We start from the raw sequence: 112,410 nt of genomic DNA, 5'->3' as shown, positions 1-112,410 counted from the left end.
CCAATCCGAGGGAGTCAAGATGACCTGGAAGACAGCGCTTGCCATTTCCACCGTGGCGGCCCTGCTCTCCACTCCTGCTGTCATGGCGACACCTGCGGCGGCCACGAGCGTCACGCAGGAAGGGGCCGAGGCAACGGTTCTGGCCTGCTATTACTTCGTCAAGCGCGGAGATACGGCGAGAGGGATCGCCGGCAAACTCGGGATCTCCTACTCTACGCTCGCCGCCCTGAACCCGGGCGTCGACCTCAACAATCTTCACGTAGGACAGCGTCTGAGAGTGCCGGAAGCGAACTGCGACTGGTAGCCCTTCCCTGTAGCGCCGGATTACGTCGCGTCAGTGGGCCCGCGCGGTGGCCGCTCGACCAGTCGGAGGCTAACTGTTCGGGAATGAGACTCGCTTGGCATGGGCTTGAGGAAAGAGAAATGGCGTTACTTCCCTCAAGCCCGTAGCCGTCGGGCGGGGTTATCCTGCGGGGTTCGTCTTGAGGATCTTGCCCTTGCGGTCGGCGACCAGGTAGCCGCCGTCGTACTCGTCGCTCAGGTAGACGAGCAGGACCTGCCGGGTGGCGCCGGTGAACGGGAAGTCGGTGTCGACGATGAGGTAGCGGGAGGTGGGTTTGGGGACGTTCAGGGCCTTCGGCGCCTTGCGGAACAGGGCGGGCAGGACGCTCCAGTCGAACGATTCCAGGTCCACGGCGGGGGACTTCGTGGTGTGGCCGAAGCCCTCCTGCTTGGTGACGACGCCGTCGCGGTAGAAGTAGCGGTCGTAGGCGCCCTTGCGGGCCTTCGCGGGGGCCTCGGCGGAGGCGTAGGTGGGGTAGACGGTGAGGCCGTAGACCTTGGTGCCGCCGATGACGGGCTTCATGGCCTTGATCAGGTCACGCATGCCCGTCTCGGTGTGCAGGTTGACGGCGCGGGGAGTGGGGGTGGTGGTCTCCGCCTCCGGCGTAGGGTCCTCGGTGGGGGTGCGGGCGGGGGCGGCGAGGGTGGCGGCGTCTTCGGGCCGCTGCTGGGGGCTGCCGGTCGAGGAGGGGAGCTGCGTCCAGACGACGGCGGCGACGGCCACGACGGCGGCGGCCGAGATCGCGCCGACGATCCTGCCGGTCTTCCGCTTCCCCGCGGTCCGTCCCTGGGTCGGCATCCCGTAGGGCGCGGGGGCCGGCGGGCCGCCGTAGGGCCGGCCGGGGGGATGCGTCACCGCTCCCCGGGGAGGCGGGTACGGCGAGCCCCCGAAGGGCCCGGGCGGATGCGTCGGCGAGCTGCCCGCGGGCTGGTGGCCGTAGAGCCCGCCCGGGGGGCGGGTCGGCGCCTCGACCGGCGGGGCGCCGCCGAACGGCCCGCCCCCGTGGGCCGAGGGGGCGTCGGTGGCGACGGTCAGGAGGTGGTCGAGGGTCTCGGGGCCGGGGCGGGCCGACGGGTCGCGGTTGAGCAGCGCCATCAGGGCGGGCCCGAGCGCCCCGGCCCGTTCCGGCGGCGGCACCTCCTGGTTGAGCACCGCCGCGAGCGTCGCCAGCGTGGTGGCGCGGCGCAACGGATGCCGCCCCTCGACCGCCACGTACAGCATCATGCCGAGCGACCACAGGTCGGAGGCCGGGTCGCCCTCGTGCCCGTTGATGCGCTCGGGCGCCATGTATTCGGGTGAGCCGATGAACGACCCGGTGGCCGTCAGGCTGGGCGCCTCGCGTACGGCGGCGATGCCGAAGTCCGTCAGGACGGAGCGCCCGTCGGAGCGGAGCAGGACGTTGGCGGGCTTGACGTCGCGGTGCTGGATGCCGACGGCGTGGGCGGCGCGCAGCGCCGACAGCACCTCGCGGCCGAGCCGCGCGACCTCCGCGGGGGGCATCGGGCCGTGGGCGAGCCGGTCCTGGAGCGAGCCGCCGGTGACGAGCTCCATGACGAGCCACGGGTACGTGTCCGTGCCCTCGTCGACGATGTGGTGGATGGTGGCGACGTGCGGGTGGTTGAGCCGAGCCAGGGCGCGGGCCTCGCGCAGCACGCGGGCGCGCAGCTCGCGGGCCAGGGCCGGGTCGTGCTCGTCCATGGCCGGGTCGGGCGGCCGCACTTCCTTGAGCGCGACGTCGCGGTGCAGGGCGGTGTCCCAGGCCCGCCACACCAGACCCATGCCGCCGCCGCCGAGCCGTTCGCGCAGCTCGAAGCGGCCGTCGATGACCCGTTCACGCATGGGCAGCAGAGTACGCGTTCCGCTCGGACGACGGCAGTCCGGGTAAAGACGGCCAGATCCAACCATGGAGTAGTTGAAAGCTCACTATGGGTACTGACCACTGCGGATGATCAGATCACCACCCGCAGGGGGCACCCATGTACAAGCACGTCATCACCGCACTCGCAGCGACGGCCACCGGCGTCACGCTGATGGCCGCGCCGGCCGCGGCCGACGACTACGACGACCGGCTCAGGGAGTGGTGCGCGAACGCCACGTACCTGCCGCACTCGCCGCTGCGCGACGTGATCGGCGACGACGAGCTGGTCCAGTACCTGACCGACGACGAGTACGGCCGTGACGGCGTACGGATCAGCTACGACAGGCAGCCGACCGCCGAGGAGTGGGCCGAGATCAACGGCTACGTCCACGCGCTGATGGGCCAGGTCTTCGACTCGAACTCGAACGCGGACGCCACCGCCAGGCGCAACGGCCCGGTCGGCACGGTCAACGTGAACGGGCACGTCCGGGGCCTGATCACGGCGCCGTGGTGCGAGGAGTACAACCGCCGGTACGGCGCCTACCACCCGCACTGGGCCGACTCCTACCGTTCGAACTGGCCGCACTCCTACCGGCCGCAGTGGCAGCAGCCCTACGGCCCGTGGATCGGCCCGTGGACGGGCCCGTGGAACCGTCCGACCTCGTCGGCGACGACGACCGCGCCGCGCTCGTCCTCGGCACCGGCGGCACCGTCGACGCCGTCGGCACCGTCAGCTTCGTCCTCGCTGCTGGACAACATCGGCGTCACCGGGCTGCTCAACAGCCTCGGGCTCTCCCGCTGAGCCCCGAGCCGCTTCAGGCGGATCCGGCTCTCCCGGCCGGCCGGCTCCAGCTCGATCACGCGTGCGTCCTGTGGCAGGTGACGCAGGTCGTGGGTGATGAGGATGGTGGTCCGTCCGGCCATGAGCCGCCGCAGCGGCTCCATGATGCGCGTGGCCGTGGCCTGGTCGAGGCCGGTCATCGGCTCGTCGAGGACGAGCACGGGGGCGTCGCGCAGGATCGCCCTGGCGATGGCCACGCGCTGCCGCTGCCCCCCGGACAGCAGCCTGCCCCGCTGCCCGACCGGGGAGTCGTACCCCCGGGGCAGGGTCCTGACGAAGTCGTGCACCCCGGCGAGCTCGGCGGCGCGGATGACCTCGTCGTGGGTGGCGTCCGGCCGGCCGTAGGCGATGTTGTCGCGTACGGTCCCCGAGAACAGCAGCGTCTCCTGGTGCAGGATCGTGATGTTGTCGCGCAGAGACGCCCTGGTGAGCTCGCGGATGTCGTGGCCGTCGAGCAGCACGCGGCCGGTGTCGGGGTCGTAGAACCGCAGCAGCAGCTTGGCCAGCGTCGACTTGCCCGCGCCGCTGGGTCCGGTGAGCACGACAAGCTCGCCTGGTTCGGCGGTGAACGACAGGTTCTGGAGGGTGGGCCGTCTGCGGCCGGGATAGCGGAAGCCGACGTGCTCGAAGCCGACGCGGCCGGCGGCGCGGCCGGGGAGCGGCCGGGCGCCGGGGGCGTCCTCGACGGTGGGCCTGGTCCTGAGCACCTCCATGACGCGGTCGGAGCCGGCCGCCGCCTCCGACACGGTGAGCGCGATCTCGCCGAGGCTCTGCACGGCCGGGTAGAGCATGGCCAGGTACGCGGCGAAGGCCAGCAGGCCGCCCAGCGTGAGCCGTCCGGCGGCGATCTCCCACGCGCCGACGCCCAGGATGACGATGAGGCAGACGGTCTCCAGCACCTGGACGGCGGGACCGTACAGGCCGGCGAGCCACGCCTGCGACAGGTTGGCGCGCAGCCAGCCTCGGCCGGTCGCGTGCAGCCGGGCCGACTCGGCGGACTGGCGGTTGTAGGACTGGACGAGCGCCTGGTTGGCCAGCCCCTCCTCGATGACGCTGTTCATCTCGCCGTTACTGGAGCGCTCGCGCGCCGAGGCCACCCTGAAGCGGGAGGCGAACATCTTCGACACCACGAGGAAGGCGGGGACCAGCGCCATCGTGATCAGGGCCAGGTCCCAGCGGACGTAGAAGGCGGCGCCGGCGAAGAAGACAACGCTGGCGGCCGTGGTGAACAGCTTGACCAGGCCCGATCCCATCAGCTCTTCGATGGCCTCGATGTCGTCCGTGAGCCTGGCCATGAGGTCGCCGAGGCGGCGGTTCTCCCCGTAGTCGGGCGAGAGCGTCTGGATGTGGGTGAACACCCGGTCGCGCAGGCTCAGCAGGAAACGTTCGGCGCCGACGGCGGTGGCGTACGTGCCGGTGAGCGAGGCGACGCCGGCGACGGCGGCGAGGCCGAGCCAGGTGAGCGCAGGCCCCCAGAACGCGCCGAGGTCGCGGGTGGTGAGCACTTCATCGGTGATCCGGCCGAACAGGCCGATCGCCGCGACTTCGCAGAGCGCGGCGACCGCGGCGAAAACGACGCCCGCGGCGAGCAACCAGCGCAGGCCGCGGGTATTGGGCCAGAATTCACGGAAGGTGCGGCGGAGGGAGACCGCCGGCGCGAGCGCCGGACGGTCTCCCCGCCTAGGAAAAGAGAATGAGAGACGGCGGTCGGCCCGCCGACTCTCACGGCGTTCTCTTACCACCACCACCGCCTACGACGGCAGCCACCGTAGTAACGGCGGCGCCGACAGCAGCGGCGACGGTAGCAGTGGGACCGGTAACCACTCTGAATGAGAGTCATTTCTCCTCCCCCTGTTTCTAGTGCCCTAAAGGGACACTAGTCCTGATATACCCGTAAATCACCCCAATCACTTCGGCCAAAGAAGACTTGACCGGTCCCACCCGTTCCTTTTTGTTGCGGTAAATGGGCGGAAATGGGCTAGGTGATCAAATGCGCGGAAGGAAAATGCGGTGAATCCAGCCTTTGCGGGGAAACGGTCCGGCCTGCCGGCGCGACCTTGTGGAGCGCCTGAGCGTCACCGTGGAACCCGGCCCGCGGACCCGTCAAGAACGTCAAGCACACGGAAGGGGCCGGGGAGGTGTTTCGCCTTGGTACGGCGGGCCCTCCCCGGCCCCAGGTGCATCGCGCGCCTCAGTGCTTGAAGCAGTGCCCCAGCGCTTGAGGCGGTGCTGTGCCTCAGTGCTTGAAGGCGTCCTTGACGTTGCGGGCGGCGTCCTTCGCCTTCTCGCCCGCCTGCTTGACCTTGCCCTTGCTGCGGTCGGCGCGGCCCTCGGCCTCGAGGCGTTCGTCGTCGGTCGCCCGGCCCACGCCCTCCTTGGCCCTGCCCTTCAGCTCTTCGGCCTTGTTCGAAATCTTGTCGTCGGCGCCCATGTCGGCCCCCTGTCTGTCGCTTGATCCGGGCCTGCCTCCTATCCGAGCCCGGTGCCGGAAAACCTCCCCACGGCATGGCGGACACGTACGGTCCCCGGGCTCAGGGGCATCATCCAGAGCATGGGACCGATCGAGATCCAGCGCGTCTACGACCACGAGCCGGCCGAGGGCGCGGTGTTCCTGGTGGACCGGATGTGGCCGCGCGGGGTGCGCAAGGACGACCTCCGGCTCGACGGCTGGGCGCGGGACGCGGCGCCCTCGACCGAGCTGCGCAAGTGGTTCGGGCACCGGCCCGAGCGGTTCGCCGAGTTCGCCGAGCGCTACCGCGAGGAGCTGGCCGGGCGCGACGACGCCGTCCGGCCGCTGCTCGACGCCGCCGCGAAGGGCCGGGTGACGCTGCTCTACGGCGCCAAGGACACCGAGCACAACCAGGCGGTCGTCCTGCGGGACTACCTCAGGGAGCGGGCGGGCTGAGCCGCGCCGGGAAGCCGCCGGTCGCGATCGGGCCCCAGCGCTCGATGCGCACGCGGATCAGTGACTTGTCCTGGCGGCGCATGGCCTCGCGGTACTCGTCCCAGTCGGGATGCTCGCCGGAGATGCACCTGAAGTACTCGACCAGGCCCTCCAGCGCCTCCGGCATGTCGAGCACCTCGGCCCGGCCGTCGACCTGCACGTACGGGCCGTCCCAGTCGTCCGACAGCACGCAGATCGACACGCGGTCGTCGCGGCGCGCGTTGACGGCCTTGGCGCGGTCCGGATAGGTGGAGATCACGATCCGGCCGTCACCGTCGACCCCGCAGGTGACGGGCGAGAGCTGCGGGCGGCCGTCGGCGCGGGTGGTCGACAGCAGGCCGTGGTGCCGGGGACGGAGGAAGTCGAGCAGCTCGGGCAGCTCCACCCGGCTGGCCGTCGCGATCCTTGGAGCCATTTCACCTACCTTTCCACAGCTTCGTACGACCTTCCAGTACTCGTACGAATGCGTTGCGTGATGTCCGTTGATCGGGTAAGCCAGTGACATGTCCTTGGAAGGGTGGTTACTGGGCGGGCGCTACCGGTTGCTCTCGAAGCTGGGAGAGGGCGGCATGGGCGCCGTGTGGCGGGCCCGCGACGAGCTCCTCGACCGTGAGGTCGCGATCAAGGAGGTGACCGCCGCCGGGCAGCGGGCGGCCGACACGATGCGGGAGGCGCGCATCGCCGCCAAGCTGACGCACCCGAACATCGCCGCCGTCCACGACGTGGTGCTGGCCGGCGAGCGGCCGTGGATCGTCATGCAGTACGTGCCGTCGAGCAGCCTGGCCCGGATGATCGCCGACCGGGGCCCGCTGGCCGTGCCGACCGTGACGCGCATCGGGCTGGAGGTGCTGGCCGCGCTCCGCTACGCCCACGCCTCGGGGGTGCTGCACCGGGACGTGAAGCCGGGCAACATCCTGCTCACCTCCGAGGGGCACGCCATCCTGACGGACTTCGGGCTGGCGACGACGCTGGACGGCGAGCCGTCGGGCCGGCCCGGCGTGGTCGTGGGCACGCCCGCCTACATCGCGCCCGAGCGGGCCGGCGGCGGGCCGTCCACGGCGCTGAGCGACCTGTGGTCGCTGGGGGCGACGCTGTACGCGGCGGTGGAGGGCCGGGCGCCGTACCGGCACAGCAGCGAGCTGGCCACGCTGAGCGCGGTCGTGAGCACCCGCCCGGACCCGTTCGAGCGGGCCGGTGAGCTGGCGCCGCTGATCGGCGGGCTGCTGGAGAAGGATCCCGAACGCCGCACCGGCGCCGCCGAGGCGCACGCGCAGCTGACCGCCCTGCTGGGCAAGTCCGAGCCCGCGCCGCCCGACCGGCCGACGGGCGGGGCCGCCGCACAGCGGACCGGCCGCGGGCGGCGCTGGTGCGCCGGTGGGCGGCGGCGGGAGACGGCGGGGCTGCTGGCGCTGGCCGGGATCGTCGTGGCCGCCACGTCGTGGAGCGCCACCCCCGTGGCGGGCCCGCCCGTGCCCGCCCCGCACCCCACCACCACCGCGACCGCCACAGCCACGGCCACGGCGACCGCGACGGTCACCGCCACGGCCGAGCCGGCGCCGGAGACAACGCGCCCGCAGACGACCCGGTCGGAAGCGACCCCGTCGGAAGCGACCACTTCGGAACCGACCCCGTCGGAAGCGACCCCATCGGAACCGGCCACCCCGTCGGAAGCGACGCCCCAGAGCAGGACCACGCAGCCGGACACGACGACCCAGGCCGGCGAGACGTCCCATGCGCGCCCCCGCCGGGCCGCGAACTCGTCCGACCGGCAACGGCCCGACCAGCCCCCCGGTCAGGCCAGGAAGAAGGCCGACCACGGCAAGGGCCCCAAGCGCTAGTTACGTACATTTGCCGATGCGTTCCCATACCCGCCGTGCTTACTGTCTGCCGGTTCGAACGCCGTCCGTGAAGGTGGGTACATGCGTACGTTGACCGCGTTCCTCTCCACCGTCGTGCTGGCCACGGCGCTCACCGCGCCCACGGGCCAGGCCGTCGCCGCGGCGAAGCCCGCGGCGGGCCAGGCCGACGTCGTCTACCAGCGGGCCGACTTCGCCGGCGGCACCGCGGAGGGCACCACCGCCGGCGACGGGCTGTCGTTCGCGAGCGTCGCGGGCACCGCCTCCTACACCGACGCCCTCGGCACCCGGACCTGGGAGTACGCCCGCTGGACCGGGCCCGAACGGCAGACGGGCTTCGGCGCGACCGAGCTGATCGCCTCCTGGACGGCCGACATCCCGGCCGGGAGCTGGATGCAGGTCGAGGCACGCGCCCGGCACGCCGCCGGGCTGACGAAGTGGTACGTGCTGGGCCGCTGGGCCTACGGCGAGGGCGACATCCGCCGCACGTCGGTGCCCGGCCAGGGCGACGCCGACGCGAACGTGGCCGTCGACACACTGGTGGCCGCCGACGGCCGGCTGATCGACGCCTACCAGCTCCGCGTCACCCTCTACCGGACGCCGGGCTCGGCGGTGACGCCACGGGTGCGCACGCTGGGCGCGATGGCCTCGCACGTCCCGGAGCGCAAGAGGGTCCCGGTGAGCCCCGGCGGCGGCGCGTGGGGCACGGAGCTGGACGTGCCGCGCCGCTCGCAGAGCATCCACTCGGGCCACTACCCGGAGTGGGACGGCGGCGGCCAGGCGTGGTGCAGCCCGTCCTCGACCACGATGGTGCTGGGCTACTGGGGCCGGTGGCCGAGCGCGCAGGACACCGCCTGGGTGGACCCGTCGGACCCGAACCCGGAGGTCGACCACGCGGCGCGCTACACCTACGACCACGCCTACCAGGGCGCGGGCAACTGGCCGTTCAACGTCGCCTACGCGGGCCGCTACGGCGTGGACGGGTTCGTGACGCGGCTGCGGACGCTGACGGAGCTGGAGAAGCTGGTCGGCGCGGGCATCCCGGTGATCACCTCGCAGTCGTTCAAGAAGGGCGAGCTGCCCGGCGCCGGGTACGGGACGGACGGGCACATCATGGTGGTCGTCGGCTTCACCGAGAACGGCGACGTGATCGCCAACGACCCGGCCTCGCCCAGCAACGACGCGGTGCGCCGGGTCTACCCGCGGGCCGACTTCGAGAACGTGTGGCTGCGCAGCTCCAGCAGCGGCGGCGTGGTGTACGTCATCCACCCGCCGGGCCGCGCGCTGCCCGCCACGACGCCGGGGCTGCCGGCCAACTGGTGATCACAGCCGTGAGACGCCGCACGCCCGGCCGGGCGAGTCGGCGACGCGGTCCTCGTACACGCCGACCTTGAACGTGATGAGGTCCAGGCAGCGGGTGAGCTCCTCGATCTGGCCGCTCACCCGCTCCTGGTGGGCGCGCATCAGCTCCAGGCGCTCGTCCTCGGTGCCGGGGCCCTGGCGGACCAGCTCGGTGTAGCGGCGGATGTCGGGCAGCGGCATGCCGGAGGCGCGCAGGAGCACGCACATGCCGAGCCAGTCGACGTGGTCCTCGGTGTAGACGCGGCGGCCTCCGGCGTCACGCTCGACGGGGTGGGCCAGGATGCCCTCTTGCTCGTAGAAGCGCAGGGCGTGCACGCTCAGGCCGGTGCGCTCGGCGACCTGCGAGATGGTCAGCATGGTGTCCAGTTTGACCTAGAGCCGACTCTAACTCCTAGCGTGCGGACCACGTACCGGACTCTTGGAGGGACCATGCGTTACCGCGCTCTCGGCGGCACCGGCATCGAGGTGAGCACGCACTGCCTGGGGACGATGATGTTCGGCTTCGTGGCCAACCGGGACCACGACGAGTGCGCCAGGATCATCCACACGGCGCTCGACGCGGGCGTCAACTTCGTCGACACGGCCGACATGTACTCGGCGGGCGAGTCGGAGGAGATCGTCGGCAAGGCGCTGGCCGGGCGGCGCGACGAGGTGGTCCTGGCCACGAAGGTGCACTTCCCGATGGGCGAGGGGCGCAACCGGGGCGGCAACTCGCGGCGGTGGATCGTCATGGCGGTCGAGGACAGCCTGCGGCGGCTGCGCACCGACTGGATAGACCTGTACCAGGTGCACCGGCCGGACCACACGACCGACGTCGAGGAGACGCTGGGCGTGCTCGGCGACCTGGTGCGGGAGGGGAAGATCCGGGCGTTCGGCTGCTCGACGTTCCCGGCGGAGCAGATCGCCGAGTCGCACCACGTGGCCGAGCGGCGCGGGCTGCCGCGCTTCCGCACCGAGCAGCCGCCGTACTCGCTGCTGGCGCGCGGCGTGGAGGCGTCGGTGCTGCCGACGTGCCAGAGGTACGGAATGGGCGTGCTGACGTGGAGCCCGCTGGCGTCGGGGTTCCTGACGGGCCGGATCCGCAAGGGCGGGCCGATCGACCTGTCCAGCGGCCGGGCCCGCATCACCCCGGCCCGGTTCGACCCGGCGATCCCGGAGAACCAGGTCAAGCTGGACGCCGTCGAGCGGCTGATCGAGCTGGCCGACGACCTCGGCTGCACGCTGCCGGAGCTGGCCACGGCGTTCCCGCTGGCGCATCCCGCCGTCACATCCGTGATCATCGGGCCGCGCACGCCGGCCCAGCTCGAAGCGAGCCTGAAGGGCGCCTCGCTCGTCCTCGACGACGCGGCGCTGGACCGCATCGACGAGATCGTCCCGCCCGGCGTGAACCTGTACCAGCCGGACGGGGCGTGGCGCCCTCCGTCGCTCACGGACCCGGCTCTGCGCCGCCGCCCGCTCGGCGACCGGCCGGCCGCCTAGCGCGGCTCGATGACGCCCTCCCGCACCAGCCTGTCGAGCGTGGCGGCCATCGCCTTGGCGTCGTTGAGGTGCGGGAACGGCTCGTCGGGGACGTCACGGCGGAGGAAGCGGCACAGCGGCTCCCAGCCCTCGCGCACGTCGAACACCAGCAGCCGGTCCGCCGGCAGGCTCGCCCGGGCCTTGTCCACGTGCCGCTCGAAGGCGGCCAACGCGACCTTCTCCTCCGGCATGCCGTCGGTGAAGGTCCAGTCGTCAAGGCCGAACACGTCCCGCCCGATCTCGGTGAGGAGCGGAGTGATCAGGTCCATCCTGCCGAACACCGCCGCGGCGGCCTCGGGCAGGTCGGGCGGCAGCTCGCGGCCGGGGCCCTCGGCCATGAGCGTGCCCATGCTCACGTACCAGGCGTGCGGGTCGCGTACGGTCAGGACGACCTTGGCGTCGGGGAACGCCTCGGCCTGGGAACGGTAGAAGTGGGAGGCCGGCCAGTCCTGGGAGGAGCGGTAGCCGTCGAACACCCGGGCCCAGTCGGGCTCGCCGCCGCCGGCCAGCGGCGCCCAGCGCTCGGCGATGCCCGGCTTGGTCATGACGTCGAACATGTGGAAGCAGGGCCCGAACCCCAGCCGCTCCAGCGCGGCCTTCATCGAGCTCGTCCCGGTGCGCGGGAACCCCGCGCCGATCACCTCTAACATGTTGGGCCTCTCGCTCTCGGGAATGCCTACTCCCATTAGAGACGCAAGAGGCCCGCAATGTGACAGGAAGTCAGCGAGTCGGGTCAAACGCCCGCAGCGCCTCGGGCTGCTTGCCCGTGGTGATCTGCTCGGCGAGCATGCGGCCGGTGGCCGGGCCGTGGGTCAGGCCCCACATGCCGTGGCCGCCCGCGACGTAGATGCCGGGCACCCGGGTGGCGCCGATCAGCGGCATGCCGTCGGGGGTGACGGGACGCGGGCCCACCCACGTGTCGGTGCGCTCCTCCCAGTGCACGCCGGTCAGCAGCGGCTTGGCGGAGGCGATGATCGCGTCCACGCGGCGCTGGAAGAGCGGGGCGTCCGGGTCGCGGAACTCCATCGTGCCCGCGACGCGCAGCTTGCCCTGGTACGGGGTGCAGGCGACGCGCACGGCGGGCAGGTAGATCGGGCCGCGCACCGGCTCGTCCGTCGGCACGGTGAAGGAGTAGCCGCGCCCGGCGCGTACCTGGGTCCGCACGCCCCACTCCTTGGCGAGCCGGTTCAGCCAGGCGCCGGTGGCGAGCACGACGGCGTCGGCCTTGACGCTGTCGCCGTTGGCGGCGCGCACGACCTGCTTGCCGCCCTCCTGGTCCACGCCGGTCACGGTGAAGCCGTCCCGGATGACGCCGCCGCGCGCGGTGACGGCGTCGGCCAGCGCGTGGGTGAACGCGCCCGGGTCGACGTAACGCTGCCCGTCGAGCCGGATGCCCGCCTCGGCCTGCACGGAGAGCTGCGGAGCCTGCTTGCGCAGCTCGGCGCCCTCGAAGGCGGCGTAGCGGATCTCCAGCCCGGAGTCGTTGATGCGGCGCAGCTCGTGCAGCAGCGAGACGGCCTGCTTCGGGGTGCGGAAGGCGGCCATGATCGGCGCCTCGACGGTGGGGGCCTCGACGCCGCTGGCGGTGAGGACGTCGAACGCCTCCAGGCACTCCTCGTTGAACGGGAGGTTGGCCCGGACGGCTCGGCCCCAGTCCTTCCAGTTGCAGTGCAGCGCGAACCGGGTCAGGAACGCCCACAGCCCCACGTCGGGCGTCGTCGGCACGTGCAGCGGCGCGTCCCGGTCGAGCAGGGAGCGCAGGCCGTAGCGGAGCACGCCGGGCTCGTTGAGCGGGATGGCCAGGCCGGGCGACAGCCAGCCCGCGTTGCCCCAGGAGGAACCGGCCGCGACCCCGTCACGGTCGACCACGGTCACCTCGACGCCGCGCTCCTGCAGGAACCAGGCGGTGGACAGGCCCACCACACCGGCGCCGATCACCACTGCCGTTCGCGGCCCGCCGTCGATACGCATTGCCACCCTCTCCGCTCTGTCGCGTTACACCTGCAGGATCGCCCGTAGGACGCGAGAACGGTTCATCTGCGTGCGACAACCGGGGGGCCGTCGTTTGTCCGGCCAGGACAACGCGGCCCGGCTAGGGCGACGCGGCGGCCAACGCGATGATCATCGCCAGTCGCTTCTCCGGCTGGTCGAGGCCCAGATCGGTGATCGCGGTCATCTTCCTGAACCGGTAGCGCACGGTGTTCGGGTGCACGCCGAGCCGGGTGGCGGCCACGGCCAGATCGCCCTGCGCCTCCAGCCAGGCGCGCAGCGTCTCGATGTAGCGGGTGCCATGCTCGGCGTCGTGCCTGGTCAGCTCGGCGACCGGACCGCGCGCCGGGGTGCGGCCCGCCGACGCCGCCGCGCGCAGCCGCTGGAGCAGGATCGCGTCCCACGACTCGTCGTAGACCACGGCCAGGTCGCCGTCGGGCCGGGCGGCGCGCAGGGCCAGGCTCTCGTCCGCCTCCTGCCTGCTGGCGGGCAGCTGCGCGGGCACGGCCGGGCCGCCGACCCCGGCCATCAGCGTGACCCGGCGCGGCAGCACGTGCGCGATCGCGGCCACCCAGTCGCGGGCGGGCGTCGGCTCGCCGCCGCTGGGCAGCACCGTGTAGAGCGTGTTGCCGAACAGCGCGCTGCGCCCCGGCCGCGACCAGCCGAACCCGGTCGTGGCCCGCTCGAACGCCATCAGGATCGCGGCGTGCGCCTCGTCGCCGACGTGCGCCTGCAACGCGATCACCCGGAACTGGCCGCCGGGCAGCCCCAGCCGGCTGATCAGCGCCGGGGCGTCGGCGGTGCCCTCCAGCAACTGGATGACCAGGTCGGACTCCACCTGCCGCTCCAGGTCGGCGCTCACCCGCGAGCGCAGCAGGTGCAGCGCGACGGCCCGGGCGCCGTCGGCCAGCACGGTCAGCGGCGCGCCCTCCAGCGGACGCTCGCACTCCACCCAGATCGACCCCAGCAGCTCGCGCCCGGCCCGCACGGCCACCACCATCCGGCCGCGCAGCCCGTGCTCCGGCGACGGCGCCACGAACACCGGCTCGTCGGAGGTCGCCAGGTGGCGGAAGACCCCTTTGCGCGCCAGCAGCCGCCGCATCGAGTCGGGCACCCGGCGGCCCAGGATCGTCTCCAGCCGGACCGGGTCGGAGCTCTGCTGGGAGCCCGAGTAGGCCAGCACCCGCGACATCTGGTCCTCGATCGTCACCGGGTTGCCCAGCTCGCCGGCCAGCGTGTCGGCGAAGGCGAACAGGTCGGTCGGGCCGCGGCCCGCCTCGGTCTCGCGTCCCTCCAGGACCAGGCCGTACACCACGCCGAGGAGCTGGCTCCAGGACACCTCGGGGTCGACGGCGAGCACGGCCATCCCGGCGTCGCGGGCGCCGGTCAGCGCCTCGTCGTCGCCCGGGACGCCCTCGCGGACCAGCACCACGACGGCTCTGGCGGCACGGGCCAGCCGGATCGCCTCGGCGGTCGACTCCACGCCCACCGCCAGGTACACGTCACCGCCGGCCGGCCGGTCGTCGGCCGGATCGTGGACGACGACGCTGCGCAGCTCGACGCCCCGGGAGGCGGGCGCCAGCCGCAGCCGCGCGCCGTAACCTCCCAGCACGTTCACCAACCGGTCCAGCTTCAGCATCCGCGCAGCGTACACGCAGGATGCCCGCGGCGGAGGTCAGCCGCAGTTGGCGAGCCTGCCGCGCTTTCCGACGGCGGTGGCGTAGTTCCGCGTGCCGTTGGTCGTCTTGCCCTCGAAGTCGACGCACTGGCCCTTGCCGTAGCCGATGGCGGCGGCGTAGTACTTGTACGTCCTGGCCGTCAGCGTGCCCGGGTCACGGTACGCGCCGCCGCCCTGCACCTTGAGGATCGCCTGGGTGTAGGTGGACTTGCCGGCGTACCTGGTCTTGATCATGGCGACGCAGTTCTGCTGGCTGGCGCGGTTCCACATCAGATAGACGTGACCCCACGTCGAGCCGCGGTGCTTCACCGCACGCTTGTTGTCGCTCACATGCGTCCAGCCGCCCCGTCCGGACTGCTCGGCGCACGCGGCCTCGGGGGTGTAGGCGGCGGCCATCGCCGGCGCCGGGTGCAGGAGGACCGTGCCGGCGCCGAGCATGGCTGCCAGGGCGAGGGCCTTCTTACGCACGTGGTACGTCCTTTCATCGGGAACGAAGCGAGATCATGTTTGCATATGGATGATCCTCTTTGTGGGGTTTTGGGGTAGGGGAAAGTCCACCTGAACGCTCCTCATGCCCTCACTGACCGGAGATGTCCGTTCTCCATAGGCTGCACGACATGTCCAACGCCTGGTCCGCGCTCCGCGGCTCCCCCTTCAGGTTCCTGACGTCGCGCTGGCCGTGGCGTGGCCTGGTCTACACCCTCGTCCACGCCCTGCTGTGGGCGCCGGGGGTCGTGGCCGTGAGCCTGCCGCTGCTGTTCCCGTTCTGGGCCGCGTACATGGCCAGGATCGAACGCCGGATGGTGCGGCTGGCCGGGTTCGAGGCCATCCCCCGGCCGCCGGGCCCGGGCGGGCTCGCCAGGCTCCAGCAGCCGATGTTCTGGCGGGAGGTGGCCTTCGCGGTGGTGCAGCTCGCGACCGGGCTGCTGTCCGTCGTGTTCCTCGCCGTGGCGGCCGCCCTGTCGGTGCTCTGGGTGGTCGTGGCGCTCGTCGTGTTCACCGCGATCGAATGGCAGACGCGGCCCGAGCCGCTGGAGCTCACGCTCGCGCTCGCCGCCAGCCTCCTCGCCACCGTGGCGCTGCCGTACGTCTCGACCCTGCTCGCCTGCGGGCAGAGCTTCCTGGCCACAATGCTGCTCTCCCCCCGGATGGACGAGCTTCAGTCGCAGGTGACGTCGCTGGCCAGGGCCAACATCGCCGAGCTGGAGCGGTTCGAGGGCGAGCGGCAGCGCATCGAGCGCGACCTGCACGACGGCACCCAGCAGCACCTGGCCACCGCCGCGATGCGCCTCGGCATGCTCGAACTGGAGCTGCGCGAGTCCATCCCCGCCGGGCCCAGGCAGGACGCCGCGCTGGAGTCGCTGGAGGCCGTCAGGCGCGAGAACGAGCTGGCCCTCGACACCCTGCGCGACGTCGTGCACGGGCTGCGCCCCCGCACGCTGATCGACGACGGGCTCGGGGCCGCGCTGCGCGAGCTGGGGCACCGCATGCCGGTGCCCGCCACGGTCGAGGCCGACGGTGTCGGACGGCTCCCGCTGCCGGTCGAGTCGTCGCTCTACTACATCGCCAGCGAGGCCGTCGCCAACGCCGTCAAGCACGCCATGCCCGACCGGATCCACGTCACGCTGGCCGCTCCCGGCGACCGCATCGTGCTGACCGTCACCGACGACGGCCTCGGCGGCGCCAGCTCGGCGCGCGGGACCGGGATCGTCGGCATGTACGAGCGGGCCGCGATGCTCTCCGGCGACCTCGTCGTGGACAGCCCGCCCGGCGGCCCCACGAGGATCGTCGCCGACATCCCCCGCCCTCGATGAGCGACAATGGGATCATGCGTGTGGTGATCGCCGAGGACGCGGCCCTGATGAGGGAAGGGCTGGTCGCCCTGCTCCAGCGCTTCGGCCACGAGGTCGTCAGCGCCGTCGAGGACGCCGACGAGCTGCTGCGGGCCGTCGCCGAGCAGCGCCCCGACGTGGTGATCACCGACGTGCGGATGCCGCCGCGCAACCTCGACGACGGGCTGCGCGCCGCCCTGGAGATCCGCGCCGCCCATCCGGGCATCGGCGTCCTGGTGCTGTCGCAGTATCTCGGCGACGCCTACGCGGCCAAGCTCATCGCCGAGCCCCGGGGCGGCGTCGGCTATCTGCTGAAGGACCGCGTGGGGCGCGTGACCGACTTCATGCACTCGCTCGACGTCGTCGCGGGCGGCGGGATCGTCATCGACCCCAAGGTCATCGGCCACCTGATGGCCGCCAACCGCCCGCGCGCCATCGACACGCTGAGCGAGCGCGAGCGCGAGGTGCTGGGCCGCATGGCCGCCGGAGAGAGCAACGGCCACATCGCCGCCGGGCTGCACGTCACCGAGGGCGCGGTGGTCAAGCACATCGGCAACATCTTCGCCAAGCTCGGCCTCCAGGCGGAGGACGGCAACCGGCGGGTCCTGGCGGTGCTCACCTACCTCCAGGCGGCCGGCGAGCCGCGCATCTAGGCTGGTCCCCATGCGCACTGTGGTGATCGGCGCCAGCGGGCACATCGGCACCTACCTGATCCCCCGGCTCGTCGAGGCGGGACACGACGTGGTGGCCGTCAGCCGCGGCCGGCGGGGCCCCTACACCCCGCACGGCGCCTGGCGGAAGGTCACCACGGTGGTCGCCGACCGGGAGGCGGAGGAGGCGGCCGGGACGTTCGGCGCGCGGATCGCCGGCCTGGGCGGCGACGCCGTCATCGACCTGATCTGCTTCGAGGAGTCCAGCGCCCGGCAGCTCGCCGAGGCCCTGGCCGGGCGGGTGCGGCACTTCCTGCACTGCGGCACGATCTGGGTGCACGGGCCCAGCGAGCAGGTGCCGACGACGGAGGACCGGCCCCGGCGGCCGTTCGGCGACTACGGGATCAAGAAGGCGGCCGTCGAGTCCTACCTGCTGCACGAGAGCGGGCTGCCGGTCACCGTGCTGCACCCCGGGCACATCACCGGGCCCGGCTGGGTGCCGGTCACCCCGGCGGGCAACGTCGATCCCGCCGCGTTCCAGACGCTGGCCGACGGCGACGTGCTGACGCTGCCCAACCTGGGGCTGGAGACCGTCCAGCACGTGCACGCCGACGACGTGGCCCGGCAGTTCACGGCCGCGCTGGCCGCCCGCTCGGCCGCCGTCGGGGAGAGCTTCCACTGCGTGGCCTCCTCCGCGCTCACGCTGCGCGGCTACGCCGAGGCGGTGGCCGGCTGGTTCGGGCGGGAGGCGCGACTGGCGTTCCTGCCGTGGGAGCGGTGGCGGGAGACCGTGCCGGAGTCGGACGCCGAGATCACCTACGACCACATCGCGCACAGCCCGCACTGCTCGATGGCCAAGGCCGAGCGCCTGCTCGGCTTCCGCCCCCGCTACACGCCGCTGGAGGCGGTCGCCGAGGCCGTCGACCGGCTGATCCGCGACGGGATCGTCCACGCGCCCGCCTAACGCAGCCGGGCCACCGTGACCAGGGCCATCACCAGGTGGACCACGGCCACCAGGAGCACGGCCGCGACCGCGACCGGCAGCGGCGGCAGGACCCAGGCCGCCGCCGCGCACGCGACGCCGACCAGCGTCGTCGCCAGCCCGCCCGGCCGTTGCGCGCGCTTCCACTCGCGGGCCGGCGCCTCCGGCAGGTCCGGAGTGACCCTCGGCAGCGCCCGGCCCAGCGCGACCAGCAGCAGGCCGAGGGAGGCGGCCATGATCTGCTCGACCGGGACCGCGTACCCGGCGGTCCAGACGAGCAGTCCCGTGTGAAGGACCAGCAGGAACGGCGGCAGCGTGCCGAGCACCACGCTCAGCGCGGCCCGCGACGGCGTGAGCGTGAACAGCGTGTTCAGGACCGCCGGGGCCCGCCGCCCCACCACGACGCCCGCGCCCAGGGCTGCCACGACGAGCACCAGCGCGGCCGGGAGCGCCCCGGCGGCCAGGAGTCGCGGCACCCGGACCCCGGCCCGGTCGGGCGTGGCCTCCCTGGTCGTGATCAGCTCCGGCAGCGCGTCCCACAGCGCCCAGCTCACGGCCAGCATGGCGGCCAAGGAGAGCGTGGCGATGACGGCTCCTGTCCTGGGGAAGTTCATGGCACCGACCGTAGGTTCGCGGCCTACGGGCGGAACATCCGCTTTTTGTCATGTGCCGGATGTCATCTGCCCGCCCCGCGCGGCCCGCCGTATGCTGCGAGCATGCGGGGCTGGACGGAGTTCGACGGCGACCGGGCCCCGGTGGCGCTGGAGATCACCTTCTGGGGCGCCGCGCTGCTCAGCGCGCTCATCTACCTGGCGACCCTGCACCCCGACATCCGGCCCGGCCTGGCGGCACAGCCGCTGATCTCGGCACTGTTCTGGATCGGCGGCGCCGCCCTGCTCGCCGCGTGCGTGCTGTGGTTCTTCCTGCCGTGGCGGGCCTCGGCGCCCGCCCGGCGCAAGGCCGTCACCGTGCTGTTCCTGGGCGCGAGCCTGCTCATGATGTCCGCGGGCAGCATCACCACGCTGCTCATCTCGTGCCTGGCCGTGGGCAACGCGCTCGTCGTGTTCGGCATGCGCGGCGCGGCGCTCTACCCGGTCCTGACCGGGCTGCTGCACTTCGGGGCCGGCCTGGTCAACCCGGCGCAGACGCTGTTCATGGCCGTGGTCAACGGGCTGCTCGCGATGTTCCTCTGCCTGGTGATCGTCCTGGTCATGATGGCGTTGCTGGAGGCGCACCGGCAGGCCGTACGGACCCGGCGCCTGCTGGTGGAGCTGGAGGAGGCGCACGCCGCGCTGCGCCGCCACGCCGAGCAGGCGCGTGACCTGGCCGTCGCCGACGAGCGCGCCAGGATGGCCCGCGACATGCACGACAGCGTCGGCCACCACCTCACGGTCATCAACATGAGCTTGGCCAACGCCCTGCGGTTCCGCACCGCCCGGCCCGCCTCGGCGTGGGACGAGGTGCGCCAGGCGCAGGAGCTGACCCTCGACGCGCTGAACGACACCCGCCGATGGGTCCGCGCGCTCAAGCCGCTGCGCATGGAGGGCCGCACCGGCGCGGCGGCGATGGAGCTGCTGGCCGCCTCGTTCCGGTCGGCCGACCTGGAGGTGGCGTTCACCGTGGACGGCGAGTGGCCCGCCGTGGCCGAGGGGCACGAGCTGGTCTGCTACCGGATTCTGCAGGAGGGGCTGACGAACGTGCTGCGGCACGCGCGGGCCCGCCGCGTCGAGGTCGCACTCGGCTGCGCGCCCCGGGAGGTCACGGTGACGATCGCGGACGACGGCGACGGCGCCGACCCTGCGCGCGTGGCAGAGGGCTTCGGCCTGCGCGGGCTGGAGGAGCGGCTGGCCGGGATCGGCGGCGTCCTGCAGATCGACAACCGGCCCGGCGACGGGTTCGCGCTGACCGCGACGGTGCCCGCGTGATCCGCGTCCTGCTGGTCGACGACCAGATCCTCATGCGCGAAGGGTTGCGCAAGCTGCTGGAGATCGAGCCCGGCATCGCCGTCGCCGGAACGGCCCGCAACGGCCTCGACGCCCTCGAACTGCTCGCCGGGACGGCCGCGGACGAGCGTCCGCACGTCGCGCTCGTCGACGCCCGGATGCCCGTGATGGACGGGGTCGAGCTGGTGGGGCGGCTGCGCACGGATTTCCCCGGCATCGCGGCGATCATGCTTACCACGTTCGACGACGACGCGTACATCTTCGGCGGGCTGCGCGCCGGCGCCCGCGGCTACCTGCTCAAGGACACGCCGCCTGACGAGCTCGTCGGCGCCGTGCGACGGGTCGCCGCCGGGGAGACCGTGCTCGGCGGGCCCGCGGCCGCGCGGCTGGTCGCCGCGCTGCGGCAGGACGAGCCGCCCGCCGCGGCGCCACTCACCGGGCCGCTCACCGGGCCACTCACCGGGCCGCTCACCGGGCGCGAGCTGGAGGTGGCCCGGCTGGTCGGCCTCGGCGCGACCAACCGGGAGATCGCCCGGCGGCTGGACATCTCCGAAGGCACGGCCAGGAACCACATCTCCAGCTGCCTGCGCAAACTCTCCCTGCGCGACCGCACTCAGCTCGCCGTGTGGGTGACCCGGGGCTACTGACCGGCCTGTTCCAAAGGTTTGGCCGCCGCCAGGGCGCGCAGGAGCTGCTGCCTGCGCTCGGCGAAGGCGGCGCCGATCCGTTTCAACCGCTTGTCGCCTGCCGTCCTGGCCAGCAGCGGCAGCATCGTCGTCTCCTCCTCCCGCATGTGCGGGACGATCGACTCGGCCAGCAGCTCCAGCGTCTCCACGAACCCGGCCGAGCCCGCCTCGGCGCGCCGCAGCGCGTCGAGCAGGACCTCGGCCTCCTTGTGTGCTTCCAGCCCGTGATGGGCGTCGATGCCGGGATAGACCCGATCCTCCTCGGCGCGAGCGTGCGCAGTGAGAAGGACGTGCAGCTCGGCCACGGTGTCCCGGCGCTCGCCCCGCTCCGCCTTGAGCCGGTCGAGCAGTGCTTCCACCCGCCGGTGATCAGCGGTGATGAGGGTGATGACGTCGGCAGCCATGGCAACGGGACTACCCCGGCCCCGGCCGCCCAACCTCAGCGGCCCAGGCGCAGGCTCTCCACCGGGTGCGGGCCCTCGGTCTCCAGCCGGTACTCCTCGCCCGACTTGCTGCGGTTCTCCTCGATGACCCGCTCCGACGGCGGCTTCTCACCGCCCATGATCGCGTCCTGCATCTTCTCGAACCGCTCGTGAGCCTCCTGCACGTAGCCGGTGCCCAGCGTCGTGTAGTCGATCTGCGTGGCGATCAGCTCGCGCAGGTACGCCTTGTTCGGCTCGAACGTGACCGGCGTCGGCAGCGCCGGGGCCACCACCTGCTCGGGGTCGCGGCCGTCGTGCTTCTTGAACAGCTCGGCGGCCAGCCGCAGGTGCTCCAGCTCCATGTTCAGGTGCAGCTCCCAGATGGCCTTCACCTTGGGGTCGGACTCGGTCTCCATGAACGAGTGGTAGAGGTAGCACTCGTTGTACTCGTGGTTGAGCAGCATCTCCCACCAGCTCTCGCCCGGGTCGACCAGCGACTCGTAGTGGGTGACGTGCTCCTCCTCGATGAGCCCGATCTCCTGGTAGAGCTGGCGGGCGATCGGCTCCATGTAGGTGGGGCCGACGTTCATGTAGAAGTTCATGGTCTGCTGCTCGGCGGCCATGATGGTCAGCGCGTGCAGCTTGGAGATCGGCTCGGCGCTGCTCTTGTCGTACGGCTCGCGTACGTTGTCGACCGGGTCGCGGTGGTGCAGGTACGTCGGGCGGCCCGGCATCACCTCGGTGAGGTCGTCGACGATCTTCTCCGCCTTGCGGTGCTCGATCATCTCGTACAGGTTGGCGTACCGGTAGAGGTGGTCGAAGTCCTCCAGGACGCCGAACTGGTAGGCCTGCTTCAGATACGGGTCGGGCTCCATGCGGGCCACCCAGGCCGTCAGGTCGACGGCCACCTGCTCGTAGGCGAGCGTGGTCTCCAGCACCGACGAGACGCCCGGCAGCAGCCAGTTGACCGCCTTCTGCTGCTGCGCCTCGATGTAGCGGACCCGGGCGAGCTGCTGCTTGAGCTCCAGGTCGGGGCAGTGCCGGGCGAGCTGGTGGCTGAACAGGATCGCCTCCACCTCGATCCCGTTCATCGCGATGATCCGGCACCGGGTGTACGGGTCGGCGTGGTCGGGGTCGATGGGCATGACGTTCAGCTCGCGCCAGTTGCGTAGCTGCTTGTCGAGCGGGATGCCCCGCTCTTGGAGTGGGTCGAAGGTCATGGGCGCGACCTACCCGAGGGCACTTCGGACAATCTCCTCGCCAAGCCTGGGGACGGCCTGCGGTTGGCAAGGTGAGGCGTGACCAGCGCGTCCGAGGGTAGGCAGCCGCCGTATTCGAGAGGAGATCCACCCATGGCGACCGATACCGAGACCGACGTCATCGAACTGCTGCTGGCCCAGCACGGGATGATCAGAAACCTGTTCGACGAGGTCGAGCAGGCTCCCGCCGGGCAGCGTGGCGAGGCGTTCACGCGCCTGGTGCGGCTGCTGGCCGTGCACGAGACGGCCGAGGAGGAGATCGTCCACCCGTACGCCCGCCGCAAGATCGACGGCGGTGACGGCATCGTCGACGATCGCCTGGCCGAGGAGAACCAGGCCAAGAAGCTCCTCCAGCAGATGGACAAGGCCGGGCCGGACGCGCCCGACTTCATGGAGAACCTGCTGGTGCTGCGCGCCGCCGTCGAGGCGCACGCGCGCAGCGAGGAGCGCTACGAGTTCGCCGAGTTCCGCGCCCGCACCAGCGAGGCCGAGCGGCGCGCGCTGGGCGCCGGGCTCCGGGCCGCCGAGGCGATGGCGCCGACGCACCCGCACCCCGGCACCGAGTCGGCGACCAAGAACCTGCTCATGGGCACGCCGGTCGCGATGATGGACCGGGCGCGCGACGTCATCCGCCAGGCGATGGGCAAGCGCCCCTGACCGCGGTCACGGCTTGCGCGCCACCGCGCCGACGAAGGTGTGGTACGTGATGCCGAGCTCGGCCTGTTCGTCCCGCCTGTCGGGCCGCCATTCCGGCAGCGGGACCAGGCCGGGCTCCAGCAGTTCGAGGCCGTCGAAGTAGGCGAGGATCTCCTCCCTGGTGCGCCACCGGCCGGTGCCGAGCGTCTCGTTGAAGATCTTCTCGGCCGAGCGCGCCTGCTCCGCCACCTCGGGGTGGGCCCGGCCCGGATTGTGGAAGTGGGAGATCGCGAGATGGCTGCCCGGCGCCAGGGCCGCCATCAGCCGGGCGACGATGCCGCCCGGGTCCTCGTCGTCGGCCAGATGGTGCAGGATGCCGAACAGCAGCAGCCCCACCGGCCGGGTGAAGTCGATCAGTCCCCGGACGTCGGGGTGCGCCAGGATGGCCTCGGGCTCACGGATGTCGGCCTCGATCACGGTCGTGCTGGCGTCCACGGCCAGCAGCGCCCGGCCGTGCACGAGCACGATCGGGTCGTGGTCCACGTAGACGACGCGGGCGCCGGGCGTGATCGCCTGGGCGACCTCGTGCACGTTGCCCTGGGTCGGCAGCCCGGAGCCGATGTCGAGAAACTGGCGGATGCCGGCCTCGCCCGCCAGATGGCGGACCGTGCGCCGCAGGAACTGCCGGTTGGACCGCGCCGCCTCGGGGGCGTCGGGCGCGACCTTCAGCGCCAGTTGCGCCACGTGGCGGTCGATCTCGTAGTTGTCCTTGCCGCCGAGCATGAAATCGTAGACGCGGGAGACGCTGGGCCTGGTGATGTCGATCCCTTGTGGTGCGCGCTCCTGCTCGTTCTCGGGCACTGGCGGGCTCCTTCGGAGGTCCAGGGGGCGATGTGCGTGATCATAACCTTTCGCCCGGCCCACCTCGACGGGCTAATCCCGGCCGGGCACGACCAGCCCGGTCTCGTACGCGATCACCACGAGCTGCGACCGGTCGCGGGCCGCGAGCTTGCCCAGCAGGCGGCTGACGTGCGTCCGGGCGGTGGCCGGGCTCATCGACAGCACCCGGGCGATGTCGTCGTTGGAGCGGCCCCGGCCCACCTCGGCCAGCACCTCGCGCTCCCGCTCGGTGAGCGCGTCGAGGCGGCCGGTCTCCAGGGGCGGGCTGCCGGCCGCCGCCGCGCGCATCACCCTCCGGGTCACGCCCGGCGACAGCAGCGCCTCACCCGCCGCGACCACCCGCACCGCCTCGCGCAACTGCTCCGGCGTGCTGTCCTTCAGCAGGAACCCGGCCGCGCCCGCGCGCACGGCGTCGAGCACGTTCTCGTCGGTGTCGAACGTGGTCAGCACGATCACCTGGACCCGGCGCAGCTCAGGGTCGGCGATGATGCGCCTGGTCGCCTCCAGCCCGTCGCCGCCGGGCATGCGGATGTCCATGAGCACCACGTCCGGCTTCTCCCGGACGGTCACCGCGACGCCCTCGGGCCCGGTGCTGGCGTGACCGACCACGGTGATGTCGCCCGCCCGGTCGAGCAGGGCACGCAGCCCCTCGCGCACCAGGTGCTGGTCGTCGACCAGGACGACGCGGATCACGTCCGGTCCCCGTACGGCACGCGCGCCTCCACCTCGAACCCCTCCGACGGCCGCGAGCTCACCCGCAGGGTGCCGCCCAGCAGCCCCACCCGCTCGCGCATCCCCATGATCCCCCACCCGCCGTCCAGCCCCTCGCCCTCACTTGGCGCCCCGTTGCCGTCGTCGAATTTCCCCTTGCCCTCGCCGGGGCCGCCCTTGCCGTCGTCGGCCACCCGGACGACCAGGGCCTCCTCCCCGTACGCGAGCTCGATCTCCACCCGGTGGGCCTCGGCGTGCTTGAGCACGTTGACCAGCGCCTCCTGGACCACGCGGTAGGCGGTCGCGTCGGCGACGGCGGGCAGCGGCACCGGCGTGCCGCGCACGCTGACCCCGACCTCCAGCCCGGCCTCGCGCGCCGGCCGCGCCAGCTCGTCCAGCCGGTCGAGCCCCGGCACCGGAGCCAGCCGGCCCTGGTCGGCGAGCGGCGGCTCGCGCAGTGCCCGTAGCGAGGCGCGCAGCTCGGCGACCACGTCGCCGCAGGCGTCGCGGACCACCGCCAGCGAGCGTTCGGCGGCGTCGGGGTCGTCGCGCAGCGCCTCGCGGGCCACGTCGGTGTGCAGCGAGATGACGGAGATCGTGTGGCCCAGCAGGTCGTGCAGGTCGCGGGCGATCCGCAGCCGCTCCTCGCCGACCCGGCGGGCGGCCTCCCGCTCGCGTTCGGCCCGCGCCGCGCGGGCCTGCTTGTCAAGCTCGGCCCGCCAGCCGCGCCGTGACCGCACGGTGTCGCCCAGCGCGATCACCGCGGCCATCAGGCCCACCGACGTGGCGAGCTCGAACCCGTACAGATAGGCGGGGTCGTCGCCGTGGGCGGTGCGCGCGGTCGTGGAGATCACCAGCAGCGCGACGGCCGTGCCGACGGCCCACCGGAGCTTGCCCTGCTCGGCCGCCGAATAGAGGGCCGCCGCCACCGGCACGGCCAGCCCGACGGGCGGATAGGACAGCAGGTAGTAGACCAGCAGGGCGGCGGCCGTGACGACGAGCGTCGCCACCGGCCAGCGACGGCGCACGAACATCAGCCCGCTCAGCAGCAGCCCGAACCCGTAGGCTGCCACGGGCGGCTCCGCCCCCGCCGAGCCCACGTTGGCGCTGATCGCGGTGCCGACCACGACCAGCACCACCATGGCCAGCCCCAGGTCGGCCGCCTGCTGCCGTCGCTCGCCCCGGATCGTCACCGCCTCCTCCGCCCTAGTCGTCACCCGGCCGCAGCCCCGGCACCAGCCGCGACAGCACCCAGCCGACCGCGCCCACCGCGGCCCCGACCGCCAGCCCGGTCATCAGGCTGCTGCCGAACGCGAACGCCCGCAGCAGCAGCCCCTCGACCGCCGGTGACAGCGCACCAGCCAGGTTGCCGCCGAGCGAGGGCGGATCACCGCCGAACGACTCGGCCCACAGCACCTGGTGGGTGAGTCCCAGCAGCACACCATAGGCCGCGCCGATCGCCAGCAGCGTCATGAACGCGTTGGGCACGCGTTTCCACAGCACGACCGCCAGCCAGACGGCGATCGGCACGAACACCAGCAGCGCGTTGACGGACGGGCCGACCAGCCGCAGGTCGTGCGCGACCACCCGGGGCACGCCGAGCGCAGCCAGCCCGACGACGGCGACCAGCGGAAGCCCCAGACCCTTGGCACTCATCTCGACCGGATCCTTCCTGGTAGGAGGCTTCGAGGCTAGGTCCGGGGCGGGGTCCGGGACATCGGTCTCGCGACCCCTTTCGCCTACGCGTCTGTACGTATCCGTCCCGCTTCGCCGTACGTCGCGGGTCGGTCGAAGGATGTACGCCCGGGTCGGTCGGGCGCAGGATGTGGCCGGTCGCGCCAGGCGGGAGGATCGGGGGATGACGATCGGACTGATGCTCACCCTGGCCGCGCTGGCACTGGTCGACAGCACCAGCTTCGGCACCCTGGGCATCCCGGTCTACCTGCTGCTGACCACGCGGACGTCACGGCTGCTGATCTACCTGGTGACCGTGGTCGGCTTCTACTTCCTGGTGGGCGTCGGGCTCATGCTCGGCCTGTCCACAGTTGTGGACAACTTCGGGCAGGCGCTGGAGAGCCAGGCGGCCCACTGGGTGCAGTTCGCGCTCGGGGTGGGGCTGTTCGCGCTGAGCTTCCGGTTCGACCCGAAACGCCGGGCCAAGCTCGGCAAGCCGGAGCGCCGCTTCGAGCCCCGGACCGGCGGGCCGCGCACGATGGTGATGCTGGCGCTGACCGCCGGGCTGCTGGAGGTGGCCACCATGCTGCCCTACCTCGCCGCCGTCGGGATCATGACCACCGCCGAGCTGCCGCCGGGCGTGTGGGTGCCGCTGCTCGGCGCGTACGTGCTGGTCATGATCGTGCCGACGCTGGTGCTGCTCGCCCTGCGCACGGCGGCCGGGGAGTGGCTGGAGCCGAAGCTGGAGCGGCTGCGGGCGTGGCTGGCCAAGCACTCGGCCTCGATGGTGAGCTGGACCCTGGCCATCGCCGGCTTCCTGCTGGCCAGGGACGCCGCCGTTCCGCTGTTCTTCGCCTAGGCGAGGCGTCCTTCTCCTGGTCAGGCGCTCGCGCCGCCGTCGGCGACCAGGTCGTGGCCCAGCACGAAGGCCGACTCGGGCGCGGCCAGCCACAGCACCGCCGCGGCGATCTCCTCCGTCCGGCCGACCCGGCCGATCGGGAGCTGCGCGGCCATCCGGGCGTCGCGGTCCTCGGCGGTCTCGCCCGGCCGCATGCTCATCGGGGTGTCGATCGGGCCGGGGCTGATCGCGTTGACCCGGACGCCGTCGGCGGCGTGGTCCAGCGCGGCGGCCCGGCTGAGCGCGCTCACGGCGGCCTTCGACACGGCGTACGCGCCCAGGCCGGGCAGCCTGCGGTGAGCGCCGATGTTGGAGGCCATGTTGACGATCGCGCCGCCGCCGTGCGCCCGCATGTGCGCGATCTCGGCCTTCATCGACAGGAACACGCCGGTCACGTTGGCGTCCATGAGCGACGACCACGCGGCGGGGTCCACGTCGGCGAGCGGGCCCACCGCACCGAGCACGCCCGCGTTGTTGAAGGCCACGTCCAGGCCGCCGTGGCGCTCGACGGTGGTGGCGACCATGCGGGCGGCGTCGTCGGCGCTGGTCACGTCGGTGGTTACCCAGTCGGCCCGGCCGCCCTCGGCCTGGACGCGCTTGGCCGCCTCGGTCAGCCTGGCCGCGTCACGCCCGGCGAGCACCACCGTGGCACCCTCCGCCGCGAACGCCCGCGCCGTGACTCCGGCGATGGCCCCGGCGCCGCCGGTAATGAGAACGATCTTGCCGTCGAATCGCGTCATGTTGCTTATTCCTATCAGAATGATCGGTTTTTAAAAAGGGTATGGGTTCATCACCCGAGCAGGACCAGAGCCTGGCGGGCCGCGTCACGCAACCGGTCACCGTTGCCCTCGGTGCGGCCCAGCACCCGCATCCCCTGCAGAAGCACCAGCAGCAGCCTGGCCAGCGCCTGCGGGTCCCGGTCGGCCGGCAGCTCGCCCTGCGCCCTGGCCCGCACCAGCGCCGACGTCAGCGTCGACTCCAGGTGCCGCCAGCTCGACTCCACGAACCGCCCCGCCTCCGGATCGCGCGCCGCCAGCTCCACGGCCGCGTTAACCACCATGCAGCCCAGGTGCCCCTCGGCCGAGTCCTCCGCGTACGACCAGATCAGCTCCCGCAGCGCCGGCAGCACCGGGCCGGGCTGCGACAGGGCGTCGGTGATGTTCGGGTCCTGCGTCCGCAGATAGCGGCCCAGGGCCTTGAGGTAGAGCTCGTGCTTGCCGCCGAACGTGGCGTAGATGCTCGCCCGCGCGACACCCAGGTGCTCGACCAGATCCGCCATCGACGTCGCCTCGTAGCCGCGCTCCCAGAACAGCTCCTGCGCGCGCCGCAACGCGACCTCCGGATCGAACTCCTTCGCCCTCGCCATGCCCAGACCCTATGCCTTTCGAGAACGATCGGTCAACATAACGCCCATCGCGGCCAGCTCGTCCCTGCCCTCGGCCTCCCGTCCCGGCACCAGAAGCAGCGTCCGCGCCCGCTCGTACCGCGCCCCGACACCCTCCCAGCCAGCCACCGCCCGCTCCAACGCCTCCAACCCCGCCCCAGATCCACCGGGCCCACCGGGCGCCCCCTGACAACCGGATCCGCCTTGGCCGCCGGACCCGCCTTGGCCGCCGGACCCGCCGGACCCGCCGGACCCGCCCTGACCGCTCGCTCCACCCGATCCGGCCGCTCCGGCCGAGCGGGCCGCCAGCCGGCCCTCGGCCCGCGCCAGGCAGGCCGCCGCCCAGGCGTTCTCCCGCCCCACCGGCTCCGCGGCCGCCAGCCACTCCGCCGCGTCCGCCCGGCCCGCCACCACGGCCAGCTCCGCCCGCGCCGCCACGGCGTACCCGGCGAACATCCCCCCGGCCCGCCCGCCGAGATCCACCTCAGCCAGCGCCCCACCCACCCGATCAACGCCCTCGCCGTCGGCGATCCGATCCGTGGCCGTACGCGCGTCGATGAACGCGAACAACGCCACCAGCCTCGTCCCGCCGACCGCCTCCGCCCGGCCGCGCCACCCCCGCGCCCCCGCCGAGTCCCCCAGCAGATCGCAGGCCAGCCCCATCCACGCCAACGCCGGAGCCATCCACCGGCCCGGCGGCGTCTCCATCCGCGCCTGGCTCTCCCACATCTCCACGCCCAGAGCCAGCGCCTCCCGGAACGCCCCGGTCAACACCAGCGGCGCGATGAGCCGGCTCCTCGCCAACGCCGGATGGCCGCCGGTGACGTCATCCCGCATCGCCTCCCCCGCGATCTCCAGCGCCCCAGGCAGATCGCCCACGGCCACGGCGTAGACCGAGGCCGTGTGCAGGGAGTCGACGATCTCGATGCCCGAACGCGGATCGTACGGGTCCATCGCCGCCCGCAGCACGAGCCGCTCCCTGGCCGTCCCGTACGCCTCCCGCAGCCGCCCCTCCCCGGCCGCCTCGAGCACCACCCCGTCCATCGCCCCGCTCACCAGCACCGCATCTCCGACAGCCTCAGCCGCCCCCAACGCCCACCGCGCCAACGACCCACCCTCCCCCAACCGCGGCTCCCAAGGCGCGACGGAGACGGCAGGCTGCTCCGCCTCCGCCGGAGGGGCGGTGGAGCTGCCCGGGTGCACCTGGCCCACCGGAAGGGCGCCGGGCCGCGCGGTGCCCGCCGAAGGCGTGGCAGAGCTGCCGGGCCGCGCCTGATCCACCGGAGGCGCGGCAGAAGCGGCGGGCCGTGCAGCCCCCGCCGGAGAGGTGGGGGAACTGTCCGGCTGAGCCTGCCCCGCCGGAGGGGCAGCGGAACCTGCGACCCCCGCCGAAGACGCGGTGGAGCTGCCCGGGGGCGTGTGGCCCACCGGAGGGGCAGCGGGACCTGCGGGTCCCGTCGGAGGGGTGGAGGAACTGTCCGACTGCGCCTGCCCGGCCGGAGGGGTGGGCTGTGTCGGTCCCGTTGAAGGGGGGTGGGGGGTCAGGGGGTGGGTGGTCCAGGCGTAGGCGGCTGCGACATGGGCCGTCACGTAGGGGTTGGCCGGGTCGCCGGCGGTGGCGGCTTCCTCGGCGAGGGCGTGGAGCTGGGCGGGGGGGACGGTGAGGCCGGTGCCGAAGCCCGGGTGGCGGCTCGCGATCACCGCGGCTCTGGCCAGCGCGATCGCCCGGGCGTCGCCGTCGCCCGCCTGACGGGCGTGCTCGGCGGCGGCCAGGTGCAGCTCGTACGCCAGGGCCGAGTCGGCGAAGGCCAGTGCGCACTCGGCGGCGGCGCCCAGGTCGGCCGCCGCATCCCGGGCGTTCGCCGCGGCCTGCTCCGGGGTGGGGTGCGGTTCTGCGGGATCGTGCCGGGTCAACGCCAGCGTGGCGGCGTGGCGGAAGTGGGCGATGGCCTCCCGCAGGAAGCGCCGCCCGTACGCGAGCCGTCCCAGCGCCCTGGCCAGCCGGTGCGCCATCTCCCCAGGCTGGGCCCTGGCCAGCGCGGCCCGGAGATCGTCGGCCACGGCGTCGAACTCCGCCCACCACGCCACCCCCGCACGAGCCACCCCGCCGCGCCCGCCTTCCACGGGAACGGCGTGCCACGCGGGCGCCCCGTCCGGCTGGGCCTGCGCACCCCCGACCGTCCCGGCTGAGGGCTCTCCCAGGTGGGGTGATGGCCGGTCCGCCTCCCCCGGACGGGAGCCCGCGCCAGCGGTCGTCCAGGAGGGGGTGGGGGCGGAGGGCAGGAGGCGAGCGGTCAGGGATTCGGCGGTGGTGGCGGCCCAGGTGAGGTGGCGGGCGTGGGTTGCGGGGGTTTCGCCGGCGGCGGCGAGGTGTTCGGCGGCGAAGGCGCGGATGGTCTCCAGGAGCCACCAGCGGCCGGCCCCGCGCTGGAGGAGGCTTTTGTCCACGAGGCGGCCGAGGAGGTCGGCGACGTGGACGCGGTCCTCGCCGGTGACCGCGACGGCGGCGTGGAGGTCGAAGGCGCCGGTGAAGGCGGACAGGCGGCGCAGGAGGGCGCGTTCGGGGTCCGCGAGGAGGTTGTGGCTCCAGGCGAGGACGGCGCGGAGTGAACGGTGCCGCTGGTCGGCTCCGCGCCCGCCGGCGAGCAGGCGGAGGTGGTCGTCGAGGGCGGCGAGCAGTCCTTCGGCGCCGAGGGCGGCGCTGCGGGCGGCGGCGAGTTCGACGGCGAGGGGCAGTCCGTCGAGCCGGGCGCAGATGGTCTCGACGGTGGCCGGGTCGAGGGCGTCCTGTCCGGCGGCGGCGGCGCGGTCGTGGAAGAGGGTGACCGCGTCGGTGCCGGCGGGGAGGGGTTCGACGGCGATGACGCGTTCGCCGGGCATGCCGAGGCGTTCGCGGCTGGTGGTGAGGACGCGGACGCCGGGGCAGCGGGCGAGGAGCCGGTCGACGAAGCCGGCGACCTCGTCGAGCAGGTGTTCGCAGTTGTCGAGGACGAGCAGGGCGGGCGTGGTGCCGAGCCGGTCGGTGACGGCGTCGGCCAGGGGCTGTTGCGGCTGCTCCGAGACGCCGAGGGCGGCGGCGACGGCTTCGGTGACGAAGCCGTCGCGGACGGGGACGAGGTCGGTGTAGGCGCCGCCGTGGCCGAGGGCGCCGGCCACGGCGACGGCGAGGCGGGTCTTGCCGACGCCGCCTGGCCCGGCGAGGGTCACGAGGCGGGAGGTGGCGAACGCGGCGGTGATCGCCTCCTGCTCGGCCTGCCTGCCGACGAACGAGGTGCGGGTGACGGGCAGCCCGGCCAGCTCGCCGGCGGGGACGGCGAGCGCGGCCAGCTCCTGCCGGTCGGTGACGCCGTACTTGCGCAGCAGCGACGAGACGTGGCTTTCGACGGTGCGGATGGAGATGTGGAGGCGGCCGGCGATCTGCGCGTTCGTGAGCCGCGCGCCGAGCGCCTCGAGGACTTCCGCCTCGCGCCTCGACACCCCGCCCGGACCTGACACCGTCACGTCCACATCATCGCCTATCAGGACTTTCCGTGGTGAATCCGTGGTGACCACGGATGTGTCCGGGGGGTGCCCGGCGGGAGGCTGGAGGCAGTCGGGAAACAGGAGGTCAGGGACATGGTGCAGCAGCTCGCGGACAGGACGTACGGGATCGCCGGCTTCCGTGGAGCCGTGCACCGGCCGGGTGGCGAGGGGTACGAGCGGGGGCGCGCGGCGCTCAGCCCGGCCGTCGACGCGCGGCCGGTGCTGGTCGCGGAGGCGTCGGGGCGGGAGGACGTGCGGGCGGCGGTGGCGGCGGCGGGCGAGCTGGGCCTGCCGCTGGCGGTGCAGGCGACGGGTCACGGCACGCACGTCCCGTCGGACGGCGGCATCCTGCTGCGGACGACGGCGCTGGACCGGGTGGAGATCGATCCGGTCAGGCGGGTGGCGCGGGTCGGGCCGGGCGCCCGCTGGGGTCAGGTCCTGGCGGCTGCCGCGCCGTACGGGCTGGCGCCGCTGTCGGGCTCGTCGCCGGACGTCGGCGTCACGGGCTTCACGCTCGGGGGCGGCGTCGGGTGGCTGTCGCGCCGGTACGGGTTCGCGGCCGACAGTGTGCTGAGCGCCGAGGTGGTCACGGCCGACGCGCGGATCGTCACGGCGGACGCGCACCGGGACGCCGACCTGTTCTGGGCGCTGCGGGGCGGCGGCGGCAACTTCGGGATGGTGACGTCGCTGGAGTTCCGTCTGTACCCGGTGGCTGAGGTGTTCGCGGGCATCGCGTTCTTCCCGTACGAGCGGGCCGGGGAGACGCTGGCCCGTTACCGCGACTGGGCGGCGTCGGCGCCGGACGAGGTGAGCACGGCGATCATGCTCACCAAGGGGCCCGACGGCGGCCGGGCGGTCGGCATCAAGGCCATGTACGCGGGCCCGGCGGAGCAGGGGCGGCAGGTGCTGCGCCCGCTGTGGGAGGCGGCCGGTCCGGCGCTGGCGGACGGCGTGCGGCCGGTGCCGTACGCGCGGGCGGCGATGGGCGGGACGCCCGCGCGCTACCTGGACCTGTTCCCGTCGCTGCCGGACGAGCTGATCGGCGCGCTGGTGGAGACGGGCCGGGAGGCGACGGTGGAGCTGCGGCACTGGGGCGGCGCGATGGCCCAGGCGGGGCCGGACGCGGGGCCGGTCGGCCATCGCGGGCTGCCGTTCTCGATCATCGTGGACCAGGCGCTGCCGGGTCTCGGCGAGAGGCTGGGGCAGCACGGCATCGGCGGGACGTTCCTGAACTTCCTGGCCGACAGCACCCGGGTGCGGGACGCGTACACGGAAACGGATTATCGGCGGCTGGCAGCCGTGAAGCGGTGTTACGACCCGGGCAACGTGTTCCGGCTCAACCACAACATCGTTCCGCAGGGCTGAACACGCTCAGCCGGGGCAGAGGATGGGTCCCGTCCTAGGAGATCCCCTCGTGACGAACCCCACGCAAGAGCACGCGCAGCCCGACGGACGCGCGGTGCGGGTCGAGGGCTTCGCGCCGCGCGTCCCGGCCGCGCGGCGCGGTGAGAAGGCCCCGTTCGGCAAGCCGGGCCGGCCGGTGAGCGGGAGCCCGTTCATGTTCGGGTTCACGGCGGCGCTGGGCGTGCTGTCGGCCTGGCTGCTGGTGCAGGCGCTGACCGTGACAGCGTCGGCGCTGATCCTGATCGTGGTGTCGCTGTTCCTGGCCGTCGGGCTGAACCCGGCGGTGCGCCGGCTGGAGGAGCGCGGGCTGCGGCGCGGCGCGGCGATCGGGATGGTGTTCGCGGCGGTGATCGGGTTCTTCGTGCTGTTCGGCGTGGCGGTGGTGCCCGCGCTGTCGCAGCAGACGGGCCAGTTCGTCGAGCAGTTGCCCGCCTACATCGAGCAGCTTCTCGCCAATCCGGGCGTCCGCGAGCTGGACCAGCGGTTCGGGCTGCTGCAGCGGGTGCAGGACTACCTGCTCAGCGGCAACATGGGCACGCAGGTGTTCAGCGGGCTGCTGGGCGCGGCGGGCGTCGTGGTGAGCGTCCTGTTCTCGGCGCTCACGGTGCTGATCCTGACCCTGTACTTCCTGGCGTCGCTGCGCTCGATCACCGGGCTCGGCTACCGGCTGGTGCCGAAGAGCCGCCGCGAGCGGGTGCGGCTGCTGGGCGACGAGGTGCTGCGGCGGGTCGGCGGGTACGTCGCGGGCAACCTGATCATCTCGCTGATCGCGGGCGTCACGTCGTTCCTGTTCCTGTCGATCGCCGGGGTGCCGTACGCGCTGCCGCTGGCGATCATCGTGGCCGTGACGGACCTGGTCCCGCTGATCGGCGCGGCCATCGGCGCCGGGGTCGCCTCGATCGTCGGCTTCTTCGTGTCGATGCCGGTGGGGATCGCCTGTCTGGTGTTCTTCATCGCCTACCAGCAGGTGGAGAACTACCTGATCGCGCCGCGCGTGATGAAGACGTCCGTGGACGTCCCGGCAGCCGCCACGATCGTGGCGGCGCTGATCGGCGGCGCGCTGCTCGGCATCGTCGGCGCGCTGCTCGCCATCCCGGTGGCCGCCGCCATCCAGCTCATCCTGGCCGAGGTGGTGCTCCCCCGGCAGGAGAGCCACTAGCCCTTGGCCTGCACCACCGGCGGGCCCTCGCTCGCCTGGACCAGGACGAACCCCTGTCCCTGGAAGGCGAGCTGCATGGCCTCGCCGCTGCCCCGGCCGATCAGCGCGCCGGCCTTGAACGTGCGGTTGACGCCCACCTTGAGCGACGTGCTCCAGCACACGGCCGACTGCCCGTCGGCGTACGTCGGCATGGCGGCGGCGTCGAGCACCACCGGCGTGCCGTGGGTGGTGACGGCGACCCAGCCGGTGCCGTTGAGCGTGGTGTTGAACAGGCCGCCGGCCGCCATGCCGGCCCCCTGCACCCGCTGGATGTCCCAGGCGAGCTGCGGCTGGAAGGCGAGCAGGTTGCGGCCGTTGACGGTCAGGCCCTCGTTCTCCAGGAAGAACAGGTGGATGTCGTCGGCGTTGTCGGCCAGGTAGAGGTTGCCCTGCCCGCGCACCCGCATGAGCGAGGCGCCCTCACCCGTCATGGCCTTCTTGAACAGCTTGCCGAGGCTGCCGGACCCTTCGTAGTCGAAGTCCATCTGCCCTTGGAAGGCGACCATCGAGCCCTGCTTGGCCAGCACTTCGGGAAGCTGGACGCGCAGCATCTTGGAGTTCTGCAGGGTGAAGCCCGGTGGGAGCTGCTGGGGGTCCATGTTGCCGAAGAATGCGCTGCGCACGCTCGCCCCTTTCGTGATGGATGTCCGTTGAGTCCCACGATATGGGGTCAGGACACGCCCACGTGGGCGGCGTGCCGGAGGCCGGAGCGGGGGGCGTAGGCGGGACGGGTGAGCATCGCCTGGGCGAGCGTGGCCTTGACCAGCGCGGCGCCGCGCAGCACCGGAACCAGCGTCAGCGCGAACAGCACGCCCACGATGACGTTGAAGGTGATGTGGGTCGCCATGTCGGTGCCGAAGCCGAGCAGCGCGGGCAGCCCGCCCTCGTGGAAGCCGGGCAGACCGGCCAGGAGCCAGCCGTAGACCGGGAACGTCAGGCCCGCGATCGCCCCGGCCCACCACACGACGGCGAACACGAACGAGACGATGGCGATCGGGAAGGACAGGATGGCGTACAGCAGGTCCATCGGGGCCTGCGCGTTGAGCACCGGGTTCATCGTGCGGCGGAACCAGCCGGCCCAGGCCGGGGCCTCGCGGTACTCGGGGCGGGCGACCGGGCGGCCGAGCACTTCCGGCAGCGCGGCCCGCTCCACGTCGGCGAAGCGCCGCGCCATCGTGGCCGTGGCGGCCAGGATCGGCAGGCCGACGAAGGCGACGGCGCTGCCCAGCCCGGCCGCGATCCCGGTCACGATCAGGCAGAAGCCGATGACGGCGAGGGGGAAACCGGTGAGGACGTAGCGGGTGTCGACGGCGATGCGGCGGCGGAGGTTCGTCATGTACCTCAACGTACGGTTCGGACCCCTGCCGCCACTCTCCCGCTCGCTGGCCTCTTGGGGTAGGGCTGTCCCTACCCCTTACCGGCCGCGCACAGCACGCCTGCCAGCGCGTCCGCCGCCGACGGATGCCGGGCCAGGAGCGCGGCCACCTCGGGGGCAGCCCCGGGCGCGGCGTCGCCGGAGCCGAGCGGCGCCCAGCCGCCCTCGCAGCCGAGCAGCGCCGCCACGGCGTCGCTGGGAGCCGGGTGCGCCGCCAGCAGCTCGTCGACTGGCCCGCCCGTGACGGCGGCGGGAGCCGCCCGCACGCCCGGCCCGTCGCCGGGCGCCCGCTCCCACGGCGCCACCCAGGCGTCCACGGCCGCGAGCGTCGCCGGGAACGTGCGCCCGGCCTCCCGGATCAGGATCGGGACCAGCTCCGGGGCCTCCTTGCGCAGCGTCTCGATGAGCGTCGGCAGCCACGGCAGCAGCACCCGGTCGGGCAGCTTGGCGAACGCCCCGGAGATCACCTCCACCACGAACGGCGTCAGCGCCGGAGCCGCCTCCAGCGCCTGCACGAACCCGCTCAGGTACTGCGGGAACGACGGCACCACCAGCGGGTTGTCCAGCAGCTCCGCGCACCGCTCCCGCAGGTCGGCGATCGCCAGCACGCCGAGCTGGAACTGGGCCGCCCACAGCAGCGCGATCTTGCCGGGCGTCTCCGGGTGCGACTGGCGCACGGCCAGTTCGAGCTGCGCCCGGTCGCAGCCCAGCGACAGCGCCAGGCTCTCCATCGACGACAGGAACCCGAGCATGGCGGCCACCTGCCGCACCCCGACGTCCTCGGCCACGAACGCCGTGGGCAGCAGCGTGCAGTACTGCGCGTAGCCGGTGGTGACGAACCGCTCGCACCACTCGGGCAGCGCCGGCTCGGTGGCCCGGTAGTGGGCCAGCAGCCGCCGGATGCGCCGCAGCACGTCCGGCGCGTCGTCGACGCTCCGCTCGGCGGCGAGCAGGTCCACGGCCCGCGCCCCGAGCTCGTCGGCGACGCGCCGGCCGCCCAGGAACAGGATGGCCTCCTCGACCGCCTGCAACGCGTCGGCGGCGGTCGCCTTCGGCTCCCACACGCTGCGCCGCAGCCGCTGCTCCAGCACCTGCTCGACGGTGACGCCCTCGTAGCCGAGCTCGATGAGCGCGCGCTGGTGGTGGCCGAGCGCGACGTCCCAGCTCTCCTGGATGGAGCGCTCGCCGAGCTGCTTGCTGCCCATGATGGGCCGCACGGCGTGGTCGTCGGGCATCAGCCGCCGCAGCACCCACAGCAGTTGCGAGCAGGGTCGCAGCTCGGGGGTGGCGTTCAGGTCGAGCAGCACCCGGTGCACGGCCCGCTTCTTCATGTCGAAGCCGAGCGGCTCCAGGCGTTCGAACACGTCCTGGGCGAGCGGCGGCAGCGACTGGTAGCCGACCTCGCCGATCCGGTCGCCGCCGAGCAGGATCTCGCACAGCCGCCGCACGTCCCGGCGGCCGGGCACGGTGTCCTTCTCGATGCAGGTGACGGCCGCGTCCTGGAAGTCGTACGGCGTCGGCCTGGCCCTGCCCCGGATCCCGGCGAGCAGGATGGACGTCTCGTACACGGCGATGGCGTCGGCCGTGCTGGACAGGTAGCCGTTGCGCCGGGCCAGCCGGACGATGTCGACGCACCAGCCGAGCAGTTCGGCCTCGTCGAGCGGGTCGCGCTCGGGCGGCCTGGACAGGAACCCGGTGAGCTGGTCGGCGGGCACCAGGGGCGCGGCGGGCTTCGCCTTGGCGGGCCGCTTGCTCGACGGCTGCCCCTTGAGCGCGTACGGCTTGACGCCGCCGCGCGTGACGGCCTTGGCGTACGTGGCGGCGGCGATCGACACCGACCCGGGGGCCAGCCCGAACTGGGCCTCGATGGCCGAGTGGCTGGACGGGATGAGGCCGTACAGCCAGTTCGTGGCGGTCCGCGGGGAGATGTCGAAGTCCGTACGCGTCGCGTCCAGGCCGAACTCCTCCACCCGGCTGGCCGCGTGGAAGGCGCCGCACACGTACAGGCAGCGCTCGGGGTCGGCGCCGGTCGCGGCCAGGTGCTCGCGCATGCGCGTCCACATGTACCGCTCGCGGTCCTCGTCCCGGTCGAGCTTGGCCGAGTCGTGCGGGCGCAGCCGCCTGAACAGGCTGCCGATCAGCACCATGACCTGGCGGTAGGTGTCGTAGTCCGCGCCGGACAGCGGCTGCTCCACGTACTGGTCCCACCACTCGGACCAGTGGCGGACCTTGCCGTGGTGCAGCAGGTGCTCCTCCAGCTCGGCGAAGCGGGGCCGCAGGTCGCCGATCTCGACGCCGACCGCGTCGCCGTGCAGGCCGGCCTCCTCGGCGGGCCTGCCGGGCTCCTCCCGGGGATGCCACTGGAAGACGTGGTCGGAGGACCGGTCGACCAGCACCAGCTCCACGCCGGGCGTGTCGAGCGCGTAGGCGATGGCCTGATACTCGGCGGACGCCTCGGTGATGGGGGCGACCACGCTGAGCGGCCCCCAGCTCTCCGGGAAGCCGTCGAGGTCGGTGGCGAACGCCTGGAGCGCCACCGGCAGCTTGCAGGTCCGCAGCTCGTCGAGGAGCGGCCGCAGGTCCTCGCACAGCTCCAGGTAGATGACCTGCGGCTGCTTCTCGCGCAGCCGCCTGGCCATGGCCAGGGCCGAGGCCGGCGAGTGGTGGCACACCGGGAAGATCTCCAGCCGCTCGCCCAGCGCCCGGTCGACGTCGTCGACCATGCCCGTGAGGATCTCGGACAGGGCGCCGGGCGACCCGGCGAAGGTCTCGGCGGCATCGTTGAGCTGCTCGCGCAGCGCGCCGAAGAGGCTCATGACAGGGTGGCGATGGCCTGGCGGCCGCCTTCGAGGAAGCCCTGCCACTCGCCGCCGTCCTTCTTGCTGCGCGGCTCGACGACCCCGTGCCAGTACTTGTTGAGGATGGCCAGGTCCTCGGGGGTGCGCCGGGCCAGCGACCCGACGAGCGAGCCGGCCAGCGTCTCGGCCCTGAGCGTGCGGTCGCCGAAGAAGTTGCTGTGCAGGATCGCGTCCTCCAGCACGCCGATCTGCTCGGCGGTGGACAGCGCCGACTCCAGCTTGCCGTCGTCGCTCTGCGCGGACGCGGCGGCGGCCCGCAGGTCGGCGAAGCTCTGCAGCAGGATGTCGAGCAGCGTGGGCGGCAGCTCCAGGTCGATGTTGTGGCGGCGCAGCAGCTCGGTGGTGCGGAAGCGGACGATCTCCGCCTCGCTCTTCTTGTTCGTCACGACGGGGATGCGGACGAAGTTGAAGCGCCGCTTGAGGGCGGACGACAGGTCGTTGACGCCCCGGTCGCGGCTGTTGGCGGTGGCGATGATGGAGAAGCCGGGCTGGGCGAAGACGATGTTGTCGTCGTCGAGCTCGGGGATGGACACGTACTTCTCCGACAGGATGGAGATGAGCGCGTCCTGGACGTCGCTGGTGGAGCGGGTCAGCTCCTCGAAGCGGCCGATCACGCCCTGCTCCATCGCCGTCATGATCGGCGAGGGGATCATCGACTCGCGCGACTGCCCCTTGGCGATCACCATGGAGACGTTCCACGAGTATTTGATGTGGTCCTCGGTGGTGCCCGCGGTGCCCTGCACGACCAGCGTGGAGTTGCGGGAGATGGCGGCGGCGAGCAGTTCGGCGAGCCAGCTCTTGCCGGTGCCGGGGTCGCCGATCAGGAGCAGGCCGCGGTCGGAGGCCAGCGTGACGATGGCACGCTCGACGAAGCTCCGGTCGCCGAACCACTTCTGCGCGATCTCCCGGTCCAGGCCGTCGGAGCGCTCGGAGCCGAGCACGAACAGGCTGACCATGCGCGGGCTGAGCCGCCAGGAGAACGGCTTGGGACCGTCGTCGATCGACTCCAGCCAGTCGAGCTCCTCTGCGTACTTGACCTCGGCGGGGGCGCGCAGCATCTCGTCGGTCATTGGGGATTCTCCTAGTTGAGGAAGTTCTTGAGCTCGAACACGAGTTTGCGGATGTGGCCGGAGATCACCGGCGTGCCCAGGTCCTTCAGCTTCTGCTTGAACCAGGAGTCGACGCTCTGATGTCCGGAGCTGCTGACGGACCCGACGGGGATCAGCTTCACGCCGGAGCGGTGCAGCGACTCGAACTCGGTCTGCACGTCCCGGTTGTCGTAGAAGTCGGAGATCCACACCAGCGCGGTGTTGCGCGGGTCCATGATCTTGGGGCGGGCCAGGCTCATCGCGACCATGCCGTTGGTGCCGCCGCCGAGCTGGGTGCGCAGCAGCACCTCGAACGGGTCGTGCACCCACGGCGTCAGGTCGAGCGCCCGGTGGTCGTAGGCGATCAGGTGCACGTCGACCTTGGGCAGCCCGGCGAAGATGGAGGCCAGGATGGTGCAGTTGACCATCGCGTCCACCATCGAGCCCGACTGGTCGACGACCACGATCATGCGGGCCGGGACCGTGCGCTTGGCGGTGTGCTTGTAGAAGAGCCGGTCCACGTAGAGCCGCTCGTCGTCGGGGCTCCAGTTGGTGAGGTTCTTCCAGATCGTCCGTTCGATGTCCAGGTTGCGGAACACCCGCTTGGGCGGCACCGACCGGTCGATGGTGCCGGCGCTGGTCTGCTGCACCTGGGTGCGCAGCACCTGGGCGACCTCGTCGACGTAGCGGCGGATCAGCGCCTTGGCGTTGGCCAGGGCGACGCCCGACAGGTTGTCCTTGTCGCGCAGCAGTTGCTCGATGAGCGACATGCTGGGCGTGAGCTGCCGCGACAGCGCCGGGTCGGCGAGCACCTCGCGCAGCCGCATGCGCTTGACCAGGTCGCCTTCGAGGCCGGCGAGCAGGCCGCCGAGCCCGTTGCGGCCGGGCTGGGCGCGCAGCTCGCCGGGCTCGCAGCCGAGCGCCTGCTCGAACCAGCCGGCGTCCTGCTGCCAGGCGGCCAGCTTGGTGGCGGAGACGTCGCCGCTGCCGGTGGCGAACAGGTTGAGCAGCAGCTTGGACGCCAGCGCGGCGGTGCGGGCCCGGTCGCGCGGCTCCTCGTCGTCCTCGCCGGGCGCCATCAGGCCGCGGAACTCCTCGGCCAGCTCGGGGAAGCGCTGCACCAGCGTGTCGACGGACACCGACGGGTCGAGCAGCGCGGGCGGCAGCCCGAGCGCGTCGACGGCGGCCACGCTGGCCGCTTCGAGCGCCGGCTGCTCGTCGGTCTCGAACACGCGGGCCAGCAGCCGCCACAGCAGCACCTGGCGCCGGTTCTCCTCGGCGCGGGTATCGGTCATTTCCTCAGCAGCCGTCCTGCTCGTTCGCGGAGTACGGCCACCGCGTCGCCCGATCTGGCCAGCGACTTGACGACCTTGGGGTCGGTGGGCCCGAGCGCCCAGTCGCCGTTGTGCACGGCAACCTGCTGGCGCTTGACCGTCGACTGGACGGCGAGCGGCTGGAGCAGCCAGCGGCCGTCCCAGCGCAGCAGGCCGATGCAGGCGGTGGAGGTGGCCAGGAGCTGGGGCGTGAGCGGGCCGCAGCCGGGCAGCCGGTCGGTGGTGACGGTGATCGCCTGGTCGCCGAGCCGGAACTCGATCCCTTCGTCCACCTTGACGGCCTTGTAGCCCTCGACGAACACCGGCTCGGCGATGGCCACGGGGTGCCGGTCGATCGGCGGCCCGGCGGGCGCGAGCGCTCCTGCGAGCTGGACTCGGGCGACGGCGAACGGGGCGGCGAGCTCACCCGCGGCGGCCTTGGCGTCGTCCCACAGCAGGTCGCCGCTCGCCAGCAGCGGCATGTCGGTGAGGTCGAGCGACAGGTGCCTGGCCAGCGCGCCGAGCAGCGCCGGATAGTCCTGGAGGACGCCCCACACGGCGGGGCCGACGACGGTGTCGACCTTGGTGGCGGAGATCGCGGTGCGCACCAGCCGGGGCGTGCCGCCGTCCTTCGGCTCCAGCAGTCCGTGCACCTGGACCTGGACGGCGGTGGCGTGCTCGTGCACGTCGGCGCCGAGGATGAGCAGCCGCCCGGACACCGGGACGCCGGGGTCGGCGCCGGCGCGGCCGGGCTGGGTGAGCATCAGGGCGCGGGTCCACAGGTCGGCCCAGCGGCGTTCCGGCAGCTTCTCCATCGTGGCGACGGGGCTGGAGGCGCGCAGCTCGGCGGCGAGCCCGTCGAGCAGCACGGCGGCCCGGCGCAGCGCTGGCTCGCCGAACATGGCCTCGATGGCCTGGTCGGAGGCGGCGACGAGGTCGTGGCCGACGCCGCGCCAGCCGGTGATGGCCACCTCGTGCAGCCAGGACCGGCAGCCGACGAGCAGGTTCTCCGGAGCTTCGGCCGGGCCGGCGGCGGGCTCCTCCCACTGGGCGCGGGTCCGGCCGAGCGCCTCGTCGAGGCGGGCCAGCAGGGCGTCGGCGACGGCGCCGAGCAGCGCGGCACGCGCCCCGGCGAGCATCGTCAGATGGTCGCCCGCGACCGAGCCGGTGGCGATCTTGTCGGCGGCCTCGACGGCCCGGTCGCCGAGCGGGGTCGCGGCCACGGCGGCGGCCAGGCCGGTGACCGCCTGGGCGCCCTCCTGGCTGAGCCGGCCGAGCCCGGTGCCCAGCGTCTCGTCGAAGGCGGAGACCAGGCCGAGGGCCTCCTCGACACCCGGGGGCAGGCCGGCGTCGAGCGCGCCGAGTTGCACGTCCAGCATCAGCGCACCGCCCCGGTGGAGGGGAACCAGTGCATCTCGGCGAGCGGCGCGGTGCTGGCCGGCAGCTCCAGGTAGCCGAGGTGGCGCAGGAACCGGCTGAACACCACGGCGGCCGAACCCGGCTCGTGCCCGCCGGTCAGGCGCCTGATCAGGTCGTGGCTGGTCTCGACGGTCTCGGCGCCGTCGACGCGCAGGTAGCGGGCGACGCGCCCGGCGCCGTACTGCACGATCGCCTCGGCCACCAGCGAGTTCAGGTGCTTGCACGGCGAGCCGTAGAGGCCGCCGCAGGGCCGGTTGTTGTTGGTGCTGCAGTTGAAGTCGTGGGTTCCGGCGGCGATGAAGGACACGTACACCCGCCCGATGTCCGATCCGCTCGACACGACGCCCTGCAGGCGTCCGTCAGCCAGCTCGACGAAGGGCACCTTCGCCAGCTTGCGCGGCTGGACGGGCGGCACCACGAGGGTGACGCTGCGCCGCTCCCACGCGGTTGGGTCCGCGTTCACGATCCTCTGACCTCCAGGGCTCTTGATCAACGAACCGGAAATGTAGCGGAGGCCACCGACAAGAGTGGGCGGTTCACGCAGAATGACTAGGCTTGGGCGGTGATCCTCTGGTACGACCGACCTGCCGCGAACTGGGAGAGCGAGGCGCTGCCCATCGGCAACGGCGCGCTCGGCGCGACCGTCCACGGCACCGTGGCGACCGAGCGGTTGCGGCTCAACGAGAAGACGCTGTGGACCGGCGGCCCCGGCGAGGACGGCTACCTGTCGGGCAACTGGCCGCACCCCCGGCCCGGCGCCGTCGAGCGGATCCAGCGGGGCATCGACGAGCGCGGCAGCCTGCCGCCCGAGGAGGTCGCGGCCGAGCTCGGCGCGCCGCCCACCGCGTTCGGCGCGTACCAGACCTTCGGCGAGCTGCTGCTCGACGTGCCGGGCGCGCCCGCCGAGCCGGCCGGCTACCGGCGCGCGCTCGACCTCGGCGACGCCGTCGCCACCGTGACCTACCGGGACGCCGCCGGGGTCACGTTCACGCGCGAGTACCTGGCCAGCCATCCGGCCGGGGTGATCGCCGGGCGGATCACCGCCGACCGGCCGGGCCGCGTGAGCTTCACGCTGCGCTTCGCCGGCGCGCACCCCGGCTGCGAGCGGGTCACGACACGCGACGGGCGGCTGGTCGTGCGGGGCGCGCTCCCGGGCAACGGGCTGCGTTACGAGGGCCAGGTCCAGGTCCTCGCCGACGGCGGCGCCCGTGCCGACGGGGACGGGCGCGTGACGGTCAGCGGGGCCGATGGCGCGACGTTCGTGTTCTCGGCCGGCACCGACTACGCGCCCGCGTACCCGCACTACCGGGGGCCGGACCCGCACGCGCGGGTGACGGCGGCCGTGGACGGCGCGCCGCCGTGGGAGGAGCTGCGGCGGGCGCACGTCGCCGACCACCGGGAGCTGTTCGACCGCGTACGGCTCGACCTCGGCGAACCCCTGCCCGAGCTGCCCACGGACCAGGCGCTCGCCGGGCGGGGCCGGGGGTTGCAGGCGCTCTACTTCCAGTACGGGCGCTACCTGCTCATCGCCTCGTCGCGGCCCGGCTCGCTGCCCGCCAACCTCCAGGGCGTCTGGAACGAGTCCAACACGCCGCCGTGGGACTGTGACTACCACACCAACATCAACCTCCAGATGAACTACTGGCCCGCCCAGGTCACCGGCCTGGCCGAGACCGCGGAGCCGTACCACGCCTTCGTCGAGGCGCTGCGCGAGCCCGGCAGGCGGACGGCGAAGGAGCTGTTCGGCACCGAGGGCTGGGTGGTGAACCAGAACACCAACCCGTTCGGCTTCACCGGCGTGCAGGACTGGGCCACCTCGTTCTGGATGCCGGACGCGGCCGGCTGGCTGGTGCGCGAGCTGTACGAGCACTACCTGTTCGGCGGCGACGTGGACTTCCTGCGCGAGCGGGCCTACCCGGCGATGCGCGAGGCGGCCCTGTTCTGGCTGGCCAACCTGCGGACGGACCCGCGTGACGGGCTGCTCGTCGTCTCACCCAGCTACTCGCCCGAGCACGGCGACTTCACCGCCGGGGCCGCGATGCCGCAGCAGATCGTGTGGGACCTGTTCACCTCCACGCTGGAGGCGGCGGACGTGCTCGGCGCGGACGGCGAGCTGCGTGAACGGCTGCGGGCGGCGCTGGACCGGCTCGACCCGGGCGTGCGCGTCGGCTCGTGGGGCCAGCTCCAGGAGTGGAAGGCCGACCTCGACGACCCGGACGACGAGCACCGGCACGTCTCCCACCTGTACGCGCTGCACCCGGGACGTCAGCTCACCGAGCCCGCGCACCTGGAGGCCGCCCGGGTCACGCTCGGCGCCCGCGGCGACGGCGGCACCGGCTGGAGCAAAGCTTGGAAGATCAGCTTCTGGGCGCGGCTGCGTGACGGCGACCACGCGCTGCGGATGCTGACCGGGCAGCTCAAGGACAGCACGCTGGCCAACCTGTGGGACACGCATCCGCCGTTCCAGATCGACGGCAACTTCGGCGCCACCGCCGGGATGGCCGAGATGCTGCTGCAGAGCCACGCGGGCGTCATCGACGTGCTGCCCGCGCTGCCGTCCGCCTGGCCGGACGGGTCGGTGGACGGCCTGCGGGCGCGTGGCGGCTTCACCGTCGGCGTCACCTGGGCCGGCGGCCGGCCGACGGAGATCCGCCTGACCTCGAACCTCGGCGGCACCGCCAGGCTCCGGTATCCAGGGTCCGGGATCCTGACGGTGCCCACCGAGGCGGGCGGCTCCTACCGCGTCGCGTAGGCCCTGATCACCTCCTGCGTGACGCCGTTGCCGTGGACGTCGGCCGCGGTCAGCCGCAGCGAGACGAACCCGGACCGGTGCCGCTCCACCTTGGCCTCGTACCGCTTGTCGCCCTTGTTCTTCAGCTTGGCCGGCTTCCAGGTGGCGCCGTCGTCATAGGAGATCTCCAGGGTCACGTCCTTGACGTCGCTCTGCTCGGCCCCTTCCTGGTGGAACAGCCGCACGCCGAGCTTGGTGGACGTGGCCCGGTTCTTCAGGTCGACCGGGGCGTCGAAGCTCGCCATGAGCAGCGGGATCACGGTCGTGTCCGCCGTGTGCGCCGAGCCGAACGTCCACACGCCCTTCGTCCGGGTGGACAGCCTGGCCCACTCCGCCTCGTTGCGCACGTTGTACTCGATCCGGTAGGACGCCTGCTCGGCGGGCAGGTCGACGGTGCCCGTCGGCAGGTAGTTCGTCTGCGTGACGAGCGTCTCGCCCTGGTAGAGGCGGAAGTCGGTCTTCATGCCGCGCTCGAAGTCACTCGTGTACGTGTCGCCGAAGTTGCCGTCGGCGTCCACGAAGCCCTGCATCGAGATCGACAGCCGGTCGCCGTCGCGGCGCAACGGGTTGCGCGGGTTGGTGCCCGGCAGCAGCGGATGCCGGAACCAGCTCCGGCTGACCTTCTGGCCCGCCTCGAAGGTGGCGAAACCGGGCAGCGTCAGCGTGACGTACGGGGTGTCGGGGTGCGGCCACATGCTGTTGTAGTGCCGCTCCGGCGTCCCGGCGCTGGTGGTCCAGCGCAGGTCGGCGCCCGGGCTGACGTAGTCGACGCGGGTGCGCGGCGCCTTGGCCAGCGGGCGGTTGGTGGTGATGGCGAAGGTGTCCCACGGCTCGAAGACGTAGCGGGCCTCGTTGACCGTCACGTCGTCGGCGAGCTGGCTGCGGAAGTCGGTCTCCACCCTGGCCAGCGACTTGGCGCGCACCACGTAGTCCAGCGAGCCGGGCACCCGGCCGACCTCGCGCAGATACAGGTCGTAGGCGTACGGGCTGGCGACGATGCCCTTGGCCAGCACCGGGACGGGCAGCCGCTTGAGCCGTTCGACCAGCTTGAGCCCTTCCTCGTGGCTGAGCCGGACGGTCGGGACGGCGAGCTTGACGCCGTTGCCGCCCGAGCTGACGTCGGAGCCGGGCGTGTCGCTGTAGATGGCGACGAGCTTGGCCCCGGCCGCGGCGGCGGCGTTCGACTGGGTGGACACGGGCACGCCGGGGGTGCGGCGGATGACGGCGAGCTTGCCGCGCAGGCGGGCCCGGGCGATCTCCTCGGCGCCGCCCCGGCCGGCGTCGGCCGCCATCAGCAGGGCGGTGCCGTCGAGGCGCGGGTACTCGGTGGAGAAGTCGCTGAAGTGGACCGGGTCGTAGTAGAAGGGCTCCAGGTCGAGGCCGGGGGCGCTCAGCGTGATCGCCGGAGCCTCCAGCCGCCATCGGGTGGCCACGGCGAACGTGCCCTTGGTGACCTTCTTCGTCGGCTGCACGAACAGCCGCTCCTCGATCTGGCCGCCGGGCGAGATGTGGGTGCCGCCGCGCAGCGCCGTGCCCTTGTCCGCGGCGCGATACCACATGAGCTGGGCCGCGGCCCCGACGTTGCGCTTGGTGCGGTGGTCGGGGGTCTTGATGGTGACCTCGACGGCCTTGCGGGCGTCGAGCACGACCTCGGTGTTCTCGGTGATCTCCATTTCGGGGTCGCCGACGAGGCTCTCGTGCAGCGGCTTGCCGCCCGACGTGCTGTCCTGGCCGGCGGGCATGGTCCAGATGTGGCCGAGCACGGAGTACGTGCCGGGCGTCACCAGCAGGCAGGTGCCCTGGCCGTACTTCTGCTCGGTGCACGGCTGGGCCGGGTCGCCGGGCAGCACGCGCCCGGCGAGCGTGCCCTCGTCCAGGTTGAGCACGGTGAAGCCGCCGCGCCCGTCGCGCCCGTCGCGGGCGATGCCGCGTACCCGCAGCTCGACGCGCTTGGGCTCGACGCTCGCCGCCAGCAGTGTGCGCACGGTCGCGCCGCCGGCGGCGGTCGCGGTGAGGTGCTCGCGCAGCAGGGCGGGGGTGTCGCCCTTCAGCGTCACCGTGGCCTCCGCCGTCCCGGCGGCGGGCACGGTGAGCTTGGCCGGCTCCACGGCGAAGGGGCCGCTGACCGCCAGGTCCAGCTCCACGGGCGCCTGCCCGAGGTTGCGGTAGGCGACGGTGGCGGTCTTCGTCTCGCCCGGCTTGACCTTGCCGAACTCGGCCGAGCCGGTCGAGGCCAGGACCGTGCCCTTGATCGCCGCGGCCACGTCGATCCGGCCGTTGCCCTGCGCGTCGGCCGCGATGTCCTGGCCCGGCTTCGCCGTGCCCATCAGCAGCGCCTTCAGCTCGGCGCCGGTGATGCCGGGCCGGGCCTGCCGCAACAGCGCCGCCGCCCCTGCCACGTGCGGCGTCGCCATCGAGGTGCCCGACATGGGGGTGTACGGCCGGTCCTGGGCGGTGCCGCCGGTCCGGGCCGCGACGATGCCGACGCCCGGCGCGGTCACGTCCGGCTTGACCGCGAGCGTCGCCGCGATCGGGCCCCGGCTGGAGAAGCCGGCGAGCTTGTCCTCGCGGTCGACCGCGCCGACGGTCAGCGCCTCAGGGGCGTCGCCGGGCGTGCCGACGCAGCCGTCACAGCCGTCGTTGCCCGCCGCGACCACGAACAGCGTGCCGTACTGGCGCGTCAGCGCGCCGACGGCCTCGGTGAGCGGGCCGCCCGGCTCCGGGCTGCCGAGGCTCATGTTGACGATGCCGGCGCGCTTCTCGCCCGCCGCCCACTCCATGCCGTCGATGATCCACGAGAGCTGGCCGTTGCCGTCGCCGTCGAGCACCCGGCCGTCGACCACCGTCGCGCCCGGCGCCACGCCCTTGCCCCGGCCCTCGGAGGCCGCGCCGCTGCCCGCGATCGTGCTCGCCACGTGGGTGCCGTGGCCGTGCGGGTCGCCGGTGGCGTTCTCGCCGGTGAAGTCGCGCCGGTCGGCGACCTTGCCGGCCAGGTCGGGGTGTCGGTCGTCCACGCCGGTGTCGAGCACGGCGACGGTCGTGCCCGTGCCGTCGAAGCCCGCCGCCCACGCCTCGGGCGCGGCGATCTGCGGCACGCTGTGCTCCAGCGACGGCTCCACCTTGCGGTCGAGCCAGATCTTCTCCACCGCCCCGAGCGGGCCCGCCGCGCGGGCCGCGGGACCGGCTCCGGCGAGCTTGACCAGCTCGGCGCCGAGCCCGGCCGCCTCCGAGGCGGCCAGCTCCACGCCGGCGCCGCCGATGCTCTCCAGCGTGCGGGCCTGCTTGACGGCCGGGAGCGCCGCCTTCGGCACGTTGTCGCGGTAGGTGAGGATCAGCGGGATCGACGCCCCGTAACCGTCCCTGGCCAGGTCGGTGACGTTGAACAGCGCCGGGTCCAGCCGGTCCGGCACCAGGGCCGCCACGTCGTCCGGGATCACGGTCAGCTCGCCGTCCGACTCCAGCGTCCGGAACGCCGGGACGTGCCCGTCCGCGCGCGGCGCCGGGGTGACCGCCACCGTCCGGTGACCGCCGTCGACCGCCCGCACCCGCACCCGGTCACCGGTGATCAAGGTGATCTCGTCGGCGGCGCCTAACGCGGTGGCCGCCGGGACACTCTCGGCTCCCGCGCCCGGCACGCTGAGCGCCGACACGGCCAGAACCGCCGAGACGCCCACCACCGCCCCTCGGCGCCATCGCCCCAAACCAGACATTCGACCGTCCTCCAACGCATGTGGTAAGCCCAACTACCGAATTCCTATGGGGCGCGATCTGCTGGTGTCCATGAGATCGGCGTGGCTGGAACCGGACTTGTCATGAATCCGCCACCCATTCCGGCCCGCGCGGTGGTCGTTCTCGGTGTTCATTTGGGGATTGCGATGGAATAGTCGGAAGGAGGCGAGGCAATACCTGCGGCATTCGGCTGCTTAGGGGTATGTGATGGTCTCTGCACGGCGAGTTCTCGGCCGGCTGGCGTACGGCACCCGCTACGACCGCGTCCCCTGGGGACAGCGCGTCTACGTCCGGCCCGGCGAACGCCTCGTCCGCGAGGCGCAGTGGCGCTGGCGACTGCGCCGGGCGCCCGTCCTGCCGCTGGAGGACTACCAGGCCGACCTGCCGCTGGGCGAGATCGAGGAGTTCCTCGCCTGCATGATGTGCGGCGACGAACGCCAGCAGCCGCTCTTCCGGCCCGCCGGCGAGAAGTGGCGCTACCGCGTCGTCCGCTGCCCCTCCTGCGGCTTCCTCTACCGCAACCCGAACATCCGCCCCGAACGCCTCGGCGACCTGTACGCCACCGGCTACAGCAAGTTCCTGACCGGCAAGTACGCCGCCAACCGGCAACGCCGCTACACCCTCACCATGCAGGCGTTCTCCCCCATCCTGGACGCGGGCGAGGGCAGGCGGCTGCTCGACTTCGGCTGCGGTGCCGGCCTCTTCCTGGAGCTCGCCGAACAGCGCGGCTTCGACGCCTACGGCGTGGACCTCTCACCCGACTCCGTCGCCCAGGCCAACGAACGCCTCACCAAGGCCCGCGCGTTCTACGGCGCGCCCGAGGACGTGCCCGAGATCGCCGAGGGCGGCTTCGACGTCATCACCCTCTGGTCGGTGCTCGCCCACCTGCCCCGCCCGCTGGACGACTTCACCCGCTTCCGCAGCCTGCTCGCTCCCGGCGGGGTGCTGCTCATTCTCACCGTCAACGCCCGCTCCCTGCTCCTGAAGGCGTACGGGTCGGCGTGGAGCGGCTTCACCAAGAACCACCTGATGTTCTACTCGTCCGACACGCTGCCCACGCTGCTGAGGCGCACCGGGTTCGCCGGGGTCGGCTACGCCCCGCACTACGGCGACACCGTCGAGGCCGGCACGTCCCGCCTGCCCGGCCCGCTCCGCGCCCGCCTGCGCCGCGCCGTCGAGGCCACGGACGGGGGCAACATGATGCGGGCGATGGCGTTCGCCGACGACGAGGCGATCTCCCGGTGGGGCGGCGCCCTCAAGGTCCGGCGGCTGCGCGAGTCCCCCGCCTCGGCCCCGCTGGAGTCGGCGGGCCACTGACCTCCGGGCCCACTCCCGGGCCGGCCGCGGCGGCGGCGTAGCGGCGGGCCAGCCGGGCGAACGCGTCCCTGAGCTCGGGAGGCCCCACCACCTCGATGTCGGCGTCGAACCTGCCGAGCGCCGCCGCCAGCCCCGGCCACGACCACGAACCCAGCACGACCCGGCAGCGATCCGGCCCGAGCTCCTCGACGAGCGCTTCGCCGGCGAACCGCGACACCTCGGCGGCCGGCAGGCCGAGGATCACCTCGCCCCGGCAGGGCCAGTCACCCGGCCCGCCTGCCCCTCGGAACCTGCCCGCCACGAACGCCGCCGCGTCACCCCCGGGCAGCGCGCGCGGCGTGAACCGGGGCCCCGCCGCCGGGACGCGCGGCGTGATCCGATCCGCCCGGAACGTACGCCAGTCGCCCCGGTCGAGATCCCAGGCGACGAGATACCAGCGCCCGCCCCAGGTGACGAGATGATGCGGCTCCACGCGCCGCGCCGGCCCGGGATCGCGCTCGCCGGTCCGCCTCCTGTAGTCGAACCGCAGCACCTCGCGGGCGTGCACGGCCGCGCTGAGCGTCATGAGCACCCCGCTGTCCACCCGCGTCTCCGGCCGGACCGCGTCGGCGGCCGTGACCTGGAACGTGTCGATCCGGTGCCGCAACCGCGCGGGCATCACCTGCCGGACCGTGTGCAGCGCCCGCGCCGCCGCCTCCTCGATCCCCGCCCCCGACCTGGCGGCCCCCTGAAGCGCGATCGCCAGCGCCACGGCCTGCTCGTCGTCGAACAGCAACGGCGGCAGCTCGCTCCCCGCGTCGAGCCGGTAACCGCCGTCCGGCCCCTTGATCGCGAGAATCGGATAGCCGAGCTCCCGCAACCGGTCGACGTCCCGCCGCACGGTCCGCGGGCTGATGTCCAGCCGCTCGGCCAGCAGCGCCCCCGGCCAGTCGCGGCGCGCCTGCAGCAGCGAGAGCAACGCCAGCAGTCGCGCTGAAGTCTTCGGCATGTTCTCCATGGTGCCGCAAATAGCGGCCACACCCTGTCCTGTACTGCTGCGACTGTTGACCCCGTACCGAGAACCACCCACCGAAAGGCCGGTCCACCACCATGCCCACTCCCGCGACCCCCACTCTTGACGCGGAGCGCGCCGACCTCCTCACCGAGCTCGCCGCCGTCCGCTCCGCCCTGACCGCCACCGTCCGCGGCCTCACCGACGAGCAGCTCGCCGAACGCCCCACGGTCAGCGCCCTGTGCCTCGGCGGCGTGATCAAGCACGTCGCCGCCATGGAGGAGCAGTGGCTGCGCTTCGCTGCCGACGGCCCGTCGGCCATGAGCTATGACCTGCCCGACGGCGTCACCTGGGCCGACATCGCCGCCGGCACCGCCCGCGAGTACCCGCAATGGATGATCGACCACCAGAACGACTTCCGGATGCTGCCCGGCGACACGCTCGCGAGCATCCTGGCCCGCTACGAGGAGGTCGCCGCCCGCACCGAGGAGATCGTCGCCGCCGTCCCCTCGCTGTCGGCCACCCACCCGCTGCCCGAAGCCCCCTGGCACCAGCCGGGCGCCGTGCGCAGCGTCCGCCTGGTCCTCCTGCACGTCATCGCCGAAACCGCCCAGCACGCCGGCCACGCCGACATCCTCCGCGAATCCCTCGACGGCCAGAAGTCCACCTGACCCGGACTTCGGCATGAGTACAGTTATGATAATTGCACTTGTCACACGGCGCTCTACCACTCCGTCCTCGCCGCGATCGCGGCAGGCAACACCACCCGCGGCGGCATCGCCTCGTTCATGGGCCGCAAGTCCGGCGACCTCGCCCACCCGCTCACCGTGCTGGAGGACTGCGGCCTGGTCAGCCGCGAACCCGACGTCTTCAAGGACAACCGCTCGAGCATCCGCATCGCCGAGCCTCTGATCACCTTCCACCACGCCGTGATGCGCCCGATCTGGTCCGACCTGGAACACACCAGGGACGCCTCCCGCCTGTGGCAGCGCTCGCAACGGCGCTTCACCGCGAACGTGCTCGGCCCGCACTTCGAGCACCTGTGCCGCCACTGGACACGCCACTACGCGCCCGAGAGCCTGCTGGGCGACTTCCCGCACCGGGTCGGATCCGGCACCGTCAACGACCCCTCCGCCCGCACCAGCCACGAACCCGACGTCGTCGCCCACGGCCTCGACGAGGACGACCGGCAACCCCTGCTCGGCATCGGCGAGGTCAAATGGGTCGACGTCATGGGCCTCGGCCACCTTGACCGGCTCACCCGCATCCGCGCCCTGCTCACCGCCCAGAACCGGCCCGGCGCCGCGACCGCCCGCCTCCTGCTCTACAGCGCCACGGGCTTCACCGCCGAACTCCGGGCCCGCGCCGTCTCCGATCCGGGCATCGTCCTGGTAGGAGCCGAAGACCTCTACCCGTCACCCGCCAAGAACTGAGGCGCTCGGACACTCCCCCGCCTTGTTACCTTCCGGCGCCCCTCCCCGTCATACGGGCAACGGCCGCGGACGCGGGCCGACGACGAGATGGGACACCGGAATGCTGACGAACATCATGTACGTGACGATCCCCGTCACCGACCAGGACCGGGCGCTGAGGTTCTACACCGAAGGGCTCGGCCTGGAGAAGCGCATCGACTTCCCGGGGCCGGAAGGGCGCTTCCTCACCGTGGCCGTGGCCGACAGCCCGGTGCAGCTCCTCCTCTGGCCGCACGCCGGGCAGCCGGTCGAGAAGCAGCCGGACGCCGAGGCGGGCCTGCTCATCCTCGAGTCGGACGACCTGAGGAAGGATTTCGAGGTGTTCCGCCGGCGGGGCGTGACATTCGACCAGCCCGAGCCGGAGGATTATCCGTTCGGCGTGCGCATCGAGGCGGTGGACCCGGACGGCAACCGGATCTCCCTCCGCCAGCAGCGCCGCCCATGACCCACCAGCAAGCCGACCCGAGGAACGCCACAGGATGACTGACACCAGCCGGCCGGACCTGCTGGCCGCGGCCTTCGAAGCCGAGCGCGACCGGCTGGGCGCGGTCGCGTACCGCGTGCTCGGCTCGCACGCCGACGCCGAGGACGTGGTCCAGGAGGCGTGGATCCGGCTGGCCCGCCAGGACACGACGGCCATCGCGAACCTGCCTGGCTGGCTCACCACCGTGGTCGGCCGGATCAGCCTGGACGTCCTGCGGTCCCGCCGGACCCGCCCCGAGGCGACCTACGGGGACGGGCTGTCCGAGCTCGTGATCACCGTCGACGACGGCGACGAGCCCGGCGAGACCGTGTCGGTCGCCGACTCGGTGGGGCTCGCGCTGCTCGTCGTCCTGGACGTGCTCGGGCCCAGCGAACGGTTGACGTTCGTGCTGCACGACCTGTTCGCGGTGCCGTTCGCCGAGATCGGTCAGATCCTGGGCAAGTCGGCCGACGCCACCAAGATGATCGCCAGCCGCGCCCGCAGGAAGGTACGGGCCGCCGAACGCCCGATGATCGCCCGGCGCGAGCAGCGGCGGGTCATCAAGGCCTTCCGCGAGGCCGTCACGGACGGCGACTTCGAGGCGCTGCTGCGCGTGCTCGACCCGGACGTGAGGCTGACGGTCGACACCCCCGGCGGCGAGGTCGTCACCCTCGGCGCCACCGCCGTCGCCTCCGGCGCCCGGCTGTTCTCCGGCGCCGTCGCCCGCCACCGGGCGGTCCTCGTCAACGGCCTCCCCGGGTACGTCTCGTGGCGCGAGGACGGGACGCCGCTCTCGATCATCTCCTTCGCGGTCACCGACGACCGCATCACCGCCATCGCCATCGTGGCCAACCCGCCCCGGCTAGCATCCACCCCCCTTCCCGCCCCCGCCCCCGACCCCGCCTGAGCCGGTACCGGCCTCCCGATCGACCGGCCCCTCGGCGCGGCCAGCCTGGGGGGCGCCCAGCCTTGAGGGGCGGCCAGCCTTGAGGGGCGGCCAGCCTTGAGGGCGGCCAGTCCATCCGGACCGCGCGCCTACCCTCCTCCGCTGGTCAGGGCCGCCGAGAGCCGGACCGGCCGCCGCTTCCGGAGGATCGGGCGGCTCTGTGGGCCGCCCAGCTCGCCGTGCGGCAGTCGGTGCGTCCTGGGCTCGACGACGCCCCTGGTCGCCGCCGCATCGGCCCACACCGAGGCCCGGCTGGGGCCACGGTAGAGGTGCGGCTTCAAGGCCGCGGTGCACTGTGCCAGCGGCTCTCCGCCCAGGTGGTGGGCCATGCGGCGGTCGCGCGGCGCTCGGGGGTGCAGGGGGCCGGAGGCCCCTTGCCAAGGGGGTGTGGGGGAGCTCGGCTCCCCCACTGGACACAGCCCGAACCCGTCGGCGCGAAGCGCCCCCGGTGAGGGCCGCGCTGTTCCCGGCCCGGTGAGGGCCGCGCCGTCCCGCCCGAAGCGCCCCCCGGTGAGGGCCATGTCGTCAGGGGAGGCGGTCGAAGACGAAGCCGAGGGAGCCGTTCATGCGCACCGGCGCTGCGCGCACCCCGAACACCTCCTCGATGAGCTCCGCCGTGAGCACCTCGCCCGGCGGCCCGCCGGCGACGATGCGGCCGGCCGACATCACGTACAGCCGGTCGCAGTACGCCGCCGCCTGGTTGAGGTCGTGGAGCACGGCCAGGGTGCTGACGTCGAGTTCGCGTACGAGGTGGAGGACTTCGAGCTGGTGCCGGATGTCGAGGTGTGAGGTGGGCTCGTCGAGGAGGAGCAGCCCGCTGCGCTGGGCGAGGGCGCGGGCGATGAGGACGCGCTGTTTCTCGCCGCCGGACAGGACGGCGTAGCGCCGGTCGGCGGCGTGGGCCATGCCGGTGCGGGCGAGGGCGTCGGCGCAGATGCGGTCGTCGTCGCGGGTGGTGCGGTCGAGGGCGCGTTTGTGTGGGGTTCGGCCCATGTGGACGACTTCGGAGACGGTGAAGTCGAGGTCGTCGGGGGTTTCCTGGGGGACGACGGCGACGCGGCGGGCGGCTTCGCGGGAGGGGAGGCGGGTGAGTTCGTCGCCGTCGACGGCGATGAGGCCGGCGGTGGGGCGCAGGGCGCGGTAGACGGATCGCAGGAGGGTGGATTTGCCGCAGCCGTTGGGGCCGATGAGGCCGACGAGTTCGCGTTCGCCTACTTCGAGGTCGGCGCCTTGGACGATGGGGCGGCCGTCGAGGGCGACGCGGACGCCGGAGACGGTGAGTTTCATGCGCGCCTCCGCAGCAGCCAGAGGAAGAACGGCACGCCGAGTACGGCGGTGACGATGCTGAGGGCGAGTTCCTGGGGTGCGCTGATGGTGCGGGCGGCGAGGTCGACGAGCTGGAGGAAGACGGCGCCGAGCAGGGCGGTGACCGGGAGCATGCGCCGGTGGTCGGCGCCGACGAGCATGCGGGCGACGTGCGGCACGATGAGGCCGACGAACGCGATGGCGCCGGTGGCGGCGACCATGACGCCGACGAGCAGTGAGGTGATGACGAAGAGCTGGGCTCTGAAGAGGTGTACGGGGATGCCGAGGGAGAGGGCGGTCTCTTCGCCGGCGGTGAGCGCGTTGAGGCCGCGGTGCTGCACGAGGAGCAGGCCGAGGCCGATGATCATGACGGCGGCGGGGAGGGGCAGGTTCTCCCAGCGGGCGCCGCCGAGGCTGCCCATGAGCCAGAAGAGCACCTGCTGGGCGGCGCGTCCGCTCTGGGCCTGCTGGAGGACGAAGCTGTAGAGCGCCTGGAACAGGTAGGCGAGCGCGACTCCGGCCAGCACGAGCCGGGCGGGGGTGAGGCGGCCGCTGCGCTGGGCCAGCGCGTACACGAGGGCGAGGGCGAGCAGCGCGCCGAGGAAGGCGGCGGTCGGCAGTGAGAGGCCGCCGAGCACGGTGGGCCCGGCGATGAGCACGACGACGGCGCCGAAGGAGGCGCCGGAGGAGACGCCGAGCAGGAACGGGTCGGCGAGCGGGTTGCGCACGACGGCCTGGAGGACGGCGCCGACGACGGCGAGCCCGGCGCCGACGAGCAGAGCGAGGAGGGCGCGCGGGAGCCGGTAGGTCCAGACGATCTGTTCCTGGGCGGCGGTCCACGTCTGCTCGACGGTGCCGGGGATCAGCCGGTTCACGATGATTCCCCAGCATTCGGCCACGCCGACGGGGACGGCGCCGATGCCGACCGACAGCAGTGTGGCCACCACGATGGCGGCAACGAGGCCGAGGACGAGCAGGGAGAATCCGGTACGCCGCCGCCCGGTGGGCGGGACGGCGGTCAACGCCTCGGTGCTCACTCCTTGAACGCCTCGGGGTGCAGGTGCCGGGCGATGTCGAAGACGGCCAGGACGTTGCGGTAGCCGGGGTGCGCGGCGGCGGCGGGGACGGGCAGGAACTCCTTCTTCGCGGCGAGCGGGCTGCCCTTGGTCATGCCGTACGCGAGGTCGGCCTTGGCCTTGGCGGCGGGCATGTTCTCGCCGCGCAGGTTGGCGTAGTCGAGGACGAGCAGCGCCTCGGGGTCGGAGGTGGCGACCTTCTCGACGCTGACCTCGGTGTAGTCGGCCTTGACGTCGGCGAGGACGTTGACGCCGCCGGCCAGGGTGATGAGCTGGTTCATGATGCCGGCGCCGCCGAAGGCGTTGACCGGGCCCTCGCCGCCGTCGGTGGCGAGCACGCGCTTGGGCGGCAGGTCCTTGACCCGGTCGCGGACGTCGTCGAGCCGGGCCTGGAGGTCGGCGACGACGGCTTCGGCCCGCTCCTCGACGCCGAAGATCTTGCCGAGGTTGCGCAGGTCGGTGAGCGTGTCCTCGACGGTGAACTCGAGCTGCTCCTGCGGGCTGCACCAGCCGCCCATGATGTAGACGGGTGCGCCGGCGGCGTCGAGCTCCTCGACGGTGGCGTATCCGCCGGCGGCGTCGAAGCTGGCCATGCTGTTGTCGAGGACGAAGTCGGCGCCCTGCGACAGCATGATCTCCTTCTGCGGCAGCATGATCGTGCTGGAGATCTCGGGGATGGCGTCGTAGTGCTGCTTCTGGCCGGGCAGGAAGCCGTCGGGGCCGAGCTCGGTGAAGTTGGTGCGGGCGGCGACCTTGTCCTGGAGCCCGAGGGCGAGCAGCGTCTCCAGGGCGGGGTGGTAGCCGGTGACGACCTTGCTCGGCGGTTTGTCGAAGGTGAGGGTGCGTCCGCAGTTCTCGATGGTGACGTGCTTGCCGGCGGCTTGGGGTTGCGGGGCGGGCGCCGCCGCGCAGCCCGTCGCCAGGAGCAGCAGACCGGCGAGCCAGTAGCGCATGCGAGGACCTTCCAGAGTGGTACGGCGCGGCAGGGCGGACGGGTCCGCCCTGCCGCATAGCTCGCACCAATCTAGCAATTGCGAACTATTCGCAGCTATCGGGGCGTGATCTCCGCCGCCGACAGGTACTGGCCGTTGTGCCCGCGCGTCCCTTCCAGCCGTACGTAACGGGCGGTCACGGCGGGGAAGGCGGCCGTCTTGAGCCGGGCGTCCAGCGCCCACGACCCGCTCGCGACCTTGGTGAACTCCCTGCCGTCGGCGCTGACGTAGACGTGGTAGTCGAGGATGGTGCCGTTCAGGTTGCCGTCGAAGCGCGGCTGGTAGTCCAGCGCGCTCACCTGCCTGGTCTCGCCCAGGTTGAGCGTGATCGACTGCGGCAGCGGGGTGAGCGGCTGATACTCCGAGTGCCAGAACGTCGCGATGTCGCCGTCCACGGCCAGCTCGGGCCCGTTGCCCGCGTGGAAGCTGGTGGCGTACACGGCGGGCTCGGAGCAGGTCTCGGTGACGGTGACGGGCACCTCGGTGGTCTCGGAGCCGGCCCGGACCGTCAGCCGGTGCTCGCCGGGCGGCGTGTCGCGGGGCGCGGTGACCTTGACCACGACGCCGCCGCCCTGCCCGGCGGGCACGTCGAGCGCGGCCGGGGCGGTGGCCGCGAGCGGCGCCGGGGCGTCGACGGTGACGGGCAGCGACACCGGCTCGCCGGTGTTGTTGACGGCCCGCACCACCACGTCGGCGACGCGGACGGCCAGCTCGCAGTGGTCGAGCGCGATGCGGGCGGGCGTCACCGCCTGCTGGACGTCCCGCCCGGCCGCGAGCAGCGCCCAGCTGAACGGCGCGTCGGCGTAGTAGTCGGACCGGCACGCGGGCGGCGCGGTCCCGGACCGCCCGGCGTCGAAGGCCGCCTTGCAGGCGGCCACGTCCGGCAGGTCGCGGTCGTAGCCCGCCGCCAGCACGTCGCCGCGGGCGAACAGGTAGCCGGTGAGCGGCCGCGCGTGCGCGTCCCCCTTGTCGAAGAGCGCGTCGCTGTACGCCCCGGGCCCGGTCAGGCTCGACCAGAACGCCTGGGGCGCGCAGCCGGCCGCCTGGTCCTTGCTCGGCGTGGCGCAGCGGCCCGCCCGGAAGTCGCCGCCGAGCACCGTGACCTGGTCTCGGGCGCGCGGGAAGCGGTCGGCGAGCTGGGGCACGGCGGTGGCCGGGTCGCCGCCGGGGTGGGCGGCGAGCAGTGGCACCCGCAGCGTCCCGTCACGCCGGGCGGCGGCCACGTACGCCTGGTCCTCGTCCTGGACGCGGTGGAAGCCGCCGGGCTGTTCGGCGAGCATGGTGTCGGTGTTGAGGATGACGGCGTTCTCGCGGACGGCGCCGTCCGGCAGGAAGGCCGTGCGCTCCCCGGCGGCCATGACGCGGTAGCGGTAGCCGGTGGCCTGGCTGAGCTTGGTGGCCAGGCGGCGGGCGCCGGGGCCGAGCACCTCGGTGAGCACCAGGGCGTCGGGCGCGGCGGGGACCTTCCCGGCCAGGCGGCGGGCGAAGGTGTCGAGGTCCCGGGTGTCGCGGGCGTCGGCGGGCCGTACCGAGTCCTGAAGGCCGGCCTGGACGACCAGCACCTGGCCAGCGGGGGTGGCGGGCACGCGCGGGGCGCCGGTGGCGGGGACGGCGAGGGCGCCGAGGGCGAGGGCGGTCGCGGCGGCGATCCGTAGGTGTCTCATCGGGGCCTCACACGTCCTGGAGGGCCGGGCGGCCGGACTCGACGGCGAACGACCTGCGGACCGAGGCGCCGCCGCCGGGCGTGGTGACCCGGTCGACGACCACGAAGTCCGTCCGCAGGAGATCGCGGGACAGGGTGCAGCGCACGTATCCGCGCTGGCTGTTGAAGAACTTCAGGTGCGGGTTGGCGGCCAGCCACTCCTGGCCTCCGGCGGTCATGTCGGCGCCGTTGCCTCCGGAGCTGATGGAGGTGCCCATGAACTCGACGCCGACGGTCGCGGAGTCGGGGTTCGCCCAGTCGGCCTTGAGCTCGGCGGCGCAGTTGACGTGCGCGTCGCCGGTGATGACCACCGGGTTGGAGACGCGGCGGCGGGCGATCTCGGCCCAGAGGCGGTCGCGGCCGGCGGCGTAGCCGTCCCAGGTGTCGGGGTTGAGCTGCTGGAGCCCGGGGTCGGTGAGCCGGTCGAGCTGGAACATCTGGACCTGGTTGGCGATGAGGTTCCAGGTGCTGCGGGAGGAGGCCAGGCCGTCGGCGAGCCAGCGTTCCTGCTCGTGGCCGAGCATGGTGCGGTTCGGGTCGAGGCGCTGGGTGATGTTGGCGGGGCTGCGGAACTGCCGCTCGTCGAGGATGTGGAAGGTGGCCAGCCGGCCGTAGCGGAGGCGGTGGTGCAGCGACATGTCGGGGCCCTCGGGCAGGGTCGAGGGGCGCACCGGCTGGTTCTCGAAGTAGGCGCGGAAGGCGGCGGCGCGGCGGCGCAGGAAGTTCTCCGGCACCATGCGGGTGGGCGACAGGTCGGCGCCCCAGTTGTCCTCGACGTCGTGGTCGTCGACCATGAAGAACCAGGGCGCGACCGCGCGGGCGGCCTGGAGGTCGGGGTCGGAGTTGGTGAGCGCGTAACGCAGCCGATACTGCGAGAGCGTCATCACGGCGGCGTTGTGCGCGGCCGACAGCGGCGTCCTGCGCTGGCCGCCGGTGGCGCCGATGCCGTACTCGTAGATGTAGTCGCCCATGTGGCCGACCAGGTCGAGGTCCTGGGCCGCCAGGTCCTTGTAGGCGGTGTAGAAGCCGGCCTCCCACTGCTGGCAGGAGGCGAAGGCGAAGCGGATCTCGGGGGCGCTGCGCGGGTCGGGCGCGGTCTTGGTGCGGCCGACGGCGCTGGTGTCGCCGCCGACGGCGAACCGGTACCAGTATTCGCGGCCCGGCCGCAGCCCGTTCACCTCGACGTGCACGGAGTGGGCGAGGTCGGGGTGGGCGGTGGCGGTGCCCTTGCGGATCACCCGGCGCATGCCGTCGTCCTCGGCGAGCTCCCAGCGGACCGGCACCCGCTCGCGCGGCATGCCGCCGAAGCCGTCGTCGGCCAGCGGCTCGGGGGCCAGCCTGGTCCACAGCACCACGCTGTCCGGGCGCGGGTCGCCGGAGGCGACGCCGAGCGTGAACGGGTTGGCGGGCAGCGCGGGCGCGGAGTCGGTCCAGCCGCTGGGCGCCTGGCTCAGGGCGGCGAGCCCGGCCAGGCCGGCGGCGTAGGAGAGGAGTTGTCTTCGGGAGGCGGGGGTCATCCGGTGTGCCTTTTCGTCGTTCCTGGGCCGTTCGGGGGCTGGGAAGGCGAAACCTCTCATACGGTGATCAAACACCGAGGAACGCCGACACACCACAGGCGAGACGACAGGTGAACGAATGACCCCTACAGGCTAGAAGCGCCCCTTCTTGAACCTGCGCACGAAGATGTGCGTGTGCGAGCGGCTGAGCACCTCGACCTTCCGGCGGCGCGGATGCTCGTACATCGTGACCTTGAGGCACTTCAGCGTGACCCGGCGCGGCCCGCGCAGCGCGTCGAACGCGATCGTCTCGGTGTCGAAGCCGCGCCCGTCGTCGATGCCGATGCCGAGCTCGCGGCGGAACTTGAAGGAACCCGGCGGGTTGAACGGCTTGGTCGCCACGATGGCCCGGTTGGCCTCGAACGGGCAGCGGACCAGCACCCGCACGTCGCTGTCCTGCCGGGGCCGCCGCGGCCTGATCTTCACCCCGGTCCACTCGTCGGTCCAGCGCAGCGGGCCGTGGTCGGCACGGGCCGGGGCCGGGGCGGTGACCTCGGCCGTCAGGCCGCCGGCCAGGCCGAGCGCCACGACGATTCCGATCCCAACGAACAGCCTCATGTTCTCCCCCATCGTCGGCGTTTCGGGGGGAGCTGATCAAGTATCGGTTACTGTGAGTAGTGAATCAATCACTCTTCGAGAGGAGTCGCGGTGAACGACGGAAATGTGCTCCGCAGGTGTGCCGAGCGTAACTTCAAGGATCTCGACACCGATGGCGACGGCGCCCTGACCAGGGACGACTACGTGGCGCTGGCCGAGCGCCGATGCACCGCGGCCGGCGTCGCCCCCGACAGCCCCCAGGGCCGGTCCGTCGTCGAGGCGTACGCGGCCACCTGGGCGTCGCACGCCAGGGCCATGGACCTCGACCACGACGAGCAGATCTCGCTGGACGAGTACGTCCGGTCCTTCGAGTCGATGGTGCGCAGCGGCACGATGTCGCAGGTGCTCGCGCCGATGTTCCGGGCCACGTTCGAGCTGGCCGACCGCGACGGCGACGGCGCCCTGGCGGCCGAGGAGTTCAGGGCGCTGTGGAGCCGTCCCGCCGACGGCCTGGCGGCGGCCTTCCAGGAGGCCGACGCCGACGGCGACGGCCGCATCAGCTACGAGGAGTACGCGGACGTGCGGCACCGGCTGCTCGTCGGCGACGCCTGACGCGCGCGGCGGTCAACCGCGGGGCAGGGCGAACCAGGTGGCCTTGCCCGTCCGGTCGGGGCTCGTGACGTAGCGCTGCGGATGGCAGCCGTAGAAGCCGTCGGACAGCACCGCCACGATGTGCAGGCCGCGCCCCCGCTCGGCGTCCAGGTCAGGCGGGCGCTGGGCGGGCAGCGGCCTGCCGCTGTCGACCACCACGCAGACGATCTCCTTCCGCCCGGCGTTCACGGCCAGCTCGTACGGCGCGTCGCCGTACAGCAGGGCGTTGGTGACCAGCTCGCTGGTCATCAGCACCGCGTCGTCGACGAGGCCGGCGGGCAGGCCGAGCCCGGTCAGCAGGTCCCGGATGGTGGTGCGGGCGTGGCGCACGGCCAAGGCGTCGCCGGGCAGCGGCCATGCGTACTGGATTCGGCTCTGCGGAGCGGATCGCAGCATGTCGTCCCTTTCCTCAACCGGGCGGAGGGTGCCGTCCCCAACCTGTACGAACACAGGAGGTTGCCAGGTTGAACCCCCGGCTGTCCCGGGGAAGTGACAACTTCGCTACTGTCCGGCCAGGCCCGTGTAAGGAACGACGCCGTCAGGGCGTCCCTGCAACCGCTTTCCGCACCCTTGACCCCCACTGCTGATAACGCTAACAATCGGGGGACCCGGTATTGAGGAGCAGCCACGTGCAGACGGCACACCTGACGATCGACCCCGCGTTCCGGGTGGCCCCCGTGCGCCGCCGCACCTTCGGCGCCTTCGTCGAGCACCTGGGCCGATGCGTCTACGAGGGCATCTACGAGCCCGGCCACCCCCGCGCCGACGACGACGGGTTCCGGCGCGACGTCCTCGACCTGACCCGCGAGCTGGGCGTCACCACCGTCCGCTACCCCGGCGGCAACTTCGTCTCCGGCTACCGCTGGGAGGACGGCATCGGCCCCAAGTCCCGGCGCCCGCGCCGGCTCGACCTGGCCTGGCACAGCACCGAGACGAACGAGGTCGGCGTCGACGAGTTCATGCGCTGGTGCCGCAAGGCCGGCGTCGAGCCGATGATGGCCGTCAACCTCGGCACGCGCGGCATCGCCGAGGCGCTCGACCTGCTCGAATACTGCAACCACCCGTCCGGCACCGCCCTGTCGGACCTGCGCGTCGCCAACGGCGCCAAGGAGCCCCACGACATCCGCATGTGGTGCCTGGGCAACGAGATGGACGGCCCCTGGCAGACCGGGCACAAGACCGCCCGCGAGTACGGCAGGCTCGCCGCCGAGACCGGCCGCGCCATGCGCGTGCTGGACCGCGACCTGGAGCTCGTCGCCTGCGGCAGCTCCGGCTCGGGGATGCCCACGTTCGGCGCGTGGGAGGCGACCGTGCTGGAGGAGACGTACGACGTGGTCGACTACGTCTCCTGCCACGCCTACTACGAGGAGAAGAACGGCGACCTGGGCAGCTTCCTGGCCTGCTCGACCGACATGGAGTACTTCATCCGCTCGGTCGTCGCCACCGCCGACCACGTCGGGGCCCGGCTCAAGTCCCGCAAGCGCATCGACATCTCCTTCGACGAGTGGAACATCTGGTACATGTCGCGCTTCCAGGCCGCCGAGCCGCCCGCCGACTGGCCGGTGGCGCCGCCGCTGCTGGAGGACCACTACCACCTGGCCGACGCGGTGGCCTTCGGCGGGCTGCTGATCACGCTGCTGCGCAACAGCGACCGGGTGACGGCCGCCTCGCTGGCCCAGCTCGTCAACGTGATCGCGCCGATCATGACCGAGCCGGGCGGCCGGGCCTGGCGGCAGACCACCTTCCACCCGTTCGCCCAGGCGTCGCGGCACGCGGCCGGCGACGTGCTGCGCGTCGAGCCGGTCTCACCGAGCTACGAGACCGCCGAGTACGGCGAGGTGCCGCTGCTGCACGCGGTGGCCACCCGCTCCGACGCGGGCGTGACGGTGTTCGCGGTCAACCGCTCGACGGACGCGCCGCTCTCGCTGGAGATCGACGCCCGCGCGCTGGGCCGCGCCCGCATCACGGCCGCGACCACGCTGACCGACGACGACGTGTACGCGCGCAACACCGCCGACGATCCTGACCGGATCGCCCCCCGCGCCAACCCGGACGTCGAGCACGACCCGATGCGGGTGCTGCTGCCGCCGGTGTCGTGGAACGTGATCCACCTGGCCTAGCGGGGCGGTGGCGCGGTGCTCTCGCGGACCACGAGCTGCGGCTCGACCAGCCGCCGCGCCCCTTCGCCCTTGCCCGCCATGCGGTCCAGCAGCAGGTGGAAGGCGTGCCTGCCGACCTCGCCGAAATCCTGGCGCACGGTGGTGAGCGGGGGCGAGTAGTAGGCCGACTCGGGCACGTCGTCGAAGCCCACGACGCTCACGTCCTCGGGCACCCGGCGGCCGGCCTCGCGCAGGGCGCGCAGCATGCCGAGCGCCATCTGGTCGTTGCCCACGAACACGGCGGTCACCGCCGGGTCGGCGGCCAGCCGCCTGCCCAGCTCGTAGCCGGAGCGCGGGGACCAGTCGCCACGCAGCGGCTCGTGCACCGGCCGGTCGTGGTCCTCCAGCACCGCCCGCCAGCCGTCGATCCGGTAGTTGGCGTCGAGCCAGTCGACCGGCCCGCCCAGGTGCCACACGCTCTCGTGGCCGAGGTCGAGCAGGTGGCGGGTGACGTGCTCGGCGCCGGCCCGCTGGTCGACGGTGACCACCGGGACCGGGATGTCCTCCCCCGCGTCGACCGCCACCACGGGCAGGTCGGGCGGCAGGTGGCGCAGGCCGTCGGCGGCCGACTCGTGCGGGGCGAGGATGACGACGCCGTCGACCGACTGGGAGCGCAGCCGGTGCACGGCCTCCTCGATGGAGTGCCGGCTCAGCAGGCTCAGACTGGCGATGCTCACGCTGTAGCCGCTGAGCCTGGCGGTCTGCTCGATGCAGTAGAGCGTGGACGCCGGGCCGTACAGGGTGGTGTCGATGCTGACCACGCCGAGCACGCCGGAGCGGCCGGTGACGAGCTGGCGCGCGGCCGAGTTGGGCCAGTAGTCGAGCTCGCGCACGGCGGCGAGGACGCGCTCGCGCGTCTCGGCGCGCACGCGGTCGGGCTTGTTGAGCACCCGGGAGACCGTCATCGCCGAGACCCCCGCCAGTGCGGCGACGTCCCCCAGCACCGCCGGCCTGGTGCGCGGGCTGCGTTCGTCGGACTTCCCGGCCATAGCCGCTCACCCCCTTGCCGATAACGCTAACAGGACAGGGCCGGATTCAGCGCCCTGTTATCTCCATCAATCGATTGATAAGTTCGGGCCGTGACCACCCCAGCGGAGACGATCCTCAAGGTCGCGACGGAGCTGTTCGCGGCGCACGGCTACGCGGGCACCTCCACCAGGCGGATCGCCGAAGCCGCCGGGCTCAACATCGCCACCGTCAACTACCACGTGGGCGGCAAGCGGGAGCTCTACCTGGCGGTGATGGAGCACGCCCACCGGGCCGAACGCGAGGCGCTGGAGGCGGCGCTGGCCGAGCTGCCCGGCGACGACCCGGTGGCCGCCATCCACGACCTGATCGACGCCTACCTCGACTTCTGCGTGGCCCGCCCCGAGGTGCCCGCGCTGTGGATGCACCGGTGGCTGTCCGACGCCGGCGACGTCAACGAGCTGGAGCGGCGCTACGTCCTGCCGCTGGTCGGCGCCGTCGCCGTCGCGCTGCGGCCCTCGGTCGAGTCGCGGCTCATCGACCCCGGCCTCGACCTGGAGTACGCGGTGTGGTCGGTGGTCTGGTGCGTCCACGGATTCGCCAAGGGCGGCGTGCTCGACGCCGACGGCCGCCGCCGGGGCGCGGGCGACCGCGAGGCGCTGCGCCGCTTCCGCGCCCACCTGCACCTGTCGCTGCACCGCACGCTCGGCCTGCCAGGCCAGGCGCCGTGACGACCGCCGGACGCCTCGGGCGCGGGCGGCTGCTCGGCTACGGCGCGGGCTCGGTCGGCACCGGCGTCTTCTCCGCCGTGCCGGGACTGCTGCTGCTCTACTACCTGACCGACATGCTCGGCGTGCCCGCCGCCGTGGCCGGGGCCGTGCTGGTGACGCCGAAGATCTGGGACGTGCTGCTCAACCCGCTCGTCGGCGCGGCCAGCGACCGCGAGGCCGTGCGCACCGGGCGGCGGACCCGGCTGCTGCTGGCGGGCTCGGCGGCGCTGCCGGTGACGTTCGCGCTGATGTTCGCCGTGCCCGGCGACGTGCCCGGCTGGCTGTGGGCGGGCGGCGCGTTCCTGCTCGCGGCCTCCGCGTTCGCCTGCTTCCAGGTGCCGTACGTGGCGCTGCCCGCCGAGATGTCCGCCTCCCCCGCCGAACGCACCCGGATCATGTCCTGGCGGGTGGTCTGCCTGACCGTCGGCATCCTCGTCGCGGGCGGGCTGGCCCCGGCCGTGGTCGACCTGGCCGGCGGCGGCCGGGGCGGCTACGCGGTCATGGGCGTCACCGTGGCCGCGGTGATGGCGGTCGCGCTGGTCACCGCGACGCTGTCCACCCGCTGGGTCGACTCGCGGCCCGGCCCGCGCCCGCTCGGCGTCGTGGCCGCCTTCCGGCTGGCGCGCGGCAACGCCGCCTTCTTCGCGCTGCTCGCCGCGTTCGTCACGCAGGCGCTCGGCGTGGCCGTCATGCTCGCGGGCGCGCCGTACGTGGCCTCCTACCGGCTGGGCGACTACGGGCTGACGACCGTGCTGTTCGTCTGCCTCGTCGCCCCCAGCACGGCCGCCGTGCCGGTGTGGGCCCGGCTGTCCCGGCGGCACGGCCCGGTGCGCTGCTACCTGGTGGCCACGGTCGGCTTCGGGCTGGTCACGCTCGCGCTCGTGCCCGCCGTCCAGGCCCGCTCGCTCACCGCCACGCTGGCGCTCGTCGCGGTCGCCGGCGTCTGCTACGCCGCGCTGCAACTCCTGCCGCTCGCCATGCTGCCCGACACCGTGCACGCCGACAGCGCCCGTACGGGACACGCGCAGGCGGGTGCGTTCACCGGGCTGTGGACGGCGGGCGAGACCGCCGGGCTGGCGCTCGGCCCCGGGCTGTTCGCGCTCGTGCTCACGCTGTCCGGGTTCGCCTCCGCGCCCGCCGAGACGCCCGTCGCCCAGGAGCCGGCCGCGCTGACCGGGCTGCTGCTCGGCTTCACCGCGCTGCCCGCCGTGCTCATGCTGCTCAGCCTGCCGTTCATCGCCCGCTACGGGCGGCTCGCCCGAATCAAGGAGACCCTGTGAACCTGCCCGCGACCGGACGCACGCCCGAGGACCTGCTGGCCGAGCTGGCCGCGCTCAGGGAGCACGACCTGCCGGTGCGCGGCGGCCAGGTGACGTCGTACGTGTACGACACCGGGCGGCCCGAGGTGCACGAGGCGGCGGCCCGCGGCTACCTGGAGATGCTGGAGGTCAACAGCCTCGACCCGACCGCCTTCCCGAGCATCGTGGAGATGGAGAAGCAGGTCGTCGGCGCCGTCGCCGACCTGCTCGGCGGCGGCCACGGCATCTTCACCAGCGGCGGCACCGAGTCGATCATGCTGGCGGTCAAGGCCGCCCGCGACGCCGCCGGCCGGGCCCGGCCCAACCTGGTGGCGCCCGTCACCGCGCACCCCGCCTTCCACAAGGCCGCCCACTACCTGGGGCTGGAGGTCAGGGCGGTGCCCGTGGACCTCGGCACGTACAAGGTGCCCGTCCAGGCCGTCGCCGACGCGATCGACGAGGACACCGTGCTGGTCGTCGTGTCCGCGCCCGCCTACCCGCAGGGGGTGATCGACCCGGTCGAGGAGGTCGCCGCCGTCGCCGCCTCGGCCGGGGTGCGCTGCCACGTCGACGCCTGCGTGGGCGGGTGGCTGCTGCCGTGGCTGCGCGAGGCCGGGGCGGACGTGCCGCCGTTCGACCTGTCGGTGCCGGGGGTGACGTCGATCTCATGCGATCTGCACAAGTTCGGGTACGCGCCGAAGGGGGCGTCGGTGGTGCTGTTCGCCGACCCGGCGCTGCGGCGCAGGGCCTACTTCGCGTCCGCCGCCTGGCCCGGCTACACGATCATCAACGCCACCGTGCAGAGCTCGCGCACCGCCGGGCCGCTCGGCGGCGCCTGGGCCACCCTCCAGGCGCTCGGCCGTGACGGCTACCTGGAGCTCGGCCGGACCACGCTGGAGGCCGCCGCCCGGCTGCGCAAGGGGATCGCCGGGATCGACGGGCTGCGGGTGCTCGGCGAGCCGGAGTCCACGCTGATCGCCTTCACCGGAGACGACGTGGACGTGTTCGTCCTGGCCGACGAGGCGCGGGCGCGCGGCTGGTTCCTGCAACCGCAGCTCTCCTACGCGGGCATCCCGGCGAACCTCCACATCACGGTCACCGGCGTGACGCTCGCCGGGGTGGACGCCATGCTGGAGGTCATCGCCGAATCGGCCGCCGCCGCCCGGCGCATCGGCCCCGCCACCCTGCCCGACGGCCTCGTCGACCTGATCGCCGGCCTCGACCTGGACGCCCTGGACGACGCCGCCTTCGCCGAACTGGCCGCCTCCGTCGGCGTCGACCTGCGCCCCGGCACCGGGCAGCCCCGCATGGCTGTGGTCAACACCGTCCTGGACGCCCTCCCGGCCCCGGTCCGCGAGTCCGTCCTGGTCCGCTTCCTGTCGGTGATCTACGGCTGACGCCGCCGCGCTCACTAGCATGCTCAGCGACGAAACCTGATCCACCTGCGAGGAGTGGCGGCATGTTCGAGAAGTTCACCGGACAGGCGCGGCGCGTCCTCATCCTGGCCCAGGAAGAGGCCAGGATGCTCAGCCACGACTCCATCGGCGGCGAGCACCTCCTGCTCGGCCTGATCCATGAGAACGAGGGCCTGGGCGCCCATGTCCTCAAGAGCCTGGGCCTCACCCTTGAGGGTCTGCGCTCCCAGGTCGCGGAGAGCAGGGGCCGAGGCGGGCAGCCCGCGCAGGGCTACCTGCCGTTCACCCCGCCGGCCGAGCAGGCGCTCAAGGCGGCGCACGAGGAGGCCGTGCGGCGCGGCCTCGACTACGTCGGCACCGAGCACCTCCTGCTCGGCCTCGTCCGCGACGGTGCGAGCCCGGGCGCCCAGGTTCTGGTCAAGCTCGGCGTCGACCTCGGCCGGATCGAGCGCACGGTGGACGAGTTCGTCCAGCGGACGCTCGGGTCAGCGGTCGTTGACGCAGCGCAGGACCGGGGGTGAGGTCAGGGCGTCCGCGTCCAGCGATTCGCCCGTCGTCACGTGGAAGGTCGCCGTCTCGCCCGGCAGGAGGGTGACGAGCAAATCGTCCACCGAGGCCGCCGGGTCGAGACGGTCGGGGAAGAGCGCCAGGTCGCGCAGGACCGTGCGGGCGGTGACCGTGACCCGGTAGCCGCCGTCCACCGGCTCGGCGCTCGCGTCGTAGGCCGCCAGGGGGAACGCCACGGCCGGGTCCTCGGCGAAGAACACCACGGTGCGCCGGTCGCCGAGCGAGACCGTGAGCAGCTCGCCCGACGGGTCGTCCGGCGCCGACAACGCGGGCGGCAGCGGCACCCGGACGACCGAGCGCGGCGCGGCCTCGACCGGGACCGACTCCTTGGCCAGCGGTTCGCCGGCGAGGGTCCGGCGGACCAGCAGCAGCTCGCCGCGCCACGCCGCGCCGCCGCCGTTGACCACCGCCACCTCGCCCCCCTGCACGCTGAGCAGCCGGTCGGCGTAGACGCGGCGGAGCGCGTACCAGAGGGGCTTGCGGCGGCCGTCGCCGTCGACGGCGGCCCACGAGGTGACCGGCCAGCAGTCGTTGAGCTGCCACACGATCGTGCCCATGCAGTGCGGCGCGAGCGCGCGGAACCGCTCGATGCCGAACGTCATGGCCCTGGCCTGGTTGAGCTGGGTCAGGTAGTGCCAGTCGTCGAACGAGCCGGGCCGGGGCAGGTGGTCGCCGAGTCCGCGCAGCAGCTTGGCGTTGCCGTCGTCGGCCTTCTGGTGGTGCAGCACCAGCGGCGCGTCGGCGGCCAGCTCGCCGGAGACGGCGCGGCGCAGCGTGGCGTACGCGGGCGGGCCCTGGAAGCCGAACTCGGCGACGAACCGGGGCGTGTAGGCGGCGTAGCGGGTGTAGTCCTCGCGGTTCCACACGTCCCAGATGTGGATGGTGCCGCTCGACGGGTCCTGCGGGTGCCTGCCCGGGTCGGCGGAGAACGGGCTGCCCGGGATGTACGGGCGGGTGGGGTCCAGCTCGGCGACGATCGACGGCAGCAGGTCGTGGTAGAAGCCGCCGCCCCAGCTCCGGCCCTCCAGCGGCTCCTGCCAGGACCAGTCGGCGTACCCCTCCAGGTTCTCGTTGTTGCCGCACCACAGCACCAGGCCGGGGTGCGGGGCCAGGCGGGTGACCTGTTCGCGGGCCTCGGCGGTCACCTCGGTGCGGAACGGCTCCTCCTCCGGGTAGGCGGCGCAGGCGAACGGGAAGTCCTGCCACACCATCAGCCCCAGCTCGCCGGCCAGGTCGTAGAAGTCCTCGCTCTCGTACAGCCCGCCGCCCCACACCCGCAGCAGGTTGACCCCGGCGTCCACGGCCTGGGCGAACCGGGCGGCCAGGCGTTCGCGGGTGACACGGCTGGGGAAGCAGTCGTCGGGGATCCAGTTGACGCCCTTGACGAACACCGGCTCCCCGTTGACCGACAGCCGGAACGCGTCCCGGTCCAGCTCGACGCTCCGGAAGCCGATCTTCCGCTGCCAGCGGGACCCGCCGAGCCGCACGGTCAGCTCGTACCGGTGCGGCTCGCCGTAGCCGCGAGGCGACCAGAGCAGCGGGTCGGGCACGGACAGGGAGGCGACGGCGGTGCGCTGCCCGGCGGCGAGCGGCACCTCGGCGCTGACCCCGGCCACGTCGGCGGTGAGCGTGAGCGGCGCCTCGGTGGCGCGCTCGACGCGCACGTGCACGTCCACCACGCCGGCCGGGCCGTCCAGCCGGACCTGCGGGCGGACCTCGGCCAGCCGGGCGCCGCTCCAGCTCTCCAGCCCGATCGGCCGCCAGATCCCGGCCGTGACCAGCGCGGGCCCCCAGTCCCAGCCGAAGTTGCAGGCCATCTTGCGCACGAACGGGTACGGGGCCGCGTAGGCGCCGGGCCGGAAGCCGAGCCGTTCGCGCTGCGCCTCGGCGTGGGCGACGGCCGGCCCGAACGTCACGGTGAGCGTGTTGGCGCCCTCGCGCAGCAGGTGGCGCACCGGGAACCGGTAGGAGCGGTGCTGGTTGGCGGTGCTGCCCACGGTGACGCCGTTGAGCGTGACCGTGGCGACCGTGTCGAGGCCGTCGCACACCAGGTCGGTGCGCTCGTGCTCGTCGCCCTGCCAGGTGAAGACCGTCGTGTACGCCCAGCGGGTGTCGCCGATCCAGGCCAGCCGGTTCTCGTTGTCGTCCAGGTAGGGGTCGTCGATGAGGCCGGCGGCCAGCAGGTCGGTGTGCACGCAGCCGGGCACGCTCGCGGGCACGTCCGTCGGTCCGGCGTCCCGCGGGACGGCCGACAGGGTCCAGCCGTCGTGCAACGGTCGGTACGCGCTCAAGTAGGTCTCCTTAGCAGTCGCTGAGCTGGGCACATGCCACGAAGTGCCCGGGGTCGGCCTCCAGCAGCCCGCCGGTGGCGCCGCGCTCGTGGTAGAGGCAGGTGGTGACCGGCGCGGCCTCCTCCCAGGGCGCGTGCAGCCGGGGGACGGCCGACAGGAGTTGCCTGGTGTAGGGGTGCAACGGGTCGTCGAACACCTTCGCCGTCACGCCCATCTCCACCACCGTGCCGCGCCGCAGCACGACGGTACGCTCGGCCAGGTAGTGCCCGAGCGACAGGTCGTGCGTCACGTACAGCACGCCGAGACCCCGGCCCTTGAGCTCGGCCAGCAGGTTGAGCACGTCGATGCGGGTGGAGGCGTCGAGCATGCTGGTGATCTCGTCGGCGATCAGCAGCTTGAGGTCGAGCAGCAGCGCCCGCGCGATGAGCAGCCGCTGCAACTGGCCGCCGCTGAGCTGGTGGGGAAACTTGCCCAGCACCTCGTCCGGGTTGAGCCGCACGTCGCGGACGACCGAGCGGACCCGTTCGTCCCACTCGGCGTCGGGCACCGACGGGTAGTAGCTCTCCTTGATGAGCCGGAACACCCGGTCGGCCTTGAAGACGGGGTTGTAGCAGCTGAACGGGTCCTGGAAGACGCCCTGGACAGACCGGTAGTACTCCTTGCCCGGCCGGACCGCGACGCCGTCCACGGTGATGGAGCCGCTGGTGATCGGGACGAGGCCGAGGATCATCTTGCCGAGCGTGCTCTTGCCGCTGCCGCTCTCGCCGATGAGCGAGACGACCTCGCCGGGCCGCACGTCGAAGCTCACCGCGTCCACGGCCGTCATGGTCCTGCCGCCGAAGGTGCCGACCTTGTACACCTTCGTGACGTTGTCGACTTTCAGCATCAGGCCTTCCAGCACGCGACGAAGTGGTTGGGCTCGATCTCGACCGGCGGCGGGTCCTCCGCGCACTCCTCGCCGGCCATCGGGCACCGGTCGCGGAACCGGCAGCCCTTGGGCGGGTCGAGCAGCGACGGCGGGCTGCCCGGGATGCCGGTCAGCTTGCGATCCTGGTGGCGCACGCCGATCTCCGGCAGCGAGTTGATCAGCAGCCGGGTGTACGGGTGCCGCGGGGCCTTGGTGAGCCGGTCGGAGGGCGCCTTCTCGGCCAGCCGGCCCGCGTACATCACCATGATCGTGTCGGCGATGTGCGAGGTCAGCGCCAGGTCGTGGGTGATGAAGATCATGCTCTTGACGTAGCCGCTCTCCCGGAAGCCGAGCAGCGCCTTGGCCACAGCCTGCTGCGTCGACACGTCCAGCGCCGAGGTGATCTCGTCGGCGATCAGCAGCGACGGGTCGAGCAGCGTGGAGATGACCATCACCATGCGCTGCTTCATGCCGCCGGACAGCTCGATCGGATAGCGGCCGAGCACGTCACGCGGCAGGCCCACCAGGTCGAGGCGGCTCTCCAGCTCCTTGACGTCGAGCGTGACCCCGCGCGAGCGCAGCAGCTCGCCGACCATCCTGCCGATCCTGCGGGTCGGGTTCATGGCGCTCATCGAGTACTGCGGGATGAGCGACACCTCGTGGAAGCGGAACGCGACCATCGCCCTGTCGTCGCCGACGGGCAGCTCGCGGCCGTCGAGCTCGACCGTGCCGCCCGCGTGACGCATCCGGCCGTCCATCCGGATCAGGCTCTTGCCCAGCGTCGTCTTGCCGCAGCCGGACTCGCCCGCCAGGCCCAGGATCTCGCCGTCCGCCATGCCGAAGGAGACCCCGTCGAGCGCCTTCACCTCGCCCCTGAGCGTGCGGTAGTGCACCCTCAGATCGTTGACCCGCAGACTCATGTCTCCCTCAGCTTCGGGTTGAAGACCTCGTCGAGGCCCACGTTGGCCACGTACAGGGCGCCCACGACGGCGGTGATGGCCGCGCCCGGCGGGACGAACCACCACCACAGGCCGAGCTGGAGCGCGCTCCACTGGGTCGCGTTCTGCAGCATCAGGCCGAGCGAGACGCCCTCGGTCGGCCCGAGGCCGATGAAGTCGAGCGAGGCCGCGATCAGGATGGAGCCGCCGAACAGCAGGATGAAGGTCATGAACAGGTACGAGCTCATGTTGGGCGCGATCTCCCGCATGATGATCCTGCGGGTGCTCACGCCGCTCAGCCTGGCCAGGTCCACGAAGTCGCGGCTGCGCAGCGAGAACGTCTGCGCCCGGATCGCCCGAGCCGCCCACGGCCACGAGGTCAGGCCGATGAACAGCGCCTGGAGGCCGACGCTCCTGATGCCCAGGTAGGCGTTGATGATGAGCAGCACGGCCAGCGTGGGGATGACCAGCACGACGTTCGTCAGCATGTTGAGCACCTCGTCGACCAGGCCGCCCCGGTAGCCCGCGACGAACCCGATCGCCATCGCGATCACCGCCGCGATCCCGCCGCCCATCGCCCCGGCCAGGAACGTCGTGCGCAGCCCGTACACGAACTGGGTGAACACGTCCTGGCCGAACGTCGTCGTGCCGAACCAGTGCTCGGCCGAGGGCGGCAGCATGGGCCCGGCCACGTACTCGTTGGGCGGGGCCGAGCCGAGCAGCAGCGGCCCGAGCAGCCCGACGAGCAGCAGCACGAGCACGATGCCGAAGCCGATGAGCAGCTTGGTGTTGCGCACCGCGAAGTACAGCGCCTCGCGGCGCACCACCCGCTCTTCCGCGGGCAGGGTGGTGGTCGTGGTCATGCGGCACCCGCCATTCCCGCTCGTGTCCGGGGATCGACGATCACGTACACGATGTCGATGATGAAGTTGGCCAGCAGCACCCCGATCACGATGAACATGAACGTGCCCTGGAGCAGGAAGAAGTCCTGGTTCTGGATGGCCTTGAGGATCAGGCTGCCGAGCCCCGGGTAGGAGAACACGATCTCGGTCACCAGCGCCCCCGCGACGAGCACGCCGAGCTGCAGCGCCAGGCCGGTGATCTGGGGCAGGATCGCGTTCCTGAAGGCGTAGCGGCGGATCAGCCGGGTCGGCGCGCCGAGCGCCGCCAGGTAGTTGGAGTAGTCCGACTCCAGCTCGTAGATGATCATGTTGCGCATGCCGATCGCCCAGCCGCCCAGCGCCACGACGAACAGCGACAGGAACGGCAGCGTCCAGTGGTGCAGCAGGTTGACCAGGAAGGCCCAGCTCCAGCTCGGCTGCAGCGCGAAGCTGTAGCCGCCGGCCACCGGGAACCAGCCCGCCGTCACGCCCAGCCCCCAGGCCAGGATCACGGCCAGCCACATGTACGGCATCGCCGTCAGGACGTAGCCGACCGGCAGGACCGTGTTGTCCAGCAGCTTGCGCCGCGCCGCGAACGCGCCCAGCCGGTTGCCGATCCAGTAGCTGAGCAGCACCGCCGGGATCATCAACCCCAGCGTGTACGGGACCGCGCCGAGGATGACGTCGGCCACCGGGGTCGGGAACACCCAGATGCTGATGCCGAAGTCACCCTGGAACAGCGCGCCCCAGAAGTTCAGGTACTGCTGCCAGATCGGCTGGTCGAAGCCGAACAGGTTCGTGTAATAGGCCCGCATCGCCTCGACGGCCGCCGGCTGCGACACGCGGGCCCTGGCCAGCATGCTCGCGACGGGGTCGCCGGGCATGAAGCGCGGGATCATCCAGTTGACGGTGACGGCGACCACGAAGGTCAGCCCGTAGATGAGCAGTTTCCTGCCGAAGTATTGGCGCACGTGAGGTCTCCCAAGCGGCCCCCTCCGCCCGGGGATCGGGCGGAGGGGGCACCCGTCATCCGGTCAGCCGGCCGCCGGCTGGAGCTGGGTGAGCGTCTCGAACCCGCCCAGCTCAAGCCAGTTGCGCCACATCACGGGAGCCGACTTGGGCGTCCCGGCGGCCGACGACGGCCAGTTCTTCCACACGCTGGTGCTGGACTGCGACCACAGGCCGTTGTACCAGAGCGGGATGATCGGCATCTCCTGGAGGTGGATCTTCTGGATCTCGGAGATGACCTTCTTCGTGCCCTCGATGTCGTCGGTCTTGACCCGGTCGAGCTGCTGGACGAGCTCCCAGGCCTTCTTGTTCTCGTACCGCCCGAAGTTGACGGTGTTCTGCTGCTTCCTGATCGGGAGCTGGAAGATGTAGTCGTAGTAGGTCCACGGGCTGCTGGAGAGCTGCCGCTCGTTGTTGACCACCAGGTCGAACTTGCCCTCGCCGCGCTTCTGCACGAGCGCGTTGAAGTCGGGGAACTCGGGGTTGACGTCGATCCCGGCCGCCTTGGCGCTGCTGGAGATGACGCGGGCCGCCTCCATCCAGTCGGTCCAGCCGGCGGGCACCTCGATGGTCAGGCTGATCTTGGAGCCGTCCTTGTTCTCCACCAGCCCGTCGCCGTCGGTGTCCTTGTAGCCGGCGTCGGCCAGCGCCTTCTTGGCGGCGGCGGTGTCGAAGGTGAACCCGTCGGAGGCCACCACGCCCTGGTCGACGAACTGGTCCCACTGCGGCAGCAGGCCGGTCGGGCTGGCCGCTTTGACCAGGTTGCCGTAGACGCCCTCGACGATCTTCTTGACGTCCACGGACGCGGCCAGCGCCTTGCGGAAGGCCGGGTCGTCCATCGGCTTCTTCGTGGTGTTGGGCACCAGCCAGGCGGTGTTGGCCGACAGCATGTACGGCGGCTCGTTGTAGAACGTCGTGATGCCGAAGTTGCCCTTGACCAGGTTGGCGACGCCGGGCAGGAAGTTGTTGCTCATGTCCATGCCCTTCTGCAGGAGCATGCCCATGGCCACCTCGTTGCTGGGGGTGGCGACGTCGACGATGTACCGGGGCTTGGGCTCCATGCCGAGCGCCGTCTTGCCCCACCAGTCGTCGCGCTTGACCCAGACCACGCGGTCCTGGTCGTGGCTCTGATACTTGTACGCGCCGCTGCCCACCGGGTTCTCGTTGACGCCGTTGAGCACGTCCTCCTCGGAGCGGTCCTTCCAGACGTGCTCCGGCACGATGACGCGGCTGTAGAGGTTGAAGTCCCATTCCTGGTAGTTGGCCTGGGAGAACGTGAAGCGCACGGTCTGGTCGTCGACCGCCTCGACGCTCTTCAGCCAGTCCCAGATGTTGTGGTACGGGATCGTCTCCATCTTGCCGAGGCTGTAGGAGAACGCCACGTCCTTGGCCGTCAGCGGCTTCCCGTCGGACCAGGTGACCCCGGTGCGGATCTTGGCCTCGTACGTGGTGTCGTCCACCCAGCTTCCGCTCTCGGCGATCCACGGGGTGAGCTTGGCCGCGTTCGGGTCGTAGTGGAACAGGCTCTCGTAGACCAGGCCCTTGGTGCCGGTGGCGGAGTCCCATTCGCGGATCGGGTTGAAGTTGGCCGGCGGGCCCCACTGGGTGCCGGTGGTGTAGAGGGTCTCGTTGCGCGGCAGCTCGCCCGTGGCGCCCTGGCCGGTGGCGGCGGGGGCGGCTTGGGTGTTCTGGGTGGCCGCCGGTGTGGCGCCGCCGCCCGTACAGGCGGTGGCCGTCAGGCCAGCCGCGAGGAGCGGTATCAGGATCCGCGCCCGGGTCTGCATCTGTTTCTCCTTCCCCCACCGAAGCGGAGGTCGACCGTCCTGTCCAACCCCGAGATCGGCGGCCCGGGACGTGTGACGCCGCCGCTTCCCCGGTCCGGCGAAAGCCCGCTGACCTGCACAGGAGTCGCTTGGGAGCGCTCCCGCGACCGGCCGTGCCGAGCGCTGTCGCTGAACCGGTGAAGTACCGTGACGGTAAATACGGCGTGACGACGGCGTCAAGAGTCGTGATGCGTTTGAGACGATGGGGCCGCCGAAGTGCGGTTGGGGAGGGCGGTAGTAAAGTTCGGGTGCACTGACTAACCGGTTCACAAGTGGAGGCTCGGTGAAGCGACCGACGATCGCCGACATCGCCCGGCGAGCGGGCGTCTCCAAAGTGGCCGTCTCCTACGCCCTCAACGACCGCCCCGGCGTCTCCCCCGCCAAACGCGCCGCCATCAAGGCCATCGCCGAGGAGATCGGCTGGCGCCCCAACTCCGCCGCCCGCGCGCTCAACGGCGCCCGCGCCCGCTCCGTCGGCCTCACCGTGTGCCGGCCCGCCCGCATCCTCGGCGTCGAGCCGTTCTTCATGGAGCTGATCAGCGGCATCGAGAGCGAGCTGGCCAGCCACTCCTACGCGCTGATGCTCCAGGTCGCCGCCTCACCCGACCAGGAGATGGACATCTACCGCCGTTGGTGGGGCGAAGGCCGCGTCGACGGCGCCATCCTCGTCGACCTGCGCTTCTCCGACGCCCGCGTCACCGCGCTCAAGGAGCTCGGCCTGCCCGCCGTCGTCATCGGCCACCCGTCGGAGGCCGGCGCCCTGACCCCCGTCTGGTCCGACGACGCCGTCGCCATCCGGGAGACCGTCGAATACCTGGCGGCACTCGGCCACCGCCGCATCGCCCGCGTCGCCGGCCTGCCCGAGCTCGTCCACACCGTGCTGCGCGACCAGGCGTTCACCGCCGCCTGCGACGACCTGGGCCTCGACCGGCCCGCCATCATGCACACCGACTACACCGGCGAGGAGGGCGCCCGCGCCACCCGCCGCCTCGTCAGCGCCGCCACCCGGCCCACGGCCGTCGTCTACGACAACGACATCATGGCCGTGGCGGGCATGTCGGCCGCCCACGAGATGCGCCTCGACGTCCCCGGCGACCTGTCGATCGTCGCCTGGGACGACTCGGCGCTCTCCCAGGTCGTCCGCCCCGCCCTCAGCGCCCTGACCCGCGACATCCCCGCCTACGGCGCCCACGCCGCCCGCGCCCTCCTCGCCCTCATCGCCGGCGAGGAGGTCACCGGCATCCAGGACGAATCCGCCCGCCTCGTCCCCCGAGGCAGCACCGCCCCACCCCGCCCCGCCTGACCGGCTCAGCCCGCCAGGGGGGTCCAGCCGGTGGTGGCGTGCCAGGTGTTGCCGGCGCGGAGGTGGTCGCCGACGGCGCGTTCCAGGTTGGTGCGGCGGGGCAGGTCCGGGGCGAGCCGCGCGTCGGCGCCGAAGACGAACGGGACGATGCCGCCGTCGTTGTCCGAGCGGTAGGCCGGCCGGAAGCGGCGCTGGAAGCGGACGATGTTGGACTCCTCCGGCAGGTAGCGGGCGAGCTGCTCGTCGAGCAGCCACGAGCCGCAGAAGGCGTAGCGCGGCCGCTCCTCGGGGAAGTGGCGCGGGAAGAACGCGGCGGCTTCGGCGAAGGCCGCGTCACACGCCTCGGGCGTCATCGGGCCGAGGAAGTCGGGGATGTGCACGGAGAGCGCCGGTTCGCCCGGCTCGCACGGCAGCCCGGCGGCCTTGATCGACTCGGCCAGGCGCTCGTCGAGCGTGGCGCGCTCGAACTGCAGCCGCCCCAGCTCGTAGATCATGCCGCGGAAGTGCAGCATGAGCCAGAACGGCGCGTTGAGCCCGCCGGTGCCGAGCCTCTTGCGGTAGACGGCCATGTTGCGGCCCAGGTCGGCCAGCGTGCGCGAGGAGACGTCGTCCGGGATGCCGCGGGAGCGGTGGTATTCGCGGACGTGCGGCGCGGCGGCCATGAACACGTGCACGTAGAAGTACGGGTCGGGCAGGTCGGGGAAGCGCGGCGGGTCGTCCAGGTCGCCCATGGCCGACACCAGGGTGTGCACGTTGCTTTCCAGCAGCCGCCACGCCTCGGTGCCCGGCCGGGGACGGGCCGCGAGGACGCCGGCCACGTCCTCGTGGGGCACCGTCAGGCGCAGGAGTTCGGCGACCGGGTCGGGCGGGAGGAGGTCTTTCATGTGCCCGAACGCTAGAGGGTGCCGCGCCGCGACTCAAGCCACGGACCCGGTGCGGGGCTTGCCCTCCCACGCGTAGGTCACGTACAGGACTCCGGCGCCCGTGGTGGTGGAGCCGGTGAGCTTCAGCCCGGCCGGCATGGTGCCCGGGGCGAACAGGCGCTTGCCCTCGCCGAGGACGACGGGGAAGACGAGCAGCCGGTACTCGTCGACCAGTTCGTACCGCTGGAGGGTGTGGATGAGGTCGGTGCTGCCCTGGGTCATGATCTCGCCGTCGGTGGTCCGCTTGAGCTCGGCGACGGTCTCGGCGGCCTCGCCCGCCAGGACCGTCGTGTTGCGCCAGTCGGCGGTCCTGGGCGTGCGGGTGACGACGTACTTGGGCATGCTGTTGATCCGGGCGCCGCCCTCCTCGTCGGGCACGCCGGGCCAGTAGGAGGAGAGGATGTCGTAGGACCTGCGGCCCAGCAGCATGCCGGACGCCTGCTCGAGCTGGTCGCCCATGATCTGGCCGAACACCTCGTCGACGTGCGGGGCCAGCCAGCCGCCGTGGGTGAAGCCGTTGGAGTCGTCCTCGCCCGGTCCGCCGGGGCCCTGCATGACCCCGTCGAGCGACACGAACGCCGACACCACCAGTTTGCTCGCCATGTTCCTGCTCCTTCTCGCTTTCGATGTGCCTTCAGCATCGCGGAGGCCGTTTACGGAATCCTTACGGCTTCCCTTCCCCGCTTCTGAAGGCGCGCCGTTCAGCCGGCGAGGCCGAGCGCCAGGGAGGCGATCACCGGGGCGGCGTAGATCATCGGGAACGGCAGGTGCGAGAACCAGCGGGCGCGGGCCACGGTGACGACGGCGCCGGTGAAGTACAGCACCAGGCCGATCGCCGCCGCGACGCCGACGGCCGGGACGAGCAGCCCGGCGGCCAGTCCGAGCGCGCCCGCCGCCTTGGCCGCGCCGAGCCACGGCCACCAGGCGCGCGGGATGCCGTAGGCGGCCAGCGGCTCCACGACCCACTTGGCGCGCATGAAGACGGAGACGGCCGAGAAGCCGGTGGTGGCGGCGGCCAGCAGGGTGATGATCACGTAGGTGGTGGACATGGGTGACGCTCCTCTGTGTGTTTCTGCCTTCATCACCCCGACCCGCCCCGGCGGGGAGGTGTGACAGAGGGAGGAGAGATTTTTTCTAGGCGAACAGCCGCTCCGGGTGCATGCCGTCGACCAGGCCGGTGTCGGGCGGGTGGACGCTGTAGCCGAGCATGCGGCGGACCCGCCCGGTGAGCTGGCGGGCGACCTCGCGGCCCGGTGAGAGCGTGAACGCCTCGCGGGTGCGCAGCCAGGGCTCGCAGTAGTGGGCGGTGACCGTCAGCCGGGGCGCGGCCAGGTCGGGAAGCGGCGGGCGGGCGTGCCAGAGGGTGCCGAGGAGCAGCACGCACGAGCCGGCCTGGACGGGCAGCGGGACGCCGGAGCCGATCGGGGTGCGGTCGTCGGGCCAGCGGTGGCTGCCCGGCCAGACGGTGATCGCGGCGTCGTCGAGGGGCCACAGGGCGGCCACCGACAGGGCGGGGCGCGGGCGGGGCAGCGGGTAGTGCCGGTCGTCCGGCGCGGGCGGGCGGGCCGGGGCGCCGGGGCGCACCTCGATCACTTCGAGCTGGGACAGCAGGAAGTTCGGCAGCAGGAGGCGGTCCAGGAAGGCGAGGGCCGCCGGGTGGTCGAGCAGGGGGTCGACGGCCCGGGTGTTGGTCAGCACGCCGAAGACCTGCCGGAGGTGGCCGGTGCGGAAGGGATCGCGGCCGGCGGGGCCGAGCAGCGGGGCGAGGTCGGCGCGGATGCGCCGGCAGGCGGCCGGGGCGAGCACGCCGGGCAGCACGAGGAAGCCGTCGCGGTGCAGCGCGGACAGGGCGCCGGCGGCCATCAGCCGTCTCCTCGCGGGCGGGCGCCGAGCGCGGCGGTGCTGAACTCCCACAGCTCGCGCAGCACCGTCGCCCGCTCGGGCCGGGGGTCCTGGTCGAGGACGACGGTGAAGACGGCGCGCATGCCGCCCACCACGGCCGTGGCCAGCAGCTCGGGGTCGCGGCCCGCGACGACGGCGCCTTCGGCTTGGCCCGCGGCGACGTGTTTGGCGCCGAGTGTGATGACGAGCTTGAAGCAGCGCGCCTCCATGGCCGCCACCTCGGCGTCGCCGACCATGCGGCCGAGGACGACGGGGGCCAGCGGGTCGTCGTAGACGCGGTCGACCCAGGTGGTGAGCTGGGCGCGCCACCGGTCGAGCCAGGTGTCGCCGTCGAAGCTGACCAGGACGGTGTCGGCCACCAGCCGCTCGTAGAAGTCCTCCAGGAGCGCGCTCATCAGGCCGCTGCGGGTGCCGAAGTAGCGGTACGGCAGGCCGACGCTGAGGCCGGCGCGCCGGGCGACGGCCGCCACCTCGACGTCGCCGGTGGCGATGAGCTCGTCGGCGGCGGCTTCGAGCAGGCGGCGGCGGCTGGCGGCGGCGCGTTCGGACAACGGTTCCACGCCTCCATGTTGGTTGAGCTCAACTCAACTTGCAAGATGGGGCCTCCCGCTACGGGCATTCGTGTGTTAAACGATTAACCACTATGACGCAGCACACACTCGTCGTTCCGGCCGAGCATCACGTCACTCCACAAAGGGCCCGGATAAAAACCTACTTTACATGCAGGAAATACTATGTTATTCGTATAACATGAGACCTACCGCCAAACAGGTGGCAGAGCTCGCCGGAGTGTCGATCGCCACCGTGTCGTACGTGCTGGGCGGCCGGGACAGGCGGGTGGCCGCCGAGACCAGGCAGCGCGTGATCGACGCCGCCGCCCAGCTCGGCTACACCCCCAACCAGGCCGCCAGGAGCCTGCGGCGGCGGCGCACCCAGCGGGTGTGCCTGGTGCAGTCGTCGTTCGGCGGCGTGCCGACCGACGAGCGGCTGGCCCGCGACCTGCACGAGATGGCCGACGGCCACGGCTACTCGGTCGTCACGCTCACCGTCTACTCCGAGGCGCGCGCCGTCGCGGCGGTCGACGTGCTGCGCGGCGGCATCGCCGACGGCGTGCTGATCCACGCCGTCGGCGACCACCTCACCGAGGACCTGCTGTCATCGGTCGTCGCCACCCGCATGCCGACCGTGGTCATCGGCCAGGAGAACGTGCCTCCGGGCTGCGACGTCGTACGGACGCCGGAGGCCGAGGCGTGTGCCGAGGCGGTCGAGCACCTGATCGCGCAGGGCCGGCGGCGCATCGCGTTCCTGGCCCAGCGCTACGAGCTCTACCGCGAGCGGCCCGCCGGCCGGCTGCTCGGCTACACCACCGCGCTCGACCGGCACGGCGTCGACCCGGCGCGCCGGATCGTGGTGCCCGGCGCGGACGACCGCGTCGGCGCCTACCAGGCGGCCACCGCGCTGCTGCGCGGCCCGGAGCCGCCCGACGCGATCTTCGCGGCCAGCGACCGGGCCGCGATCAGCACGATCTGGGCCGCCAGGGACGCCGGGCTGCGCGTGCCCGACGACGTCGCCGTGGTCGGCGTCGGCAACATCGACGAAGGACTCATCGCCAACCCGCAGCTCAGCACCGTTGGCCCGCTCAGGCACGACTACACCGACGTCGTGCGCCTGCTCTTCGACCGCCTCCAGGCCGACGAGCCACTGCCCGACCGCGAGATCGTCCGCTCCTGGGCGTTCCTGCGCCGGGGCTCTTCCTAGAAGGGAACCGATGAGATGTCCCCCGCCCTCTCCCGCCGCGACCTGCTCCGCCTGGCGTCGGCCGCCGCCGCCGTCCCCCTCCTGAACGCCTGCGCCGGCGCCCCACCCGCCCCGTCCGCCGAGCCCGGCACGTTCACCGTCTACTGGAACGCCGGCCACGACTACCAGGCCTACCGCAAGGTGATCGCCGAGTTCGAGCAGGCCCACCAGGTCAAGGTCAACTTCCAGAAGTACCAGTGGCCCGACCTGCGCACCCGCCTGCTGGCCGACTTCGCCTCCGGCAGCGTGCCCGACGTGGTCGAGGAGCCCGGCGGCTGGGTCCAGGACTTCGCGATCTCCGGCAACGCCCTGTCGCTCCAGGAGTACGTCGACCGTGACGGCCGGGCGATGGGCTTCCCGTCCGACTGGCGTCCCGTCACCGTCGAGCGGAACTCGTACCAGGGCCAGGTGTACGGCGTGCAGCTCCACCTGACGTGCACGCTGCTGCTCTACAACAAGGGCATGCTGGACGCGGCCGGCGTCGAGCCGCCCACCACCTGGGAGGAGCTGCTGGAGGCGGCCGGGAAGCTCACCAAGGGCGACGTGTACGGCATCGCGCTCAACCAGGACCACGGCTACGCCGGGCCGTGGCTGATGCAGAACGGCGTGCGCTACTACGACCCGGCGACCAAGGGCGTGCTGGTGCCGCACGACGCGGCCGTGGAGGCGATGCGCTTCCAGGCCGAGCTGGTGCACAAGCACAAGGTCGCGCCGGTGCCGGTGTCGGGCACCGACTACTCGGGGCCGCAGAAGCTGTTCTCCGCCAAGCGGGCCGCGATGATCATCACCGGGCCGTGGGACCTGGGGCCGATCAAGCAGACCAGCCCCGACATCGAGGTCGGCTACGCGGCCCCGCTCAAGGGCCGCGAGCAGGCCACGAACGCGGCGGGGACCAGCGTGTTCGTCCCGGCCAAGGCACGCAGGCCCGACCTGTCATGGGACTTCGTCAAGCGGATCACCGCGCTGGAGGTCGAGCGGGCCGCCACCGAGGAGGTCGGCATGCTGATGCCGCGCCTCTCCTGGGCGGAGCTGCCCGAGGTGCAGGCCGACCCGGGGATCAAGGCGTTCGCCGACGCGCTCGGCATGGCCCGCGACGCCAGCCAGGAGATCCGGCTGACCGGGCAGTTCGGGCGCTTCGACGACGAGCTGAAGAAGATGTACCAGTCGGTGCTCATCCAGAACGAGCCCGCCGCGGCGGCCGTCGAGAAGTTCGCCGAGGCGGCCCGGGGTTACCTGAAATGAGCGTGCTGCGCCCGCGTACGCTCTCCGCCCGGTATGCCCGCACCGCCTACCTGTTCCTGCTGCCGGCGATCCTGTTCTTCGCCGCCTTCTTCTACCTGCCGATCGGGAACGTGGTCTCCACGAGCCTGATGACGGGGCCGTCCGCGGACCGGTTCGCCGGGCTGGGCAACTACACCCAGGCGCTGGCCGATCCGGCGGTGCGGCACTCGTTCCTGGTCACCGGCGGGTTCGCGCTGATCGTGGTGGCCGGGTCGATCGTGCTCGGGCTGGGCCTGGCGATGGCGCTGGACCAGCCGCTCAGGGGGCGGGTGGCGTTCCGGGTGATGCTGCTCGTGCCCTACCTGACGTCGGTGGCGATCGTCGGGCTGCTCTGGCGCAACATCCTCGACCCGGAGCTCGGCGTGCTCAACCGGACGCTGGCCGCCCTCGGGCTGCCGGAGCAGCAGTGGCTCAACACCAGCCCGCTGCTGACCATCGCCGCCGTCACGCTATGGCAGAGCGTCGGCTACACGATGGTGCTGTTCCTGGCCGGGCTGCAGGGCATCCCCGAGACGTTCCACGAGGCGGCGAAGATCGACGGGGCCGACGCGTGGCACCGGTTCTGGCGGATCACGCTGCCGCTGCTCGCGCCGACGACGCTGTTCGTGTCGGTGATGGCGGTGATCTCCGGGCTCCAGGCGTTCGGGCAGGCGTACATCATCACCAACGGCGGGCCGGGCGACGCCACCGACCTGTCGGTGTTCCACATCTTCAACGTCGCCTTCCGTGCCCGCGACTTCGGCTACGCCTCGGCGCAGTCGGTGCTGCTGCTGATCGTGATCGTCGCCTTCACGCTCGTCCAGCTCCGGGCCGGGCGGCGCGGGGAGGTGCAGTACTGATGCGGCGCGCGCTGCTCTACACGCTGCTGACCGTGGCCTCGCTGGTGATGGTGCTGCCGCTGCTCTACATGCTCTCGCTGTCGCTGCAGACCGAGGCCGAGACGCTGTCGGCCGAGGCCGTGGTGTGGCCGGAGTCGCCGCAGTGGGGCAACTACGCCGAGCTGTTCGCCCGGGCGCCGTTCGGCGACTTCATCGTCAACAGCCTGGTCGTGGCCGGCGGGATCACGCTGGCGCACCTGCTGTTCGACCCGCTGGTCGGGTACGTGTTCGCCAAGTTCCGCTTCCCGCTGCGCAATACGCTGTTCGTGGCGTTGCTGGCGACGCTGATGGTGCCGTTCTTCGTGCGGATGATCCCGCTCTACGTGCTGATGGCACACCTCGGGTGGATCAACACGTACCAGGGGCTGATCACGCCGTTCCTGATGGACGCGTTCGGGATCTTCCTCATGCGGCAGTTCATCCAGCCGATCCCGGACGACCTCATCCACGCCGCGCGCATCGACGGGGCGTCGGAGTTCGCCATCTACCGGCGGATCATCCTGCCGCAGACGCGCCCGGCGCTGGCCGTGCTCGGCCTGTTCACGTTCGTCTTCCAGTGGAACGAGTTCCTGTGGCCGCTGGTGGCGACCACGACGCCCGAGATGCGGACGATCCCCGTCGGGCTCACGCTGTTCAACCAGGAGTACTTCACGCTCTGGCACCTGACGGCCGCGGGCTCGGTGATCCTGTTCGTGCCCACCGCCGTCCTGTTCATCGTCACCCAGCGCTACTTCGTCCGCGGCATCGCGCTGACCGGCCTTCGTTAGGAGCTTCTTCTTGGCACGCCCGAACGTGATCGTGATCCTGACCGACCAGCAGCGGTGGGACACCGTCGGCCCCTTCACCCCCAACCTCGACAGGATGGCCAGGCACGGCACCCAGGCCACGGTCGCGCTCACGCCGCAGCCGGTGTGCGCGCCCGCCCGCGCCGCGCTGCAGACCGGGCGCTACCCGACGACGGTCGGGGTGCACCGCAACGGGCTCACGCTGCCGGCGGAGGAGCGCACGCTGGCCCACCGGTTCGGCGAGGCCGGCTACGCCACCGGGTACATCGGCAAATGGCACCTGGCCCAGGGCGACCCGGTGCCGGAGGACCAGCGCGGCGGCTACCGGAGCTGGCTGGCGGCCAACACGCTGGAGTTCACCTCCGACGCCTACCGGACGATCGTCTACGACGAGGCCGAGGAGCCCGTCTTCCTGCCCGGCTACCGCTCCGACGCGCTGGTGGACGCCGCCGTCCGGTTCGTCGCCGACCACCACGAGGAGCCGTTCTTCCTGTTCCTGTCGTTCCTGGAGCCGCACCACCAGAACGAGGTCGACAACTACCCGGCGCCCGACGGCTACGAGGAGCGCTATCAGGGCCGCTGGCTGCCGCCCGACCTGGCGGCGCTCGGCGGCACCGCGCACCGGCATCTCGGCGGCTACCTCGGCCAGGTCAAACGGCTGGACGAGGGGCTGGGGCGGCTGCTCGACGCGCTGCGCAGCATGGAGCTGCTCGACGACACGATCGTGGCCTACACCTCCGACCACGGCAGCCACTTCAAGACGCGCAACGACGAGTACAAGCGGTCCTGCCACGACGCCTCGCTGCGGGTGCCGCTGGCCGTACGCGGTCCGGGCTTCGACGGCGGGGGCGCGATCGCACGGCCGGTCAGCACCCTCGACCTGCCGCCGACGCTGCTGGAGGCCGCCGGGCTGCCGGTGCCGGAGGACATGCAGGGGCGCTCGTTCCTGCCGCTGCTGCGCGACTCCCGCGCCGAGTGGCCCGGCGAGGTGTTCTTCCAGGTGAGCGAGTCGGAGGTGGGGCGCGGCATCCGCACGTCCCGGTGGAAGTACTACGCGGTGGCCGAGGACGCCGACCCGTGGCACGACGCCGGCTCGCCGCGCTACCGCGAGCAGGCCCTGTACGACCTCGACAGCGACCCGCACGAGCTGGTCAACCTGGCCGGGCTGCGCTCGCACCTGGAGGTGTCGGCGGAGCTGCGCGAACGGCTGCTGCGCCGGATCGCCGAGGCGGGCGAGCCCGAACCGGTCATCGACCCGGCCCCGGAACGCGACTCCGACGTGCTCGCCGATCCCGTCGTCCGCCTCGGCGGTCCCGCTCCGGCCCGATTCGGCCACCAAGCTCGCTAGGTTGGGGGGACGTGCGTCTGAGGGTTCGTGGGAAGGTGAGCAGTTTTGTCCATCTCTGTGCCCGCTGCCCGGGAGACGTCCCTGCACTTCCCCGCCGGATCGCTGGTGATCCTCACCGGCCTGCCCGGCGCGGGCAAGACCACGCTGCTGCGCCGCCTGTACGGCCTGACCGGGACCGAGAGCGGCCCGGTCACGGCGGGCGGCGCGGCGGTGATCGACTCCATGCAGTCACGCCTGCACTGGGCCGGCGGGCTGCGCTGGGCCCCGAAGCCGGTGCGGACGTTCGTGGTGTTCTGCACGCACCTGTGGCGGATTCGCGCGGCGGTGCGGGCCGGGCGGTCCGTGGTCGCCCACAACCGGGGCTGCGGCGCGTTCGTGCTGCGCGCGTTCGCCTGGATGGGCCGGCGGGGCGGCTTCCACCTGGTGTTGCTGGACGTCACGCCGGAGGTGGCGAAGGCGGGCCAGCACGCCAGGGGCCGCGTCGTGCCGGACCGGACGTTCGCCCGGCACCACCGCCGCTGCCACGCCCTGCTGGCGCGCGCCCGAGCGGGCCGGCCGGCGCCCGCTCACAGCGCCAGGGTCCTGGACCGGGCGGAGGCCGACCTGCTGGAGAGCATCCGCTTCGGCCGGCCGTGAGCTGGCGGCGGCTAGTGGCGGCGGGAGCGGAACCGGTCCAGGAACCGGCGTGCCTTGTGCTGGTTGCGGGGGTCTCGGGCCATCCGTTTGGCCTTCTCGATCGTCTGCCTGCCCTGGGGGCTGCGGAGGTAGGCGCGCACGCGGTCTATGAGGGTCATGCGCGCCCCCTACCCAGAACCGCGGGTCACACGCGGGTTATGCGCACGGCGTCGGCGATGACGTAACCCGGCGCGGAGGTCCAGCGGCTCACCCCCACCACGTTGTACGTGCCCGCGGCCAGCGAGAACGTGCCGAGCACGCGCCAGGCGCCGCCGCCCGAGCGCTGGTCCACGGTGACGGTCTGGTTGCCGCCCGCCGCGGCCACGATGTGCGGCGCGGCGCTGCTGTAGCCGGCGTTGGCCGGGTGCCACACCTCGACGCGGTAGCTGCCCGCGGCGGGGATCGCGGCCCGGAACCAGGCCGGGTCGCTGGCTGAGACCGGGTCGGCGAAGCGGTAGTCGGTGCCGTGGAGCTGCGGGGAGTAGGTGGAGGTGCCCCAGGCGGCGCTCGCGGTGAAGGCGGCGTCGGCGTTGTCGACGGTGACGCTGAAGGTCTCGCCGGAGCCGGTCACGGACCTGCCGGCGCTGGGGGCGCTCTCCTGGTGAGTGCGGGTGAGCGCGGTCACGTAATAGGTGTAGGCGGTGCCGGGCGCGGCCGTGGTGTCGGTGTAGGCGGTCTTCGTCGTGGTGGCGACCAGGTTGCGGGCGTCGGCGAACGCGCACTCGCCGGCGGCTCCGGTGGTGCGGTAGATCGCGTAGTAGCGGGCGCCGGAGCCCTGGAAGGCCAGCGAGACGCCGTTCGTGACGCGGGTGGCCGAGGTGATCGACGGCGCGGCGGGCGCGGCTGCGGAGCCGCGGGCGGGCAGCAGCGCCGGCTTGCCGTAGTGGGCGGCGGCCAGCGTGGAGAACGAGCCGATGCGGTCGGCCCTGACGTCCTTGGCGCTGAAGTACACGTCGCCGGCGACCTCGGGGTGCTGCCGGTTGACGTGCAGGTGGTCGCTCAGCTCGTTGCGGTCCTGCCAGGCGGCGTCCTGGCCGGAGGCGCCCGCGCGGTAGGCGGCCTGGCCGATGACGAGCTGGGTGCCGGTGCCCCGGACGACCTCGGCCCACCAGGCGGTCAGCACCTCGTACGCGCCCGTGCTGAAGCCGATGTGCCAGTAGATCTGCGGCGAGATGTAGTCCACCCAGCCCTGCTTGACCCAGCGGCGGCTGTCGGCGTAGATCGCGTCGTACGACTGGAGTCCGGAGGTGCGCGAGCCGAGCGGGTCGGCGGAGGCGTTGCGCCAGATGCCGAACGGGCTGATGCCGAACGTCACGTGCGGCTTGGCGGCGTGGATGCGCTGGTCGAGCTCGCGTACGAGGAGGTTGACGTTCTCGCGGCGCCAGTCGTGGATGTTCATCCCGCCGCCGTGCTGGGAGTACGCGGCCGAGTCCGGGATGGTCTGGCCGCTGACGGGATAGGGGTAGAAGTAGTCGTCGAGGTGGACGCCGTCGATGTCGTAGCGGCTGACCGCGTCCATGATCACGTCTTCGATGAAGTCGCGGACCTCGGGCAGGCCGGGGTTGTAGTAGAGCTTGCCGCCGTAGGCGAAGCGCCAGGCGGGGTTGCGGCGCGCCGGGTGGGTGGAGATCAGGCGGCTGGGGTCGTCGTGGTTGGCCACGCGGTAGGGGTTGAACCAGGCGTGCAGCTCCAGGTTGCGGGCGTGCGCCTCGGCGACCATGAAGGCGAGCGGGTCATAGCCGGGGTCGCGTCCCTGGGTGCCGGTGAGCCACTGCGACCACGGTTCCAGGCTGGAGGGCCAGAACGTGTCGGCGGTCGGCCGCACCTGGACGACCACGGCGTTCATCCGGCGCTGTACGGCCAGGTCGAGCCAGGAGCGGAACTCGGCCTGCTGGGCGGCCACGCTCAGTCCGGTGCGGCTGGGCCAGTCGATGTTGGCGACGCTGGAGATCCACATGGCCCTGAGCTGGCGCTTGGGCGTGGCGGGGTCGACGGTGCAGGCGGAGGAGGCCGCCGCGGGTGCGGTCGCGGGCGCCACGGCGCCGGCTAAGACGGCCAGCAGGGTCGTCAGGACGAGACGCAGAAGCGTGGTCACGAAGGGAAGTTTCAGCCGACTTCCCGTAGAGCGCAATAGTTTTCACCACATTGGCGGGGGCCCAACCTAGCCCGCCAGCCTCTTCGCGCGGGCGGAAAGTTTCCTTTAATACCTAAGTAATGTCAATTATCGACATCAGTCATGGAACGGCCTTACTGTGCGACCGATACCCCCCAACGAGGAGCGCCCATGACTCTCGCCCGAACGCGATTAGTGGCCCTCACGGCCGCGGTCATCACCTCCCTCATGGTCCTCGCAGGTCAGCCGGCCCTGGCCCAGCACACCGCCAACCCCCTGTCCGAAGCCTTCGACCGGGCAGCCGCCGCGCACGACGTCCCCCGGGACCTGCTCGTCGCGCTCGGATACGCCGAAACCCACCTCGACGGCCACAACGGCGAGCCCAGCGCCAGCGGCGGGTACGGCGTAATGCACCTGGTGAGCAACCCCACCAACAAGAGCCTCGAACAGGCCGCCGAACTCACCGGCCAGCCCGTCGCCAAGCTCCGCAAGGACGACGCGGCCAACATCCTCGGCGGCGCCGCCGTGCTCCGCGCCCACGCCGACAAGCTCGGCCTCGACGAGGCCGCCCGCGACGACATCGGCCGCTGGTACCAGGCCGTCGCCGCGTACGGCAACGCCACCTCGCCCGAGCTGTCCCGCCTGTACGCCGACGCCGTCTACGAGAGCCTCGGCCTCGGCCTCCAGGCGCGCGGCGTGACCGTCGCCCCGCAGGAGGTCACCGCCGACCGAGGCGCGCTGGCCGACGCCCGCGACCTGAACGCGCAGGCCACCGTGGCCAGCGCCGACTACCCGCCCGCCGCCTGGGTCGCCGCCAACTCCGGCAACTACACCGCCTCCAGCCGCGAGTCCAGCTACAACATCGACCGGGTGATCATCCACGTCACCCAGGGCTCGTACGCCGGCACCATCTCCTGGTTCCAGAACCCGAGCGCCAACGTCTCGGCCCACTACGTGATCAAGTCCTCCAACGGCGCCGTCACCCAGATGGTCCGCGACAAGGACATCGCCTGGCACGCGGGCAACTGGACGTACAACACCCGGTCCATCGGCATCGAGCACGAGGGCTGGGTCGACGACGCCTCCTGGTTCACCGACGCCATGTACCGCGCCTCGGCCGCCCTGACCAAGCACCTGTGCGACAAGTACGGCATCCCGAAGACCCGTACCGGCATCATCGGCCACAACGAGGTCCCCGGCGCCACGCACACCGACCCGGGCCGGCACTGGAACTGGACCACGTTCATGAACTACGTCAACGGCGGAGGCGGCACTCCGACGTGGACCACGACCGTGGACAACTCCAGCTCCGGCTTCACCGCCAGCGCCAACTGGGGCACCTCGGCCTACTCCAGCCAGCGGCACGGCACCGACTACCGCTTCGCCGAACCGGTCGCCGCCAGCGACCCGGCCTGGTACTCGGCCGCCATCCCGAGCGCCGGCACGTACCGGGTGGAGGTCTGGTATCCCAGCGATCCGGGATACAACAGCTCGGCCCCGTACATCGTGGCCACGGCGGGCGGCAACCAGACCGTGTACGTCGACCAGAGATCCGGAGGAGGCGCCTGGCGCAGCATCGGCACCTTCTCGCTCAACGCGGGAACGCAGAACGTGGTGGGCGTCAGCAGATGGACGTCCGGCACCGGGCTGGTGATCGCGGACGCGGTCCGCATCTCGCGCGTCTGAGTCCTGAAGTGAAGTTCCCGGCCCGTGCGCGGGCCGGGGGCTTCACCGCTCCCACCTGCGGGTTTGACGTCGGCGGGGGCGGAAAGATCCCTCTGAGTGAGCGAGGCGACACTCCGGGCGGAAGGGCTGACCAAGTCCTTCCCCGGCGTGCGCGCGCTGGACGGGGTCGATCTGAGCCTGCGCGCGGGCGAGGTGCACGTGCTGCTCGGCGAGAACGGCGCCGGGAAGAGCACGCTGATCAAGATCCTGTCCGGCGCGTACCGGCCGGACGAGGGCCGCGTGCTGATGGACGGGCGGCCGGTGGAGATCCGCGACGCCGGTGACGCGCGGCGGCTCGGCATCTCGACCATCTACCAGGAGTTCAACCTGGTGCCGGACCTGTCGGTGGCGGAGAACCTGTCGCTGGGCAGGCTGCCGCGCCGGTTCGGGCTCGTCGACACGGCCGCGATGCAGCGCCGGGCCCGCGAGCTGCTGGAGCGCGTGGACGTGCGGGTCGACCCGCGCACGCCGGTCCGCAGGCTGGGCATCGCCCGCATGCAGATGGTGGAGATCGCCAAGGCGCTGTCGCTGGACGCCCGGGTGCTGATCATGGACGAGCCGACGGCGGTGCTCACCACCGGCGAGGTCGGCAAGCTGTTCGCGATCGTCCGGCGGCTGCGCGACGAGGGCGTGGCGATCGTGTTCATCACCCACCACCTGGAGGAGATCGCCGAGATCGGCGACCGGGTGACGGTGCTGCGCGACGGCCGCTCGGTGGCCGAGGTGCCCGCAGGCACGCCGCAGGACGAGCTGGTCAGGCTCATGGTGGGCCGGCCGGTCGACCAGCAGTTCCCACGCCGCCCGGCCGAGCTGGGCGAGCCGCTGTTCAGCGTGCGCGGGCTGACCCGCAGGGGAGCGTTCGACGACGTCTCGTTCGAGGTGCGGGCGGGCGAGGTGGTGGGGCTGGCCGGGCTGGTGGGCGCGGGCCGCACCGAGGTCGCCAGGGCGGTGTTCGGCGCCGACCGCTACGACGCCGGCGAGGTGTTCGTGCGCGGGCGCCGGCTGCCGCCGCACGACGTGCACGCCGCGATGGAGGCCGGGCTCGGGCTGGTGCCGGAGGACCGCAAGGGGCAGGGCCTGGTCCTGGGCGCCGGCATCGGCGAGAACCTGGGGCTGGTCACGCTGCGCGACGCCACCAGGGCCGGGTTCGTGGACCTGAAGGGCCAGCGCACCGCGGCGGCCCGGGTCGCCGAGCAGCTCGGCATCCGCATGACCGGCCTCGACCAGGAGGTCCGCACGCTGTCGGGCGGCAACCAGCAGAAGGTCGTCATCGGCAAGTGGCTCGCCGCCCAGGCGGGCGTGCTCATCCTGGACGAGCCGACACGCGGCGTCGACGTGGCCGCCAAGGTCGAGATCTACCAGCTCGTCAACGCCCTCACCGACTCGGGGCACGCGGTGCTGATGATCTCCAGCGATCTGCCGGAGGTGCTCGGGATGAGCGACCGCATCCTCGTCATGGCGCGCGGCCGGCTCGTCGGCGAGCTGCGCGCCGACGAGGCCACCCAGGACGGCGTGATGGCGCTGGCCGTCACCGACGTGGCGGGCTCTCGTGCGGAGTAAGCAGGGCGGGACCGACAGCCGGTCGTCGGCCTGGCTCGCCGAGAACGGCGCGATCGCCGCGCTGGTCGTGCTCGTCATCGCGCTGTCGCTGCTGTCGTCCGACTTCCTCAGCCTGACGAACCTGCTCAACGTGGGCGTGCAGGCGGCCGTGACCGCCATCCTGGCGTTCGGCTCCACGTTCGTCATCGTCACCGGCGGCATCGACCTGTCGGTCGGCTCGGTCGCGGCGCTGTCGGCGATCACGCTGGCGTGGACGGCCACCGAAGGCGGCCTGCCGTGGCCGGCCGCCGTCGTGCTCTCGCTCGCCACCGGCGTGGCGTGCGGGCTGGTCAACGCCGTCCTGATCGCGTACGGGAAGCTGCCCCCGTTCATCGCCACGCTGGCCATGCTCGGCATCGCCCGCGGCCTGGCCCTGGTCATCTCCCAGGGCAGCCCGATCTCCATGCCGGAGGCGGTCTCCCACCTGGGCGACACCGTCGGCCGGTTCCTGCCGATCCCGGTCCTGGTGATGCTCGTCATGGGCGTCGTCGCCGCGATCATCCTCAATCGGACCTTTCCCGGCCGGGCCATGTACGCGATCGGCGGCAACGAGGAGGCCGCCCGGCTGTCCGGGATCAAGGTCAGTCGGATCAAGCTCATCACCTACGCGCTGTCCGGCGCGTTCGCGGCGGTCGCCGGCGTCGTGCTGGCCAGCCGGCTGGCCTCGGCGCAGCCGCAGGCGGCGGCCGGCTACGAGCTCGACGCCATCGCGGCCGTCGTCATCGGCGGCGCGAGCCTGTCGGGCGGCAAGGGCCGGGCGCTCGGCACGCTCGTCGGCGCGCTCATCCTGGCCGTGCTGCGCAACGGGCTCAACCTGCTGTCGGTCTCGGCGTTCTGGCAGCAGGTGGTGATCGGCGTGGTCATCGCGCTGGCCGTCCTCGTCGACACCCTGCGCCGCCGGGGAACGAACTAGAAAGGCACGATCATGCGGATTCCCGCGATAGTCATGGCGCTCGCGCTCGGCCTGGCCGCGTGCGGCGGCGGGGGCGGCGACGGGCTGGAGCTCGGCATGTCCGTCTCGACGCTGAACAACCCGTACTTCGTCCAGCTCCGCGACGGCGCCCAGGAGCAGGCCGACAAGCTCGGCGCGACGCTCACCGTCACCGACGCCCAGAACGACGCCTCCCAGCAGGTGAACCAGGTCCAGAACTTCACCAGCCAGAACATGAAGGCGATCATCCTCAACCCGGTCGACTCCGACGCGGCGGCGCCCGCCGTCACCGCGGCCGAGCGCGTCAACGTGCCGGTGATCGCGGTGGACCGCGGCGTCAACGGCGTCGAGGTGGCGCAGACCGTCGCCTCCGACAACGTGGCCGGCGGCAAGCTGGCCGCCCAGGAGCTCGCCAAGCAGATGGGCGAGCAGGGCCAGGCCGTCGTCCTCCAGGGCACCCCGGGCACCTCCGCCTCCCGCGACCGCGGCCGGGGCTTCGAGGAGGGCATCAAGGCGTTCCCGAACATCCAGGTCGTGGCCCGGCAGCCGGCCGACTTCGACCGGGCCAAGGGCCTGGACGTGATGACGAACCTGCTCCAGTCCCACCCGGACGTCACCGGCGTGTTCGCCGAGAACGACGAGATGGCGCTGGGCGCGATCCGGGCGCTCGGCAGCCGGGCCGGCAAGCAGGTCAAGGTCGTCGGCTTCGACGGCACCCCGCACGGCCTGACCGCGGTCAAGGACGGCACCCTCGCCGCCACCATCGCCCAGCAGCCGAGGCTGCTCGGCCAGCAGGCGGTGGAGGCGGCGGTCAAGCTCGCCAGGGGAGAGCAGGTGGAGAAGACGGTGGCCGTCCCGGTCAAGGTGGCGACCAAGGCGAACGTCGGGGAGTTCGAGACGTCCTGACCCCGGTCAGGTGCGGCGGTAGCGCGACTCGCCGAAGCAGTAGCCGGCGAACAGCATCAGCCCCACGGCCACCAGCACCAGCAGCCACGGCCCGACGGGGGTGTCGGCGAACGCGCGGAGCGTCGCGTCGATGCCGCCCGCCTTGTCCGGGTCGTGGGTGAGTGCCGCCTGGACGACGAAGATCCCGGCCAGCCCGGCGATGGCGCCGCGCGCCAGGTAGCCGGCCACGCCGAGCTTCTCCATCACCGAACGGGTGCGCGGCGACATGCGGCCCAGTTCGAGCTCCTCCCGGAACTTCTTGGTCACGCCCTGCCGGATCCAGTAGACGCCCAGCGCGACGATGCCCAGGCCGATCACGCCGACGAGCAGCTGCCCGGCGGGCAGGTCGAGCAGCTTGCCGGTGACGTCCTGCGACTTCTGGTCCTCCGAGGCGGCGCGGCCCACCGTCAGCACGCTCCACAACGTGAAGACGATCAGCGCGTACACGACCGTCTTGCAGGCCGCCTCGGCCCGGTCCAGCGGGCGCAGGTGGCCGAACAGCACCTCGGACGCCTGCCACAGAGCCAGCGCGGCGAAGCCCGCCACCATCACCCACAGCAGCACGGAGCCGAACGGCAGCTCCGCCACCGTGGTGATCGCGCCGCCCTTGTCGGCCTGCTCTCCCCCGCTGCCGAGCGCGATCTGGATCGCGAGCACGCCGATCAGCGCGTAGAGCACGCCCCGGCAGGCCAGCCCCACACGGGCGAGCCTGTCGAGCGCGGGGGTGTCCGCGGCCCTTCTGGCCGCGGCCCTGGCGTTCTGCGCGGTAGTCAAGGGGTCCTCCTCGGGGGTCGGGGGACCTCCACCTGCCCGCGAACGCGTCATCTAGGCGTGAGCACCCACTGCCAGCCCTCCTCCTCGGCCCGCGCGTCGTGGTCGCCGGTGAGCCGCACCACGTCCCGGCCGTCCACGCTGACCAGGGCGAGAGCGGCGCGGAACTCGTTCTCGCAGGCGCCGGCGCAGGCGAGGGCCAGCGCGTGCCCGTCGTCGGCCCAGGCGAGGAGCTGGAGGACCCGCTGCCGGCCGACGACCGCGCCCGTCCGCCTGTCGGTGATCGAGGTCGGCAGGCCGGGGTCGCCCAGCACCAGCCTGCCGTCCGGTGACACCTTCGACAGCCCGCCCTGGCTGACCAGGTCGGGCGGCGCGGCCTGCGGCGTGCCGTCCGGGCTGTGGTAGAGCCTGCCGGGGCTGGTGTCGACCGGCGTCCAGATCAGCGAGCCGTCGAGGCTCCAGCCCAGGTCCTGGCGCGTGTTGCCGTTGCCGGGTTGCGCGCCTCGCTCCAGTGGCGGCATGGCGTGGAACTCGACCGTGCCCGCGGGCACGTCGGCGATGACGTAGCCGGTGCGGGCGCTGGGAGGAAGCAGCCGGCTGTTCGGCCCGTTCCGCTGCCAGGTGTCCGGGTAGTCGGCGTAGCTCGTGGCCAGCAGCCGCGTGCCGTCGGGCGACCAGGAGAGCGACGCGACGTCCCGGCCCAGGTCGATCCAGGTGATGAACTGCCGCGTCTCCATGTCGAGGATGCCGGCCCGCCGGCCCATCACGTCCCCTTCGAGCACCGCCGCCACCCGCAGGCCCGGCGCCACGTCGAGCCAGGCGTACGACGTCCGCTCGTAGCCGCCGGTACGCGGGTCGTACAGCCACCAGGTGCGCCGCAGCCGCTCCCGGTCGCCGCCGAGCTTCTCCACCCGGTGCGTGCAGTACGCCGAGACCGCCACCCGGCCGGCGGCCACCAGCTTCGTCGGCCGCATGCTGCCCGGGTCGCCGCGCACGTCCGTGGGCGCGGGCGAGGGCCGGGGCGGCAGCGTGACCCCGTCGGCGGGCCGCACGGTCGCCGGCCGGCCCGTCAGCACGACCGCGACCACAGCGACCGCCACCGCGAAGGCCAGCACCGCAGCCGCGACGGCGGGCTTCCTGGAGCGCTTGCGCAGCGCCCGGTCGGCCAGGTCGTGCGGCACCCGGGCCTGCCCGGCCCACTCCCGCATCGTCTCCCTCAGCAGCCTGCTCATACGGCGGCCTCCAGTTCCTGTGCGAGCTCCGGGGCGAGCTGCCGCAGCCGGGCCAGCGAGCGGTGCGCGGTGCTCCTGACCGTGCCGACCGAACAGCCGAGCAGCCGCGCCACCTCGTGGTCCGGCAGGTCCTCGAAGTAGCGCAGCACCAGGACCGCGCGCTGCCGGGCGGTGAGCCTCGCCAGCGCGTCCCGCAGCACCAGGCGCAGCTCGCTCTGATGGGTACGGTCGAGTCCCGGCATGTCGGGCACCGCGTCCCGGACGACCTCGCCGCGCCGCACCGCCGTACGCCACCAGCTGATGTTCTGCCGGTACATGGTCTGCCGGGCGTAGGCCTCCGGCGCCGCCACCCGCCGCCACCGGCCCGCCAGCTTCGCCAGCGCCGCCTGCACCAGATCCTCCGCCGCGTGCTGGTCCCCGCCGGTGAGCAGGAAGCCGAGCCGCATCAGCGCGGGCGAGCGCGCGGCGACGAACTCGCGGAAGACCCTTTCGTCCTCGGCGTCCACGTCACCTCCCAGAGATCGTCCTTCGTCCCTGAGACGCTCCCGAACGCGCCCCACTATGCCTCTTGTGGGATTTTCGTGGGCCTAGCGTGGCATTACCCCGGGTAGTCACGCACGTACGGCCCGTGTACTAGGGGGAACCAGGTGACGATCCACAAGCCGTCCAGCGGCGAGCCGCTGACCTCGCCGCTCGCCCCGGTCAAGAGCCACCGCACCGGGGCGGTGCTGGTCAGGTGGATGACGACGACGGACCACAAGGTCATCGGGTACCTGTACCTGATCACCTCGTTCGGGTTCTTCCTGGCGGCCGGGGTCATGGCGCTGCTCATCCGGGCCGAGCTCATGCAACCCGGCCTGCAACTGGTGAACACGGTGCAGTACAACCAGCTGTTCACCATGCACGGCGCGATCATGCTGCTGCTGTTCGCCACGCCGCTGTTCGCCGGGTTCGCCAACGTGATCATGCCGTTGCAGATCGGCTCGCCCGACGTGGCCTTCCCCCGGCTCAACATGGTCAGCTACTGGCTGTTCCTGTTCGGCGGGCTGATCGCCGTGGCCGGGTTCTTCACGCCGGGCGGGGCGGCCGACTTCGGTTGGTTCGCCTACACGCCGCTGTCGACGTCGGAGTACACGCCGACCGTCGGCGGCGACTACTGGATCATGGGCCTGGTGCTCAGCGGCCTCGGCACCATCCTCGGGTCGGTGAACTTCTTCACCACCATCGTGTGCATGCGGGCGCCGGGCATGACGATGTTCCGGATGCCGATCTTCACCTGGAACGTGCTGCTGACCAGCATGCTCGTGCTCATGGCGTTCCCGGTGCTGGCGGCGGCACTGCTGGCGCTGGAGGCCGACCGGCGGCTCGGCACGCACATCTACGACCCGGAGAACGGCGGGCCGATCCTGTGGCAGCACCTGTTCTGGTTCTTCGGCCATCCTGAGGTGTACATCATCGCGCTGCCGTTCTTCGGCATCGTGACCGAGGTGCTGCCCGTGTTCAGCCGCAAGCCGATCTTCGGCTACATCGGGCTGGTGGCCGCCACCATCGCGATCGCCGGGCTGTCGATGACGGTGTGGGCGCACCACATGTTCCCCACCGGGCAGGTGCTGCTGCCGTTCTTCTCGTTCATGACGTTCCTCATCGCGGTGCCCACAGGTGTGAAGTTCTTCAACTGGATCGGCACCATGTGGCGGGGGCATCTGACGTTCGAGACGCCGATGCTGTTCGCGATCGGGTTCCTGGTGACCTTCCTCCTCGGCGGGCTGACCGGCGTCATCCTGGCCTCCCCGCCGCTCGACTTCCACATCAGCGACACGTACTTCGTCGTCGCGCACTTCCACTACGTGGTCTTCGGCACCGTCGTGTTCGCCATGTTCGCCGGGTTCTACTTCTGGTGGCCCAAGATGACCGGGCGCATGCTCAACGACCCGCTCGGCAAGGTCCACTTCTGGATGCTGTTCATCGGCTTCCACACCACGTTCCTGGTGCAGCACTGGCTCGGCGTGGCCGGGTTCCCGCGCCGCTACGCCGACTACAGCGCCGTCGACGGGTTCACCGACCTCAACCTCATCTCCTCGCTGGGCGCGTTCCTGCTCGGGCTGTCGACGCTGCCCTTCATCTACAACGTGTGGATCACCGCGCGGCGGGCGCCCCGCGTGACCGTCGACGACCCGTGGGGCTACGGCGGCTCGCTCGAATGGGCGACCTCCTGCCCGCCGCCCCGGCACAACTTCACCTTCATGCCCGCGATCCGCTCCGAACGGCCCGCCTTCGACCTGCACTACCCGCACACCTCCGGGCGCGACGACTGACCCCTACTTTGGTCACCCCGGCCGATACGGATGACCGATCGTCCGCCGGGGCCCGCGTGCCTAGCGTTGCCGGCATGCGGAAAACCATCCAGGTCGTGGGGCTCGTCCTCGCGCTCCAGGGCGCCAGCGGGGCCATCGACCACCTCGCCGTGCAGCCGTTCTTCGGCGTCTTCCTGAACTTCTTCAACCGGGTGATCATCCCCCGGGTCGACATCCTGACCGGGTACGAGCTCTTCGCCAACCTCGCCCTGGCCGCGATCGGGGTCGTGCTCGTCATCGCGGCCGAGCGCGCCCCCGCCTGACCCCCCGCCGCGTCAGGCCGGCCGTGTCGGCGTGGTCCGTCCAGGTGCCCGCGCCCAGGAACGGCGGCAGCCCGTTCGACGGCAGCGGCGTCGGCGGGTTCGCGGCCGGGGCCGGCCAGCCCGCACAGCCGAGGCGGTGCCACACGCCCATGTCCGGCAGGTTCGGCGAGAGCCGCCGGCCGAAGCGCCGCGCGATAGCCGGCGCAGCCCGCGTGACGCAGGACGGCACCCCCGAGGCCGCGCCCTGGGGCTACCGGGCGACCGGCGCCCGTTCCGCCAGCACCACCGGCGCCGACAGCACCGAGTGACGCTCACCCTCCCGGCCCGCCAGCACCGACACGAACGCGTGCTTGCCACACTCCGTCGTGCACCCCACCAGCACCGAAAGCTGGAACACCCCCGCCCGCAACGGCTCCGCCCGAACCTCCGCCCGGCCGTGCAACGCCTCCCAGCCGCGCAACACCGCGCCCGCCCTGCCGCTCACGTCGATCAGCCACACGGCCTCCTGATCGGCGGGGACGTCCACCTCCATCACGCTCGGCGCCGCCACCAGCTCACCCAGCGTCACCCCGGACACGGCCACCTCACGCTCCCGCGACTCCTGCCCCGCCAGATAGCGGACACCGTCGACGGTCAACTCCGGCGCCGGCTCCAGCTCGTCACCCCGAGCACGAGCCACCTCACGGGTCACCACCTGCAGGAACCGTACGCGCACGTCCACGGTGTCGGCCGGGCCGGCCTCGATCAGGCACTGGGTCCGCGTCTGCCACGGATGGTCGTCCATCGTCAGCCCCGTCCGATACATCACTGTGTGTAACCGACATACCGCACAACGTTCCCCGGCAAACCCGGTCACGTCACCGCGACGATCTTCGCCTCCACCAGCTCCCCGCCGTCCACCTCCAACACCCCCACCGTCCCGTACGGCTGCCGCCGCCGATCCGTCGGCGACCCGGGATTGAAGATCCGGAACTCGCCGGCTGACTCGTCCAACGGAATGTGCGAATGCCCGAACACCACCAGATCCGCCGCCGGGAACCGCCGCCGCATCCGCCCCAGCCTGCCCTTCGCCGGGCCGCTGTCGTGGATCATCCCCACCCGCAACCCGGCCAGCTCCAGCTCCAGCGTCTCCGGCGCCACCACGTCCGGGCCGTCGTTGTTCCCCTTGACCACGTGCACGGGCGCGTACTCGGCCAGCTCGTCCAGCACCGGCCGCACGCACACGTCCCCGGCGTGCAGGATCACCTCCGCGCCGCGCAACTGCTCGGCCACGCGCGGCGGACACGACCGCCAACGCCGCGGGCCGTGCGTGTCGGCCAGCACCACCACCCTCATCCCCTGCCCTTACCCCCAACGGCAAGGTCCTCGCCCACGGCGCTCCGCGCTCCCCTGCTCGGGCTCCCTCCAGTGGGGGGCCCAGCCCCCCACACCCCCGGCAAGGGGCCTCCCGGCCCCCTGCACCCCCGGCGTGGACCGGGGGCGCTCGGTGCAGAGGGACCGGTCGCCCGGCAGCACCCGCTCACGGGGGTGACGGAGTTAGCGGGCCGGGCCCTCGACCCACGGCGGACCGAGACGGGCCCTCGCCCCAAGGCGGACCGGCCACCCGGCCGCGCCCGCCCACGCGGAATCCCGGAGGCCAGCATGCCGGGCAAGGCACTCGACCCAAGCCGGACCGAGACGGGCCTTCGCCCCCGAGGCGGACCGGCCACCCGCCAGCACCCGCTCACGCGGAATCCCGGAGCCCTACAGGCGGGGCCGGACGCTCGGGCCAGGGGACCGGCCGCCGGCCGGGCCGGGCGCTCGGTCCAGGGGAGACCGGCCACCCGGCCGCGCCCGTCCGCCGGGTTCCTGGAGTCAGCGGACGGGCCGGGCGTTCGGCTCGGAGGGGAGCAGGTCGCAGAACCCGGTCGCCTGGGTTCGCGGGCTGCCCCTGGTGGTCATGGCCCTGGTCGGGCGGTGCGGTTTCGGTGGGTCAGCTACCCGCGGGGGAAGGCTCGCCGGGGCGGTCGGCATCGTCCCAGAGCGGGTCGTCGACGACCACGCAGGGCTTGACCTGGCCTTCGACCACGTAGGCCGCGAGCTGCCACTGGACCGCCGGCTTCGCCGCCTCGGCGGCCCCGTCGTTCCTCTCGGTGAACGCCATCACCAGGGTCTGCCCGGTGCCGACGTGCCGGGGGTCGATGGTGAGCCCCTTACCGGGCCGCAGGCGTACGGCCTTGTCCGATGCGGAGCCCTCCCACTCCTCCGGGGACGCGCCGCCGACGATCTTGCCCCTGTTCCCCTCGCAGGACTTGCCGGACTTGAGGTACGTGATGTCGGCGGGTACCTTCAGCCTTTCCAGGTCCCGTTCCAGCTTGTCGGCGTCCCTGAACTCGTTGAGCTGGACGTTGATCGTGCCGTCGGCGTTCTCGGCCACGGCGTACGCGGGCTGCTCCGACCCGGTCAGCAGCGGCACCGCGATCGCCGTGACCGCGGCCAGGCCGGCCACCGCCGCCCCGGTGAACAGGCGGCGACGGGTGCGGTGACGCCGTTCGGCACGGGCGGTCATCTCGGCTTTGAGCTCCATCAGTATCTGCTCCTCGAATCTCATCCTGGTGCTCCCTCCATGACCAAGGGCAGTGCCTGCAGCTTGCGGCGGGCGCGGTGCAACCGCACCTTGGCGGTCCCCGGCCGGATGCCGAGGGCGATCGCCGCTTCGGTGACCGTGAGCTGGTCGACGACCACCAGTTCCAGCACGGCGCGTTCGCGTTCGGACAGGTCGGCCATGGCCTTGAAGACCTCCCTGGCCGATCTCTCGGCGTCGATGCGTTCTTCGAGCCTGGCTAGGTCGTCGGTGTCCAGGACGCGGCGGCCGCCCACGCGGTTCGTCAGCCGCGACTCCTTGAATGCCCGGCGCCGCTCGCTCGACAGCGTGTTGCGCGCCACGCCGTACAGCCATGCCAGTTCGGGCCCGAGCCCGGGCTGGTAGGTGCGGGCGGAGTCGAGCACCGCCAGGAACACCTCGGCCACGAGATCGGCGACCGTGTGCGGATCGTCGACCCGCCGAGCGAGGAAAAGGGTGATCGCGTCGACGTGCCGCCGGTAGAAGGCTTCGAACGCCACCTGATCTGTAGCGATCTCCGCCCGTTTGCGATGCACCGGCATGCTCCCTTCGTCATCTGACATCCCCTTTTGGGCAGAACCGCGCGAAGGGTTACACCGCGAAGGGTGACGAAGGCGGCGCTTCTCTCGTCACCCCCCGAGCGTCCGGGTGCGGGTCCGGGGGCTCATGGGATGACCCTGCTGTCGAACCCGGCGCGCAGCAGCGACTCGTAGGCGTCGCGTACGGCAGGCGGGATCTCCTGCTCGACGCTGTAGCCGCGGGCCGGGTACTCGATGACCCGCTGGAGGTCGCCCACCAGCATGTCGATGACCAGTTCGCCGTCGCCGATCGCCCGGACGTACGCGTCGAGGCGCTGGGCCCCCGAGGCGCACACCACCTCGACCTCGGGCCACACCTTGCGGGTCGTGGCGTAGGCCCGGCGTTCCATGTACGGCTTGGAGATGAGCATCACCGAGCGGGGGCGGATGCCGGCCTCGTGCAGGACCCGGCGGGACAGGACGATGTTCTCGCTGGTGTTGGTGGCTCGCGGTTCGAGGAGGATGGCCTCGTCGGGCACGCCGAGCCCGATCGCGTGCTCCCGGTAGTGGACGGCCTCGCCGCGGGGGAAGCGGGCGGCGGTGGTCGGCGTGGTGGCGCCCGAGAAGACCAGGCGCGGGAACCAGCCTGCGTGGTGGAGCGCCGCCGCGGTGGACGCGACGCCCAGGTCGTGGCTGCCCAGGCCGATCGCGGCGTCGCAGTGGCGCAGCGGGTGGTGCATCTGGAGGTAGTCCCAGAGCAAGCCGGCCTGCCTCCACTGCTCGTCGGTGATGCCCGCCAAGGCTGCTCCCGGTCCTCGTGGTCAGGTTCCTTCCAAGGGCTCGTGGCCGTGTCCATGATGGCACCGGCGATCTACGGACACCCGTGAGCGGCCCGCGTGCCGGCCGGCTTCCACCGCAACCGGGTCCCATCTTGAGCGGCCGCTCAGGATGCGTAGGCTCCACCTCAGAACGTTCAGCGCGATTCGGAGCGGCGGAAGCACGTGGGCATCTCGGTCGAGGACAAGGAGGCCGGCGGGGCGCCGCCGCGCCGTCGTCGGCGCAGGCGTTGGCTGTCGTGGACGGTCGTGGCGTGCCTGGCCGGGTGGGCGGTGGTGCGCGTGGGCGGGCTGGAGGCGGGCTCGTTCCTGACGCAGCTCGTGACCGTGACGCCGCTCGGCGCGGTGCTGTCGCTGCTGGTGGCGCTGCTGGTGGTGCGGCGCAACCGGCCGGCGGCGCTGGTGGCTCTGGTGGCGTGCGTGCTGATGGCGGCCGTGGTGGCGCCGAGGGCGTTCGCCGTGGGCGAGCGGCCGGTGGGCGGCGTGCCGTTCAGGGTGCTGACGATCAACCTGTTCGGGCGGGCGGACCCGCAGGCGGTGGTGGAGCTGGTGCGGCGGCTGCGGCCGGACGTGTTCAGCGCGCTGGAGCTCACGCCGCGCGCGGTGGCGGCGCTGGACGCGGCGGGCCTGGCGGAGCTGATGCCGCACCGGGTGCTGGAGGCGGACCACGGCGCCACGGGCAGCGGGCTGTACGCGCGGCATCCGCTGACGGCGTTGCCCGATCTGTTCACGCCGATCGGGCACAACATGCCGGCCGCCGCGCTGACGCTGCCCTCGGGCGGCAGGGTGGAGGTGGTGGCCGTCCATCCGAACCCGCCGCTGGGCCGGAAGACGGCAGGCTGGTACGCGTCGCTGGCCGCCCTGCCCGGGCTGTCGCCGGACGCGGTCCGGGTGCTGGCGGGCGACTTCAACGCGAGCCTGGACCATCGCGCCTTCCGTGAGCTGCTCGACCGTGGCTACGTGGACGCCGCCCGGCAGGTGGGCATGGGGCTGACGCCGACGTGGCCGAACCGGGCCGTGCCGCCGTTCATCACGATCGATCACGTGCTGGTCGACGAGCGGGCCGGGGTGCGCGAGGTCCAGGTGGTTGACGTGCCGCGTACGGACCACCGGGGGGTTTACGCGGAGCTTAGGCTGCCCGGCTAGACTCGCCCGCATGAAGTGGCGACATTGATTCGTTGACGGAAGCCCGTCCCGGCTGGCGGGCACGCTTTATCTTTACTCGTTCCTGGATGAGTTCGTCCTGCTCTATCCGGTCTATGCGCTGCTGTTCAGCGAGACCGGGTTGTCCGTGGCCGAGACCACCTCGCTGTTCGTGATCTGGTCGGTCACCGGGCTGTTGCTGGAGGTGCCCTCCGGCGCGCTGGCCGACGTGCTCTCCAGACGGTTGCTGCTGTGCGTGGGGCCGCTGCTGGCCGCCGCGGGCTTCGCGCTGTGGGTGATCTTCCCGTCCTACTGGGTGTTCGCCGCCGGGTTCGTGCTGTGGGGCGTGCGTGGCGCGCTCACGTCCGGCTCGCTGGAAGCCCTGGTGTACGAGGAGCTGGAGCGCGCTGGCGAGGCCGAGCGCTATGCCGGGCTGATGGGCCGGGCCTCCTCGGTGGGGCTGGCGGCGACGGCTTCGGCGATCGGGCTGGCGATCCCGGTGTTCGCCGTGGGCGGTTATCCGGTGGTGGGCGCGGCCAGCGTCGTGGCCTGCCTGCTGTGCTCGCTCGCCGCCCTGGCGTTCCCGGAGCATCGCACGGCCGCGGCCGCCGATGACGACGACGAGCCCGGCTACTGGGCGGTGCTGAAGAGCGGGCTGTCGGAGGCGCGCGGCAACCGTCACGTGTCGAGGTGGCTGGTCCTGTCGGCCGTGGCGGGGGCGATCTGGGGCGCGCTGGAGGAGTACGTCCCGTATCTCGGCAAGGAGCTCGGGACGCCGGTCGCCTGGGTGCCGGCGCTCGTCCTGCTGGTGTGGGCCGCGGCCACGGCCGGCGGGCTGCTGGCGGGCCGGGCCGAGCGGGTGGCGGAGCGGCCGTTCGCGGTGATGCTGCTGGCCGCGGCGCTGGCGCTGGCGGGCGGCGCGCTGAGCGGGGAGCTCGCCGGGTTCGCGCTGATCGCGCTGGCCTTCGGGGCGTTCCAGCTCGCCGACGTGGTGGCCGACGCGCGGCTCCAGGAGAGCATCGACGGGCCGAGCCGCGCCACCGTGACGTCCGTCGCGGGGCTCGGCAAGGAGGCGGTCACGCTGCTCGTCTACGCGTCGTACGGCGCCGCGTCGACGATGGCGGGCCACGGCCTGACGTTCGCCCTGTTCGCGGTGCCGTACGTGGTCGTCGCGCTGGTGTGGGGACGCAAGAGCCCGCGCCCCTGATGGAGGGCAGGGGCGCGGGCGGTCGGGCGGGCGGCGTCAGCAGCCGCGGACGGCGAAGGCGAGGAACTGCGTCACCTCGCGCTCGTCGAAGTTGTCGTCGGAGCCGGCGACGAGCGTGCACTCGCCGGTGCGCAGCCGGGGACCCCAGGCCAGGCCCTCCAGGTTCTGCACCGGCCCGCGCAGGTCGCTGAAGTCGTAGACCAGCCGCTTGCGGACCGGGCGGTACGACCGGCCGTCCGCGAGGCTCCGCCGGGGCAGCACGTCGGTCGCGCCGCGCAGGTCGATCTCGTACAGCTTGACCCGGTAGTCCACGCCCTCGATCCAGGAGCGTTCCAACGCCAGGTAGCGGTGGTCGTCGATGGCGAGGAGCTCGGAGACGCCGCTGTCGGTCGCGCCGGTCGGCGGCACGGGCGCGGCCGGGAGCGGGTCGATCGGGTAGGCGTACTGGCCGAGCAGGCGGCCGTCGCGGTTCCAGACGGTGATCCTGGCCGGGGCGCCGCGCTCCACGGTGGGCGGCTGCCCGTCCTCGTAACGCGGTCCTTCGGCCACGGCGGCGATCGTGCGCGGGCCGAGCGCCAGGCCCTCGAAGCCGAAGTTGCGCCGGGGTCCGCTGTCGGTGGTGGTCAGCCGGAGGTTGCGCGGGATCGGCAGGGAGCCGAGGTGGCGGCCCTGGCGGTCCATGCGGCGCACGAAGAGCTGGGAGACGGGGATGTCCGGGTTGCGCGTGTCGGGCCGGTCGCCTTCGTGTCCCCAGACCAGGTGGCGGGTGCGCCGGTCGAAGCGGATCGTCTCGGGGTCGGCCGAGCGCGGCTTGCCGTAGCCGGGGTAGGGCTCGCCGTCGGGGCCGATGAGCGTCTTGACGCCGGAGAGGTGGGCTCCGGTGAACCTGCCGGTGCGCCGGTCGAAGTCCAGCCTGCCGGTGTAGAAGCGGGCCGGGTTGTAGCGCCACCGGTCGTCGGAGATGAAGTACCAGGTGCCGGTGCGCGGGTCACGGTCCAGCCCGGAGAAGCCGCCGACGACCGTGCCCGCGAACTCCATCTTGTGCGGCAGCCGCTGCTCGCCGAGGAAGCGGGTGACGCGCACCCGCTCGGCCGCCATCACCGGCTGCGCGAATCCGATGGCCAGCGCGAAGGCGACCGTGACCTGCGCTATCCGCCGTGGATACAGCATGTGTTCCCCTGTCCGTGTAGGGCCTGCGAACCGGGGGACATGAGATCGCGGGTGAGGGCGGATTTCCAGGTAGCGGGGCAGGCGAAAGTTCGCGCACCGGCGAAGGCCGCGTTTCCCCTGAAAACGCGGGGCGAAGTGTCAGCGTCACGCGGGATACGTGAGAGAACCGCCGCAGATCCGCGGCTTTCCCGCTTCGCCCGGAGCGGGTCGTGCGACCGTTTCCACTCCTCCGTACGGGGTGATCCAGATTTCGCCGGGGTCTCGGGGGTACGTGCGCGACATGAGGTATCACGTGCTCGCCTGCGACTACGACGACACGCTGGCCAGGCACGGACGGGTCCATGAGCACACCGTCCGGGTCCTGGAGCGCGTCTCCCGCTCGGGCAGGAAACTGCTGCTGGTGACCGGGCGGGAGCTCGACGACCTGCTGTCCGTGTTCCCGCACGCCGACCTGTTCGACCTGGTGGTGGCCGAGAACGGCGGGCTGCTCTACGACCCCGGCAGGCGCAGCGCCGAGGCGCTGGCCGAGGCGCCGCCGCCGGAGCTGGCCGACCGGCTGCGCGCGGCGGGCGTCACGCCGCTGGGCGTCGGCTCGGTGGTGGTCGCCACGCGCGAGCCGTACGACGCGCAGGTGCACGAGGTCATCCGGGACCTGGGCCTGGAGCTGCAGGTGATCAGGAACAAGGGCGCGGTCATGGTGCTGCCGCCCGGCGTGAACAAGGCCACCGGCCTGGCCGCCGCGCTCGACCGGCTGCGCCTGTCGCGGCACAACGTGGTGGCCGTCGGCGACGCGGAGAACGACCACGCCTTCCTGAACGCGGCCGAGTGCGGCGCGGCGGTGGCCAACGCGGTGCCGGCGCTGCTGCGCCAGTGCGACCTGCCGCTGGGCCGGCAGGCGGGCCACGGCGTCGTCGAGCTCGCCGAGCTGCTGCTCACGGGCGAGCTGGACCAGATCGAGATCCCGCGTCACGACGTGCTGCTGGGCCACGGTGATGGCGGCGAGGCGCGGCTCAAGCCGTACGGGACGGGGCTGGCCGTGGCGGGGCCGTCGGGCAGCGGCAAGTCCACGGTCACCACGGCGCTACTGGAGCGGCTGGTGGAGAGCGAGCACCAGTGCGTGGTGATCGACCCGGAGGGCGACTACGCCGAGTTCCCGGGCGTGGCCGTACTGGGCGAGCCGGACCGGCCGCCCGCGGTGGAGGAGGTGCTGCGGCTGCTGGAGTCGCCCGGGCACAGCGCCGTGGTGAACATGATCGGGATGCCGCTGCGCGACCGGCCCGCGTTCTTCGCCGAGCTGGTGCCGCGCCTGGTCGCCATGCGGGCCAAGCTGGGGCACCCGCACTGGGTGGTCGTGGACGAGGCGCACCACCTGATGCCGGCCGAGCTGCAGGAGGTGCCGCTCAAGGACCCCGGCGACCTGGGCTCGATCATGCTGATCACCGTGCATCCCGAGGCGCTCAGCCCGGCCGCGCTCGACCTGCTGAACGGCGTGATCGCGGTCGGGCCTGAGCCCGCCGACACGCTGGGCGCGTTCGCCGACGCGCTCGGCCGGCCCTTGCCGGCCGTCGAGGGCGAGGGCGGTGACGGCAGCGTCGTGCTGTGGCACATCGCGCTGGACGCCGCCACGCGGATCCAGCCCTCGGAGGCCCGCGCCGACCGCACCCGCCATCGCCGCAAGTACGCCGCCGGCACCATGTCCAAGGACAAGAGCTTCTACTTCACCGGCCCCGACGAGCGGCTGCACCTGCGGGCGCGCAACTTGCACACGTTCGTGGAGCTGGCCGAGGGAGTGGACCAGGAGACGTGGACGTACCACCTGAAGCGGGGCGACTACTCGGCCTGGATCCGCGACCGGCTCGGCGACGACGAGCTGGCCGGCGAGGTCGAGGCGGTGGAGCGGGAGGAGCCCGACGACAGCCTGAGCCAGGTGGTCGGCCTCATCGACCGGCGCTATACGCTGCCGGCCGAGCCCACCCGCTACGACCCGGACCACGACGACTGATCACGCGGGGACCGTGAAGGGGAAGGCGACGATCGGTGGAGTAGGGGTGTAAGCAACAGAAGGGACACCCCGAATGACCGCGCCCCCCGAGGTGAGCGACCCTCCGGTCGCGGCCGACGACGCGGCCGTGATCAAGGAGTCCGTCCGGGAGCCGGAACGCTTCGCGGTCCTCTACGACCGGTACGTCGAGGAGATCTACCGCTACCTGGCGGCCCGCCTCGGCCCGGAGGCGGCCGACGACCTGACCGCGGAGACGTTCCTGACGGCCTTCCGCAAGCGGCACACGTTCGACCCGGCACGCGGCGGCGTCCGGCCCTGGCTGTACGGCATCGCCACCAACGTGGCCGCCCAGCACCGCAGGGGACTGTCGCGGATGTTCGCGGCCTTCCGCCGGGCCCCGGCGGCCGAGCGGAGCGAGGCGGGCCCCGAGGAGCGGGTGCCCACGCGGCTGGACGCCGCGGGCGCGCGGGGGCCGCTCGCGGCGGCGCTGGCCGCGCTGCCCGCGGGCGACCGCGACGTGCTGCTGCTCGTCGCCGTGGCCGGGCTCAGCTACGAGGAGGTCGCGGCCTCTCTCGGCATCCCCTACGGAACGGTCGGCTCCCGGCTGCACCGCGCCCGCAAGAAGGTGCGGAAGGCGCTCGGCGAGGTCAACCCGGTGATCGGAGACATAGATGGATGACCTGTCCGCGGTGCGGGAGCTGCTGGCCCCGCCCGGCCCGTCCCGGGAGACGGTGGCGCGTGGGCGCGACCGGCTCCTGACGGAGATCGCCCGCGACCGTCCCCCGAGGGGCGCGCACGACAGGCCCGCGCGCAAGCGGGTGCGGGCGGCACGATGGGCGACGTTCGGGCTGGGGCTGGCGTCGGCGGGGGCGGCGGTGGCCGTCGTGCTCTCGTCGGCGCCGCCGGTCGAGGCCCCGCCGCCCGACGCCCGCACGGTCCTGCTGGCCGCCGCCACGTCCGCCGCCCGGCAGCCCGCCGAGGGCGCCTGGTGGGGCAACAAGCTGATCAGGGGCGTACGGTTCCGCGACCCCGGCGACCGCTACACCCTGGAGCAGACGGCCGCCGAGGAGACCTGGCTGCCCACGGGCAAGATGACCGACCCGCACTGGCTCGTCCTGCGCTACCTGGGCGTCAAGCCGGCCACGCCGGAGGACGAGGCGGCCTGGCGGGCCGACGGCTCCCCCACCCGCTGGTCCTACCCGTACGGCAACGGCGGCGGTCTCGGCGGCGACTCCTACGAGGTGGAGGCGGCGCCCGGCGAGGCCAGGTCGTTCGAGCAGGAGGACGTCGACTGGCGGCTGCTGACCGCCGGCAGGCCGCTGACCAGGATGGCCGAGCTGCCCGCCACGCCGGAGGGCCTGCGCGCCCTCCTCGGGCCCGGCGACAGGGAGCTGATGACCAACCTGGGCTCGTTCGTCCTGGAGATGCCGGTGCCCGCCGGAACCAGGGCCGCCGCGTACCGGCTCATGGCCTCGCTGCCCGGCGTCACCGCGCAGGGGCGGGTGACCGACGCGCTCGGCAGGACCGGGGAGGCGATCGCCTACCGCGACCCGGCCGACGGCTCCGCCAGGCGGCTCATCGTCGACGACGCGACCGGGGCGCCGCTCGCGCTGGAGACGCTGGCGCCCTCGGGCGAGCTGAAGCAGTTCACGGCCGTCGCGGAGAGCGTCTGGGCCGACCGGCGGCCCGACCTGCCCAACCCCGAACCCGCATCCTGACCCCCGAACCGGAAGGTGACTGCACACGATGCGTAAGACGATCATGATGGTCGCGGTCCTGGCCCTGGCGGCGACCGCCACCCCGGCGCAGGCCGCCGAGGCCGACCCCGGGGCCGGCGGCAAGTTCTGGCAGACCCGGACGACGTTCACCATGACCCACCCGCGCAAGGTCGGCACCGCGCCGAACACGTACTGGGTGGTGCAGCGGCGGATCAGCGAGTCGACGTCGGCGTCGACCGGCGACCGGTGGATGGGCTTCCGCGAGCTGGGCGTCAAGCCGAAGAGCGCGGCCGACCGGGCCGCCTGGAAGCGTGACGGCTCGCCCGCCTCGTGGCGCTACCGGACCGAGGGCATGCTGGTGAAGCTGTCCACGGAGCCGGGCAAGGCGAGGCTGAGCAAGATCAGGCCGAGCGGGTTCATCCTGGCCGGGCGGAAGATGTCCTACGAGGAGCTTCAGGCGCTGCCGTCGGAGCCCGCCGCGCTCAAGGAGCGGCTCGTCGAGATCCGCCTGGCCGCCCCCGAGCCGCCGCGCCGCGAGCACATCAAGCTCGGGCACACGTACGAGGAGCTTCTGCACGAGCTGCCCGTGCCGCAGAAGGTGCGCGCGGCCGCGTTCGCGCTGCTGTCGGCGGAGCCCGGCACCGAGGTGACCGGCGACGGCGCGAACCGCAAGAAGCTCACCGTGACCGACGGCAAGGGCGACTGGCGGATGCGGCGCAGCGTCACCGTCGACACCTCGGCCATGCTGCTGGTCGCCGAGAAGCTGGACACCTGGATGGGCGGCAAGCCGTTCCCGAACAAGACCTGGACGAAGGTCGTCGAGTCCGGCTGGACCGACCAGGCGCCCACCGCGCCGAAGGGCTGACTCAGGCCAGCTCCGCGGCCGGGACGCGGCGGAAGGCGATCGACTCGTACGGCCCGAAGTCGCCGGTCTCGTAGAGCAGGCCCACCGTGGCGGGGTCGAGCGCCGTCAGGTCGGAGTAGGCGGCGGGCAGCCCCGACACGGTGTGGGCGACCCGCCAGGTGACGCCGAGGTCGTCGCTGGCCCGCACGGTCATGAGCGCGCGGGCGTCGGGCGCGGCCGGGCCGGAGAACAGCAGCGTCCCCGTCGGCTCCCAGAACAGGACGCTGCCCTCCACCACCGGCCCGCTCAGCCCGGCCTGCGGGCGGAAGGGCAGCTCCAGGCTCTGCCCGCCGTCGGCCGAGTAGGCGTCGGCGCGGGTGCCGGGGGCGGCCGAGTCGGTGCGGGTGTTGAGGTAGAGGCGGCCGCCGGGCAGCTCGGCGGCCGTGGTCTC

The 112,410-nt window shown here is 72.4% G+C and carries 105 protein-coding genes (1 of these 105 cut by a window edge); 46 read left to right on the top strand and 59 right to left on the bottom strand.

Going from position 1 to position 112,410, the window contains the following annotated elements:
• Window positions 1-19: 19 nt before the first annotated feature.
• Entirely contained in the window at window positions 20-304 is a 285-nt protein-coding gene (locus AB0G11_RS01905; RefSeq protein ID WP_357583308.1) for a LysM domain-containing protein, read from the top strand.
• A gap of 159 nt (window positions 305-463) precedes the next feature.
• Here the strand turns inward: AB0G11_RS01905 and AB0G11_RS01900 are convergent, their stop codons facing one another.
• The 3 genes from AB0G11_RS01900 to AB0G11_RS01890 all read right to left on the bottom strand — a co-directional run bounded on the left by AB0G11_RS01900 (window position 464) and on the right by AB0G11_RS01890 (window position 5,473).
• A complete protein-coding gene (locus AB0G11_RS01900) occupies window positions 464-2,182 on the bottom strand; it encodes a serine/threonine-protein kinase (protein ID WP_357583306.1) in 1,719 nt (572 codons plus the stop codon).
• A 631-nt stretch (window positions 2,183-2,813) separates the two neighbouring features.
• A complete protein-coding gene (locus AB0G11_RS01895; protein WP_357583304.1) occupies window positions 2,814-4,634 on the bottom strand; it encodes an ABC transporter transmembrane domain-containing protein in 1,821 nt (606 codons plus the stop codon).
• Window positions 4,635-5,278: 644 nt separating this feature from the next.
• Window positions 5,279-5,473, bottom strand: coding sequence for a CsbD family protein (locus tag AB0G11_RS01890; protein WP_219508506.1), 195 nt, complete (start codon window positions 5,471-5,473; stop codon window positions 5,279-5,281).
• Window positions 5,474-5,593: 120 nt separating this feature from the next.
• On the opposite strand from AB0G11_RS01890, the gene AB0G11_RS01885 reads away from it, so the two are divergent.
• Window positions 5,594-5,947, top strand: coding sequence for a DUF488 family protein (locus tag AB0G11_RS01885; protein WP_219508505.1), 354 nt, complete (start codon window positions 5,594-5,596; stop codon window positions 5,945-5,947).
• Here the strand turns inward: AB0G11_RS01885 and AB0G11_RS01880 are convergent.
• Entirely contained in the window at window positions 5,928-6,401 is a 474-nt protein-coding gene (locus AB0G11_RS01880; RefSeq protein ID WP_219508504.1) for a PPOX class F420-dependent oxidoreductase, read from the bottom strand. The two genes, AB0G11_RS01885 and AB0G11_RS01880, sit on opposite strands and share 20 nt — an antisense overlap.
• Before the next feature lie 88 nt (window positions 6,402-6,489).
• On the opposite strand from AB0G11_RS01880, the gene AB0G11_RS01875 reads away from it, so the two are divergent.
• Both AB0G11_RS01875 and AB0G11_RS01870 read left to right on the top strand, forming a co-directional pair.
• Entirely contained in the window at window positions 6,490-7,824 is a 1,335-nt protein-coding gene (locus AB0G11_RS01875) for a protein kinase (RefSeq protein WP_357583302.1), read from the top strand.
• A gap of 81 nt (window positions 7,825-7,905) precedes the next feature.
• The gene (locus tag AB0G11_RS01870) at window positions 7,906-9,165 is read left to right on the top strand and encodes a C39 family peptidase (protein ID WP_357583300.1); all 1,260 of its coding nucleotides are present in this window, start codon (window positions 7,906-7,908) and stop codon (window positions 9,163-9,165) included.
• On the opposite strand, the gene AB0G11_RS01865 is transcribed toward AB0G11_RS01870, so the two are convergent.
• Window positions 9,166-9,561 carry a MerR family transcriptional regulator gene (locus AB0G11_RS01865; protein WP_219508501.1) on the bottom strand — a complete coding sequence of 132 codons (396 nt, stop codon included), beginning with the start codon at window positions 9,559-9,561 and terminating at the stop codon, window positions 9,166-9,168. It abuts the gene before it with no gap.
• A 72-nt stretch (window positions 9,562-9,633) separates the two neighbouring features.
• Between AB0G11_RS01865 and AB0G11_RS01860 the strand changes: the two genes are divergently transcribed.
• Window positions 9,634-10,683, top strand: a complete 1,050-nt coding sequence (locus tag AB0G11_RS01860) for an aldo/keto reductase (protein ID WP_357583298.1) — start codon at window positions 9,634-9,636, stop codon at window positions 10,681-10,683.
• Here the strand turns inward: AB0G11_RS01860 and AB0G11_RS01855 are convergent.
• From AB0G11_RS01855 to AB0G11_RS01840, 4 genes are all read right to left on the bottom strand, one after another.
• Entirely contained in the window at window positions 10,680-11,372 is a 693-nt protein-coding gene (locus AB0G11_RS01855) for a sulfotransferase family protein (RefSeq protein WP_357583296.1), read from the bottom strand. The genes AB0G11_RS01860 and AB0G11_RS01855 overlap by 4 nt on opposite strands.
• A 70-nt stretch (window positions 11,373-11,442) precedes the next feature.
• Window positions 11,443-12,693 (bottom strand): FAD-dependent oxidoreductase, encoded by a 1,251-nt coding sequence (locus AB0G11_RS01850; protein ID WP_219508498.1) that lies wholly within the window; start codon window positions 12,691-12,693, stop codon window positions 11,443-11,445.
• 121 nt (window positions 12,694-12,814) lie between these two features.
• Entirely contained in the window at window positions 12,815-14,350 is a 1,536-nt protein-coding gene (locus AB0G11_RS01845; protein WP_357583294.1) for a helix-turn-helix domain-containing protein, read from the bottom strand.
• A gap of 36 nt (window positions 14,351-14,386) precedes the next feature.
• The gene (locus tag AB0G11_RS01840) at window positions 14,387-14,857 is read right to left on the bottom strand and encodes a hypothetical protein (RefSeq protein ID WP_219508496.1); all 471 of its coding nucleotides are present in this window, start codon (window positions 14,855-14,857) and stop codon (window positions 14,387-14,389) included.
• Window positions 14,858-15,006: 149 nt separating this feature from the next.
• On the opposite strand from AB0G11_RS01840, the gene AB0G11_RS01835 reads away from it, so the two are divergent.
• From AB0G11_RS01835 to AB0G11_RS01825, 3 genes are read left to right on the top strand one after another with little or no spacing between them, the layout of a single operon-like run.
• Window positions 15,007-16,203, top strand: a complete 1,197-nt coding sequence (locus AB0G11_RS01835) for a sensor histidine kinase (protein WP_219508495.1) — start codon at window positions 15,007-15,009, stop codon at window positions 16,201-16,203.
• A 14-nt stretch (window positions 16,204-16,217) separates the two neighbouring features.
• Window positions 16,218-16,874 carry a response regulator transcription factor gene (locus tag AB0G11_RS01830; RefSeq protein WP_357583292.1) on the top strand — a complete coding sequence of 219 codons (657 nt, stop codon included), beginning with the start codon at window positions 16,218-16,220 and terminating at the stop codon, window positions 16,872-16,874.
• A 10-nt stretch (window positions 16,875-16,884) separates the two neighbouring features.
• Entirely contained in the window at window positions 16,885-17,835 is a 951-nt protein-coding gene (locus AB0G11_RS01825) for an NAD-dependent epimerase/dehydratase family protein (protein ID WP_357583290.1), read from the top strand.
• On the opposite strand, the gene AB0G11_RS01820 is transcribed toward AB0G11_RS01825, so the two are convergent.
• On the bottom strand, window positions 17,832-18,467 hold the full coding sequence (locus AB0G11_RS01820) for a hypothetical protein (protein ID WP_357583288.1): 636 nt from the start codon (window positions 18,465-18,467) through the stop codon (window positions 17,832-17,834). The genes AB0G11_RS01825 and AB0G11_RS01820 overlap by 4 nt on opposite strands.
• A gap of 102 nt (window positions 18,468-18,569) precedes the next feature.
• Between AB0G11_RS01820 and AB0G11_RS01815 the strand changes: the two genes are divergently transcribed.
• Both AB0G11_RS01815 and AB0G11_RS01810 read left to right on the top strand, forming a co-directional pair.
• Window positions 18,570-19,778 carry a sensor histidine kinase gene (locus tag AB0G11_RS01815; RefSeq protein ID WP_357583286.1) on the top strand — a complete coding sequence of 403 codons (1,209 nt, stop codon included), beginning with the start codon at window positions 18,570-18,572 and terminating at the stop codon, window positions 19,776-19,778.
• Window positions 19,775-20,443, top strand: a complete 669-nt coding sequence (locus tag AB0G11_RS01810; RefSeq protein WP_357583284.1) for a response regulator transcription factor — start codon at window positions 19,775-19,777, stop codon at window positions 20,441-20,443. The genes AB0G11_RS01815 and AB0G11_RS01810 overlap by 4 nt, the downstream gene beginning before the upstream one ends.
• Here AB0G11_RS01810 and AB0G11_RS01805 read toward each other — a convergent pair.
• Entirely contained in the window at window positions 20,437-20,886 is a 450-nt protein-coding gene (locus tag AB0G11_RS01805; protein ID WP_219508491.1) for a hemerythrin domain-containing protein, read from the bottom strand. The two genes, AB0G11_RS01810 and AB0G11_RS01805, sit on opposite strands and share 7 nt — an antisense overlap.
• Window positions 20,887-20,921: 35 nt before the next feature.
• On the bottom strand, window positions 20,922-22,124 hold the full coding sequence (locus tag AB0G11_RS01800) for a hypothetical protein (protein ID WP_357583282.1): 1,203 nt from the start codon (window positions 22,122-22,124) through the stop codon (window positions 20,922-20,924).
• Window positions 22,125-22,256: 132 nt separating this feature from the next.
• Between AB0G11_RS01800 and AB0G11_RS01795 the strand changes: the two genes are divergently transcribed.
• The gene (locus tag AB0G11_RS01795) at window positions 22,257-22,820 is read left to right on the top strand and encodes a hemerythrin domain-containing protein (protein WP_219508489.1); all 564 of its coding nucleotides are present in this window, start codon (window positions 22,257-22,259) and stop codon (window positions 22,818-22,820) included.
• Between the two features lie 6 nt (window positions 22,821-22,826).
• Here the strand turns inward: AB0G11_RS01795 and AB0G11_RS01790 are convergent, their stop codons facing one another.
• The 4 genes from AB0G11_RS01790 to AB0G11_RS01775 form a co-directional block, all read right to left on the bottom strand.
• The gene (locus AB0G11_RS01790; protein ID WP_357583280.1) at window positions 22,827-23,660 is read right to left on the bottom strand and encodes an SAM-dependent methyltransferase; all 834 of its coding nucleotides are present in this window, start codon (window positions 23,658-23,660) and stop codon (window positions 22,827-22,829) included.
• A 72-nt stretch (window positions 23,661-23,732) separates the two neighbouring features.
• The gene (locus AB0G11_RS01785) at window positions 23,733-24,392 is read right to left on the bottom strand and encodes a response regulator transcription factor (protein WP_357583278.1); all 660 of its coding nucleotides are present in this window, start codon (window positions 24,390-24,392) and stop codon (window positions 23,733-23,735) included.
• Window positions 24,389-25,627, bottom strand: a complete 1,239-nt coding sequence (locus AB0G11_RS01780; RefSeq protein ID WP_357583276.1) for a sensor histidine kinase — start codon at window positions 25,625-25,627, stop codon at window positions 24,389-24,391. Before AB0G11_RS01780 ends, AB0G11_RS01785 begins: the two co-directional genes overlap by 4 nt.
• Window positions 25,617-26,066, bottom strand: a complete 450-nt coding sequence (locus AB0G11_RS01775) for a hypothetical protein (protein WP_219508485.1) — start codon at window positions 26,064-26,066, stop codon at window positions 25,617-25,619. The genes AB0G11_RS01780 and AB0G11_RS01775 overlap by 11 nt, the downstream gene beginning before the upstream one ends.
• 202 nt (window positions 26,067-26,268) lie before the next feature.
• Between AB0G11_RS01775 and AB0G11_RS01770 the strand changes: the two genes are divergently transcribed.
• Complete coding sequence (locus tag AB0G11_RS01770; RefSeq protein ID WP_357583274.1) at window positions 26,269-26,943, top strand: GAP family protein; 675 nt, start codon at window positions 26,269-26,271, stop codon at window positions 26,941-26,943.
• 20 nt (window positions 26,944-26,963) lie between these two features.
• Here the strand turns inward: AB0G11_RS01770 and AB0G11_RS01765 are convergent, their stop codons facing one another.
• Genes AB0G11_RS01765 through AB0G11_RS01755 form a run of 3 tightly spaced genes read right to left on the bottom strand, consistent with a single transcriptional unit; the run spans window position 26,964 to window position 31,867 of the window.
• The gene (locus tag AB0G11_RS01765) at window positions 26,964-27,722 is read right to left on the bottom strand and encodes an SDR family oxidoreductase (protein WP_357583272.1); all 759 of its coding nucleotides are present in this window, start codon (window positions 27,720-27,722) and stop codon (window positions 26,964-26,966) included.
• Window positions 27,723-27,772: 50 nt separating this feature from the next.
• On the bottom strand, window positions 27,773-28,348 hold the full coding sequence (locus AB0G11_RS01760; RefSeq protein ID WP_357583270.1) for a TetR/AcrR family transcriptional regulator: 576 nt from the start codon (window positions 28,346-28,348) through the stop codon (window positions 27,773-27,775).
• A 9-nt stretch (window positions 28,349-28,357) separates the two neighbouring features.
• Window positions 28,358-31,867: a LuxR C-terminal-related transcriptional regulator gene (locus AB0G11_RS01755; RefSeq protein ID WP_357583268.1), complete on the bottom strand. Its 3,510-nt coding sequence runs from the start codon at window positions 31,865-31,867 to the stop codon at window positions 28,358-28,360.
• Window positions 31,868-31,981: 114 nt separating this feature from the next.
• On the opposite strand from AB0G11_RS01755, the gene AB0G11_RS01750 reads away from it, so the two are divergent.
• Both AB0G11_RS01750 and AB0G11_RS01745 read left to right on the top strand, forming a co-directional pair.
• The gene (locus AB0G11_RS01750) at window positions 31,982-33,253 is read left to right on the top strand and encodes an FAD-binding oxidoreductase (protein ID WP_357583266.1); all 1,272 of its coding nucleotides are present in this window, start codon (window positions 31,982-31,984) and stop codon (window positions 33,251-33,253) included.
• A gap of 49 nt (window positions 33,254-33,302) precedes the next feature.
• Window positions 33,303-34,451: an AI-2E family transporter gene (locus AB0G11_RS01745; RefSeq protein WP_357583264.1), complete on the top strand. Its 1,149-nt coding sequence runs from the start codon at window positions 33,303-33,305 to the stop codon at window positions 34,449-34,451.
• On the opposite strand, the gene AB0G11_RS01740 is transcribed toward AB0G11_RS01745, so the two are convergent.
• The 7 genes from AB0G11_RS01740 to AB0G11_RS01710 all read right to left on the bottom strand — a co-directional run bounded on the left by AB0G11_RS01740 (window position 34,448) and on the right by AB0G11_RS01710 (window position 43,006).
• Window positions 34,448-35,113, bottom strand: coding sequence for an AIM24 family protein (locus AB0G11_RS01740; protein ID WP_357583262.1), 666 nt, complete (start codon window positions 35,111-35,113; stop codon window positions 34,448-34,450). The two genes, AB0G11_RS01745 and AB0G11_RS01740, sit on opposite strands and share 4 nt — an antisense overlap.
• A gap of 47 nt (window positions 35,114-35,160) precedes the next feature.
• On the bottom strand, window positions 35,161-35,826 hold the full coding sequence (locus tag AB0G11_RS01735) for a sensor domain-containing protein (RefSeq protein ID WP_219509828.1): 666 nt from the start codon (window positions 35,824-35,826) through the stop codon (window positions 35,161-35,163).
• 71 nt (window positions 35,827-35,897) lie between these two features.
• Entirely contained in the window at window positions 35,898-38,681 is a 2,784-nt protein-coding gene (locus AB0G11_RS01730) for a hypothetical protein (protein ID WP_357583261.1), read from the bottom strand.
• Entirely contained in the window at window positions 38,678-39,793 is a 1,116-nt protein-coding gene (locus AB0G11_RS01725) for an AAA family ATPase (protein WP_357583259.1), read from the bottom strand. Before AB0G11_RS01725 ends, AB0G11_RS01730 begins: the two co-directional genes overlap by 4 nt.
• Before the next feature lie 11 nt (window positions 39,794-39,804).
• Window positions 39,805-41,106 carry a VWA domain-containing protein gene (locus AB0G11_RS01720; protein ID WP_357583257.1) on the bottom strand — a complete coding sequence of 434 codons (1,302 nt, stop codon included), beginning with the start codon at window positions 41,104-41,106 and terminating at the stop codon, window positions 39,805-39,807.
• Window positions 41,103-42,503: a hypothetical protein gene (locus tag AB0G11_RS01715; RefSeq protein ID WP_357583255.1), complete on the bottom strand. Its 1,401-nt coding sequence runs from the start codon at window positions 42,501-42,503 to the stop codon at window positions 41,103-41,105. Before AB0G11_RS01715 ends, AB0G11_RS01720 begins: the two co-directional genes overlap by 4 nt.
• The gene (locus tag AB0G11_RS01710) at window positions 42,503-43,006 is read right to left on the bottom strand and encodes a hypothetical protein (protein ID WP_219509822.1); all 504 of its coding nucleotides are present in this window, start codon (window positions 43,004-43,006) and stop codon (window positions 42,503-42,505) included. Before AB0G11_RS01710 ends, AB0G11_RS01715 begins: the two co-directional genes overlap by 1 nt.
• 99 nt (window positions 43,007-43,105) lie before the next feature.
• Between AB0G11_RS01710 and AB0G11_RS01705 the strand changes: the two genes are divergently transcribed.
• Window positions 43,106-45,295 carry a glycoside hydrolase family 95 protein gene (locus AB0G11_RS01705; RefSeq protein WP_357583253.1) on the top strand — a complete coding sequence of 730 codons (2,190 nt, stop codon included), beginning with the start codon at window positions 43,106-43,108 and terminating at the stop codon, window positions 45,293-45,295.
• On the opposite strand, the gene AB0G11_RS01700 is transcribed toward AB0G11_RS01705, so the two are convergent.
• A complete protein-coding gene (locus tag AB0G11_RS01700) occupies window positions 45,280-49,008 on the bottom strand; it encodes a S8 family serine peptidase (protein ID WP_357583251.1) in 3,729 nt (1,242 codons plus the stop codon). The genes AB0G11_RS01705 and AB0G11_RS01700 overlap by 16 nt on opposite strands.
• Before the next feature lie 262 nt (window positions 49,009-49,270).
• On the opposite strand from AB0G11_RS01700, the gene AB0G11_RS01695 reads away from it, so the two are divergent.
• Window positions 49,271-50,380, top strand: a complete 1,110-nt coding sequence (locus AB0G11_RS01695) for a class I SAM-dependent methyltransferase (RefSeq protein ID WP_357583249.1) — start codon at window positions 49,271-49,273, stop codon at window positions 50,378-50,380.
• On the opposite strand, the gene AB0G11_RS01690 is transcribed toward AB0G11_RS01695, so the two are convergent.
• Entirely contained in the window at window positions 50,319-51,368 is a 1,050-nt protein-coding gene (locus tag AB0G11_RS01690; RefSeq protein WP_357583247.1) for a YafY family protein, read from the bottom strand. The two genes, AB0G11_RS01695 and AB0G11_RS01690, sit on opposite strands and share 62 nt — an antisense overlap.
• 101 nt (window positions 51,369-51,469) lie before the next feature.
• Here AB0G11_RS01690 and AB0G11_RS01685 point away from each other — a divergent pair, with 101 nt between their 5' ends.
• The 4 genes from AB0G11_RS01685 (at window position 51,470) to AB0G11_RS01670 (ending at window position 54,213) form a co-directional block, all read left to right on the top strand.
• Window positions 51,470-52,042 (top strand): DinB family protein, encoded by a 573-nt coding sequence (locus AB0G11_RS01685; RefSeq protein ID WP_357583245.1) that lies wholly within the window; start codon window positions 51,470-51,472, stop codon window positions 52,040-52,042.
• Between the two features lie 117 nt (window positions 52,043-52,159).
• Window positions 52,160-52,804 carry a hypothetical protein gene (locus AB0G11_RS01680; protein ID WP_357583243.1) on the top strand — a complete coding sequence of 215 codons (645 nt, stop codon included), beginning with the start codon at window positions 52,160-52,162 and terminating at the stop codon, window positions 52,802-52,804.
• A gap of 100 nt (window positions 52,805-52,904) precedes the next feature.
• Complete coding sequence (locus tag AB0G11_RS01675) at window positions 52,905-53,288, top strand: VOC family protein (protein WP_357583241.1); 384 nt, start codon at window positions 52,905-52,907, stop codon at window positions 53,286-53,288.
• Window positions 53,289-53,322: 34 nt separating this feature from the next.
• Complete coding sequence (locus AB0G11_RS01670) at window positions 53,323-54,213, top strand: sigma-70 family RNA polymerase sigma factor (protein ID WP_357583239.1); 891 nt, start codon at window positions 53,323-53,325, stop codon at window positions 54,211-54,213.
• 564 nt (window positions 54,214-54,777) lie between these two features.
• On the opposite strand, the gene AB0G11_RS01665 is transcribed toward AB0G11_RS01670, so the two are convergent.
• The 6 genes from AB0G11_RS01665 to AB0G11_RS01640 form a co-directional block, all read right to left on the bottom strand.
• Window positions 54,778-55,539 (bottom strand): ABC transporter ATP-binding protein, encoded by a 762-nt coding sequence (locus AB0G11_RS01665; protein WP_219509810.1) that lies wholly within the window; start codon window positions 55,537-55,539, stop codon window positions 54,778-54,780.
• Complete coding sequence (locus AB0G11_RS01660; RefSeq protein ID WP_219509809.1) at window positions 55,536-56,594, bottom strand: iron ABC transporter permease; 1,059 nt, start codon at window positions 56,592-56,594, stop codon at window positions 55,536-55,538. The genes AB0G11_RS01665 and AB0G11_RS01660 overlap by 4 nt, the downstream gene beginning before the upstream one ends.
• Complete coding sequence (locus AB0G11_RS01655; RefSeq protein WP_357583237.1) at window positions 56,591-57,586, bottom strand: ABC transporter substrate-binding protein; 996 nt, start codon at window positions 57,584-57,586, stop codon at window positions 56,591-56,593. The genes AB0G11_RS01660 and AB0G11_RS01655 overlap by 4 nt, the downstream gene beginning before the upstream one ends.
• A 95-nt stretch (window positions 57,587-57,681) precedes the next feature.
• Window positions 57,682-59,289 carry a discoidin domain-containing protein gene (locus tag AB0G11_RS01650; RefSeq protein WP_357583235.1) on the bottom strand — a complete coding sequence of 536 codons (1,608 nt, stop codon included), beginning with the start codon at window positions 59,287-59,289 and terminating at the stop codon, window positions 57,682-57,684.
• Window positions 59,290-59,296: 7 nt separating this feature from the next.
• A complete protein-coding gene (locus AB0G11_RS01645; RefSeq protein WP_357583233.1) occupies window positions 59,297-60,844 on the bottom strand; it encodes an alkaline phosphatase D family protein in 1,548 nt (515 codons plus the stop codon).
• A 132-nt stretch (window positions 60,845-60,976) separates the two neighbouring features.
• The gene (locus AB0G11_RS01640; protein ID WP_219509805.1) at window positions 60,977-61,441 is read right to left on the bottom strand and encodes a hypothetical protein; all 465 of its coding nucleotides are present in this window, start codon (window positions 61,439-61,441) and stop codon (window positions 60,977-60,979) included.
• Window positions 61,442-61,531: 90 nt separating this feature from the next.
• Here AB0G11_RS01640 and AB0G11_RS01635 point away from each other — a divergent pair, with 90 nt between their 5' ends.
• Window positions 61,532-62,032 carry an EF-hand domain-containing protein gene (locus AB0G11_RS01635; RefSeq protein ID WP_357583231.1) on the top strand — a complete coding sequence of 167 codons (501 nt, stop codon included), beginning with the start codon at window positions 61,532-61,534 and terminating at the stop codon, window positions 62,030-62,032.
• Window positions 62,033-62,044: 12 nt separating this feature from the next.
• Here the strand turns inward: AB0G11_RS01635 and AB0G11_RS01630 are convergent, their stop codons facing one another.
• Window positions 62,045-62,467 (bottom strand): ATP-binding protein, encoded by a 423-nt coding sequence (locus tag AB0G11_RS01630; protein WP_357583229.1) that lies wholly within the window; start codon window positions 62,465-62,467, stop codon window positions 62,045-62,047.
• 233 nt (window positions 62,468-62,700) lie between these two features.
• Between AB0G11_RS01630 and AB0G11_RS01625 the strand changes: the two genes are divergently transcribed.
• Window positions 62,701-64,191, top strand: coding sequence for an alpha-N-arabinofuranosidase (locus AB0G11_RS01625; RefSeq protein WP_357583227.1), 1,491 nt, complete (start codon window positions 62,701-62,703; stop codon window positions 64,189-64,191).
• Here AB0G11_RS01625 and AB0G11_RS01620 read toward each other — a convergent pair.
• Complete coding sequence (locus AB0G11_RS01620) at window positions 64,188-65,219, bottom strand: LacI family DNA-binding transcriptional regulator (protein WP_357583225.1); 1,032 nt, start codon at window positions 65,217-65,219, stop codon at window positions 64,188-64,190. The genes AB0G11_RS01625 and AB0G11_RS01620 overlap by 4 nt on opposite strands.
• Window positions 65,220-65,309: 90 nt before the next feature.
• On the opposite strand from AB0G11_RS01620, the gene AB0G11_RS01615 reads away from it, so the two are divergent.
• From AB0G11_RS01615 to AB0G11_RS01600, 4 genes are all read left to right on the top strand, one after another.
• Window positions 65,310-65,927: a helix-turn-helix domain-containing protein gene (locus tag AB0G11_RS01615; protein WP_357583223.1), complete on the top strand. Its 618-nt coding sequence runs from the start codon at window positions 65,310-65,312 to the stop codon at window positions 65,925-65,927.
• Complete coding sequence (locus AB0G11_RS01610; RefSeq protein WP_219509799.1) at window positions 65,924-67,246, top strand: MFS transporter; 1,323 nt, start codon at window positions 65,924-65,926, stop codon at window positions 67,244-67,246. The genes AB0G11_RS01615 and AB0G11_RS01610 overlap by 4 nt, the downstream gene beginning before the upstream one ends.
• A complete protein-coding gene (locus AB0G11_RS01605) occupies window positions 67,243-68,661 on the top strand; it encodes an aspartate aminotransferase family protein (RefSeq protein ID WP_357583220.1) in 1,419 nt (472 codons plus the stop codon). The genes AB0G11_RS01610 and AB0G11_RS01605 overlap by 4 nt, the downstream gene beginning before the upstream one ends.
• A gap of 62 nt (window positions 68,662-68,723) precedes the next feature.
• The gene (locus AB0G11_RS01600; RefSeq protein WP_357583218.1) at window positions 68,724-69,200 is read left to right on the top strand and encodes a Clp protease N-terminal domain-containing protein; all 477 of its coding nucleotides are present in this window, start codon (window positions 68,724-68,726) and stop codon (window positions 69,198-69,200) included.
• Here the strand turns inward: AB0G11_RS01600 and AB0G11_RS01595 are convergent.
• From AB0G11_RS01595 to AB0G11_RS01570, 6 genes are all read right to left on the bottom strand, one after another.
• The gene (locus AB0G11_RS01595; RefSeq protein WP_357583216.1) at window positions 69,165-71,537 is read right to left on the bottom strand and encodes a glycoside hydrolase family 2 protein; all 2,373 of its coding nucleotides are present in this window, start codon (window positions 71,535-71,537) and stop codon (window positions 69,165-69,167) included. The two genes, AB0G11_RS01600 and AB0G11_RS01595, sit on opposite strands and share 36 nt — an antisense overlap.
• A gap of 10 nt (window positions 71,538-71,547) precedes the next feature.
• Window positions 71,548-72,423 carry an ATP-binding cassette domain-containing protein gene (locus AB0G11_RS01590; protein ID WP_357583214.1) on the bottom strand — a complete coding sequence of 292 codons (876 nt, stop codon included), beginning with the start codon at window positions 72,421-72,423 and terminating at the stop codon, window positions 71,548-71,550.
• Complete coding sequence (locus tag AB0G11_RS01585) at window positions 72,423-73,364, bottom strand: ABC transporter ATP-binding protein (protein WP_219509791.1); 942 nt, start codon at window positions 73,362-73,364, stop codon at window positions 72,423-72,425. Before AB0G11_RS01585 ends, AB0G11_RS01590 begins: the two co-directional genes overlap by 1 nt.
• Window positions 73,361-74,245, bottom strand: a complete 885-nt coding sequence (locus AB0G11_RS01580; protein WP_219509790.1) for an ABC transporter permease — start codon at window positions 74,243-74,245, stop codon at window positions 73,361-73,363. The genes AB0G11_RS01585 and AB0G11_RS01580 overlap by 4 nt, the downstream gene beginning before the upstream one ends.
• Window positions 74,242-75,234, bottom strand: coding sequence for an ABC transporter permease (locus AB0G11_RS01575; RefSeq protein ID WP_357583212.1), 993 nt, complete (start codon window positions 75,232-75,234; stop codon window positions 74,242-74,244). The genes AB0G11_RS01580 and AB0G11_RS01575 overlap by 4 nt, the downstream gene beginning before the upstream one ends.
• 63 nt (window positions 75,235-75,297) lie before the next feature.
• A complete protein-coding gene (locus tag AB0G11_RS01570) occupies window positions 75,298-77,055 on the bottom strand; it encodes an ABC transporter substrate-binding protein (protein ID WP_357583210.1) in 1,758 nt (585 codons plus the stop codon).
• Window positions 77,056-77,377: 322 nt separating this feature from the next.
• On the opposite strand from AB0G11_RS01570, the gene AB0G11_RS01565 reads away from it, so the two are divergent.
• Window positions 77,378-78,397 carry a LacI family DNA-binding transcriptional regulator gene (locus AB0G11_RS01565; protein WP_357583208.1) on the top strand — a complete coding sequence of 340 codons (1,020 nt, stop codon included), beginning with the start codon at window positions 77,378-77,380 and terminating at the stop codon, window positions 78,395-78,397.
• A 5-nt stretch (window positions 78,398-78,402) separates the two neighbouring features.
• Here the strand turns inward: AB0G11_RS01565 and AB0G11_RS01560 are convergent, their stop codons facing one another.
• The 5 genes from AB0G11_RS01560 to AB0G11_RS01540 form a co-directional block, all read right to left on the bottom strand.
• Entirely contained in the window at window positions 78,403-79,281 is an 879-nt protein-coding gene (locus AB0G11_RS01560) for an acyltransferase domain-containing protein (RefSeq protein WP_357583206.1), read from the bottom strand.
• A 33-nt stretch (window positions 79,282-79,314) separates the two neighbouring features.
• Window positions 79,315-79,923, bottom strand: a complete 609-nt coding sequence (locus AB0G11_RS01555) for a dihydrofolate reductase family protein (RefSeq protein ID WP_357583204.1) — start codon at window positions 79,921-79,923, stop codon at window positions 79,315-79,317.
• Between the two features lie 98 nt (window positions 79,924-80,021).
• Window positions 80,022-80,369: a DoxX family protein gene (locus AB0G11_RS01550; RefSeq protein ID WP_219509782.1), complete on the bottom strand. Its 348-nt coding sequence runs from the start codon at window positions 80,367-80,369 to the stop codon at window positions 80,022-80,024.
• A gap of 85 nt (window positions 80,370-80,454) precedes the next feature.
• Window positions 80,455-81,183, bottom strand: coding sequence for a phytanoyl-CoA dioxygenase family protein (locus AB0G11_RS01545; protein ID WP_357583202.1), 729 nt, complete (start codon window positions 81,181-81,183; stop codon window positions 80,455-80,457).
• Window positions 81,183-81,782, bottom strand: a complete 600-nt coding sequence (locus AB0G11_RS01540) for a TetR/AcrR family transcriptional regulator (RefSeq protein ID WP_219509780.1) — start codon at window positions 81,780-81,782, stop codon at window positions 81,183-81,185. Before AB0G11_RS01540 ends, AB0G11_RS01545 begins: the two co-directional genes overlap by 1 nt.
• A 190-nt stretch (window positions 81,783-81,972) precedes the next feature.
• Between AB0G11_RS01540 and AB0G11_RS01535 the strand changes: the two genes are divergently transcribed.
• The 6 genes from AB0G11_RS01535 to AB0G11_RS01510 are packed head-to-tail and all read left to right on the top strand — an operon-like array spanning window position 81,973 to window position 87,947.
• Window positions 81,973-82,980, top strand: a complete 1,008-nt coding sequence (locus tag AB0G11_RS01535; RefSeq protein WP_357583200.1) for a LacI family DNA-binding transcriptional regulator — start codon at window positions 81,973-81,975, stop codon at window positions 82,978-82,980.
• Window positions 82,981-82,995: 15 nt separating this feature from the next.
• On the top strand, window positions 82,996-84,261 hold the full coding sequence (locus AB0G11_RS01530) for a sugar ABC transporter substrate-binding protein (RefSeq protein ID WP_357583198.1): 1,266 nt from the start codon (window positions 82,996-82,998) through the stop codon (window positions 84,259-84,261).
• On the top strand, window positions 84,258-85,139 hold the full coding sequence (locus AB0G11_RS01525; RefSeq protein WP_219501623.1) for a sugar ABC transporter permease: 882 nt from the start codon (window positions 84,258-84,260) through the stop codon (window positions 85,137-85,139). Before AB0G11_RS01530 ends, AB0G11_RS01525 begins: the two co-directional genes overlap by 4 nt.
• A complete protein-coding gene (locus AB0G11_RS01520; RefSeq protein ID WP_219501621.1) occupies window positions 85,139-85,945 on the top strand; it encodes a carbohydrate ABC transporter permease in 807 nt (268 codons plus the stop codon). The genes AB0G11_RS01525 and AB0G11_RS01520 overlap by 1 nt, the downstream gene beginning before the upstream one ends.
• A gap of 10 nt (window positions 85,946-85,955) precedes the next feature.
• Window positions 85,956-87,311: a sulfatase-like hydrolase/transferase gene (locus AB0G11_RS01515; protein ID WP_357583196.1), complete on the top strand. Its 1,356-nt coding sequence runs from the start codon at window positions 85,956-85,958 to the stop codon at window positions 87,309-87,311.
• 45 nt (window positions 87,312-87,356) lie between these two features.
• On the top strand, window positions 87,357-87,947 hold the full coding sequence (locus AB0G11_RS01510; RefSeq protein WP_246644230.1) for an ATP-binding cassette domain-containing protein: 591 nt from the start codon (window positions 87,357-87,359) through the stop codon (window positions 87,945-87,947).
• An 11-nt stretch (window positions 87,948-87,958) separates the two neighbouring features.
• Here the strand turns inward: AB0G11_RS01510 and AB0G11_RS01505 are convergent, their stop codons facing one another.
• Both AB0G11_RS01505 and AB0G11_RS01500 read right to left on the bottom strand, forming a co-directional pair.
• Window positions 87,959-88,105: a hypothetical protein gene (locus AB0G11_RS01505; protein WP_219501617.1), complete on the bottom strand. Its 147-nt coding sequence runs from the start codon at window positions 88,103-88,105 to the stop codon at window positions 87,959-87,961.
• 26 nt (window positions 88,106-88,131) lie between these two features.
• Window positions 88,132-90,081: a family 10 glycosylhydrolase gene (locus AB0G11_RS01500; RefSeq protein ID WP_357583194.1), complete on the bottom strand. Its 1,950-nt coding sequence runs from the start codon at window positions 90,079-90,081 to the stop codon at window positions 88,132-88,134.
• A gap of 189 nt (window positions 90,082-90,270) precedes the next feature.
• Between AB0G11_RS01500 and AB0G11_RS01495 the strand changes: the two genes are divergently transcribed.
• The 4 genes from AB0G11_RS01495 (at window position 90,271) to AB0G11_RS01480 (ending at window position 95,260) form a co-directional block, all read left to right on the top strand.
• Window positions 90,271-91,785, top strand: coding sequence for an N-acetylmuramoyl-L-alanine amidase (locus AB0G11_RS01495; protein WP_219501615.1), 1,515 nt, complete (start codon window positions 90,271-90,273; stop codon window positions 91,783-91,785).
• 96 nt (window positions 91,786-91,881) lie between these two features.
• Window positions 91,882-93,384 carry a sugar ABC transporter ATP-binding protein gene (locus tag AB0G11_RS01490; RefSeq protein ID WP_357583192.1) on the top strand — a complete coding sequence of 501 codons (1,503 nt, stop codon included), beginning with the start codon at window positions 91,882-91,884 and terminating at the stop codon, window positions 93,382-93,384.
• Window positions 93,374-94,336, top strand: coding sequence for an ABC transporter permease (locus AB0G11_RS01485; protein WP_357583190.1), 963 nt, complete (start codon window positions 93,374-93,376; stop codon window positions 94,334-94,336). The genes AB0G11_RS01490 and AB0G11_RS01485 overlap by 11 nt, the downstream gene beginning before the upstream one ends.
• Window positions 94,337-94,348: 12 nt before the next feature.
• Window positions 94,349-95,260 (top strand): D-ribose ABC transporter substrate-binding protein, encoded by a 912-nt coding sequence (locus AB0G11_RS01480; RefSeq protein WP_308125639.1) that lies wholly within the window; start codon window positions 94,349-94,351, stop codon window positions 95,258-95,260.
• A 6-nt stretch (window positions 95,261-95,266) separates the two neighbouring features.
• On the opposite strand, the gene AB0G11_RS01475 is transcribed toward AB0G11_RS01480, so the two are convergent.
• Genes AB0G11_RS01475 through AB0G11_RS01465 form a run of 3 tightly spaced genes read right to left on the bottom strand, consistent with a single transcriptional unit; the run spans window position 95,267 to window position 97,808 of the window.
• Entirely contained in the window at window positions 95,267-96,073 is an 807-nt protein-coding gene (locus tag AB0G11_RS01475) for a DUF1206 domain-containing protein (RefSeq protein WP_246644229.1), read from the bottom strand.
• Window positions 96,074-96,120: 47 nt separating this feature from the next.
• Window positions 96,121-97,302, bottom strand: coding sequence for a hypothetical protein (locus AB0G11_RS01470; RefSeq protein ID WP_357583189.1), 1,182 nt, complete (start codon window positions 97,300-97,302; stop codon window positions 96,121-96,123).
• Entirely contained in the window at window positions 97,299-97,808 is a 510-nt protein-coding gene (locus AB0G11_RS01465; RefSeq protein ID WP_357583187.1) for a SigE family RNA polymerase sigma factor, read from the bottom strand. The genes AB0G11_RS01470 and AB0G11_RS01465 overlap by 4 nt, the downstream gene beginning before the upstream one ends.
• Before the next feature lie 234 nt (window positions 97,809-98,042).
• Here AB0G11_RS01465 and ctaD point away from each other — a divergent pair, with 234 nt between their 5' ends.
• The 3 genes from ctaD to AB0G11_RS01450 all read left to right on the top strand — a co-directional run bounded on the left by ctaD (window position 98,043) and on the right by AB0G11_RS01450 (window position 100,227).
• On the top strand, window positions 98,043-99,617 hold the full coding sequence (ctaD, locus tag AB0G11_RS01460) for a cytochrome c oxidase subunit I (RefSeq protein WP_219501667.1): 1,575 nt from the start codon (window positions 98,043-98,045) through the stop codon (window positions 99,615-99,617).
• Window positions 99,618-99,691: 74 nt separating this feature from the next.
• Window positions 99,692-99,919 carry a hypothetical protein gene (locus AB0G11_RS01455; RefSeq protein ID WP_357583185.1) on the top strand — a complete coding sequence of 76 codons (228 nt, stop codon included), beginning with the start codon at window positions 99,692-99,694 and terminating at the stop codon, window positions 99,917-99,919.
• A gap of 23 nt (window positions 99,920-99,942) precedes the next feature.
• The gene (locus tag AB0G11_RS01450) at window positions 99,943-100,227 is read left to right on the top strand and encodes a hypothetical protein (protein WP_219501594.1); all 285 of its coding nucleotides are present in this window, start codon (window positions 99,943-99,945) and stop codon (window positions 100,225-100,227) included.
• Here the strand turns inward: AB0G11_RS01450 and AB0G11_RS01445 are convergent.
• From AB0G11_RS01445 to AB0G11_RS01425, 5 genes are all read right to left on the bottom strand, one after another.
• On the bottom strand, window positions 100,170-100,703 hold the full coding sequence (locus tag AB0G11_RS01445; RefSeq protein WP_357583183.1) for a hypothetical protein: 534 nt from the start codon (window positions 100,701-100,703) through the stop codon (window positions 100,170-100,172). The genes AB0G11_RS01450 and AB0G11_RS01445 overlap by 58 nt on opposite strands.
• 68 nt (window positions 100,704-100,771) lie before the next feature.
• The gene (locus AB0G11_RS01440; RefSeq protein WP_219501591.1) at window positions 100,772-101,254 is read right to left on the bottom strand and encodes a metallophosphoesterase family protein; all 483 of its coding nucleotides are present in this window, start codon (window positions 101,252-101,254) and stop codon (window positions 100,772-100,774) included.
• A 637-nt stretch (window positions 101,255-101,891) separates the two neighbouring features.
• Window positions 101,892-102,509 (bottom strand): hypothetical protein, encoded by a 618-nt coding sequence (locus AB0G11_RS01435; protein WP_357583181.1) that lies wholly within the window; start codon window positions 102,507-102,509, stop codon window positions 101,892-101,894.
• Window positions 102,506-103,057, bottom strand: coding sequence for a sigma-70 family RNA polymerase sigma factor (locus AB0G11_RS01430; RefSeq protein ID WP_357583179.1), 552 nt, complete (start codon window positions 103,055-103,057; stop codon window positions 102,506-102,508). Before AB0G11_RS01430 ends, AB0G11_RS01435 begins: the two co-directional genes overlap by 4 nt.
• A gap of 128 nt (window positions 103,058-103,185) precedes the next feature.
• Window positions 103,186-103,839, bottom strand: coding sequence for a YdcF family protein (locus AB0G11_RS01425; RefSeq protein WP_357583177.1), 654 nt, complete (start codon window positions 103,837-103,839; stop codon window positions 103,186-103,188).
• A gap of 201 nt (window positions 103,840-104,040) precedes the next feature.
• Between AB0G11_RS01425 and AB0G11_RS01420 the strand changes: the two genes are divergently transcribed.
• Window positions 104,041-105,021: an endonuclease/exonuclease/phosphatase family protein gene (locus tag AB0G11_RS01420; protein ID WP_357583175.1), complete on the top strand. Its 981-nt coding sequence runs from the start codon at window positions 104,041-104,043 to the stop codon at window positions 105,019-105,021.
• Between the two features lie 52 nt (window positions 105,022-105,073).
• On the top strand, window positions 105,074-106,225 hold the full coding sequence (locus tag AB0G11_RS01415; protein ID WP_219501661.1) for an MFS transporter: 1,152 nt from the start codon (window positions 105,074-105,076) through the stop codon (window positions 106,223-106,225).
• A 36-nt stretch (window positions 106,226-106,261) separates the two neighbouring features.
• Here AB0G11_RS01415 and AB0G11_RS01410 read toward each other — a convergent pair whose 3' ends face one another.
• On the bottom strand, window positions 106,262-107,395 hold the full coding sequence (locus AB0G11_RS01410) for an esterase-like activity of phytase family protein (protein ID WP_357583173.1): 1,134 nt from the start codon (window positions 107,393-107,395) through the stop codon (window positions 106,262-106,264).
• Window positions 107,396-107,675: 280 nt separating this feature from the next.
• Between AB0G11_RS01410 and AB0G11_RS01405 the strand changes: the two genes are divergently transcribed.
• The 4 genes from AB0G11_RS01405 to AB0G11_RS01390 all read left to right on the top strand — a co-directional run bounded on the left by AB0G11_RS01405 (window position 107,676) and on the right by AB0G11_RS01390 (window position 111,980).
• Entirely contained in the window at window positions 107,676-109,397 is a 1,722-nt protein-coding gene (locus AB0G11_RS01405) for an HAD-IIB family hydrolase (RefSeq protein WP_219501582.1), read from the top strand.
• 73 nt (window positions 109,398-109,470) lie between these two features.
• Window positions 109,471-110,076, top strand: coding sequence for an RNA polymerase sigma factor (locus AB0G11_RS01400; RefSeq protein ID WP_219501580.1), 606 nt, complete (start codon window positions 109,471-109,473; stop codon window positions 110,074-110,076).
• On the top strand, window positions 110,069-111,115 hold the full coding sequence (locus AB0G11_RS01395) for a CU044_5270 family protein (RefSeq protein WP_357583171.1): 1,047 nt from the start codon (window positions 110,069-110,071) through the stop codon (window positions 111,113-111,115). Before AB0G11_RS01400 ends, AB0G11_RS01395 begins: the two co-directional genes overlap by 8 nt.
• 28 nt (window positions 111,116-111,143) lie before the next feature.
• Complete coding sequence (locus AB0G11_RS01390) at window positions 111,144-111,980, top strand: hypothetical protein (RefSeq protein WP_219501576.1); 837 nt, start codon at window positions 111,144-111,146, stop codon at window positions 111,978-111,980.
• A gap of 1 nt (window position 111,981) precedes the next feature.
• On the opposite strand, the gene AB0G11_RS01385 is transcribed toward AB0G11_RS01390, so the two are convergent.
• Window positions 111,982-112,410: the final stretch of a sialidase family protein gene (locus AB0G11_RS01385; RefSeq protein WP_219501574.1), read on the bottom strand. It continues 663 nt past the right edge of the window; 429 of the gene's 1,092 nt are visible here — the last part of the coding sequence; its start codon lies off the right edge, out of view — the gene reads right to left on this strand; the stop codon is at window positions 111,982-111,984.

The organism is Nonomuraea sp. NPDC023979 (assembly GCF_040639085.1).
Lineage (GTDB): Bacteria > Actinomycetota > Actinomycetes > Streptosporangiales > Streptosporangiaceae > Nonomuraea > Nonomuraea ceibae.
This window is presented reverse-complemented; position numbering and strand designations above follow the sequence as displayed.

Coding starts and splice junctions, on each gene's coding strand:
- AB0G11_RS01435 (WP_357583181.1), bottom strand. CDS start 102,509: ATGAGATTCGAGGAGCAGATACTGATGGAGCTCAAAGCCGAGATGACC.
- AB0G11_RS01525 (WP_219501623.1), top strand. CDS start 84,258: ATGAGCGTGCTGCGCCCGCGTACGCTCTCCGCCCGGTATGCCCGCACC.
- AB0G11_RS01845 (WP_357583294.1), bottom strand. CDS start 14,350: ATGCTGAAGCTGGACCGGTTGGTGAACGTGCTGGGAGGTTACGGCGCG.
- AB0G11_RS01395 (WP_357583171.1), top strand. CDS start 110,069: ATGGATGACCTGTCCGCGGTGCGGGAGCTGCTGGCCCCGCCCGGCCCG.
- AB0G11_RS01670 (WP_357583239.1), top strand. CDS start 53,323: ATGACTGACACCAGCCGGCCGGACCTGCTGGCCGCGGCCTTCGAAGCC.
- AB0G11_RS01800 (WP_357583282.1), bottom strand. CDS start 22,124: ATGACCTTCGACCCACTCCAAGAGCGGGGCATCCCGCTCGACAAGCAG.
- AB0G11_RS01390 (WP_219501576.1), top strand. CDS start 111,144: ATGCGTAAGACGATCATGATGGTCGCGGTCCTGGCCCTGGCGGCGACC.
- AB0G11_RS01850 (WP_219508498.1), bottom strand. CDS start 12,693: ATGCGTATCGACGGCGGGCCGCGAACGGCAGTGGTGATCGGCGCCGGT.
- AB0G11_RS01590 (WP_357583214.1), bottom strand. CDS start 72,423: ATGCTGAAAGTCGACAACGTCACGAAGGTGTACAAGGTCGGCACCTTC.
- AB0G11_RS01905 (WP_357583308.1), top strand. CDS start 20: ATGACCTGGAAGACAGCGCTTGCCATTTCCACCGTGGCGGCCCTGCTC.
- AB0G11_RS01730 (WP_357583261.1), bottom strand. CDS start 38,681: ATGAGCCTCTTCGGCGCGCTGCGCGAGCAGCTCAACGATGCCGCCGAG.
- AB0G11_RS01560 (WP_357583206.1), bottom strand. CDS start 79,281: ATGAAAGACCTCCTCCCGCCCGACCCGGTCGCCGAACTCCTGCGCCTG.
- AB0G11_RS01580 (WP_219509790.1), bottom strand. CDS start 74,245: ATGACCACGACCACCACCCTGCCCGCGGAAGAGCGGGTGGTGCGCCGC.
- AB0G11_RS01690 (WP_357583247.1), bottom strand. CDS start 51,368: ATGCCGAAGACTTCAGCGCGACTGCTGGCGTTGCTCTCGCTGCTGCAG.
- AB0G11_RS01750 (WP_357583266.1), top strand. CDS start 31,982: ATGGTGCAGCAGCTCGCGGACAGGACGTACGGGATCGCCGGCTTCCGT.
- AB0G11_RS01665 (WP_219509810.1), bottom strand. CDS start 55,539: ATGAAACTCACCGTCTCCGGCGTCCGCGTCGCCCTCGACGGCCGCCCC.
- AB0G11_RS01570 (WP_357583210.1), bottom strand. CDS start 77,055: ATGCAGACCCGGGCGCGGATCCTGATACCGCTCCTCGCGGCTGGCCTG.
- AB0G11_RS01480 (WP_308125639.1), top strand. CDS start 94,349: ATGCGGATTCCCGCGATAGTCATGGCGCTCGCGCTCGGCCTGGCCGCG.
- AB0G11_RS01630 (WP_357583229.1), bottom strand. CDS start 62,467: ATGCTGCGATCCGCTCCGCAGAGCCGAATCCAGTACGCATGGCCGCTG.
- AB0G11_RS01585 (WP_219509791.1), bottom strand. CDS start 73,364: ATGAGTCTGCGGGTCAACGATCTGAGGGTGCACTACCGCACGCTCAGG.
- AB0G11_RS01405 (WP_219501582.1), top strand. CDS start 107,676: ATGAGGTATCACGTGCTCGCCTGCGACTACGACGACACGCTGGCCAGG.
- AB0G11_RS01600 (WP_357583218.1), top strand. CDS start 68,724: ATGTTCGAGAAGTTCACCGGACAGGCGCGGCGCGTCCTCATCCTGGCC.
- AB0G11_RS01880 (WP_219508504.1), bottom strand. CDS start 6,401: ATGGCTCCAAGGATCGCGACGGCCAGCCGGGTGGAGCTGCCCGAGCTG.
- AB0G11_RS01545 (WP_357583202.1), bottom strand. CDS start 81,183: ATGGCCGCCGGCGCCCTGTCCGCGCTGCACCGCGACGGCTTCCTCGTG.
- AB0G11_RS01455 (WP_357583185.1), top strand. CDS start 99,692: ATGCGGAAAACCATCCAGGTCGTGGGGCTCGTCCTCGCGCTCCAGGGC.
- AB0G11_RS01795 (WP_219508489.1), top strand. CDS start 22,257: ATGGCGACCGATACCGAGACCGACGTCATCGAACTGCTGCTGGCCCAG.
- AB0G11_RS01885 (WP_219508505.1), top strand. CDS start 5,594: ATGGGACCGATCGAGATCCAGCGCGTCTACGACCACGAGCCGGCCGAG.
- AB0G11_RS01830 (WP_357583292.1), top strand. CDS start 16,218: ATGCGTGTGGTGATCGCCGAGGACGCGGCCCTGATGAGGGAAGGGCTG.
- AB0G11_RS01805 (WP_219508491.1), bottom strand. CDS start 20,886: ATGGCTGCCGACGTCATCACCCTCATCACCGCTGATCACCGGCGGGTG.
- AB0G11_RS01645 (WP_357583233.1), bottom strand. CDS start 60,844: ATGACCCCCGCCTCCCGAAGACAACTCCTCTCCTACGCCGCCGGCCTG.
- AB0G11_RS01495 (WP_219501615.1), top strand. CDS start 90,271: ATGACTCTCGCCCGAACGCGATTAGTGGCCCTCACGGCCGCGGTCATC.
- AB0G11_RS01520 (WP_219501621.1), top strand. CDS start 85,139: ATGCGGCGCGCGCTGCTCTACACGCTGCTGACCGTGGCCTCGCTGGTG.
- AB0G11_RS01725 (WP_357583259.1), bottom strand. CDS start 39,793: ATGACCGACGAGATGCTGCGCGCCCCCGCCGAGGTCAAGTACGCAGAG.
- AB0G11_RS01470 (WP_357583189.1), bottom strand. CDS start 97,302: ATGAGCAGGCTGCTGAGGGAGACGATGCGGGAGTGGGCCGGGCAGGCC.
- AB0G11_RS01550 (WP_219509782.1), bottom strand. CDS start 80,369: ATGTCCACCACCTACGTGATCATCACCCTGCTGGCCGCCGCCACCACC.
- AB0G11_RS01815 (WP_357583286.1), top strand. CDS start 18,570: ATGCGGGGCTGGACGGAGTTCGACGGCGACCGGGCCCCGGTGGCGCTG.
- AB0G11_RS01860 (WP_357583298.1), top strand. CDS start 9,634: ATGCGTTACCGCGCTCTCGGCGGCACCGGCATCGAGGTGAGCACGCAC.
- AB0G11_RS01695 (WP_357583249.1), top strand. CDS start 49,271: ATGGTCTCTGCACGGCGAGTTCTCGGCCGGCTGGCGTACGGCACCCGC.
- AB0G11_RS01865 (WP_219508501.1), bottom strand. CDS start 9,561: ATGCTGACCATCTCGCAGGTCGCCGAGCGCACCGGCCTGAGCGTGCAC.
- AB0G11_RS01655 (WP_357583237.1), bottom strand. CDS start 57,586: ATGCGCTACTGGCTCGCCGGTCTGCTGCTCCTGGCGACGGGCTGCGCG.
- AB0G11_RS01685 (WP_357583245.1), top strand. CDS start 51,470: ATGCCCACTCCCGCGACCCCCACTCTTGACGCGGAGCGCGCCGACCTC.
- AB0G11_RS01505 (WP_219501617.1), bottom strand. CDS start 88,105: ATGACCCTCATAGACCGCGTGCGCGCCTACCTCCGCAGCCCCCAGGGC.
- AB0G11_RS01825 (WP_357583290.1), top strand. CDS start 16,885: ATGCGCACTGTGGTGATCGGCGCCAGCGGGCACATCGGCACCTACCTG.
- AB0G11_RS01820 (WP_357583288.1), bottom strand. CDS start 18,467: ATGAACTTCCCCAGGACAGGAGCCGTCATCGCCACGCTCTCCTTGGCC.
- AB0G11_RS01760 (WP_357583270.1), bottom strand. CDS start 28,348: ATGGCGAGGGCGAAGGAGTTCGATCCGGAGGTCGCGTTGCGGCGCGCG.
- AB0G11_RS01870 (WP_357583300.1), top strand. CDS start 7,906: ATGCGTACGTTGACCGCGTTCCTCTCCACCGTCGTGCTGGCCACGGCG.
- AB0G11_RS01775 (WP_219508485.1), bottom strand. CDS start 26,066: ATGAGTGCCAAGGGTCTGGGGCTTCCGCTGGTCGCCGTCGTCGGGCTG.
- AB0G11_RS01410 (WP_357583173.1), bottom strand. CDS start 107,395: ATGCTGTATCCACGGCGGATAGCGCAGGTCACGGTCGCCTTCGCGCTG.
- AB0G11_RS01720 (WP_357583257.1), bottom strand. CDS start 41,106: ATGACCGATACCCGCGCCGAGGAGAACCGGCGCCAGGTGCTGCTGTGG.
- AB0G11_RS01650 (WP_357583235.1), bottom strand. CDS start 59,289: ATGAGACACCTACGGATCGCCGCCGCGACCGCCCTCGCCCTCGGCGCC.
- ctaD (WP_219501667.1), top strand. CDS start 98,043: ATGACGACGACGGACCACAAGGTCATCGGGTACCTGTACCTGATCACC.
- AB0G11_RS01530 (WP_357583198.1), top strand. CDS start 82,996: ATGTCCCCCGCCCTCTCCCGCCGCGACCTGCTCCGCCTGGCGTCGGCC.
- AB0G11_RS01535 (WP_357583200.1), top strand. CDS start 81,973: ATGAGACCTACCGCCAAACAGGTGGCAGAGCTCGCCGGAGTGTCGATC.
- AB0G11_RS01715 (WP_357583255.1), bottom strand. CDS start 42,503: ATGCTGGACGTGCAACTCGGCGCGCTCGACGCCGGCCTGCCCCCGGGT.
- AB0G11_RS01875 (WP_357583302.1), top strand. CDS start 6,490: ATGTCCTTGGAAGGGTGGTTACTGGGCGGGCGCTACCGGTTGCTCTCG.
- AB0G11_RS01400 (WP_219501580.1), top strand. CDS start 109,471: ATGACCGCGCCCCCCGAGGTGAGCGACCCTCCGGTCGCGGCCGACGAC.
- AB0G11_RS01770 (WP_357583274.1), top strand. CDS start 26,269: ATGACGATCGGACTGATGCTCACCCTGGCCGCGCTGGCACTGGTCGAC.
- AB0G11_RS01445 (WP_357583183.1), bottom strand. CDS start 100,703: ATGGACGACCATCCGTGGCAGACGCGGACCCAGTGCCTGATCGAGGCC.
- AB0G11_RS01555 (WP_357583204.1), bottom strand. CDS start 79,923: ATGGCGAGCAAACTGGTGGTGTCGGCGTTCGTGTCGCTCGACGGGGTC.
- AB0G11_RS01680 (WP_357583243.1), top strand. CDS start 52,160: ATGGGCCGCAAGTCCGGCGACCTCGCCCACCCGCTCACCGTGCTGGAG.
- AB0G11_RS01855 (WP_357583296.1), bottom strand. CDS start 11,372: ATGTTAGAGGTGATCGGCGCGGGGTTCCCGCGCACCGGGACGAGCTCG.
- AB0G11_RS01440 (WP_219501591.1), bottom strand. CDS start 101,254: ATGAGGGTGGTGGTGCTGGCCGACACGCACGGCCCGCGGCGTTGGCGG.
- AB0G11_RS01620 (WP_357583225.1), bottom strand. CDS start 65,219: ATGGCCGGGAAGTCCGACGAACGCAGCCCGCGCACCAGGCCGGCGGTG.
- AB0G11_RS01675 (WP_357583241.1), top strand. CDS start 52,905: ATGCTGACGAACATCATGTACGTGACGATCCCCGTCACCGACCAGGAC.
- AB0G11_RS01765 (WP_357583272.1), bottom strand. CDS start 27,722: ATGACGCGATTCGACGGCAAGATCGTTCTCATTACCGGCGGCGCCGGG.
- AB0G11_RS01900 (WP_357583306.1), bottom strand. CDS start 2,182: ATGCGTGAACGGGTCATCGACGGCCGCTTCGAGCTGCGCGAACGGCTC.
- AB0G11_RS01835 (WP_219508495.1), top strand. CDS start 15,007: ATGTCCAACGCCTGGTCCGCGCTCCGCGGCTCCCCCTTCAGGTTCCTG.
- AB0G11_RS01890 (WP_219508506.1), bottom strand. CDS start 5,473: ATGGGCGCCGACGACAAGATTTCGAACAAGGCCGAAGAGCTGAAGGGC.
- AB0G11_RS01735 (WP_219509828.1), bottom strand. CDS start 35,826: ATGACGAACCTCCGCCGCCGCATCGCCGTCGACACCCGCTACGTCCTC.
- AB0G11_RS01640 (WP_219509805.1), bottom strand. CDS start 61,441: ATGAGGCTGTTCGTTGGGATCGGAATCGTCGTGGCGCTCGGCCTGGCC.